The sequence below is a fragment of the Paenibacillus sp. OK076 genome, from assembly GCF_900110055.1.
Lineage (GTDB): Bacteria > Bacillota > Bacilli > Paenibacillales > Paenibacillaceae > Paenibacillus.
This window is the reverse complement of the sequence record NZ_FOCH01000001.1, coordinates 1,384,114-1,499,456: the sequence shown is the minus strand read 5'-3', so window position 1 is coordinate 1,499,456 and position 115,343 is coordinate 1,384,114. Positions and strand designations below refer to the sequence as shown.

General features: G+C 47.5%; 89 protein-coding genes (2 of these 89 only partly in view). 21 read left to right on the top strand and 68 right to left on the bottom strand.

Going from position 1 to position 115,343, the window contains the following annotated elements; genetic code table 11:
• From rsmD to BMY78_RS06710, 15 genes are all read right to left on the bottom strand, one after another.
• Window positions 1-321, bottom strand: partial view of a 16S rRNA (guanine(966)-N(2))-methyltransferase RsmD gene (gene rsmD, locus BMY78_RS06790; protein WP_090895876.1) — the 5' portion only. Its footprint begins 291 nt before the window's first position; 321 of the gene's 612 nt are visible here — the first part of the coding sequence; its start codon is at window positions 319-321; its stop codon lies beyond the left edge, outside the window.
• A 313-nt stretch (window positions 322-634) separates the two neighbouring features.
• On the bottom strand, window positions 635-1,471 hold the full coding sequence (locus tag BMY78_RS06780; protein ID WP_256221977.1) for an AraC family transcriptional regulator: 837 nt from the start codon (window positions 1,469-1,471) through the stop codon (window positions 635-637).
• 283 nt (window positions 1,472-1,754) lie between these two features.
• Window positions 1,755-2,192, bottom strand: coding sequence for a hypothetical protein (locus tag BMY78_RS06775; RefSeq protein ID WP_090895869.1), 438 nt, complete (start codon window positions 2,190-2,192; stop codon window positions 1,755-1,757).
• Window positions 2,193-2,644: 452 nt separating this feature from the next.
• On the bottom strand, window positions 2,645-2,950 hold the full coding sequence (locus tag BMY78_RS06765) for a hypothetical protein (protein WP_090895865.1): 306 nt from the start codon (window positions 2,948-2,950) through the stop codon (window positions 2,645-2,647).
• 234 nt (window positions 2,951-3,184) lie between these two features.
• Window positions 3,185-6,235, bottom strand: coding sequence for a beta-galactosidase, LacZ type (locus BMY78_RS06760; protein WP_090895863.1), 3,051 nt, complete (start codon window positions 6,233-6,235; stop codon window positions 3,185-3,187).
• A gap of 159 nt (window positions 6,236-6,394) precedes the next feature.
• On the bottom strand, window positions 6,395-7,225 hold the full coding sequence (locus BMY78_RS06755; RefSeq protein WP_090895861.1) for a carbohydrate ABC transporter permease: 831 nt from the start codon (window positions 7,223-7,225) through the stop codon (window positions 6,395-6,397).
• Complete coding sequence (locus BMY78_RS06750; protein ID WP_090895858.1) at window positions 7,218-8,117, bottom strand: carbohydrate ABC transporter permease; 900 nt, start codon at window positions 8,115-8,117, stop codon at window positions 7,218-7,220. Before BMY78_RS06750 ends, BMY78_RS06755 begins: the two co-directional genes overlap by 8 nt.
• A 132-nt stretch (window positions 8,118-8,249) precedes the next feature.
• On the bottom strand, window positions 8,250-9,542 hold the full coding sequence (locus BMY78_RS06745; protein WP_090902127.1) for an ABC transporter substrate-binding protein: 1,293 nt from the start codon (window positions 9,540-9,542) through the stop codon (window positions 8,250-8,252).
• Window positions 9,543-9,905: 363 nt separating this feature from the next.
• Window positions 9,906-11,675, bottom strand: coding sequence for a cache domain-containing sensor histidine kinase (locus BMY78_RS06740; RefSeq protein ID WP_090895856.1), 1,770 nt, complete (start codon window positions 11,673-11,675; stop codon window positions 9,906-9,908).
• Window positions 11,676-11,693: 18 nt separating this feature from the next.
• Window positions 11,694-13,241, bottom strand: coding sequence for a response regulator transcription factor (locus tag BMY78_RS06735; protein WP_090895853.1), 1,548 nt, complete (start codon window positions 13,239-13,241; stop codon window positions 11,694-11,696).
• 407 nt (window positions 13,242-13,648) lie between these two features.
• Complete coding sequence (locus tag BMY78_RS06730; protein ID WP_090895851.1) at window positions 13,649-16,732, bottom strand: X2-like carbohydrate binding domain-containing protein; 3,084 nt, start codon at window positions 16,730-16,732, stop codon at window positions 13,649-13,651.
• A 360-nt stretch (window positions 16,733-17,092) separates the two neighbouring features.
• A complete protein-coding gene (locus tag BMY78_RS06725) occupies window positions 17,093-17,989 on the bottom strand; it encodes an SMP-30/gluconolactonase/LRE family protein (RefSeq protein ID WP_090895849.1) in 897 nt (298 codons plus the stop codon).
• A gap of 16 nt (window positions 17,990-18,005) precedes the next feature.
• Window positions 18,006-18,668 (bottom strand): SGNH/GDSL hydrolase family protein, encoded by a 663-nt coding sequence (locus tag BMY78_RS06720; protein ID WP_090895847.1) that lies wholly within the window; start codon window positions 18,666-18,668, stop codon window positions 18,006-18,008.
• Between the two features lie 99 nt (window positions 18,669-18,767).
• Window positions 18,768-19,556, bottom strand: coding sequence for an alpha/beta hydrolase (locus BMY78_RS06715; protein ID WP_090895845.1), 789 nt, complete (start codon window positions 19,554-19,556; stop codon window positions 18,768-18,770).
• Between the two features lie 200 nt (window positions 19,557-19,756).
• Window positions 19,757-20,590, bottom strand: a complete 834-nt coding sequence (locus BMY78_RS06710; protein WP_090895843.1) for an AraC family transcriptional regulator — start codon at window positions 20,588-20,590, stop codon at window positions 19,757-19,759.
• A 133-nt stretch (window positions 20,591-20,723) separates the two neighbouring features.
• Between BMY78_RS06710 and BMY78_RS06705 the strand changes: the two genes are divergently transcribed.
• From BMY78_RS06705 to BMY78_RS06695, 3 genes are all read left to right on the top strand, one after another.
• Window positions 20,724-22,751 carry a beta-galactosidase gene (locus BMY78_RS06705; protein ID WP_090895841.1) on the top strand — a complete coding sequence of 676 codons (2,028 nt, stop codon included), beginning with the start codon at window positions 20,724-20,726 and terminating at the stop codon, window positions 22,749-22,751.
• 412 nt (window positions 22,752-23,163) lie between these two features.
• Window positions 23,164-24,135 (top strand): helix-turn-helix transcriptional regulator, encoded by a 972-nt coding sequence (locus tag BMY78_RS06700; RefSeq protein ID WP_090895839.1) that lies wholly within the window; start codon window positions 23,164-23,166, stop codon window positions 24,133-24,135.
• Between the two features lie 18 nt (window positions 24,136-24,153).
• Window positions 24,154-24,840, top strand: a complete 687-nt coding sequence (locus tag BMY78_RS06695; protein ID WP_256221975.1) for an AlkZ-related protein — start codon at window positions 24,154-24,156, stop codon at window positions 24,838-24,840.
• 109 nt (window positions 24,841-24,949) lie between these two features.
• On the opposite strand, the gene BMY78_RS06690 is transcribed toward BMY78_RS06695, so the two are convergent.
• Window positions 24,950-26,464 carry a UxaA family hydrolase gene (locus BMY78_RS06690; protein WP_090895837.1) on the bottom strand — a complete coding sequence of 505 codons (1,515 nt, stop codon included), beginning with the start codon at window positions 26,462-26,464 and terminating at the stop codon, window positions 24,950-24,952.
• On the bottom strand, window positions 26,461-27,978 hold the full coding sequence (locus BMY78_RS06685; RefSeq protein WP_090895835.1) for a tagaturonate reductase: 1,518 nt from the start codon (window positions 27,976-27,978) through the stop codon (window positions 26,461-26,463). The genes BMY78_RS06690 and BMY78_RS06685 overlap by 4 nt, the downstream gene beginning before the upstream one ends.
• 200 nt (window positions 27,979-28,178) lie before the next feature.
• Here BMY78_RS06685 and BMY78_RS06680 point away from each other — a divergent pair, with 200 nt between their 5' ends.
• From BMY78_RS06680 to BMY78_RS06670, 3 genes are all read left to right on the top strand, one after another.
• Entirely contained in the window at window positions 28,179-29,060 is an 882-nt protein-coding gene (locus tag BMY78_RS06680; protein ID WP_090895833.1) for an AraC family transcriptional regulator, read from the top strand.
• Window positions 29,061-29,196: 136 nt separating this feature from the next.
• Window positions 29,197-31,185 carry a GTP-binding protein gene (locus tag BMY78_RS06675; RefSeq protein ID WP_090895831.1) on the top strand — a complete coding sequence of 663 codons (1,989 nt, stop codon included), beginning with the start codon at window positions 29,197-29,199 and terminating at the stop codon, window positions 31,183-31,185.
• A 17-nt stretch (window positions 31,186-31,202) separates the two neighbouring features.
• Window positions 31,203-31,880: a tetratricopeptide repeat protein gene (locus tag BMY78_RS06670; RefSeq protein ID WP_063564693.1), complete on the top strand. Its 678-nt coding sequence runs from the start codon at window positions 31,203-31,205 to the stop codon at window positions 31,878-31,880.
• A gap of 175 nt (window positions 31,881-32,055) precedes the next feature.
• On the opposite strand, the gene BMY78_RS06665 is transcribed toward BMY78_RS06670, so the two are convergent.
• The 14 genes from BMY78_RS06665 to rpiA form a co-directional block, all read right to left on the bottom strand.
• A complete protein-coding gene (locus BMY78_RS06665; protein WP_090895829.1) occupies window positions 32,056-33,111 on the bottom strand; it encodes a phosphotransferase in 1,056 nt (351 codons plus the stop codon).
• A 121-nt stretch (window positions 33,112-33,232) separates the two neighbouring features.
• Entirely contained in the window at window positions 33,233-33,859 is a 627-nt protein-coding gene (locus BMY78_RS06660; protein WP_090895827.1) for a GDSL-type esterase/lipase family protein, read from the bottom strand.
• 195 nt (window positions 33,860-34,054) lie between these two features.
• Window positions 34,055-37,222, bottom strand: a complete 3,168-nt coding sequence (locus BMY78_RS06655) for an MMPL family transporter (RefSeq protein WP_090895826.1) — start codon at window positions 37,220-37,222, stop codon at window positions 34,055-34,057.
• Window positions 37,219-37,677 (bottom strand): MarR family winged helix-turn-helix transcriptional regulator, encoded by a 459-nt coding sequence (locus BMY78_RS06650; RefSeq protein WP_090895824.1) that lies wholly within the window; start codon window positions 37,675-37,677, stop codon window positions 37,219-37,221. Before BMY78_RS06650 ends, BMY78_RS06655 begins: the two co-directional genes overlap by 4 nt.
• A 213-nt stretch (window positions 37,678-37,890) precedes the next feature.
• On the bottom strand, window positions 37,891-38,328 hold the full coding sequence (locus BMY78_RS06645; RefSeq protein WP_090895821.1) for a GNAT family N-acetyltransferase: 438 nt from the start codon (window positions 38,326-38,328) through the stop codon (window positions 37,891-37,893).
• A 64-nt stretch (window positions 38,329-38,392) separates the two neighbouring features.
• On the bottom strand, window positions 38,393-38,923 hold the full coding sequence (locus BMY78_RS06640) for a hypothetical protein (protein ID WP_090895819.1): 531 nt from the start codon (window positions 38,921-38,923) through the stop codon (window positions 38,393-38,395).
• Window positions 38,924-38,980: 57 nt separating this feature from the next.
• Window positions 38,981-39,379: a BadF/BadG/BcrA/BcrD ATPase family protein gene (locus tag BMY78_RS06635; RefSeq protein WP_090895816.1), complete on the bottom strand. Its 399-nt coding sequence runs from the start codon at window positions 39,377-39,379 to the stop codon at window positions 38,981-38,983.
• A 138-nt stretch (window positions 39,380-39,517) separates the two neighbouring features.
• Window positions 39,518-40,231: a class I SAM-dependent methyltransferase gene (locus BMY78_RS06630; protein WP_090895814.1), complete on the bottom strand. Its 714-nt coding sequence runs from the start codon at window positions 40,229-40,231 to the stop codon at window positions 39,518-39,520.
• Between the two features lie 17 nt (window positions 40,232-40,248).
• Complete coding sequence (locus tag BMY78_RS06625; RefSeq protein WP_090895812.1) at window positions 40,249-40,599, bottom strand: hypothetical protein; 351 nt, start codon at window positions 40,597-40,599, stop codon at window positions 40,249-40,251.
• Between the two features lie 56 nt (window positions 40,600-40,655).
• Window positions 40,656-41,627 (bottom strand): alpha/beta hydrolase, encoded by a 972-nt coding sequence (locus tag BMY78_RS06620; RefSeq protein ID WP_090895808.1) that lies wholly within the window; start codon window positions 41,625-41,627, stop codon window positions 40,656-40,658.
• A 55-nt stretch (window positions 41,628-41,682) separates the two neighbouring features.
• Window positions 41,683-42,201 (bottom strand): response regulator, encoded by a 519-nt coding sequence (locus BMY78_RS06615; protein WP_090895806.1) that lies wholly within the window; start codon window positions 42,199-42,201, stop codon window positions 41,683-41,685.
• Window positions 42,202-42,377: 176 nt separating this feature from the next.
• Window positions 42,378-42,836: a MarR family winged helix-turn-helix transcriptional regulator gene (locus BMY78_RS06610; protein WP_024630132.1), complete on the bottom strand. Its 459-nt coding sequence runs from the start codon at window positions 42,834-42,836 to the stop codon at window positions 42,378-42,380.
• 14 nt (window positions 42,837-42,850) lie between these two features.
• Complete coding sequence (locus BMY78_RS06605; protein WP_090895804.1) at window positions 42,851-43,450, bottom strand: GNAT family N-acetyltransferase; 600 nt, start codon at window positions 43,448-43,450, stop codon at window positions 42,851-42,853.
• A 24-nt stretch (window positions 43,451-43,474) separates the two neighbouring features.
• Window positions 43,475-44,146: a ribose-5-phosphate isomerase RpiA gene (gene rpiA / locus BMY78_RS06600; RefSeq protein ID WP_090895802.1), complete on the bottom strand. Its 672-nt coding sequence runs from the start codon at window positions 44,144-44,146 to the stop codon at window positions 43,475-43,477.
• 631 nt (window positions 44,147-44,777) lie between these two features.
• Here rpiA and BMY78_RS06595 point away from each other — a divergent pair.
• Window positions 44,778-46,520 carry a methyl-accepting chemotaxis protein gene (locus BMY78_RS06595; protein ID WP_090902121.1) on the top strand — a complete coding sequence of 581 codons (1,743 nt, stop codon included), beginning with the start codon at window positions 44,778-44,780 and terminating at the stop codon, window positions 46,518-46,520.
• A gap of 46 nt (window positions 46,521-46,566) precedes the next feature.
• The gene (locus tag BMY78_RS06590) at window positions 46,567-50,274 is read left to right on the top strand and encodes a non-ribosomal peptide synthetase family protein (protein WP_090895800.1); all 3,708 of its coding nucleotides are present in this window, start codon (window positions 46,567-46,569) and stop codon (window positions 50,272-50,274) included.
• A gap of 107 nt (window positions 50,275-50,381) precedes the next feature.
• On the opposite strand, the gene BMY78_RS06585 is transcribed toward BMY78_RS06590, so the two are convergent.
• Together BMY78_RS06585 and BMY78_RS06580 are read right to left on the bottom strand one after the other, a co-directional pair.
• A complete protein-coding gene (locus BMY78_RS06585) occupies window positions 50,382-51,002 on the bottom strand; it encodes a TraX family protein (protein ID WP_256221973.1) in 621 nt (206 codons plus the stop codon).
• Window positions 51,003-51,055: 53 nt separating this feature from the next.
• Window positions 51,056-51,553, bottom strand: coding sequence for a GNAT family N-acetyltransferase (locus tag BMY78_RS06580; RefSeq protein WP_090895798.1), 498 nt, complete (start codon window positions 51,551-51,553; stop codon window positions 51,056-51,058).
• A gap of 211 nt (window positions 51,554-51,764) precedes the next feature.
• Here BMY78_RS06580 and BMY78_RS06575 point away from each other — a divergent pair, with 211 nt between their 5' ends.
• The 4 genes from BMY78_RS06575 to BMY78_RS06560 are packed head-to-tail and all read left to right on the top strand — an operon-like array spanning window position 51,765 to window position 55,740.
• The gene (locus BMY78_RS06575) at window positions 51,765-53,210 is read left to right on the top strand and encodes a spore germination protein (protein WP_090895797.1); all 1,446 of its coding nucleotides are present in this window, start codon (window positions 51,765-51,767) and stop codon (window positions 53,208-53,210) included.
• Window positions 53,207-54,358 (top strand): Ger(x)C family spore germination protein, encoded by a 1,152-nt coding sequence (locus BMY78_RS06570; protein ID WP_090895795.1) that lies wholly within the window; start codon window positions 53,207-53,209, stop codon window positions 54,356-54,358. Before BMY78_RS06575 ends, BMY78_RS06570 begins: the two co-directional genes overlap by 4 nt.
• A gap of 42 nt (window positions 54,359-54,400) precedes the next feature.
• Window positions 54,401-54,607 carry a hypothetical protein gene (locus tag BMY78_RS06565; protein ID WP_090895792.1) on the top strand — a complete coding sequence of 69 codons (207 nt, stop codon included), beginning with the start codon at window positions 54,401-54,403 and terminating at the stop codon, window positions 54,605-54,607.
• A gap of 14 nt (window positions 54,608-54,621) precedes the next feature.
• Window positions 54,622-55,740, top strand: a complete 1,119-nt coding sequence (locus tag BMY78_RS06560) for a GerAB/ArcD/ProY family transporter (RefSeq protein WP_090895791.1) — start codon at window positions 54,622-54,624, stop codon at window positions 55,738-55,740.
• 13 nt (window positions 55,741-55,753) lie between these two features.
• Here the strand turns inward: BMY78_RS06560 and BMY78_RS06555 are convergent, their stop codons facing one another.
• Window positions 55,754-56,227 (bottom strand): RbsD/FucU family protein, encoded by a 474-nt coding sequence (locus tag BMY78_RS06555; RefSeq protein WP_090895789.1) that lies wholly within the window; start codon window positions 56,225-56,227, stop codon window positions 55,754-55,756.
• A 299-nt stretch (window positions 56,228-56,526) separates the two neighbouring features.
• Between BMY78_RS06555 and BMY78_RS06550 the strand changes: the two genes are divergently transcribed.
• A complete protein-coding gene (locus BMY78_RS06550; RefSeq protein ID WP_090895786.1) occupies window positions 56,527-56,955 on the top strand; it encodes a MarR family winged helix-turn-helix transcriptional regulator in 429 nt (142 codons plus the stop codon).
• Between the two features lie 31 nt (window positions 56,956-56,986).
• Complete coding sequence (locus BMY78_RS06545) at window positions 56,987-58,309, top strand: MFS transporter (RefSeq protein ID WP_090895783.1); 1,323 nt, start codon at window positions 56,987-56,989, stop codon at window positions 58,307-58,309.
• 97 nt (window positions 58,310-58,406) lie between these two features.
• On the opposite strand, the gene BMY78_RS06540 is transcribed toward BMY78_RS06545, so the two are convergent.
• The 4 genes from BMY78_RS06540 to yicI form a co-directional block, all read right to left on the bottom strand.
• A complete protein-coding gene (locus BMY78_RS06540) occupies window positions 58,407-59,708 on the bottom strand; it encodes a bacillibactin exporter BcbE (RefSeq protein WP_256221972.1) in 1,302 nt (433 codons plus the stop codon).
• Window positions 59,709-59,885: 177 nt separating this feature from the next.
• Window positions 59,886-62,798, bottom strand: coding sequence for a glycoside hydrolase family 3 C-terminal domain-containing protein (locus BMY78_RS06535; RefSeq protein WP_090895781.1), 2,913 nt, complete (start codon window positions 62,796-62,798; stop codon window positions 59,886-59,888).
• 15 nt (window positions 62,799-62,813) lie between these two features.
• A complete protein-coding gene (locus BMY78_RS06530) occupies window positions 62,814-63,830 on the bottom strand; it encodes an aminoglycoside phosphotransferase family protein (protein WP_090895779.1) in 1,017 nt (338 codons plus the stop codon).
• 260 nt (window positions 63,831-64,090) lie between these two features.
• Window positions 64,091-66,409, bottom strand: a complete 2,319-nt coding sequence (gene yicI / locus BMY78_RS06525) for an alpha-xylosidase (RefSeq protein WP_090895777.1) — start codon at window positions 66,407-66,409, stop codon at window positions 64,091-64,093.
• 172 nt (window positions 66,410-66,581) lie between these two features.
• Here yicI and BMY78_RS06520 point away from each other — a divergent pair, with 172 nt between their 5' ends.
• Window positions 66,582-67,496, top strand: a complete 915-nt coding sequence (locus tag BMY78_RS06520; RefSeq protein ID WP_090895775.1) for a helix-turn-helix transcriptional regulator — start codon at window positions 66,582-66,584, stop codon at window positions 67,494-67,496.
• A 154-nt stretch (window positions 67,497-67,650) separates the two neighbouring features.
• Here the strand turns inward: BMY78_RS06520 and BMY78_RS06515 are convergent, their stop codons facing one another.
• The 20 genes from BMY78_RS06515 to BMY78_RS06420 form a co-directional block, all read right to left on the bottom strand.
• Window positions 67,651-68,571, bottom strand: a complete 921-nt coding sequence (locus BMY78_RS06515) for a hypothetical protein (protein ID WP_090895773.1) — start codon at window positions 68,569-68,571, stop codon at window positions 67,651-67,653.
• Between the two features lie 389 nt (window positions 68,572-68,960).
• Window positions 68,961-70,817 carry an adenine deaminase gene (locus tag BMY78_RS06510; RefSeq protein WP_090895771.1) on the bottom strand — a complete coding sequence of 619 codons (1,857 nt, stop codon included), beginning with the start codon at window positions 70,815-70,817 and terminating at the stop codon, window positions 68,961-68,963.
• Window positions 70,818-71,157: 340 nt separating this feature from the next.
• On the bottom strand, window positions 71,158-73,533 hold the full coding sequence (gene helD, locus BMY78_RS06505) for an RNA polymerase recycling motor HelD (protein WP_090895769.1): 2,376 nt from the start codon (window positions 73,531-73,533) through the stop codon (window positions 71,158-71,160).
• A 241-nt stretch (window positions 73,534-73,774) separates the two neighbouring features.
• Window positions 73,775-74,236: a hypothetical protein gene (locus tag BMY78_RS06500; RefSeq protein ID WP_090895768.1), complete on the bottom strand. Its 462-nt coding sequence runs from the start codon at window positions 74,234-74,236 to the stop codon at window positions 73,775-73,777.
• 140 nt (window positions 74,237-74,376) lie between these two features.
• On the bottom strand, window positions 74,377-75,444 hold the full coding sequence (locus BMY78_RS06495) for an FUSC family protein (RefSeq protein WP_076289428.1): 1,068 nt from the start codon (window positions 75,442-75,444) through the stop codon (window positions 74,377-74,379).
• Between the two features lie 250 nt (window positions 75,445-75,694).
• Window positions 75,695-76,420: an HD domain-containing protein gene (locus BMY78_RS06490; protein WP_256221971.1), complete on the bottom strand. Its 726-nt coding sequence runs from the start codon at window positions 76,418-76,420 to the stop codon at window positions 75,695-75,697.
• A gap of 1 nt (window position 76,421) precedes the next feature.
• On the bottom strand, window positions 76,422-77,861 hold the full coding sequence (locus tag BMY78_RS06485) for an NAD-dependent malic enzyme (protein ID WP_090895766.1): 1,440 nt from the start codon (window positions 77,859-77,861) through the stop codon (window positions 76,422-76,424).
• Window positions 77,862-78,142: 281 nt separating this feature from the next.
• The gene (locus BMY78_RS06480; protein ID WP_090895764.1) at window positions 78,143-80,215 is read right to left on the bottom strand and encodes a beta-galactosidase; all 2,073 of its coding nucleotides are present in this window, start codon (window positions 80,213-80,215) and stop codon (window positions 78,143-78,145) included.
• Between the two features lie 35 nt (window positions 80,216-80,250).
• Window positions 80,251-81,360, bottom strand: a complete 1,110-nt coding sequence (locus BMY78_RS06475) for a glycoside hydrolase family 53 protein (protein WP_090895762.1) — start codon at window positions 81,358-81,360, stop codon at window positions 80,251-80,253.
• A gap of 32 nt (window positions 81,361-81,392) precedes the next feature.
• Window positions 81,393-82,271, bottom strand: coding sequence for a carbohydrate ABC transporter permease (locus BMY78_RS06470; protein ID WP_062321957.1), 879 nt, complete (start codon window positions 82,269-82,271; stop codon window positions 81,393-81,395).
• A gap of 29 nt (window positions 82,272-82,300) precedes the next feature.
• A complete protein-coding gene (locus BMY78_RS06465) occupies window positions 82,301-83,191 on the bottom strand; it encodes an ABC transporter permease (protein WP_062321959.1) in 891 nt (296 codons plus the stop codon).
• 248 nt (window positions 83,192-83,439) lie between these two features.
• Entirely contained in the window at window positions 83,440-85,131 is a 1,692-nt protein-coding gene (locus BMY78_RS06460; protein WP_090895760.1) for a type 2 periplasmic-binding domain-containing protein, read from the bottom strand.
• A gap of 124 nt (window positions 85,132-85,255) precedes the next feature.
• Entirely contained in the window at window positions 85,256-86,878 is a 1,623-nt protein-coding gene (locus BMY78_RS06455) for a response regulator (RefSeq protein WP_090895758.1), read from the bottom strand.
• An 89-nt stretch (window positions 86,879-86,967) separates the two neighbouring features.
• Entirely contained in the window at window positions 86,968-88,713 is a 1,746-nt protein-coding gene (locus BMY78_RS06450; RefSeq protein WP_090895756.1) for a sensor histidine kinase, read from the bottom strand.
• Between the two features lie 330 nt (window positions 88,714-89,043).
• Window positions 89,044-89,742 carry a hypothetical protein gene (locus tag BMY78_RS06445; protein ID WP_090895753.1) on the bottom strand — a complete coding sequence of 233 codons (699 nt, stop codon included), beginning with the start codon at window positions 89,740-89,742 and terminating at the stop codon, window positions 89,044-89,046.
• A gap of 122 nt (window positions 89,743-89,864) precedes the next feature.
• On the bottom strand, window positions 89,865-91,391 hold the full coding sequence (locus tag BMY78_RS06440) for an ABC transporter substrate-binding protein (RefSeq protein ID WP_090895751.1): 1,527 nt from the start codon (window positions 91,389-91,391) through the stop codon (window positions 89,865-89,867).
• A 182-nt stretch (window positions 91,392-91,573) separates the two neighbouring features.
• The gene (locus BMY78_RS06435) at window positions 91,574-92,482 is read right to left on the bottom strand and encodes a carbohydrate ABC transporter permease (RefSeq protein ID WP_053783705.1); all 909 of its coding nucleotides are present in this window, start codon (window positions 92,480-92,482) and stop codon (window positions 91,574-91,576) included.
• Between the two features lie 17 nt (window positions 92,483-92,499).
• On the bottom strand, window positions 92,500-93,495 hold the full coding sequence (locus BMY78_RS06430; RefSeq protein WP_177185671.1) for an ABC transporter permease: 996 nt from the start codon (window positions 93,493-93,495) through the stop codon (window positions 92,500-92,502).
• Between the two features lie 174 nt (window positions 93,496-93,669).
• A complete protein-coding gene (locus BMY78_RS06425; protein WP_177185670.1) occupies window positions 93,670-95,289 on the bottom strand; it encodes a response regulator transcription factor in 1,620 nt (539 codons plus the stop codon).
• Complete coding sequence (locus tag BMY78_RS06420) at window positions 95,264-97,063, bottom strand: sensor histidine kinase (RefSeq protein WP_090895746.1); 1,800 nt, start codon at window positions 97,061-97,063, stop codon at window positions 95,264-95,266. The genes BMY78_RS06425 and BMY78_RS06420 overlap by 26 nt, the downstream gene beginning before the upstream one ends.
• 370 nt (window positions 97,064-97,433) lie before the next feature.
• On the opposite strand from BMY78_RS06420, the gene BMY78_RS06415 reads away from it, so the two are divergent.
• The gene (locus BMY78_RS06415; protein WP_090895744.1) at window positions 97,434-98,870 is read left to right on the top strand and encodes a hypothetical protein; all 1,437 of its coding nucleotides are present in this window, start codon (window positions 97,434-97,436) and stop codon (window positions 98,868-98,870) included.
• Window positions 98,871-98,883: 13 nt separating this feature from the next.
• On the opposite strand, the gene BMY78_RS06410 is transcribed toward BMY78_RS06415, so the two are convergent.
• From BMY78_RS06410 to BMY78_RS06400, 3 genes are all read right to left on the bottom strand, one after another.
• The gene (locus BMY78_RS06410) at window positions 98,884-99,474 is read right to left on the bottom strand and encodes a DUF4269 domain-containing protein (RefSeq protein ID WP_090895741.1); all 591 of its coding nucleotides are present in this window, start codon (window positions 99,472-99,474) and stop codon (window positions 98,884-98,886) included.
• Between the two features lie 21 nt (window positions 99,475-99,495).
• Complete coding sequence (locus BMY78_RS06405) at window positions 99,496-99,702, bottom strand: YwbE family protein (protein ID WP_063564738.1); 207 nt, start codon at window positions 99,700-99,702, stop codon at window positions 99,496-99,498.
• A gap of 125 nt (window positions 99,703-99,827) precedes the next feature.
• Entirely contained in the window at window positions 99,828-100,298 is a 471-nt protein-coding gene (locus BMY78_RS06400) for a hypothetical protein (protein ID WP_090895739.1), read from the bottom strand.
• Between the two features lie 201 nt (window positions 100,299-100,499).
• Between BMY78_RS06400 and BMY78_RS06395 the strand changes: the two genes are divergently transcribed.
• Both BMY78_RS06395 and BMY78_RS06390 read left to right on the top strand, forming a co-directional pair.
• Entirely contained in the window at window positions 100,500-101,135 is a 636-nt protein-coding gene (locus BMY78_RS06395; protein WP_090895736.1) for a biotin/lipoyl-containing protein, read from the top strand.
• An 8-nt stretch (window positions 101,136-101,143) separates the two neighbouring features.
• On the top strand, window positions 101,144-102,685 hold the full coding sequence (locus BMY78_RS06390; protein ID WP_090895734.1) for a DHA2 family efflux MFS transporter permease subunit: 1,542 nt from the start codon (window positions 101,144-101,146) through the stop codon (window positions 102,683-102,685).
• A gap of 137 nt (window positions 102,686-102,822) precedes the next feature.
• On the opposite strand, the gene BMY78_RS06385 is transcribed toward BMY78_RS06390, so the two are convergent.
• From BMY78_RS06385 to BMY78_RS06375, 3 genes are all read right to left on the bottom strand, one after another.
• Window positions 102,823-103,599: a polysaccharide deacetylase family protein gene (locus tag BMY78_RS06385; RefSeq protein ID WP_090895732.1), complete on the bottom strand. Its 777-nt coding sequence runs from the start codon at window positions 103,597-103,599 to the stop codon at window positions 102,823-102,825.
• A 67-nt stretch (window positions 103,600-103,666) separates the two neighbouring features.
• The gene (locus BMY78_RS06380) at window positions 103,667-104,605 is read right to left on the bottom strand and encodes an aldo/keto reductase (protein WP_090895731.1); all 939 of its coding nucleotides are present in this window, start codon (window positions 104,603-104,605) and stop codon (window positions 103,667-103,669) included.
• A gap of 88 nt (window positions 104,606-104,693) precedes the next feature.
• Window positions 104,694-106,718, bottom strand: a complete 2,025-nt coding sequence (locus BMY78_RS06375; RefSeq protein WP_090895729.1) for a Na+/H+ antiporter — start codon at window positions 106,716-106,718, stop codon at window positions 104,694-104,696.
• Window positions 106,719-106,932: 214 nt separating this feature from the next.
• On the opposite strand from BMY78_RS06375, the gene BMY78_RS06370 reads away from it, so the two are divergent.
• Window positions 106,933-107,232 (top strand): hypothetical protein, encoded by a 300-nt coding sequence (locus BMY78_RS06370; protein WP_072732330.1) that lies wholly within the window; start codon window positions 106,933-106,935, stop codon window positions 107,230-107,232.
• 85 nt (window positions 107,233-107,317) lie between these two features.
• On the opposite strand, the gene BMY78_RS06365 is transcribed toward BMY78_RS06370, so the two are convergent.
• A complete protein-coding gene (locus BMY78_RS06365) occupies window positions 107,318-107,800 on the bottom strand; it encodes a MarR family winged helix-turn-helix transcriptional regulator (RefSeq protein ID WP_090895727.1) in 483 nt (160 codons plus the stop codon).
• Between the two features lie 188 nt (window positions 107,801-107,988).
• On the opposite strand from BMY78_RS06365, the gene BMY78_RS06360 reads away from it, so the two are divergent.
• Window positions 107,989-108,513: an NAD(P)H-dependent oxidoreductase gene (locus tag BMY78_RS06360; protein ID WP_053783691.1), complete on the top strand. Its 525-nt coding sequence runs from the start codon at window positions 107,989-107,991 to the stop codon at window positions 108,511-108,513.
• A gap of 251 nt (window positions 108,514-108,764) precedes the next feature.
• A complete protein-coding gene (locus tag BMY78_RS06355; protein WP_090895725.1) occupies window positions 108,765-109,871 on the top strand; it encodes an FAD-dependent monooxygenase in 1,107 nt (368 codons plus the stop codon).
• 149 nt (window positions 109,872-110,020) lie between these two features.
• On the opposite strand, the gene BMY78_RS06350 is transcribed toward BMY78_RS06355, so the two are convergent.
• From BMY78_RS06350 to BMY78_RS06340, 3 genes are all read right to left on the bottom strand, one after another.
• A complete protein-coding gene (locus BMY78_RS06350) occupies window positions 110,021-112,597 on the bottom strand; it encodes a beta-mannosidase (RefSeq protein ID WP_090895722.1) in 2,577 nt (858 codons plus the stop codon).
• A 100-nt stretch (window positions 112,598-112,697) separates the two neighbouring features.
• Entirely contained in the window at window positions 112,698-114,281 is a 1,584-nt protein-coding gene (locus BMY78_RS06345) for a helix-turn-helix domain-containing protein (RefSeq protein WP_090895720.1), read from the bottom strand.
• Window positions 114,278-115,343 carry the 3' portion of a cache domain-containing sensor histidine kinase gene (locus tag BMY78_RS06340; RefSeq protein WP_090895717.1) on the bottom strand. It continues 740 nt past the right edge of the window, so the window shows 1,066 of its 1,806 coding nt (coding positions 741-1,806); the start codon falls outside the window, past its right edge; its stop codon occupies window positions 114,278-114,280. Before BMY78_RS06340 ends, BMY78_RS06345 begins: the two co-directional genes overlap by 4 nt.

The following is a 115,343-nucleotide window of genomic DNA, read 5'->3' as shown; positions in this document are numbered from 1 at the left end:
GAGCGCCTTCAATGCACGACTGGCATCATTCCGGTATATGGCCGCCTGATCTTCCAGCTTGGTTGCCTTCAGATTTGCACGAATCACTTCAATACTTTTCGATTCCAAGTCAACAAAAACAGCCTTGTCCATGCCGCGGCTCAGCGCCTCAATCCCGAGACCTCCACTGCCTGCAAACAGATCCAATGCTGTACCGCCCTCAAAATAAGGGCCAATCATACTAAACAACGCTTCCTTCACCTTGTCGGTGGTCGGCCGCGTTCCTGTGCCAGGAACAGCCTTCAGCGGTCTGCCTTTCGCACTCCCAGATACCACTCTCACTGATGAGTCACCTTTTCTCTCTATGTAAGTTTATTGATAAAGCTATCGTACCACAATCGGGTTCAGTTTGAAAAATAGTCCGTCTGCTTTCTCGCCGAAATATTGTTGACGAATTGTTGACGCATATGTATAAAAAGGAAACTTTCCGGCCATCCTGTAATTATCGACATCACAAGTGTCGTAGACAACCGCGGAGAAGACTTACGTTTCCCCATAAGCTCTTCGTCCGGTTTCTCCTCTCCCATGAAAGATAGGCCCTCGAAAGAGGGCCTATTTTTGTTGTTGGAACGTTGGTTGCTGATCATTTCCTGAATCATTTAATATGATCTACTTTTTTACGAACTGGAATCCACACTTCAGTGATGAAATCTTGCTGCTGATCATCAACCCATTCATATTTCTCGATACATGGTCCTTCCGCTTGTTCAAAACTCGTTGACGGAAACCACTCGGTGTAGATACGTTTCCAGATATTCATTATACTTAAATCAATTTCGACATCTTCAGTCATCGTCCCGCGACTGTCAAAGACCGCATAGATTTGACCAGGTACATGAAGAACGGTAAATCCATCAGGGACCTGAATACCATCTGGCACTTCTGCTCCCATTAAATAACGTTTTGAACCATCCTCATCAAAGTCAAAATGATAACCATACAGCAATGCGCCAGCATGTCTCCCTAAAAGCTTGTTAATCTGATCATGAGTACCATCTTTCCAAATTTCCTCCACAAATACAGGTATCTCTTTGTACGCATCCTTATGGACGATAACACTTTTTCCACATACAGTAGAGCCTTTTTCCTCAACCATTCGATAATTCATCTCTGTTTCCCCTCTAACCTGAATTTGAAAGGAGATTCGAGGGAAAGCTTTAAGTTTCACATTCATTTTCTTGGCTTCAAGCGGTGTTACCCCGTGCATTCTTTGAAATGCTTTCGTAAAAGCCGCCGGGCTGTCATAACCGTACTTCAGCGCAGCATCAATGACTTTACAATTCGTTCCCACTAAATCCTGTGCCGCAAGCGTAAGCCTCCTATTTCTCACGTATTGGGTCACGGTAACACCAGTTACTGCATGAAACATTCGTTGAAAATGGTATTTCGAACTCATAGCTGCCTTAGCAATGTCCTCAATCTCAATCGGCAAGTGCAGATGTTGTTCCACGTAATCAATGGACTGGCCAAGCAGTTTAAACATCTCCAGAAACTCTCATCTCCTTTCTCCTACAGTGTAAAAGAACCCCTGAATATCTTCTTGTTTAGGAATGCTCCAATTTGTCTATTCGTACAGCCAAGAGATTAACTCTCATATGTATTCGTTGCATTGTTCCATTTTGAAGATCGGAAGAACGAGAAGAGGAACTCCCCAGTCACATACCTCATGGGTAGCTGTGCGTTTCATTCTCGCCCGATTTCCACAATACAGATATTCACGATCCATACTTCTCCTTGAACTCAGCCAGCTCAGCTTCCTCTTCTATCAGTAACCATCCAATCTCCTTGAGCCAAACACCCATATCTGTAATAAATTCCTCAGTATTCAAATGCGCTATCTTGTACTTCTTTATCTTTTCACTCAAAAAAGTATAAAACGCATGGCTTAAGGCATGTCGCTGTTTGCTTACGCTCCAGGTCTTGTACTGGTCTTCACTCACCGTTTGATCAAAATAGATGACCTTCTCCGCCTTCACATGCCTGACGCTGGATTTACGTCCATAATCGTCAGGCAGGCAGCGGAATACAAAGTACAATTCAATATCACACAGAGCATACTTGTCGGCAGCTCTTTCAAAAACGGGCTGTAATTCATCCGATAGCTCCGCAACCTTGGTCAGCCCTGAAGTATCTGTTGTTTTGCCCAGAATCATAGCGTGCCCTCCTTATTCACTGCAAAGAAGCTGATTCCCGTTTAATGCGCTCTCTGTGCTTTCTATTCGAAATCCGCATATTCATTAATGGTATGATAAGGAAGACAGCAGCCAAGATCGTAGAAGATGACCACGATTTAATGCTATAAAATACAATAAATATCAAAGCAAGCCAAGTCATAATTTCTAAAATTTCGTATTTCGTCAACGTTACTTTAAACCCTTTTTTGGATATCAAACGGATTAAAAAATAAGCAAGCAAACTATAAAAAGCAAACATGCCGAGCAAAGCAAGAGCAACCAAGAAAATCATCATTCTGTATCACTCAATTCTCATTTTTTCCTTAATTTTACTATAGAAGTAGAGATATGTCTCCTCAAGTTGGTTGGCCTTGCTCTGGACCGCCCGAACACTCGTCACTTTCATCTATCTCTCAACCCTCTGCAAGCCTTTACTTCTCTTCCGTCACTACCGTTGCATTATAGATCACAATACGTTTGCCGTTCAGGTCAAACAGCACCTTGTTTCCATACTCGGTATCCTGCACATCGATCTTGCCTTCATAGGTCTGGATCAGCTCACCTGAGCTGCTGTACACCTTCACTACACGCTCCAGCCCTCCGGCATTATTGGATCTCATCGTTTTGAGTGCGCGCTCACCAGAAGCTGTATTGAAATACCAGATAAATGATCCAACAATAATGCCCAGAACGGCCAGCACCGTCAGCCACATCCCTGTTTTTGCTTTTCTGCTCATCCTGTCCCCCTCCTTCACCTCTTTGTTTCTGTACATTACGAGAACGAAGCGAGTACGGTTTCAATCATGCATATGCTCAGCTGCTCTGATTCACTCTTCTACACTCTCCGTTATGCAAAATAAAACAAAACAGAGGCCCTCATCATCGAGGAACCTCTGCTTCGGCTTTTGCTACAAACCATGGCATACAGACTTCATATAAGACTGTGCACCAAGTCTTATTAAGCCTCTCTCTTACAATGAACGGATGACAAATTCGAAGCTCAACTCACCATTGGAAGGAATTTGGTATTCCGGATGTACCGGAGCGCCCCAGCTGTCGTCACCGCCAACACCCATTTGTTTGCCGGCTACGGTCACTACCGTGTAGTGAACGGGCGGTAATTCATATACATGCTGCGCATTCTCCAGCTCAAATGCTGTATATGGTGACACATTCAGTTCAACCGGCGCGCCGGAAGCTTCGATCTTGAACCCACGTCCGGCATTGTCCGTCAGCTTGGCCCAGCGTACGCCCGTGCGGTTACCAGACTCCTGTGGTACAAGATACGGTGCCATCGTGTCCGCTACTTTGCTGCCATGGATGCCCAGACGTGCACCGAATGCACGATCGGAGTAGTTCTCCTCTGGTCCCATCGCCAGCCATTCCACATTTTCATAGTCTGGAGACGTTCTGAACGAAAGAGCGTGGATTGGCAGGTTTGGCAGGCCCTCGGTGCCTTTGTACGTGTTATGCACATGCACACTGCCATCTGCAAGCACAGTATAAATCACTTTCACCTCTACATCTGCGGAGATGTTGAGCTTGTAAGTGAACTCAATGCGGTATTGATCCGGTTTCTGTTCATGCTTCCATTCTACACATCGCGGCAGCAGGCTGGCAGCATACCATGCGCCAAGCTCAAAGCCCATCGCTGTACCCTTATCATTGTCTGTCGTTGCACGCCAGAACAGTGGTGCGGGCGGGATTGCAATCGTTTCGCGTCCAGAGAATTTCAGGGAAGCCAGTGTTCCAAATTGCTTGGAGAACAGAGCATGCGTTTGACCGATGCGAACACCGATGTTTACGTCACCTTCAACCACTTGTATATTGCTCACCAGATTTTGATCCACAGCTACAGCCGTTTGTTTGCCTTCTTGTGTGAAAACAAACTGTCCAAAGGCAACTTCCTCGCCTTTTTCTGCCCATAAAGTTGCTGCTTTTAATACAAACGCGGTATTCACTGCATATTCCCCACCAGCAAGAGATTGCACATCAAGAGGAAGTTTCACAACGGTCTCGCTTTGTGGGCCCACGTTTACCTCCAGCGTTCCACGCAGCACTTCTTGACCTTCACGATCCAGACTGTATACCAGTTCGAATTCAGACGTGTCCGCAAACAAATTACTGTTAACGATTTTCACACCTTCCCGATCCGGGAACAGCTTGATGTTTTGGTACAGATATTTGACTTCCTGCATCTTGGCAGACACTTTGCGGTCTGCGTGCACAATGCCGTCTCCACAGAAAGAATAGTCCGAAGGACGATCACCGAAATCTCCGCCATAAGCAAGGAACTCTTTGCCGTAACGATCTTTTTTGTAAATGGCTTGATCAATGTAATCCCAAATAAAGCCGCCTTGGTACATCGGATACTTGTCTTCCAGCTCCGTATACTTATGCATACCGCCAATGGAGTTACCCATGGCATGCATGTACTCACAGCTGATATATGGTTTTTCCGGATTCGCATTCAAGAATTCCTCAATGTCCGCCGGTTTGGCGTACATGCGTGATTCCATATCACTCGTCTCGTTGAAACGACGATCGTGGAACACACCTTCATAATGAACAAGACGTGTAGGATCAGCCGATTTGAAATATTGCGACACTTTATAGATCACTTCACCACCATGAGACTCGTTACCACAAGACCAGATCAGGATGGACGGATGGTTTTTGTCCCGCTCTACCATCGACACCGCACGATCCATAACAATATCATGCCACTCTGGACGATCACCAGGAATAACCCATGAAGGCTCAACTGCACCCAGTTTCTGCCATGATCCGTGCGTCTCCAGGTTCATTTCATCAATCACATACAATCCATATTCATCACACAATTCATACCATAGGCTTTGGTTTGGATAGTGAGATGTACGCACAGCGTTCATATTGTTTTGTTTAATCGTCTTCACATCCCACAGCATGTCTTCCTTGGTCACAGCACGTCCGCGACGCGGATTAAATTCGTGACGGTTTACCCCTTTGAAAACAATACGTTTACCGTTGATGTGCATCACTTTGTCGATCATTTCAAATGTACGGAAGCCAACGGCCTGAGGTACAACTTCCAACAGCTCGCCTGCTGCATCATATACTTGAATGTACAGACGGTACAGGTAAGGAATCTCCGCGCTCCACAGGTTTACTTTGCCAATCTCCTCACGAAGACTCACCAGACCATTGGTAACTTCAATCCCACCAAATGTTTTCACCGTGTTGCCATCAGCATCCCGCAGTTCAGCCTTCACTTTGGCTCCGGCAGCGGCTTTCCCCTCAAGCTTGAGATCCACGTTTAACGTACCATGGGTATAAGACTTGTCCAGATCCGTCACAACCCGCACATCGCGAATATGCGCAGCCGGCACAGTATACAGATACACATCTCTGAAAATGCCGGAGAACCGCCAGAAATCCTGATCCTCCAACCAACTGCCTGTGCTGCGTTGATACACTTCCACAGCCAGTTTATTCTCTCCGTCCTGCAGGAATGGAGTCAGATCAAAATCGGATGGCGTAAAGCTGTCTTCCCCGTATCCGACGAACTGTCCGTTAAGCCATACATAGAATGCCGATTCTACCCCCTGAAACGAAATATATACCGGACTGTTCTGCCAGCCTGCTGGCAAATGGAATGTGCGAATATAACTGCCTACCGGGTTTTGGTCCTGCGGTAATGCAGGTGGACGCAGATCGTTTAATCCATCCCAAGGGTACTGGGTATTTACATATTGGATCTGACCATATCCTTGGAGCTGAATATGCCCCGGCACTTCAATATCATCCCAACCTGCACTGGAGAATTCCTGCTTATAAAAAGCTTCGGGGCGGCAATCCGGACGGATCGCATAATTAAATTTCCACGTACCGTTAAGGTTGTAGCGCATAGCCATTGCACCGGATGCTTTCGCTTCTTCCATAGTACGGTAATAGCGATGGTCCGAGTAAGCGTTAAGACGGTTTACTTCAAAAACGCTTACATCGCCCAGCCAGTTGATATCTGCATGTGTTGCTTTCATTCGGCTCTCTCTCCCTTTTGAAACAAATATATTTATTATTTATTCAGTACAGACGCTTGTTTTCCTTTTCCAAAAACCACAAACAATCCTTGACAAACAGAAAGGCAGAGGCACGCCTGCGGCGGCCTCCACTCTCATGCGGGAATGAATGTTATTCCATTATTTCACAGAACCAACCATTCCGGCGACAAAATGTTTCTGCATAATGAAGAATACGATTGCTGTCGGCAGCGTGGCAATAACGATCGCTGTCATAATTACGCCATAATCTGGAGCGTATCCCGAACCGAGATTGGAAATAAGCAGCGGAATCGTTTGTTGGTCAGGCGTTTGCAAAACAATCAGCGGCCACAGATAGTTGTTCCAGCTGCTCATGAATGTGATAATCGCGGCTGCTGCGTATGTGGTTCTCATCGTTGGCATGTAAATCTTCAGGAAGATTCCCAGCTCGCTCAGTCCATCAATACGTCCAGCTTCCAGCAGATCTTTAGGGAACATTTTGGTGTTCTGACGGAAGAAGAAGATCAGAAACGCTGTCGTAATGGTTGGCAAAATGACGGATGCCATGGTGTTGATCCCGATGACCGGTGTAACACTTGAGATCGTTGCAAACATACGGTACAAAGGCACCATAATCGCTGCAAACGGAATCATCATGGATAACAGCAAGATGTTGAACACAACATCACGCGATTTCGTACGATATACCTCAAAGCCATAACCTGCCATCGAACCAATCAGCAGAGCCAGAACCGTTGAGACAACGGAGATAATAGCCGAGTTCCCCAGAGCCTGCACCAGATTGGTCGAGTCAATCAGTTTGTTGAAGTTATCAAGGAAAGCCGAACCTGGCAGCAATCTGCCTTTGGTAACATCGACAGATGCATTTGTAGAGCTGACCAGCATCCAGAAAAATGGAAAAATGGATACAAAGGCGACGATGGATAGGAAGACGTAAGTGAAAATCCGTTTTGCTTTAGCTTTAGCCATTTTTATTATCACCTGCCACTTTAAACTGGATGATGGACAATATTATGATCAAAATTACGATGGAGTAAGAAACGGTTGCCGCATATCCGAAGTCCGGTGAATATTTGAACGAAAGGTTGTAGATATATTGCGAAATGGACATGGTTGCGTTACCTGGACCACCTTTGGTAATGTTCATAATCTCATCAAAGATCTGCAAGGTACCGATGGTCGATGTAATGGATGTGAAGAGGATAATCGGTTTGAGCAAAGGTACGGTAATTTTGAAAAATTGGGTGAATGCATTCGCTCCGTCAATTCTGGCTGCTTCATAGATCGATTGATCGATATTTTGAAGAGATGACAGATAGAAAATCATGTTATATCCGGTCCAACGCCAAGTGACGGCGATTATGATCGTAATTTTAGCCCAGAACGGGTCCGTGATCCATTGAATTGGAGTGCCGATGATGTGCAAGCCCAACAATGCCTGGTTCACCATACCATCCGGTGCAAACAAATATTTGAATACAACCGAGTACGCTACGAGTGAAGTAACACAAGGCAAGAAAATAGCTGTACGGAAAAAGCTGCGGAAACGCAGTGTGCTGTCATTTAGCAATACGGAAATGAACAAACCGAGAATAATCATTATAGGTACTTGAATGATCAAGTAAATGAACGTATTTGATAGTGCTGTACGGAACGTTGTGTCAACCAACAATCTCTTGTAGTTCGCAAGGCCCGAAAATTCAAGGTTGGCACCTTTGCCAGACTTGAATGATAAGAGCAGCGCTTGAATCATCGGATAGAAGTAGAAGGCTACAATTCCGACAACAGCCAGCAAAACAAAAGCCCATCCAGTCAAATTATTTTTCTTTTGGAGACTGTCTCCTGTATTTATGGCTTTCACAGTATGGCTCCTCTCTCTCCATGGAACATGGGTAGAACCTACAGAGCCTCTCGCCTTGTCCGGTTCAGCTTGCGCCAGACAAGGGAGACGGCTCCGATGTTACTTCAGGTTCTATAAGTTACCTTGGGTATCTTAGTTTAATTGTGCTTCAGCTTGTTTTTGTGCATCGGCTAGAACGTCATCAATTGCTTTACCGTTCAGGTACGCTTGCATTTCAACAACCAGAATGTCTTCAATTGCATATGTGTTACTACCGTAGTTTACATTTGGAATTTCTTTGGTCCATGCTGCAAAATCACTAAAGATTTTTTGACCACCGAAGAACTCGTCTGGCTTGTTGTATGCATCACCATTTACAGCCGGTTTGTACGTACCGATGGCACCAATGTTCGTCAACAAGTCTTGATACAGTTGTTTGTCAGAACCAAATGTTTTTGCCAGGAAGTCAGCTGCTTGATCTGCACCAGGAACGTTATTCATAACATACCAGGAGCTACCACCCAGGTTGGATGCGTGTACAGAGTTTGGTTGGCCAGCCAGTTTTGGCATTGGAGCTACAGCCCATTTACCGGATTGGGAAGCTTCTTGACGTACAGATGGTGAGAACCAGTTACCTGTAGGAATTGTTGCTACGCTACCGTTATTGGCGTTGGCAACGAATTGACTCCAGTCAGAGTGCAATTTAACAATGTTGGCATCCATCATTTTTTTGTACGTTTCGAAAGCTTCTTTCAATGCAGGGTTACTGCTAATGTCAGGTGTCTTGCCATCTTCTGCAGTGTACCATTTGCCAGCTGTTTGGATCATCATGCGAATGATTCCAAGATCATTCGGGTCAAGAGACAGAAGCTCTTTACCTGTTTTTGCTTTTACGTCTTTACCGATTTGGATGTAATCATCCCAAGTGATGTCTTGCAAGTCAGCAGCCTTGTAGCCCGCTTGTTCCAGCAAATCCGTTCTGTAGTACAAACCTGCTACGCCAGAGTCAAACGGTACGCCGTATTGTTTGCCTTCATACGAAGTTGGTCCAATTTTGTAATCTGCAAAATCGGAAGCTTTGATTGTGGAAGACAAATCTTTGAACGCATCAGGATATGCACTCAGGAAGCTTTGTGAACGATAGTCCTCAATCAGAACGATGTTAGGAAGACCGCTGCTTGTTCCAGAGTTCAGGCCTGTATTCAGCTTCTGAATAATCGCATCTTGAGCATTCTCAATGATGTTGATTTTCAGATCGGGATTTTGTTTCTGATATGCTTCTTTTGCTGTTTCAAGTGCAGCAACGTTAAATGCTTTGTCCCAAGCCCAGATTGTGATCTCGTTTGTTTTTTCGTCACCACCGCTAGCCGTTTTGCCTCCACCACCGGATGAACATGCGGACAACAACAGGACAGTAGCGAGCATCAATACCCACATTTTTTTCAAATCATTCAACTCCCCTTCAACCTCTTTGTGTGTAATTTGTTTGCGTTTTCTGAAAGCGGTTGCTTTCGATGTAATCATCTTATCATTCCCAAATCGCCATTCGTTAGTAATAATTTTGTGCCGATTTGTCATCTTATTGCCACAATGAAAACCTTTACAGAAACCGCTTGCATTAATTTTGGATTATGGTAATTTCTTTTGAATTTGTACTTTCCCCATCTAAAATGTTTACCAATGATCCACTTTGCTTCATCCGATGGATATTATTTTGCATTAAAAAGAGCCCTCCTATTCTGCTACAATGCAGCGTTCGGAAGACTCTTTCGGAACGGTCTATATTTGATTCTCAGCTCGTTTGTGCCATTATTGAGTGATTAAAGGGAGCGTGACCGTCACTCTGGTTCCCTCGCCAGGCGTGCTCATGATCGTAACTCCATATGGCGTACCATAAAGCAGTTGAATCCGGTCGTGAACATTACGTATACCGATTCCACTAAACAGCTGTCGATTGTTCTTCGGATTGGGCAGCGACTCTCCCATGGAGAACCCCTCAATCCCGTCGCCATTGTCCATAATCTCACAGATTAGTGATTCACCTGCTCTTGACACCATCACATGAATCGTTCCTGTATCCTTCTTGATAAAGGCATGGAAGAACGCATTCTCGATAAAAGGCTGAATCACCAGCTTGGGCACATGATAATGGGTACAATCCGGGGATATATAAAAAGCTGCCTTGATCCGTCCGCCATACCTGACATGATTAATGAACACATAATTTTTTAAATTCTCCACTTCCTGCTCCACCGTAACCGTCTCACTTACGTCGCTAATCGTATTTTGCAGCAATGAAATCAATGCATTGATGGTCTCGGCTGCACGATCCTTATTGCCTTGCTGTACCAATACCTTAACCGAAGCGAGTGTATTGTACAGAAAATGCGGATTAATCTGGCTTTGCAAAGCAGCAAGCTCCGCATTTCGTTGCTCACGTTGAGTCAACACCAGTTGATCCACATAATCATGCAGTTCGTCCAGCATGTAATTGTAAGCATGACTCAGTTGTCGGCTCTCATAGCTGCCACTGACCGGAATATAATTATCCAGATCACTTTTCGTAATATTGGACATCTGTTTCACCAGCCTGCGGAGCGACTTGGTAATCTGATTCGTAATAAGAAACACCAGCACAAGCGCTCCTGCAACGATAGCCGTACAGATGAGGACAATCGTCTTCATATCCAGCAGCTGCCCCATCGCCTGCTCCTTATCGACCACATTGACGATATAAAAGCGATAAATGGGTAAGTATTCCGACAGAACAACGCTATCTTGATCCATTACATGAGCGTTAACCCCTTTACTGTTATCATTGCTCATTTGTCTCGCATACGATAGCAGTTCCAATTGCCGAGTCCCGATCCAATCTTCCCGATTGGAGGAAACAATCTCCCCGTTTTCGTTCAGGATGACCACATCATTGCCCCTGCTCGTAAAGCTGCTGTAGAACTGACGGAACATACGCTCTCTCATCGTGACGTATAACATGCCATACATGCTGCCCTGGCTTCGATTGGTCAGCGCTTTGGTCGCGGATATCATCTGCTCTGAACCCGAGCCCTCGTCGAGGCGATAATCGTCGAAAATCAATCGGCTGGGCAGCTTGGTCGCCTCCATCGTAATAGGCATCTGTTTCAGATCGTCGACCGACATGCTCAAGTGAGAACGATCGGTTGAATACGTGCGTCCGTTGATGCCACTGATCGTGATGCCCACCTCATACGATTCGGTGATGGTCTGAATTCGATCCATCGCCTCTCGCATATGATAGTAGGACTTCGCCATAGTAAGTGAATCGCCCTCACCTTCGGACAAAAAGCCGCGAATCGAGCCGCTCTGGCTTACGTTGTTGGCTACCGCTGCGATAGCATCATTAAAGGATTCAAAATTCGTTTTGATCTGGTTCAGCACTTTGGAATTGGTAATGCTGAACGTCTCGGTAAACAGTCGGGTCGACATGTGAATGGTCGTCCACAGGATAAGTACCGACACGAGAACAATGCTGATCACCATAACCAGAAATAATTTTGGAAACAATCCAAGACGGGATAACGCATTGATCCATTTCTTCATCGTTTTGCCCTTCTGACTTCATGCCCAGAACTTGCGCCGGTATCGGCTCGGAGACAGTCCGGTAAATTTTTTGAACACCTTGCAGAAATAACTATGGTCTGAATAGCCCACCATGCTGCTGATTTCAGAGATTGTAACATGGTCCGATCGCAGAAGTTCCTCTGCCTTTTCAATCCGAATTTTATTCAAATATTCGTTAAAGCCTTCTTTTTTGTGTGAAGAGAAATAACTGGACAAGTACGATGGATTAAAATGAAAATGCTTGGCTACTTCGGCAAGTCCGAGCGGCTGATCAAAGTGCTCATGCATATATTCCAGCAGCATTTTCATATTTGGATCACTTCGTCGTCCGCCCTCTCCACTCGTGCACTCCTGCACCTCAGCCATGAACTGATCCAGTACGTTCATCGCTTCTGTCAGACTGGATGAACCATCAACATGTTTGAAATAGGCATACTTGCTCTCCTCCAACGCAGCAGACTGCACATCCATATCTGCCAGAGTAATGGTCACATTGAAGATCAGATTGCCCAGAAAGGACTTGATTTCAAACACATCGGCAATATAATCCCGTCCCAACGTAAGGGCATGCTCCTGCAAATATTCTCTTGCCGCTTCGGTTCGATTTCGCTTCACATGCTGCAAAAACATGTTCACATTGAACTGATACCCAGCAGGATGAAGAGGCGGAAGTTCGCTATACACCAGAATAGATCGGTCCTCATAATAAAAGCGATACTCCATTAGCTTGATCAGACGTGTTCGATATACGTTTCCCATCTCTTCAAATGAAGAGAAGCTGTCGCTAAGTACCCAACAAAGTCCACCCTGCCCATCCTTATTCTCGTTCGCCAACTCCTTGATCCGCTGCACCATCCATTCATCCTTGGCAGGCTCAACATTAAGGAGAACCACTGGCGAGGTGCCTTCGGCCGGAACGATTGCGCACTCCACGTCGGGGAGCAGATCACGTAATCTGGACTCCAGGTGCTCGTTATCCAGCTTGTGCACATGTGTGTGTGTATCCTGCGGCTTATATACGAGTAAGCGGAAGCATCGGTGGGGAAACGTCTCCCTTATCATATGCATCTCATTTTCCTCATCCAACGTAAATCCGGACAGCATCTTTTCCATCAGTTGTCCCAGCCTCCACCCGTCGTGTGAAGGCTCAAACTGCAATTCGGGGATTTTGCCAGCTGTACGCTGCAGTACTTGTAATAATTCATTGGTATCCAGTTTCGGTTTCAATATATAGTCTGCTGCCCCATTCTGGAGCGTTGAACGTACATATTCAAATTCACTGAAGCTGCTAAGAACGATAACCTCAATCTGCGGATGGCTGGCTTTTAACGTCCGTACAAATGTTTCCCCATCCATCACAGGCATCACGATGTCCGTAATGACAATATCCGGCTGTAATCGCTGTACCTGCTCAAGCCCTTCTTCCCCGTTGGAAGCTTCACCTACAATCTGAAAACCTTCAGCTTCCCAGTTCATATGGTGCTTAATGCCTTGCCTTACAAGAAACTCATCGTCAACAATCAGCACCTTACACAACCGGTTCATGACCCTTGACCCCCTTGTCTAATCTTTCATCTATGTCTGTACAGGTTATACCATTAATATATCGGATAGAATTGCCTCGCTGTGTTAGCGGTTACATTAACTTTAAAGTTTTGTACTTCTTTTTATATCTCAAAACGAACGTTTAAGCAATGGTAAGCATTTTGTATAAATCCAAAGAGCGTCTTTCAATAAGCAAGATATAGATCGAAATGCATTTATTCGTCTATGTCTTGTACCGGGAAGCGAAATGATTCGAATTATGCAAAATGCTAATGGAAACTCTCTTTAGTGTACACTATATTTCGACAAAATAAGAAGCCTCGGCCCGCCATGAATCATTTTGGCGAGCCAGGACTTCTTATCGATGCATGTTTAGATTAAGTCATACTTTCATTTCAAGTTGAAGTCTAAGGTTCAATCCCCCATTGAAGACTTCCGGCAATATATCCCGTTACCTTGGTCCATTCCGTGTAGGCTGTTTGACTTGGAGCAAACGAATAATCATCCGTCTGAGTGTAGTTGGTCCAGTCGGTTTTGGAGAAACGGGCTTGAATTTCAGTACTCTGCCCCGCTGCCAGTGAACCCGCAGAAGCCTTGAAGCCAATCTCCAGCACGGAATCTGCTCCGGTCACTGGGGTCGGCAGCGCACTAAACGTGCCTGTAACATTGTCGTTTCCAGCTGTTGCCCAGTCACAGAAAAAGTTTTGGGTTTGAGCGCCATTGATCGTATAATAGTAACGAATTTTGACATCGGAAAGATTGATGGCCGAAGTGCCTGTATTCGTTAATTTGATCTTGGGATTTATAGAGTTCCCCGTTGCTGAAGTCGTTCCATTAAACATCTCAATTCGAATGGCTCCCGCGGGTACAGCTGTTGTGTCTTTGATCATCAGATTCAGGATCGCATCATTGCCTGCACTGAAATGGAAGGTTAACACTGCGCTTCCTTTGGACAACGAAGCCAGATAGGTTTTACTCAACACAACCTGATTGCCCGATACGGTATAATCCGTACCTGAAACCAGCGTTGTATTGCCATTCCGTATTGCGCTAAGGGTATTTCCGTTCAGTATCAACGTTACAGGAATGTCTACCTGATTGCCTGTCTTTTTATCAAATTCCGCATTCACTGGTGTGATGGCTGAACTGGTCACCGGAGTCTCGCCTCCACCTTCTCCACCGCCATTGTTCCCACCAATACGGTCAGCATATAAAATGCCCCGTCCATTCGTACCCAGATACACTCTTCCATATAGACGTGGATCACCTGTAATCGTGGTCACACGTGCATATTGATGCTGATTATCGTTAATCCGTACCCAATTCGCCCCACCGTCATCGGAACGGAAAAATCCACGTGTTCCGTCGATCTTCGCAATCGTGTACAGCGCGACCACGTTCTGCCCAGGTGCCGCTTTACCAAAACCGATGCTGTCCGCTTCCTCGACATTCGCAAGCTTGGTAAAGGTCGCTCCTGAATCGGTGGAATGCCACAGACCATATGGCCCTTGCTCTTCACTGCCGCCTGCAAACCAAAGTTCACCTTCCTTACCTGGAACAGCGTCCAGATCCGCATTTCCTTCTACCGGAAGCCCGGTAGCCGCAGATGCAGTGAAGGAGGCACCACCATTGGTGCTTACATAGACTTTACCGGCAGCAAATCCATAGAATTTGTTCGGATTCACCCGGTCAGAGATCACTTTTGCCTGCGCAGGTATACCTGTGCTCGCTGTCCATGAGTTGCCGCCAGTGGAATAATGCACACCCTTGTCTGATGTGCTCCATACAAGTCGGTTACCATTTGCAGAGATCGCTACAGTCCCTCCTCCGGTAGTGCCGACAGGCTCTGCGTTCGCCTTATACCACGTGGTCCCGCCGTCGCTGGATAAACCAATGGATTTTGCATTCGGATCAGCACTGTAGTCTGCTTTCCCTACGCGAACCATGGTATTCGGACTTAACTCTGCAAAATCCAGACTTTCCGTAGAAGAGTAGTTGGGGCTGGTAAACATCGTAGATGGTGCCTGATCCAGATCGTTATGACGGAATCCCGAGACATCCCCTACCCCACTTAACAAATGTGCTCCGCTTGGCGGGCTGATCAGATCCAGAACCGCGATCTCCTCCACCCCTTTGGCCATCACTGAAATATTGATTTTGTTGCCGTCATCCCAGTCTGTCAGATTTTTCGTGCCGTAGATGGTCGCACCTGTCCCATACATCATGCGGTCAGAGTCAAACGGATCTATCTCCAGATCCCCAATCATCCAGCCCAGCTTTGGAGAAACTTCAGGCGGTGCAGGATTCGTCCCGAAGGTCAACCAAGGAGCGGCCGAAATATCCTGTGTATAGCGCATTTTACGGTTTGGATATCCTTCAAATTCCCAAATGCGAGTCCAAGTAGCTCCACTGTCCGTACTACGGAACAGATTCGCGTCAGGCCACCAGGAGTTGAGGGTTGCTACCATCAGTGTACCAGGATGCTGAGCATCCACAGCCAGTCCGCCGTATCCAAAATAATTGTCCGAGCTGCTGCTTGGTACCGGACTAATGTTGGTCCATACCCCTGTCGTCGTATTTAATCTCCACAGGTCTCCCTTCTCTCCATCATAAGGGCCAGCACCATCGCTGTATGATATATAGAGATTTCCATTGGCATCCAGTTCCCCATGATGAGGCAAATAACCTGTAGGCTGTCCAGCAACAGCGCTCCACGTTGCGCCTCCATTCGTACTGCGATATATGCTTTGATTTTTGTCGGCTACCCCGACATAGATGGTCTGTGTTGCCTGTCCAGCAGAACCTGTTGATTTGTCAAACGTGATCCAGGAAAAACCTACGATATCACTGGTATACTCATTAGACGGGTCCTCCACATACGTGCCCGGATTCGGAAAGCTCGTTACTTTGTTCCAGGTTACGCCGTAATCCGTACTTTTCCAAAGTCCGTTGCCGCTACGTGCACCAAAATACAAAATGCTATTTTTATTCGGATCAACGGTCAGGCGTTCCCCCATGGAACGTCCCGGCATGTTCCCGCCGACTTTGAACGGAAGAGTGGTCGTCTGCCAAGTATCACCCCGGTCCGTTGAACGCAGTATGGAGCCGTTGTTTTTGTCCCATGAATTCGTGTACGTGCCAACAGCCATATACACTCGATTCGGATCAACCGGGTCTGTTGCCAGCGCATCGACACCGTTTTTGTTCCAGTCATCCCAGCCGACAAAATCGGTGAGCGGAATCCAACTCTCATTCGCAGGATTCCAGCGATAGGCTCCCCCGATATCCGTCCGGGCATAGATCAAATCCTTCTCTGACTCATTAAAAATAATCCCCGGCACAAAACCGCCGCCAGCTCCGGTTACGACATTTTTCCACTGGTATGAATCACTTGGAGCCGCATCTGTTGTTCCAGCGAGTACTCCCAGCGAAACTGCGGCCACGGCTACCGTCAAGCTCATCAACCGAAGCTTTCCCAAAAACGTTTTCATAATTACTCAGCCTCCTCTTCAATATGTTCATCGCATCCGGTAAACCCCGCTGTGTCATCATGTTGATGAAGTGCAGTGTCAGACATCTAATGCAGTGGAACAGGCAGCCAGCCCCACCTCCTCTCCATTTAATAAAACGCTTTCATAAATCAATTCGATAACCAAGGATTGGCTCAACCTTTCCATAAATAACATTCGATGGCAATACAAAAACCCCTCCTGCCCAAATTCTATTTTTTGTAATTTTTTTACATCTCGCTATTGAGAACACAACAAAGGATGCTGTTTAAACCAGCACCCTTCTCCATTGATCCATAAATTATAAACGAAGAACAACGTTCCAGTAACACGGTCCTTCATTCATTTTGTATTCGGCTGTGCTCCCCTGCCAAACGCGTAGGTTTTCTGCCCTTTCACACCCGGTCTGATTACAAATAGTGATCCAGCATTCGGCGTCTCCATCAGCCGCTCTTCCCCAATCCCAATTCGGGCAGTCGTAATATATAAGTCCTCCAAATCAGGTCCTCCGAAACAGCAGGAGGTCACTTGATCTGCAGGTATCTCGATCTGTTGCAGCAGTTCTGCTGTATGCGGATTCCAGCGAGTGACTCTTCCTCCGCCCCAGTGGGCAACCCACAGCATCCCCTCACTGTCTACAGTCATTCCATCCGGAAAGCCAAATTCCTCCGGTATAGCAATTACACTTGTGCGGTTCGATATTTCTCCAGCAGCCAGATCAAAATCAAAACGGTCAATGGATCGTGTCGGCGTATCAATGTAATACATCTTCTGTTGATCCGGGCTCCAGCCCAAGCCATTGGATGTAGATACATCCCGGAACAACGTTCGAACAGGCTGTCCTTCCTCCAGGCAATAAAATGCCCCTGCCTTGCTTTCATTGTTCATGCTCATCGTCCCTGCCCAGAAGCGGCCGAGCGCATCACATTTCCCATCATTGAAACGGTTGTTGTCTTTGCCTTTCTCCGGATCTTCAATCAACTGCAACTCTCCTGTGAGCAAGTTATACGTGTGGAAGCCACTACGCAAAGCAACGACAACCACATCATCATGATATGGCACAACCGCACCTACATGCTCGCCAACATCATAAGTCCGATCCTCGCCTGTAGCCGGAACATATACATGGACCTTGTAACTTTCAATATCCACCCATAACAATCGATTATGTTCAGCATCCCAGCTTGGACCTTCGCCCAGCAGAGCCGGGGTATGTACCGCAATGTTCAAGTTGCCCATGCCATCACATCCCTTTTTAAGATTTGACGCCGCCTGACCATTCAAAACCAATGGCATCCAGGAACGCTTTGGAAAGCACCATATGGCCTGTTGCATCAGGATGAACCCGATCGTAAGTCAGCACAGACGTATAGAAATGATCCCAGAATGGAGTAAATGCAGCCTGTGTGTCCACAAAAATAGCATCATATTCCGCGGCTACTCTGCGAACTGCTTCACCGTATATATCCATCGTAGCCCGCATCGGATCTTCCGGATTGGCTTCCAAATAATAAGGAGACATCAGAACAAGTCCTTTCAAGCCAGGACGAACTGAAGCAACCAGATCACGCAGTGTGGATTCATACTCTTCCAGGAAAACTTGTGAGTCCGTAGATAACGGATTGTCAAATTGGCGCCATACATCATTGATCCCGATCATGATCGTTAACCAGTCCGGTTTGAGATCAAGCACATCCCGGTCCCAGCGCTGTTTCAAATCACGGATCGTATTCCCACTATTACCCACATTTTGAATCCGCAGCATCAATTCTGGATAGATGGAACGCAGCAAAGCATACACTTGCGCCACATAGCCATGTCCCAGTCCAGAACTCCCTTCACCAACAGGATGTTCGCGGCCACAATCTGTGATTGAATCTCCGATAAAAAGCAGCTTATCATTCTTTTGCAATTTCATTATCGTTTTCTCCTTCGCTCTCATAAGCGTTAAAATATGTGAGATCACTCGTATTCATATTTCATATTCAGAAAAGACATAGATCAGCCAGGTGCCAGGTTACCACCCTTGATTCTTAAGCCAGGTCAGGCACAGATCAGACCAGGCCCGAACGGCATGGTCATCTTCTGCCAATCCCAGACCATGTGAACCTTTTTCAAATACATGCAAGTCATAAGGAATGCCGTGTGCACCCAGGGCGAGCGCGTAACGCAAACTGTTCTCTACAGGGACCGCCTGATCATCACTCGTATGCCAGATGAATGCTTCAGGAGCGTCCGCTTTCACCTGCTGCTCTGCACTAAAGGCCTTGATCTGTTCAGCAGAAACATCTGGCCCAAGCAGATTTTCACGAGAACCGGCATGTCCATAGGACTCCATCGTGATCACTGGATAACAGAGAATTACCCGATCCGGGCGTGAACTCTCCCGTTCGATAGGGTCTTCATGATCTGGTTGACCCTCGTCATACAAGGTTCCCAACGTAGCTGTAAGATGGCCGCCCGCCGAGAAACCAAGCACGGCAATTTTGGAAGGATGAATGCCATATTGCTCGGCATGAGCCCGCACATAACGAATCGCACGCTGACCATCTGTCATGGGTGCGGGATGCTGGTGAGGCGCCACACGGTACTTCAGCACAAATGCGCTAATTCCCGCACGGTTTAACAATTCAGCGATTGGAGCCCCTTCATGATCGGCCAAAAATCCATAGCCCCCACCCGGACAGATAATGACAGCGCTCTCGGAACCGGGCTGAATAAACGGAATCAGATGCGGCATTTCATCTTCATGACCCTTGGCTGCATAAGGCGCTGCATGGTCCCACAATGGTATAGTTGTTGTCACTTCTATCATCCTCTCTAAGTTGAGTGAATACGTTGATCCGTATAATCAATTTCCAATCTAAGGAATCGATAACATCATAACGGGTAGCACCCTTGCGCATCAATACCTTCCTGGCATCACTTTTTGTTCAATTTGTAACAGGTTACACGGAATCCTCATGCTTGAACAGTGTTTTATAACATATTTATAACTCTGAATGATTAATATAACGTTCGATACTGCTCCGGAGTTACGCCCTCAATCCGCCGAAAAGTAGCCACAAAATGACTCGCATCCCGAAAACCAACCTTCGCTGCCGTTTCCTTCACGGTTAGTTTGCTGTCCCCTGTCATCCATTCTTTTGATTTGCGAATACGGAGGAGAATGAAATAACTGTAGGCAGTCATGCCAAAGGATTGTTTGAAAAGAGTATTCAGATGCCTAGGCGTAATGCCTGGTATGGCAGCCATCTGTTCAAGGCCGATTTCGGGATCGGCATAGTGTTCATTCATAAATGAAATTAAAGGAGCCAGCCGTTCCACGGCATGGGAGATCGAAGATCGACTGCCTGTCATGCCGTGTTTTTTGAGCAAAATCAGAAACCGGTACATGTCCGCTGACGCTTCCAATCCAGATAAATCCTGGTCACTGCTGATGGAACCCAGCACTTCCCTGCCATAATATTCAAGCGGGCTCTCTGCGTCCCACTGGTGAAGTGCTGCCTCCCCCAAACCAAGCGACTCTGTAATGGCCGGGCACTGGGAGCCTCCAAATGTAATGTAAAGGGTCTCCCATTCTCCTTGCGAGCGAACATACTCGTGCGGCTCACTCGGCGGCAGCAAAATGCCGGATGTCTCCCCCAGCTGTACAGTTGAACCTGCAAATCTGAACTCTCCAGCTCCCTTCACCGTCTGAAGCCAGTGATAACAAGGATATCCGGCAGGTCTGTACACATTCTCCTGATTGCCGTTGTATCCTATGCTCTCGATGTAGAGCGGAAGCGGCTGATCCCGTGGGGTCATAAAGTAGCGCCGATGATCGGGTGTGATGAGCATAGGGGTTCTCTCCTTTGAACAAAAATCAAAATTATAGTTCCATATTCTTATATGTCTCAATACTTTTCTTATATTTTAAAAGTCATATCCATCATATAGTATAGATTTATTCTTATACAAGAGGTGAACACATTTGATTAGCAGCAAGTTACCCAAAATGTTCTACGGCGGCGACTATAACCCTGAGCAATGGGATCAAGAGACTCATCTTGAAGATCTGCGTATGTTCCAATTGGCAGGTATTGATATTGCAACCATCAACGTATTTTCATGGGCACTGATTCAGCCTGATGAAGTCACTTATCATTTTGAAGAACTGGACCAGTTAATTAACAGTCTCTATGAAAGCGGCGTTTACATTTGCCTCGCAACAAGCACTGCTGCCCATCCAGCGTGGATGGCGAAGAAATACCCGGATGTACTGCGTGTGGATGCCGATGGACGTAAACGCAAATTCGGTGGACGGCATAACTCCTGTCCGAACAGCCCTACCTACCGCAAATACTCCGAGAAGATTGCAGACAAGCTGGCGGAACGTTACAAGGATCATCCGGCTGTGCTTGTATGGCATATCTCCAATGAATATGGCGGCGATTGTTATTGTGATAACTGCGAGAAAGCGTTCCGTGTATATCTCAAACAACATTATCAGACCCTGGAGCAGCTGAACAAAGCATGGAACACTAATTTCTGGGGGCATACATTCTACGATTGGGATGAGATTGTACTGCCAAGTAATCTGAGCGAGCACTGGGGTGACAACAATTCCACGTTCCAGGGCATCTCGCTTGATTACTCCCGCTTCAACTCCGACAGTATGCTCGATTGTTACCGTCTGGAATATGATGCGATCAAAAAACATATCCCGGATTCGGTCGTTACGACCAATCTGATGGGATTCTTCAAACAGCTGGACTATTTCAAATGGGCCAAATATATGGATATCGTCTCCTGGGACAGCTATCCGGGTCTTGCGACTCCGGTAAGTTTCACAGCTATGGCTCATGATCTGATGCGTGGATTAAAGGACGGACAGCCGTTCATGCTCATGGAGCAGACACCTAGTCAGCAGAACTGGCAGCCTTACAATTCATTGAAACGCCCCGGCGTTATGCGTCTGTGGAGCTACCAGTCCGTTGCCCATGGCGCGGATACAATCATGTTCTTCCAGCTCCGCCGTTCTGTCGGGGCCTGCGAGAAATATCACGGTGCAGTCATTGAACATGTAGGACATGAGCATACCCGTGTATTCCGGGAAGTCGCGGAGCTGGGCAAAGAATTGCAGTTGCTGGGCGACAAAACGCTGGATGCTGCTGTAGATGCCAAAGTGGCGATTGTGTTTGACTGGGATAACTGGTGGGCGATCGAGAAATCCAGCGGACCTACCGTTGCACTGAACTATGTAGATCAAATTCACAAATACTACGCTGCCTTCTTCCGCCGCAACATTCAGGTGGACATCGTTAGTGTGGATACCGATATAAGCAAATACGACATTGTGCTCGCTCCGGTACTGTATATGGTTAAACCAGGCTTTGCAGCCAAACTGGAGAAGTTCGTTGAAGCTGGCGGTACATTCCTGACAACCTTCTTCAGTGGGATCGTCAATGAAAGTGACATCGTAACAACCGGGGGATATCCGGGCGAACTTCGCAAACTGCTTGGCATCTGGGTTGAAGAAATTGATGCCCTGCTGCCGGAGCAAAAAAACAGTATTGTCCTGAAAGAGGCTTATGGCGATCTTCAAGGAGAATATGGTTGTGGCATGTTGTGTGACTTGCTGCACAGTGAAGGTGCAGAGATCATCGCCGAGTATGGAGACGACTTCTACAAAGGCATGCCTGTGGTAACGCGTAACACGTTTGGTCAAGGTGAAGCCTGGTATGTCGCTTCCGATCCGGAAGATCGATTCCTGGACGGGTTGCTGGGACAACTGGCGGCAGCCAAAAATATTGACTCTCTTCTGCATACTCCGGAAGGAGTTGAAGTGACTGCTCGTACCAAGGATGGACAACAGTACCTGTTTGTCATGAATCACAATGCTACCGCTCAATCCTATGATTTGGGCGAAACTGAGGCTCGTGATTTGCTCACAGATCGCTCCCTTTCAGGTACGATCGAGATTGAAGGCCGCGGTGTGCAGCTCCTTGAAATGAAATAATATTCGAAAATTGATGATACAACATGTTACATGGAAATCGCATTGATCTATGTTTGCCGCTTAAAAGGGTGTCAATTGTTAAAATTTGAAGTATTATATGAATGAACCTGTTTCAATCTGCTACTTCCCGTATCCGTTTAGACCGGATACGGTTTTTTGTCATTATTTGTGAGGCTCTTGGTTAGAAGGAAATACCGAGAAGCGAAGCGAATTGGACGAGACACACAATTAACGACGCCCCGCCGGGAACAGGAAGCCGCCCTTGGTATGCAGGCTCAGCGCTATATTAAATAAATAATATAATGCTGCGAAATATTGGTGACAGCCATGATGTCACTTATACACTGCTACAATGAGAGAAACACTCCAGCATCCTTTCCGGCGGCGCAACCCTCGAAACGGAGTGGCTGACATGAATAGAACAAATCGGCTTGCCGCCATCGTTATGGCATTGCAGCACGGTCACGAAACGGCACATTCACTTGCAGAGAAGTTTGAAGTTTCCCGCCGTACCATCCTGCGGGATATCCAATCACTTTCAGAGATGAATGTCCCGATCATTGCCATCTCCGGTCCCGGAGGCGGCTTCAGACTTATGGAGGGGTATGTACTGCCCCCACTGCAATTGGACCCGGTTGAAGCAGCTACTCTCATCTTTGCTCTCGAAGGCCTAAGCCATTATGCAGATACCCCTTTTCAAGAGAAACGCTGGACATTAATGGACAAAATCAAAAGCATTATTCCTGAGGATGTTAAAGCAAAGATGGATCCCATGCTCAAACAACTGAAGCATGATGTTCCCCAGCGGAACTACATCCTTCGTCATCTGGAACCGCTTCTGGCTTGTATCCCGGAACAAGGGTGGCTGCGTATGTTATACCGCTCTGCTTCCCGTCAACGCTGGCTTACGATCTGCCCCATTCGAATCTATGCTTCTGCCGGTTTCTGGTATTGTGAAGCGTATTCGGAGGAGCATGGTGAAGAGCGCCTGTTCAGGGCAGACCGTATTCTGGACGTTACGCCGGTTGAGCTGATTGAATCACAACAGCTGGCAGAACAGGCACAGCGACAGCGCAGCAAACCTCAATCTCCTGAGCGCTCTCCAACGCGCGTTACCGCACGTCTGAGTTACAGCGGAATGATCGAGGCAGAACAGGACAAGCATATTGGCGAACGGATGACCGAGATTGCTCCGGATGTCTGGGAACTGTCTTTTCTCTGCCCTCCTGGCGAGTGGGCTTGGGCCGTGCGATTCTTTTATCGACTTGGACGTGAGGCAGAAGTACTCGAACCTGAGGACCTTCGCTGCGCGATTCGCAAACATGCCGAGGAAGTATGCCAGATGTATCTGACTTCCAACAATAATCGTTGTAGCACACGCTAAAAAGGAGCTTGCAAATTCATGATGAATGAGAATGAATCTATCGTAACTTACGAAGAAGCTGTGCAGCGAATAGAGGCTGTGGGACTTCTCCCACTCGCCCCTTTATTCCCTGAATATCCTTCACTGTCCTCCATAACCCCTAAAGAAAACTGGCATAAGGATAACGCGCTTGATCCCTGGTTATGGCGTTCACGTCTGGCTGAGGAAGGGATCGCCGCCTATGGAAAATTCATTAAAAAGAAGGCAATTCTCGTCTCACGCGAGTATTTCCCATGGGTGCACCGGCTGCTAGCGGACTCCAGAGTCATGGAGGAACAGTATGATGCGGGATTGCTCTCTCGAGAAGCATTCAAACTGTATGAAATAATTGAAACGCAAGAGGGGATCGATGGACGGACGCTGCGTTCACAGGCGGGTTTCGGGGCCAAAGAGGACAAAAAGGCATTTGACCAAGGGCTGCTGGATCTCCAAAGCATTAGCGCCATAGTGATTTGCGGCACCAAAGAAAAAGAAGGCCTCGCTGAAGGTAAGGTCGCTTGGAACAGTTCTGCCTATGAAACCTCTGGCTACTGGATGAAGCGTCAAGGTATTGAACCGTTTGAGGGCAGCGTTGCAGACGCGAGCAAACTCCTGGTACAACAATTGGAGAAGCACGCTTCTGCTGCCGCCCTGACCAAAATAAAAAAAGCCTTTGCGATAAAATGATTGAAATGCCTTAGAACGACAAATCCCGGAAGCCGAAAAGGGCCGCCGGGATTTGCTGTATATACGTTTACCATTCATGCAACAGGTATAAAGCAGCGAACGAGCGCAATTAGAGGATGACTCCGTCCTTGAATATGGCAATTTCCCGAAATCCATGCTGCTCGCTGAGCGTATGCGCCCGCCCTGAAGCGATATCGATCAGCTGGCTGAACAGCTGTACTTTCACGTCTTCCATCGTCTTACCTTCCAGCAGTTGACCTGCGTTAAAATCAATCCAGTGTTTTTTTCGATTAGCAAGGTCGGATTGGGTAGCAATTTTAACGGTAGGTACCGGGCCTCCAAACGGCGTTCCGCGACCTGTCGTGAAAAGAACAATGTGCGCACCCGCAGCAGACAGTGCCGTAACAGACACGAGATCATTCCCCGGAGCCTCCACGATGTTCAGGCCGGTTTGAGTGACACGTTTGCCGTAACGAAGCACATCAACTACGGAAGAACGCCCTCCCTTTTGCGTACATCCCAAAGACTTTTCTTCCAGTGTGGTAATTCCACCTGCTTTGTTCCCTGGTGAAGGATTTTCATATATATTCTGACCATGGTTCACAAAGTATTGCTTGAAACCGTTCACCAAGTCTACCAAATCATCAAATACCTGCTCATTGGCCGCCCGATTCATCAGAATGGTCTCTGCACCAAACATCTCGGGAACTTCGGTCAATATGGCCGTACCTCCGGCAGCAACCAGCATATCCGCAACGGAGCCAACGAGCGGGTTCGCCGTAATCCCGGACAGACCGTCCGAACCGCCGCATTTCAATCCAATTTTGAGCTTGCTCAGGGGCAGCGGCTGACGCTGTTCATGTTCGACGAGCTCCACGAGCTCTTCCATCAGACGCAGTCCTTCCTCAAGCTCGTCATCCGTTTCCTGCGCTTTGAGAAAACGGACCTTCCCCTGGTATTCCGGTGCGATACATTCGCGGAACTGGTCAACCTGATTATTTTCACAACCCAGACCAATGACCAGTACACCGCCGGCATTCGGGTGTTCCACCAGGGAAGCCAGTACCTGCTGCGTATATTTCAGGTCATCTCCCAGCTGCGAGCAGCCGAACGGGTGCGGAAAATGATAAACACCATCCACCCTGCTGCCGAACTGTGACTGGCCCATCCGAGCCAAAGCCTCACATACTTTATTAATGCATCCGACCGTATTTACAATCCAGATTTCATTACGGATACCTGCTTCACCGTTAGGGCGCAAATACCCATTAAATGAACGCAGATGTTCTGGAGGCATGTCCGTCTGAACAGGTGGTCCTGGCTGATACTGATATTCAAGTAATCCGTGAAGTCCTGTTTTCAGATTGTGACTGTGAATCCAGCTCCCCTGCTCAATCTGTTCTTTGGCAATCCCAATGGAAAAACCATATTTCATCACATCCGCGCCCGGGGCGAGGGTGTGCACAGCAATTTTATGGCCCTTGGGCACATCATCCCTTAATGTAAAAGAGCTGCTGTCTGGCAGGGTAATGCTTTCCCCTTTTACATAATCCCGAAGGGCTATAATAACATCATCCTGCGGTTGAATCGCAATCCAGTCATTGACTGTACGTGTTGTGTTCATGAACTCTCACCCTCCAGCAAACCAATTTCGCGAATGAGAGCTTCGCGAAGCCCCTCTCGATCATCCAAATTGTCTCCCCAGATGGATACATCCGATAATACAGCAGCGACACTCTGTTCTAGTTGCTGCTTCTCCCTATTCAGAGGATCATAACTCTCCCAATGCTTGGCGAGTGAAGCCAATACATCGGCATCATCCCGAAGCAGGACGGACTCACCGTTCAGTCGCTGTGCCATATAACCATCCGCCGTAGCCACTGGACGATACAGACACAATAATCCCGCGAATCCCTTTACGAGCCGGGCAGGCCAAGTCCCCTGATTTTGTTCATAGGCCAAAAGGGTAGGCAGTACACGAACCTTGAACTTTCCTACTGTATTTAATGCAATATCTTGCAGCTTGTGATTAATATACGGATTGAGAAAACGTTCAAACACTTCGGCTGCGTACTGATCCAAATGATGATCGGGCATATCCAGCGCAGGTATGATCTCCTGATGTACCGCTTCTCTGACCCATGAGCCAAACTGCGGGTCTTCCATCGTCTCTCTTACCAGTTCCTTGCCTTGCAAAATGCCAAGCGAAGACATGAGGGTATGAGCACCATTCAGAATACGAACCTTGCGCAGCTGAAAAGGTTTCAAATCCTTCACCCAATGTACGTTCAATCCTGCCTGTTTCAGGGGGAGTTTCTTGTCCAGGGCTTCATCTGCCTGAATGGCCCAGAAATGATATGGTTCAGCCGTATTGACCAGTTGATCCTCGTATCCCCAGCGATTGGTCAGGGAATCGGCTTCTTCCTTCGTCGGTGCACCCGTCACGATCCGGTCAACCAGATTGTTCAGGAATAAGTTATGGTTCTCAACCCATGAACGGAAGCCTTCAGAATACCCAAAATCTTCACTATGACGCAGCACACAACTGCGCAGAACATCCCCGTTGCCCTCAAGCAACTCACACGGCAGATGAATCAAACCTCGCGATGGGTCCCCATCAAAGCGCAGATAACGTTGATGCAAGAAGACCGTCAGTTTACCCGGAAATGATTGTACAGGTTCACCCTGTGTGTATTCTGCATACGTATATTTCAATCCCGACTCGGTTGTATTGGAGATGACAAACTCCAGGGAGGGCAATTCCGCAAGCTTCAGAAAATTCTGCCATTCTTCATACGGATTAATACACTGTGAAAAAATGGAGATCAATTCCGTACGTTCCACCGCTTTTCCCTGTGACAGCCCCCGGGTAATCATCGTATACAATCCGTCCTGATCACGAATTTGTTCCAGCTTTGCCTTTCCCCCAGGCCGAGGCTGGGTCACCGCAACACTGCCATGGAATTTGCCTTGTCTGGCACTCTCATGAAGCATCCAGTCTGCAAACCCACGCAAAAAGTTGCCTTCTCCAATCTGTAGTACCTTTACGGGACGTTCCATCACTTCTTTGCACTTGCGCTGGCTATCGCTTCCGAGCAAATTCAGCTTCAGCCTTGGTCTTTTCGTGCTCGCCGACATGAACACTCACCTCATCGTTTGATTTATCAACATCAGATGCCCCGCTGTACGGCACACAGCCGCTTACACTTCCATTGAAAACGCTTTAAATTCATTGTATCATCAATAAAAGGAAATTTAATTGCTTATATTGCGGTAAATGTACTCTTTCATGATCAGATGTAACCCTTTTTGTAAGCACTGTTTTGAAAGGAGATCGAATGGAACGTTCGCCCGTTCGTACAACCATTCAGGCGGAATCGGGGATTCCCTTTCGTCTGGTGTATGCAGATACCAAGTCCCCCCAGAACGAGTTGCCGGATCATCTTCATGACTGGCATGAAATTATCTATGTATATCGGGGTCAGGGCACCATTTTTATTGATACCGGTCTTGAAGACATGCAGGAGGGTGATTTGTTCATCATCCCTGGCAGCACGGTGCATCGTGCATTGCCGGATGCCGGGAATCCGGTGACTTCGTCGGCCTTGTTCTTCAGTCCAGGATTATTGGCCTCCACAGCGGGAGGCAATGCTTCAGCCATGCTCTCGCTGTTTGAACGCTGCCGCCAACGCAGAGTGTACAAGAGGCATCTGGAGGCCAAGGAACAAGCCCAGGTGGCTGCGCTTATAGACGACATCCATGCAGAATTCCAATTAGAACATCACCTGAGTGCCCACGCCGCTCTGCTGAGGTTGCAGCTCTTACTCATTTATCTGCAGCGATTGGAGGCAGTCGGTCCGGCAAGTCCTGCCAGAACTGTTCCTGGACCCGACTGGCTCTCCTATACGCTGACTCATATGGATGAAGAGCTGCGCAGTAACCTTTCCTTGCCGGAACTGGCCCGTAAGGCTGCCGTATCCCCGGCTCACTTCAGCCGTGCGTTCAAAAGGTATACCGGCATGACGCTAACGGACTATGCATTGGCCCGCCGGGTCATTATGGCAAAAGAGCATCTGCTGCGAAGTAATGAAACGATGGCCGTTGTTGCCGATGCCTGCGGCTTTGAGAGTCTGCCCCATTTTTATCGTCAATTCAAGAAATTGACAGGCACCACACCCGCTGCCTATCGTAAAACGATGAAGAATCAGGATCAAACGTGATTATCACGACATCCTGAACTGTAGAGATTTGTCTGTGTGTAACATATTCTTCCATACTATTCGTGTGGTATGTTATAATACTGAATTACAATGTCGGAAACGATGCGTTTCTGCTGCCAGAGGAGCCTTACATCCCATGTTAAACGAATTGAATCGCAGAAATATCGGCATCTTCGCACACGTCGATGCAGGGAAAACAACAACGACAGAACATATGTTATTTCAAAGCGGTGTTGTACGTACTCCAGGTCGCGTGGATGACGGAACAACAGCAACGGACTCTCTGGATATTGAAAAGGAACGAGGCATTTCCGTGCAGGCGGCTATGACTTCTTTGATCTGGAAAGATACGATTATTGATCTGATTGATACGCCGGGACATATCGATTTCAGCTCTGAGGTAGAGCGATCCCTGCGTGTTATGGACGGAGCCGTTCTGATTCTGTCCGCCGTGGAAGGGGTCCAATCCCAAAGCGAGACCATCTGGCATGCTCTCCGCTCGCTTGGAATTCCTACCCTGATTTATATTAACAAAATGGATCGGGTTGGCGCCTCTGCTGAGACGGTTATCGATCAGGTCCGCTCCAGTCTCTCTCCCTTCGTATGCGAAATCCAATCCTTTCGTATGAATGAAGAGGTGTTCGAGGGCATTGACTCCTTATGGAATGAGAGCCAAAAGCGAGTAAAGGGTCCCCCCTCATCAATCCCCGGGCTTTTTGAATTATTGGCCGAACTCGATGAAGATCTGATGGAAGCCTACATTAATGGTGAAACACTTCCTGCTGAACAGTTAGATGAAGCATTTCGCAAAAAGGTGCATCGTGGCGAAGTGTTCCCCATTTGTTATGGTGCTTCTGGCAAAGGGATCGGCGTAACGGAGCTGCTGGATGCCATCATCGAATTTCTTCCTGCACCCGCACAACCTCAAGAACCTTCAGTATCCGGGGTTGTATTCAAAATTGAACGGGATAAAACGATGGGCCGTACAGCCTATGTTCGCATGTATGGTGGCAGCGTGCATAATCGGGATACGATCTATAACTCCACTCGGAAGCTGGAAGAGAAAGTGACTCAGATTCGCCGAATGGATGGTCGGAAATGGGCGGATACCGGTGCTGTTCATGCCGGACAGATCGCCGCACTGTATGGACTAAGCGAAACCCATGTTGGTGATATTATTGGCAGCCCCGAAGGTGTGCCTCCTGTACCCCAGATGGCTGTTCCCTTGTTGACTGTGCAAGTCCATGGTAAAGACACAGCTCGTTACCCTGACCTTGTAGCGGCATTGCAAGAGCTGACGGATGAAGATCCCCTGCTCGATTTGCAATGGTTGCCTGAAGAACGGGAACTGCATCTTAAAGTGATGGGAACCATTCAGCTTGAGATTCTGTCCAGTCTGCTGATGAGTCGTTTCGGACTGGATGTCGTATTCGACCCGCCGTCCGTCATTTATAAGGAAACTCCTGCTTCTTCCGGAGAAGGATTTATCGCGTATACGATGCCCAAGCCCTGCTGGGCCATTCTACGATTCAGCATTGAGCCTTTGCCACGTGGCAGTGGTCTGATCTACTCATCCACGGTCCGAACGGATCATCTCCTGCTTCGATATCAGAATGAAGTGGAGCGACGCATTCCCGAAGCGCTATCTCAAGGGTTGTTGGGCTGGGAGGTTACCGACCTGCGCATTACGCTAATTGAAGGAGAGCACCATGTCTGGCATACCCATCCACTGGATTTTGTGGTAGCTACGCCGATGGGGATCATGGATGGGTTGGCAAGCACAGGCACAACCCTGCTGGAACCCATTCTGAATTTCCGGTTAACGGTTCCGGAGGAGTACGGCGGCAAAGCGCTTAGTGATCTGGTACATATGCGGGCAACCTTTGAAGCCCCGATCATCGGAGGCGGGCGATGCATCGTTGAAGGACGTATGCCTCTGGCAAGCTCCATGGATTATCCGGTGAAACTCCGCTCAGAGACGAGCGGGCGAGGGTTGCTCACGACTTCTTTTGCCGGGTACGAGGATTGTCCTTCGGATCAGACCCATACGCGGAAACGCAAAGGGGTTAACCCGCTGGACCAATCCAAATATATTTTAAGTGTTCGAAATGCGATTACATCATAATTGGAGTTGACTTTGTCGTGCTGATTAAATTTCTAATCTTTGGCCTGCTGTGGCGGATTGTAGGCAATCCGTTCTTGGCAGTTATTATTTTCCTCATCATTCTGTATTTCCTGGATCGTCGCTATGTTGGGGTGATGCCAAGCTTCATGAAGCCACTTAAACGCATGCGTAACATCTCACGGCTTCGGCAGCAGCTTGCCATGAGTCCGAATGAAGTCTCTTCCAAGCTGGATCTGGCCCGTCTGTTGATTGAACGCAAACGTTATAGCGAAGCTCATGCCTTGCTGCTGGAACTGGAGCGTCCTTACGAGCAATCAGCCGAATATTGGGAGGCGCTAGGCACAACTGAACTTCATCTGGGCCAAACGGAAGAAGGCGAGCGTCATATTTTGCAGGCACTGGATATTAATCCAAGAGTGAAATATGGGCGCCCTTATCTGACACTTGCAGGTGCGTTCAAGGATACTCACCGGGACAAAGCGCTGGCATATGTTCAGCAATTCCAGGAGATTCATTCCTCATCCAGTGAAGCATATTATCTGCTCGGCTCGGTGTACCGCTCTCTTGGACGTACTGCTGATGCAAAGCAAGCCTACGAGCAATCCCTTAACGTATATCGCTCCCTGCCCAAATATAAGAAGCGCCAGGAGCGTCGCTGGGCTGTACGCAGCTGGTTCCGCAAGCGTGGACTATAAAGCTGTTTGGTTACGTTAGATTGAGCATTGAATTGGATGTCGTGATTTGAAATGTACGCATCCATCCATCTATCTATCCATTCGGGATAAACGACTTCACCACATACAAAGTGCACTGATTTTTGCCTCAAGGCGGAAATCAGTGCACTTTTGGTATACATCCCATGTTGCAGAGCTACATCAGCAGCTCACGCAGCCGTTCCTCATTACCTTTCATCCAGTCTACCCGTTCTCTCAGCTTCCTGATTTGCTGTACAGCCACTTCAGGCTCATCTGTACCTTCGAACAATCGACTGATAAAATGCATCACCACATCCAGGCTTCGAAGCAAAATAAGCGTTGGAATCACGCTCAGCTCCTCTGGCTCCAGGCTGACCTGCTGCCTGAATCCCTGGATCAGTCCCTCCAAAGCCTCCCACATCCATGCCTGCTCCTTGTCCATCGTCAGCAGGTCCGACATGGGCACAGCGAGCTCCATTACCCGTAGATCCCATGTGGCGAATTCAAAATCCAAAATGGCACATATGATATCCTGAGAGTCTGCCAATACATTGGATGCATTTAAGTCCCCATGGACCAGTTGATGCGGCAAATCCTCCATACCTCGCAGCGTATTGAATAAGTCTGGCAATACTTCCTTCAACTCCTGCAGGTCATCTGCACATGCCATCAGCGTATCCGGGGGTGAGGTGCATAGTTGTAACAGTTTCTTCGGCGAACAGAGCGGGTAAGCCTCCTGAATCTGATAATAGGGCGGATAAACGGGAGACAGGGATATAGGAAGGCGCGCCATAACGGAAGACAACATGCCCGCCGCCCTGCCCAGTCCACTCAGCTGCTCGGGTGTATTCCACACAGGATTATGACCCTCACGATAATGGAACAACGTCACGATTTTGCTCTGGCCCGAGGAACGATCCTGCACCGCAAGAAATGTTGCATGCTTATCATCAGGAAGGCTAACGGGCACAGGCACATCAAGCTCAAACTCTGAACGTGACAAGGCAGACAGCACCTCATGTTCAAAAGCAATTTTCATTTGATCATTATGCGTTTCATACTGCCTCAGCACGTAACATTCTTCGTTGATCTCTACCATGAAGGTAGAGTTATTCATGCCACCCTTTCCACGCTGGGCTTTCCAGTTGGACGAGAAGCCATATGAGGATAAAACGGTGGATATGAGCTGCTGTTCTGAATCCTTTAGGGAACCTGAATCGATGATGTGCACCAAAAATAACTCCTTTATCTCACATAATACAACCTCTATATGTCCTCATCTTAACGGAAGTATTTCTTTCGGTCTAGTCGGCTCCGAGGTAATAGTCATGCTAAGCTTCACGGACTGCTGATCAGGCAAATGGATAGTATCCTGTGCGATTCAGCTGTTCTGCAATGACGCGATAGCCTTTGGCATTTGGATGAACCCTGTCCCAAAATAACAGTTCACGTTCTCGCCCTTCAAACCGGTCATAGACCTGGGCACAGGCATAGTTCCCCGATCCCGCGCCATTCAGAAAGGAATTATATTGCCGCACCCAATATGCAGCTTCCGCTGCTTGCGGATACGGGTTGTACAACCCAATCGTACGGACCATATATACACTGTTTCCTTTCAACTGCCGGATGTGCCTCATAATCTGGGATACGTTACCGCGAGTATCTCCAAGCACTTGTGTCATCTTACTTGCATTTGGAATCCCGCCGCTCGCTTTGAATGTACGAATCAGATCGTTGCCACCAATCGACAACGTAATAATATCCGCTTCACGCAGCGATTGCCGTACTCTTGGATTGTTGGATATCATCTGCAGCATTTCCCCTGACGTAAGTCCATTCACACCCAAATTATCCATCGATACAAACGTACGCACATTCGTTTCTGCCATTCTCCGATATAAAGGAACAAAGCCGGTGCCCAGCAGCGCTCCTGTACCTACCGTTAATGAATCTCCTATAGCCACATATCGATATACCATCCCGCCGCCCCTCTCTGCTGTGTTATAAACTATTCCAGATCCAATTCCTATATATCGTATGAGAGGAACGGAGACAAGGCGCGGGATGGTGTCCGTAGGCATACACATTTATTTGTCCGTTTCATTGATGATTTGCACAAAACCATACAGAAAGCCCCGCCGGGAATCCAGCGGGGCTGTTCATATATCATTTAATTACATGCCTATGTTACGATCCGAATCAACGGAATCTGCCTGTTCCTTGTTCGGGAATGGCCACCAGTTGGCACGGCCAAACATTTTCACCATTACTGGAACGAAGAATGGCAGGAACAGCAGAGAATACAAGATCAGTCCGCTGAGTACAACCGTCGCAATCTGCATCATCGAAAGAACTCCCGATGGATACATTGCAGCAAAGGTACCACTCAGAATGACGGCTGCAGACAGGATGACCGTACCCATGTTTTTCATGGCATACAGCATGGCATCCTGGACTCTCATACCTTTGTTCTCATTGAAACGGTCCATCAGGAAGATGCTGTAATCCACTCCCAGTGCAATCAGCATGACAAAGCCGAAGAACGGCGTAACCCAACTGATACCCGAGAACCCGAGTATATTCACAAAGATCGCTTCAGTCAGGGCCATCGATGTGAAATACGCCAGCAGCAACGAGACGATCAGATACAGCGGCATAATAACCGAACGGAGCAGCAGGACCAGAATGATAAACGTTCCTGCAAGCATCAGCATAACCGTGCGCGTGTAGTCGTTGTTGGAGACTTCCTGCAGATCTGCAAACGTGCTGGTTACCCCGCCAATGGCAATATCCGCTTTTTCAAGCGCACTTCCCTGCACCGCACGATGTACCGCAGCTTCAATATCCGGAACACGATCAATCGCTTCGGTTCCGTATGGATTCTCCGCAAAAATAACGTCAATCGTCATCGTTTTCCGATCTTTGGACAGATACGTATCGAATACCTGTGTGAAGTCCTTACTATTCAGTGCTTCTTCAGGAACATACCAGCCTGCCAGATCGGAATCAGGCGAGTTCTGCAATTGTGTCAGGTAATCCTGTGCTGAATCGAGTCCACCGGAAACCTGTTCGATTCCATCTACACTCTGATTAAGACCATCTGTCAATTGCGTCAATTGACCACTGAGATCCGAGAAGCCTTGCTGAATTTTTTCCTGACCGCCCTGAAGCTGACCAAGTCCGTTCTGGATGGAAGGAATCTCACTAATCACTTTACCTTGACCGTCAGCGGCCTGTTTAAGCCCGGATTGCAACTGACTGATTCCGGTCACAATCTGACCCAGACCATCGGCAAGTGCCTTCTGACCGGATGCTGCGGAGGCAAAGCCTTCGTTCGCCTGATTGATTCCAGCCGCGGCTTCGCCCAGCTTGGTTTGAATTTGACCCAAACCTTGAGCGAGCTGTGCCGTGCCGGTACCTGTTTCACCAAGGGTGCCTTTGACCCGCTGATAATCGGCGTCTTGCAGCAAATCAGGATAGCGCTCCTCAAGCGCTGTGAACGATTCATTCAAGCTGGTCAACGCTGTAGATACACCTTTGAGCTGTTGTTGCAGTTCACCTACACCATCACCCAGTGCAGCGACACCTGCTCCTGCCTGACGATAGGCTTGAAGCAATTGATTGTTGGCCTTAGCCAGCTGATCTGCACTCGTTTTGGCTTTCTGCAGACCTGCTTTTAGATCCCCCGCGCCCGAGGAGCCGTCACGGATGCCTTTTTCAATCTGCTGAAGTCCTTCCGACAACTGTGTAATACCAGACTGCAATTGGGAAGTACCTTTGGTCAGTTCTCCAGCTCCATCCGCAGCTTCTTTAAGTTGCGGTTCATTTTTGCTTAACTGACTGCTGGCTTCGCTCAGACCATCACGGATTTTATCCAGACCCGTTTTACCTTCGCCCAAACCATCAGACAATGTCCCTACTTGCTGTGTCACTTCAAAATCTTTGATCTCATCACCGGTTGGACGTGTCATACTGCGGACACCAGAGATCCCTGGCACTTTCTCCACTTCCCGGCTGATCTTTTCGGCGAGCGCCATATACTTGGCGTTATCCATAGCTTCATCATTTTGAATAACGACCTGACCCGGCAACGATTCACCCGGACCAAAGCTGTCCGAAATGATATTGAATGCTTTGACCGAATCATATTTCTCACCAATCTCATCGAGGCTGTTAAACGACAGTTTGCCGTCGTAAGTTGCCAGTAATGGCACACATACCGCTGCAACGATGAGCAGGGCTGCCCATGGACGTTTTAGGGAGAAACGACCTGCTGCACCATAAATCTTGCTCTCGGCATGCTCCAGTGAACCCTTGGAAGGCCAGAACAGCCTTTTGCCCAGCACTGCCATGAAAAATGGAACAATCGTCACTAATGCCAGCATCATCACGGCAATACCGACAGCCACCGCTACCGCGGAACGATACAGCATAAACTGTGCAAAGCCAATGGCAATGAATCCAACCAGCACGGCAAGTGCGGAGAAGAATACCGTTTTGCCTGCTGTGCGGTAGGTAGCAATGATGGCATCCCACGTATTTTCATGATGAGCCAATTCTTCCTTGAACCGGCTAATCAACAGGATGCAATAGTCCGTACCAATCCCGAACATGACCGCCACCATAAAGATCTGCGTAAACGTTGATATAGGGAAGTCTAGTCCGTCCACAAGGAACGCGACAATCTGCTGTGAAACAATGTAGCTGATCCCTACCGTAAGCAGTGGAACAAATGGAGCAACAAAAGAGCGGAATACAAGGAACAGGATGAGCAAAATAAATACAACAGTAATGTACTCCGATTTTTTGAGTCCTTCTTGGGAGCTTTCCACCGTATCCTCATCAATCAAGCCTTTGCCGGTTATGTAATGCTCCACATTGACCGATGACAAAACTTCATTAAGGTCTTCGCGCATTTCCTTGACCGTACGGTCTCCCTGATCAATGGAAAGCGACGTTAAGATCGTCTTGCCATCGGCAGAGATCATTTTGTCTGATAATTCAGGCTGAGAGAAAGGTTCCAGTATGGACAGAATACCCAGCTTCTCTTTTTCGGCCTCCAGTTTCTTAACGGCTTGTTCTGCCTCTGCTTTGCCGTCGGCACCCAAACCATCCGGATTATAAAATACAAGAGCCAACTGGCTGCCCTGCTGCTCTCCCTTTTGTGCTGCGGCTTCGTCCAGAATCGCCGCTGCCTGGGTGGAAGAGTGCCCTTCAGGAACCGAAAACTGTCCCTTTTCCCGAATCAATTCACTCATGTTAGGGGCGGTGAACATTAATACGGCAGCCACAACGACCCATAGCCCCATCAACCACCATCGCGCTTTCAAAATCGTTCTCATTCGTTCTCCTGTCCTCCTTCATGCGTTAGCAAAGCTGCAAGCTTCTCAAAAGATTCAATGAAGTTCTGAACCTCTTCCGGTTTGAAATGGACCAAGTACGGCTCCAGAATCTGCTGTATTTCCTGTTCTGTTTCCTTGTATACTTCCCGTCCATTGTCCGTCAGGGTCAAATAAACAACTCTGCGGTCGCGCTCATCCCCGGCCCGATGGACCAGATCCCGATCCACCAGCTTGTTGACCAGAGCTGTGATACTGCTCTTGCCCACACATAAAAGCTCTGCCAGATCAGAGGGCGTGCATAACGGCTTCTCCTCGATCAAACGAAGGGCACAGAACTGATCAGTAGTAATCGTTTGCCCCAATCGTTCGCGTATTTGGGTATCAAACCGTTTGGTTACCAGGAAAGAAGCGTCCAAATAGCGGTTAACCAAACTTCTAGCATCCGGTGTGTTCATTCTTCATTCTCCTTCCTCCAACATATAGTTCACTTACAGAACTATTCTTCAATCAAACTATTCTATAATGAAACTATATTGCAAAGCAATACGTTTTTCCTATTTTTTTTAAACAAACGACAAAAAAACAGGACGTCCGACTCAGCTGCTTCGCCAAATCCAACATCCTGTTATGATTATGCTCTCTTTACGTTACACAGTAGTAGACAGTTACTAGTCTTCGTCTTGCTCTTCGTCTTTTTCCAGCACACAGCGGAATCGCTCCACACCCGGATACAGCTCACCCAGGCTGTACACCACAAATCCCGTATTTCGATAAAACTCTACCGCTTCCACATCGGTCTCTGCGATCAGTCTGTCGGGGTTATATTTGGCCAGCACCTGTGATATCATGCCACGACCATAATTTTTAAAACGATTCTCAGGCAGAACTGCAATATGATGAATAGTGATCTCACTCGTTCCTGTAGATTCATATCCAATCAGACCGATCAGCTGGCCTTCGTCTTCATAACCGTCCAAATGCAGCTCATCCTTATCAACATACTGTTGTAACGCACGATTCAACTGATCCGGGTCCGGAAAGACCGAGTAGGACAACAGCTCCTGCACTTCCGGCTCCTGTATGCGTGATTTTAAATCAATTAACACCCTGATTCCTCCTATTAACTTGCTTGATTCCGTTATCGTATTGTAGTCGTTAGCCATTAAAAGTTCAAGTCGTATGCCGTTTCAGCTCCGATTGGAGTTCAGACGTGATACCTTCAGCCACCTGGAATCCTGCCAAATGATATGCATCCAGCAGCGCACCTCCGACTGCGGGCACATGGCTGGTCATGTAATGAATTTGTTGTCCTCCCGGTTTATAGGCTGCATCCAGTCCCTTTCGGACGGCTTCCACCATATAAGGTGTACTCAGACAACTTCCTGTGAGCGTCATGGACACCTGCTGATCTTTAAAACACGATGCAAGCATCAAAATACCCACAACGGCCGTATCCGCTGCTGAATCACATACTCTGACCGCAAGAGGGATATGTTCGGCCGCTGCTTTGGTGACCAAAGGAGCCATCTGACCAAAGATCCGATTGATGGCCTGTCTATTTTCAGCAAAACCTGAAACGCCCAGTGCAGCAAGCTCCGGTATTGAAGTTACATTCCAATAAGCTAATATCTGCTCGATGAAGGGTTGGTCCTGCGGACCATAACGTCCAGCAAGGATGGAATGCACCGCGTCATAAGCCAAAAAACGGGCTGCTGTTGGCGCATAGTGGCCGAACTGGTCATTGCGGAGCCAGGTTCCTTATTCCGTTTTACCCATAATCAGAGAGCCCGTGCCTCCAATAGCTACAATGCCCGGCTCACCGCCAAAGGCTGCCGTATGTGCAATATGCGTATCATTTACTGCGCTGATTCTGCCCAATATACCGGTTTGGGCGAGTAAAGCTTCAGCCCAGACTGTATCCTCTGGCTGATCCAGGCCTGCCATTCCCGCCTGAATGGAGGCAATCTGCTCCACTTCTAACCCGGCTATGCGAATGGCTTCAGCGATGCCCTCCAATACATCCTGCTCTGCATTGGCATCATGATAGCGGTTGCAACCACCTTTTTGCACATAAGACAAGACCTTTCCATTCTCATCGGCCAATGCTACACGTGTATGGCTTCCCCCGCCATCCATTCCAATCACATATGTACTCATTCTGGATCCCCCATGTTGTGGTGTGATGATGTCCCCTGTCCCATGATGCTTCTCCTGATGTTTCGATCAAGCTACTCAATTAGTACGAACTGCCGGGACCCCACCCCACTATTCGATCCCGGCAGAACACTGCTACTGCTACTGCTTCTGTGCAGCGAAACGAAGCAGTTCACAACGGAACTGTGTCGGTTCGTCATATTTTTCCTCTTCGATCGTCTGTGTTACATGTTCCTGGAGCAGAATATTCCAATCCGAATAAGCCTTCTCCAGTAATGCGATAGCCTCAGCTGTGGGCAGATTCAATTCAATCAATGGCTCAATCTCCCGGCCTGTGTTGATTTCCTTTTCCTCTACACTCGTACTCATCGTGATACAATGAATGCCACCTGTACGAGTTCCCACTTGCAAACGTTCAATAGCCTCCACTAAGGCTTGTTTATTTGAAATATGTTCCAGACAAGAGCAAGCCGCAATATAATCAAAATGATTCGGCTCGATAGCGTAATGCTCAACATCGGCTTTCTCTGCTTGCACGATATGATCAACCTTATATTCTTTGGCATATTTGCGAAGTCCATCTACAGCCTCATCCAGCAAATCCACCCCGATTACTTCACTGTTCGTTTGCCCGAGGCGCTGTGCAATGGGTATCGTATGTCTGCCTACTCCACATCCCAAATCGAGAACTCGCAGTTCCGTCTTATGGGCAAGTAGACGCTCAAGCATATCCATAACCATAGGCATGGGCCTTGCCATCCAGGTACCGGACGCGAATAATTCATTATTCTGATAGAAGTTGGAATGGTAACCTGCCTCTGCTTTCCGTGCAGCTTCAAATTGTTCATTTCCCATAAAAGCACCTCCATAGCTTAGAAGTTAATCGTCAATGTCCCCGAACCTGTGAACAGAATAATCGTGAGAATGACCATCACTACAAATGCCCCGGTTACGAGCAATTTACCTGTATCCTGCTTATACGTATTGTCATTAAATAACATCACGCCGCCAATGGTCATGGCTACCGGAGCAAGAAACAGTGTCAACAGAACAAGCAACACAATTGAATATCGATCCAATATTAATTCATCATTTTCAATCATGTACGGTTGCTCAGGCTGAGCCGTTTTGGTAGTAACCAGATTGCCGCAGGATTTGCATTTGAACTCATCCTCTGCCATTTTTTCATGACAATACGAACAAACTCTAGGTGTATAGGGCATCTCGCACCTCCCCTTAAGTACATCTTCTACTTAATACCCAGGATGCTTAATTGGAATCAGATGAATGATGATACTGCAGAAGAAGGCGATAGGTTCTTGGTCAAAAAGGATTCAAGCACCTCTTCGTATCGGGTACGATCCACTTGAAACGCTGTTCCATGACCCGCACGAGGGATAGTCAACAATTCCTTTTCTGTCGGACATGCTTCATATAGTCTGTAAACCATTTCTGTAGGTACAAACGTATCTGCCTCACCGTGAATAAAAAGAACGGGAACTTGCACTTTGGCGAGTTGATTTAGTGCCGATGCCTCCCCAAAGAAGTAGCCCGCCTTCCATTTGGAAATAAGACTGGTAACGGGAATAAACGGAAATGCGGGCAACTTGTATAGTTGCTTCAGCTGGAAGGTTAATTCCTCCTTCACGGAGGTATAAGCACAATCCGATACGATGGCCTTCACCTGATTAGGGAGAGCTTCACCGCCTGTCATCAATACTGTAGCCCCTCCCATTGAAATTCCATGCAAGATGATCTCCGTCTCCGTGCCAACCTTGCCCTGAACCCAATGAATCCATTGAACATAATCTTTACGGTCCAGCCAGCCGAATCCGATGATGTTACCTTCGCTTTGTCCATGACCACGATCATCCGGCATCAGTATATTATAGCCCCGTTTTTCAGCATAAAAGCGCGCAAAACCCGCCATCTCCCTGCCTTTTCCCGAATAGCCATGGGCCAGAATAACCGTTGGCTGCTGCGATCCACTGTGGGAAGGAAGCCATGTTCCACGCAGCTTTAATCCGTCATGTGATTCAATATTTACATCTTCGGTTGGCTGCGTATCAAGCCACGTCAAGTCTGATGCACTGCTGATTATTTCGTTATCCGGTTCGGGCATGAGGTTCGGATTATCGACCAGAAATGATTTTGGAGCACGCCGAATGGCGGTTTTGAAGAAGTAAAGTCCTCCTAACCATAGTAAGGCAAGAACGACTAGCACCAGAACGGCAAGGCCGTATAATAGCATGAACATTTCCCTCTCTTTCAGTCAATCTTCCACGTGAAACATGTATGTATATTATCTATCGTTTGGCAATTTCTCCGTACACGGATGGTGATTGCCACTTCTGGATCATGTTCTTCAGAGCTTCAAGCGTGAAGGGTTTGCCCATAAAATCATTCATCCCGGCTTCGAAACATTTCTCTTTCTCTCCATCCATCACATTTCCTGTCATCGCAATAATCGGAATAGGATGCCACATCTTATCCAGCTCTATGGCTCGGATATGGCGTGTCGCCTCCAGTCCGTCCATTACTGGCATCATGTTATCCATCAGGATCATACTATATTTTTTGCTGAGAAAAGCCTCACTAGCCTCTTCCCCATTGGAAACGGCATCCACCTCGGTCATGCCTAGCTTTTTGAGCTGCATCAGCACAACCTGCCGATTGATAACGTTATCGTCTGCCAGCAAGATTGATATCGGAAAGGATATATGGCCTTGCTCCTCCTGATTTTCCTTGCCGCCGCGAATCATCTGATTGGGTAACGGTTCAATCGTTCTGCGCGATGAGTTCATCTCGCCATGTTCATTAGACATCACTTGATCACTCTCCTAATCACGAATTATGCCATACTGCATTACGAAGGCTTCACTTATCCAATCGTTTCCAGCAGCTGCAACAGCCTCGACCTTATCCGTTAAATATAACCATCTATTCATTATACATGAACGACGAATGGCATACATTCATATAAAAAAACTGACCTGCGTTATTAACGCAAGTCAGTTTTCCCCTCTGCAGCGAGTCCAAGCTTTTTTAACAAACGAATCGCATCCGCCTTTTCCGAAGGTTCCAGTCCATCCACCGCATCAATGATCACCTGGTGGTGCTGAGGAAAGATTTGTGTAAACAAATGTCTTCCTTCCTCCGTCAATTCAGCGTATATGACACGCCGATCTTCCTTGGATGCTCGACGAATCAGCAGATTTTTATTCTGAAGCTTATCCACAACATACGTAATATTACCGCTGGACATTAACACTTTCTCACCGATCTTTTGCAACGCCTGCGGCCCTTTATGGTATAACAAATCAAGCACGCCAAATTCTGTCGTATTCAGTCCATGACTCTGGATATCCCGGTTGGACCTGGATGTAACGGAATTGTATGCGCGAGCGAGAACCACAAATAATTGTAAAGACAGTTCCCGATTGTCCTCGTTGTTCGGCATTTCTTAATCCTCCATCAGTTGTTTACATTTCGACCTGCGCCTGAAGATTGGTTCTGCTCCCACTCTTCGCGCAGCATTCCCATACGAATTGAATCATAATGTTTGCCATCCACGATGCGGCATTTGCGCATGCGTCCTTCCACCTGCAGTCCCGCCTTCGAAGCTGAACGCATCATTCGTTCATTGCCCGACCATGTTGTTAATCCAACCCGGGCTACGGGCAATTGCGCGAATAAGTGACTGGACCACATCTGAAGTACTCGCGTGCCGATCCCGCGCCCCCATTGGGCTGATCGATATAACACTATTCCCATTTCCAGCCACATGGATGGACGATGTTCCCAGTAATAGCTGATTGTACCGACGATTCGGTCATTCAGCTCAATAATTCGAATGGAGTCCGGATCAGAGTTGCTCTCAGTTGCTTCAAGTCTTCTTAACATGCTCCGTTGGAAGTCTTCGTAGCTCTCATGTTCAAGGGCATAATATGGCGCATCCCATTGCTTCCATTCCGGTACGTCTTCACTGTAGATCAATTCATAGAGTTCAGTCAGATCCTCTTTCTCCATACATCGAAGAACAATCTCACCATCCACTAGCGGGTTTTCCCTCATCTATGCAATGACCTCACTTTCCGTTCATGAACGATGACGCTCATCGATGCTGCCATCATCCTTCGCAAGAATGACGGTGTCCGCCATGTTAATAAACAATCCATTATCGACAACACCTGGGAGCATGTTTAACTGAACGTTAAGCTCCGCTGCATGTTCTATGGCTTCCATGCGGCAATCCGCAATGAGGTTTCCATTATCCGTAAGATAACGTTGATCCCCGTCCATGCGCCATTCCGGTTGACACCCGAGTTTCTCCAGCGCCTGGAAGGTCCATTCAGATGCAAAAGGAACCACTTCAACCGGCAACGGGAATTTTCCAAGCTTTTGTACGGCTTTGCTGCCATCAGCCACAATAATCAGTTTGTCGCTGTTTGCAGCGACAATTTTCTCGCGCAAAAGCGCACCGCCGCCACCTTTGATCAGGTTAAACTCAGGATCAACTTCATCTGCACCATCAATGGTCAGATCCAGACGTCCAATTTGATCAAATGGAACGATCGGAATTCCCCACTCTTTGGCGAGCTTGTCCGATGCTTCCGAAGTAGCTACAGCCTGAATGTTTAACCCTTCTCGTACCCGCTCACCAATTCGACAAATAGCGTAATACGCCGTTGACCCTGTACCCAATCCAACCTTCATTCCATCTTGAACATATTCTGCCGCGCGCTCAGCTGCTATCTGTTTAAGATTCATCTATAAACCCCCGCCTGCTCATGATTTGAGAAATGCATACTGTAGTTATTATAGATAAAACCGCTTCCGATGTATATCTGTGCATGACGTATTGAACTGGGAAACTTGGCCTGTTTCTCTGCTTCACATGTGTCGTTGATCCTTCTTATGTAAATTCTTGGTTAGATTCTCCTCCCTGATATCTTATTGGTGTGGCAGAAGAAAGTCCGTTTTCTGTCATTTTCACTATTTTTTCAATGTTTAAGGATGTTTTTTGACCCACCATGTTATAGAATACAGAATGAAACTAAAAAATGGGAATTATTTTAAATAAACAGTTCTAAATACCTACATCTCACTTCCATATGTCCATAAATACGTAAAATATTAAAAAAGTTTTAACAAAACTATTCAATTTGACGACATTTTATACGACATATTAAGTATAGATGTGTTTTAATAATTAGACACCTATGGGTATCTAGGTAAAAATATCTCTACATAGCGACCAGGAACCCAAGACCATGGTCGCACATTTTACCTTTGGAGGGGATAAGGAAATGACTTAATTTACATCATGAAGACAGCAGCATATTATCAATTCAAAGAAGATCAGGAGTGGACTTTAGTGAAATCATTAAGTTGGAAAAGCATGTCTTTTTTCTCCAAAAATCTGTTACTCTCATTTACTAACATTATTATTATTGGCGTGGCACTTATTGCCAGCAGCTATTACTTTCAAAAAACGATTCTCGTTGACCAGCTACATGGTCAAGTAGAACAAATCACCAAAAAATGGGCAGAGGGCATTGATTCCACCGAAGTACAGGCTGCTATTACAGAAGCCAATTATGATGGAAAAGCACAAACCAAATTGCGTGCCTATTTCGATGAAATGCAGCAATATTATCCCAACATTGCACAAGCCTACATCTTTGGTGTCGAGCTGGGTGGAGATAACAAGCGTTTAACATCCCTTGTTGCCATGCCAACCAATCTGAAGGAAGCCTTCCAGAGTGAAAATGTAAAAATCGGCGATATGTATGAACAGCCCGTCGTTGTAGCAAATGCACTGAAAGAAATGCTGAATACGGATCGCCCGACGTTCACCACATTTTATTCCGACGATTTCGGTACATGGACAACCATTGCTTACCCGATCAAGGATAGCAACGGCAAGATTTACTCTTACTTTGCAGTCGATGCAGACGCATCAGCAGTACCTGCCGGACTGAACAAATTGCTCAAGAACGGAATTATCATTCTGATAGCGTTCCTGCTGTTATTCCTGATTATCCAATATCTTGTTGTCAAAAACACGCTTTCCCCTATTCGTCACCTGATCAAAGGGATTGATGACGTAAGTCGGGGTAATTTGAATGTCAAAATTCCGACAGGCAAAGACGATCTGGGCATTGTGAACGAAAAGTTCAATACCATGGTACGCAAGATCAACGACACCATCGTCAAAGTGCAAATCACTTCGCAAGAAGTTAACGAGTCTGCCAAGGAGCTGTATGAAGTCTCCGAGAGAAACAGCGAGAATGCTGATTCTATCAATAACAACGTTACTCAGATTACATCCAACATTCGTGCACAGGAACAGGCAACCCGGGACAGTGCCCGTGCGATGTCCGAGATGGCTATCGTCATTCAGACTATTGCCAGCAGTTCAGCTAGTGTAGCTGACGAGGCATATGAGATGGAACGCCGTTCTCAACAAGGAAACACTGTGGTTCGTCAGGTGTCAGAGCAGATGAATCTGATTACGGAATCTGTTAAAAACACTGCTTCAGCCATTCAGGTTCTGGAGAGCCGTTCTCAGGAAATTGGCGATATTCTGAATATCATTTCAGGTATTTCCAGCCAGACCAACTTACTTGCACTCAACGCCTCCATTGAAGCGGCACGTGTTGGTGAAGAAGGCCGAGGATTCGCGGTTGTAGCAGGTGAAGTACGTAAACTTGCTGAGCAGTCGGAACAATCCACGAGCCAGGTTGCTGTACTGATCCAGGAGATTCAGGCTGAAATCAGGCAAGCCGTTCGTGCGATGGAACAAGGAACGTCTGAAGTGGATACCGGGCTCAGCGTAGCTGATCAAACCGGTCAATTGTTCGAAGAAATTTTGGAAGCTGCCAAGAAAGTATCGAATCAGATTCAGGAAGTGTCCAGCGCTACAGAAGAAATTTCTGCAGGTACAGAAGAAATGACCGCAACTGCGGATGATTTGTCTGCCAGTGTGAGTAAAACAGCTGAAAACAGTGAACGGATTTCTTCATCCGTTGATGAACAAAAAGCGTCTCTGATTACGCTTGTTGATTCCTCTACCCGTTTGAACAGCATGTCCGAGGAACTGCAAGAACTGATTTCGCATTTTAATGTAAGCAAACTATAATTCAACCCACATCTTGAACGGTTTGAACCAAGGAGGAACAACTGAAGTGGTCGAAAATCAATCATCATCTCCCCAAACAGTGGAATCTGGCCTGCCGGTTCTTCAGATTCCACTGGATTTTGGGCGCCGTCAACAATCATTTAAATACGAGTCTGCTCATATCTCACTGGAATCGTCCCTGAGTCGGGAACTAAAACAAAAATTCGGCTCAGAAGGCATGTATCCAGCATTATTGTCTGCCTACGCAGCATTGTTGTTCCGTTTATCAGCCGAGCAGGAACTTGCCATTGGCACACTGGCTCCCGATCAGGCAGCTTCCCATGTGTTATTGCAGATTCAAGGCAAGTTAACCTTTAACGAGCTGATTCATCAGATTTCAGATCAACTCCAGCAGCATTACACGCCCCAAACCGGAGGCAATCCGGAAACGCTGTTCATGTTTAACAGTGTACAGCTGCCTAAAGCGCCTCAAATGTTAAATTGGAATGTTCGTGATGATCAGGATATGCTCACACTGGATCTGTTCTATGACAGTTCACTTCTTCATGAAGCTACGATCACAAGATATGCAGAGTATTATCAGACTCTTCTTCTGGCTATGCTGCGTGACAAGGACAAAGCCATTGGTACAGTGGACATTTTATCCGCTTCAGATCGACTGCTATACCGGGAAATGAATGATACCACCGTTCTCGAACCGGAGCATCAGACCATTCATGGCTGGTTCGAAGCAACAGCAGCAGAATATCCGGAATCGCCAGCAATTACTTCATCAACTGGTCGGTACACCTATAGAGAACTGAACGAACGTGCCAATCAGGTTGCCCGTGTGCTGTTATCCAATGGTTTGCAAAAAGGAGAATTCGTCAGCATCTTTATGGAGCGGAGTTTGGAAACGATTATTTCTTTGCTCGGTATTCTCAAAGCTGGCGGAGTATATGTTCCTGTTGATCCTGAGCATCCACAAGAACGCAACAGTTATATTGTCGAAGATACAGCTTCATCATTTGTCCTGACCAAAGAATCCTCTTTACCTGAAGCTTCACGTTTATTCTCAGGAATTACTACCGTTCGCCAAATCCTGGCCGTGGATGGACGCCTTGCCGGATTTGCAGCAAGCAACCCCAACCTGGATATTCAGCCAGACGACCTGGCGTATATCATCTATACCTCGGGATCTACCGGCAAACCGAAAGGTGCACTTATTGCCCATCGGGGTGTTGCCAATCTCGGTAGTGTGGTGCAAAGGGATTGCGATATTCAACCAGGTGACGTATTAACCCAGTTTGCTACATACAGCTTCGATGCATCAGTGTGGGATACGATTGGCGCCTTGTTCTACGGAGCAGAACTGTACCTGTTGTCGGCGGAAGAACGTGTATCCGTCGAGGAATTTGCGAGTGCAATTGAGCGCACAGGCACAACCATTATTACGATACTGCCAACCATCTTTTTCAACCAGCTTGCTTCCTTCCTGTCTGAAGAAGGCTTCCACAAGCTGGCCAAAGTCAAAATCATTACGGTGGCTGGTGAAGCACTCTATGGTGAGCAGGTTCGTGCCTTCCAGCGCAAGTTCGGCAACCAGATTGATATCGTCAATGTATACGGACCTACGGAATGTACGGTAGCGACAGCGACCCACCGAATTAGTGAGCAAGTTCCAGAAAGTGTCGTTAACATTCCAATCGGCAGACCGATTCATAACTATAAAGTGTATATCGTCAATGAAGAACAGCAGTTATGCCCGGTAGGCGTTCCTGGAGAGGTATATATAGCAACACCCGCTTTGGCCAAAGGTTATCTGAACCAGCCTGAGCGTACAGCGCAGGCATTCATTGATAATCCATTTGCTATCGATGAGAAAATCTATAAATCTGGCGATATTGCCAAAATGCTCGATAATGGATTGCTGGAGTATGTCGGACGCAGTGACTCCCAGTTAAAAATCCGGGGTCACCGGATTGAGATTGGAGAGATCGAGGATCATTTTGCGCGTCTGGATCAGGTTCAGGATGTTGCCGTGATTCCGAAGAAGGAATCGGATGGTCAAAACATGCTCGTAGGGTACTTTACATCCAAGGATGGCAGTACGCTTTCCGTTGCAGACATTAAAGCCGAGCTAACGGTTAAGCTTCCTTCCTATTTTGTACCGAAATGGATTTGTCAGCTGGATGAAATGCCGATCGCACCGACAGGCAAAATCAATCGTAAAGCGATGGTATCTCTGCCTCACGTAGAGCGTCATGAAGATCGACCTGATCGGGTACTGCCGGAGACGGAAACCGAAGCGATTATTCTGGAATCCTGGAAAGAAATTCTTCAACACGATGACTTTGGTGTGGAGGACAGCTTCTTCGCCATTGGTGGTGATTCTCTACGTGTCATCCATGTATTGGTCATTCTGAAGCCGCATTATCCACAGCTGAAAATTGCTGACTTTTTTGCCGAGAAAACGATTCGTGCCTTGGCACAACGTGTGGAGACGCTGGCTCAAGCTACAGAAGAAACTTCCCACTCCTCAGTAAATGACGGCGTGATCACCCAATTGTCAGAACATCCTGTAGAGCTGAGAACCCAGATTGGATATCCGGATATTCTGAATCCCGAGCATGTGCTCCTAACTGGGGCTACCGGATATCTTGGATCCCATGTGCTGCAACAGTTGATTCTAACTTCGAATACACGCATCTATACTCTTGTTCGCCGCCCCACAGACGGAAGTTCTGCGATGGAACGACTGAGCAGCGTCATGAAAGGTTACTTTGGACCGGAACTGCTACCTCTCCTCGCATCCCGCGTCGAGATTATCGAAGGCGATCTGGAACAACCGAATCTTGGTCTTTCAGCAGAGCAGACAACATACGTGCAAGAACGAATTGACCGTGTGATACACTGTGCCGCCGACGTACGACATTTCGGGGATGCAGCACAATTCGCCAAAACCAATGTAGATGGTACCATTGCCTTGCTTAAGCTTGTTCGCAGCAAACCGGGTGCCTCCTTCCACCATGTATCCACGATGGGAATACCGGAAGATCTTGCACTCAGTGGACAGTGGGAATCCTCATTGCAATATGATCGCTTCCCAGCGGATCTGCATGTGGACAACCTGTACTCGGACAGTAAACTTGAAGCAGAGAAGGTGCTTATGCTTGCTGCCGAAGAGGGTGTACCTGTGAGCATCTATCGTGCAGGTAATCTGACCTGTCATTCCGAGACAGGACGTTTCCAGTCTAATATCGATAGCAACGCCTTTTATCGTATGATTAAAGCAATGTTATTGCTGGGCAAAGCTCCGGCAGCCGACTGGATGGTTGATTTTACACCTATTGATTATGCAAGCCAGGCGATTGTACATCTGGCATTACGCCAGGACACAGCAGGACGGGTATTCCATATCTGTAATCCGGAGCCAATCAGCTACGATGATCTGATTCGTTCTGTGAATCGGGCCGGTTATGAAGTGGAAACTCTGCCTTTTGCAGAGTACACCAACTGGTTGTTCGATGGCAGTGTCAGCAAGGACCCTGAGGCGCTTCAACTGGCTATCGCCCAGCTTGAAGGAGACGGTGCCAAGGATTCTGCATACGTGTATGCCTCACCTGTAACAACTGCTTATGTGGAACCAGCCGGCATCACATGCGCCAAAACCGATGATCGTTTCATCTCAAAAATGCTCGAACATGCCATCGAGATTGGTTATTTCCCTAAGGCCGTCCGACCGCAGTTTGGCACTTCTCCAAAGATGGAATAAATCCAAAACAGTAAATGCATATTGTGCATCCATTGATGCATACAAAGAAAGCCACCTCAACGTCAGTGATGACGGATAAGGTGGCTTTTTTCCTTCAGGAAGACTTTTTAAATCCAGCGGATCAAGGCAATGACAGCCAAATGTGCAGGATAAAAATAACGCCAAATCCAACGCGGACCTTTCAGACGGAACCCTGCGTTATAATACTGGGCAATGGCAATGCCTGCGGTAGCAATTACGCTGTACATCTGAATAGAGCTGCTGTGCAGATAAATGTATAAAACATTTAAGAGCAAATGAGCCATTACCAGTACAGGACCCTGGAAGTAACGGAACAGCAATACAAGCAGTAATCCATACATACCATAATCCATATGGGTCATCTCCATGACCACACCAGCCACGATCACAATTGGAATTCCCAGCAAACGGACCGGAAGTTTATCGAGCACAAGCAATACGAGCAGGGCAGACCATAATGTCCATACCACATTCAGCGAAAAATGATTAAAAGCCGCCATAAAAGGTAATTGAGAGATCACTGCTATCCAGAATAACCGCCATATGTATTTTTGTACGTTGCGAGTATGTTTATAACCGATATACACGGCAAAAGCATAGATTGGAAAAGCAATCCGGCCAATGATTCGTAGCTCCCCCACTTGGGGGTAAAAGATGGCTCCGATATGATCGATCAACATCGTGATCATGGCTATCCATTGCATCATTTTGTGCTAATCCCTCCTGCTTATCCTGAACTTTGGGGTTCTCCAAGTCTTTCTTATATCTGAAGTTCATAATACATGAACTTGGTGTCCAGCGTATAGCCTTCCGACTCATATAATACCTGAGCCTTCTTGTTGCTTATTGCCGTAGAGAGCGCTATGCGCACAGCTCCACTCTCTTTCCCCAATAGTCGTGCAGCTTGCAGCAGCTTACGTGCAATTCCTCGCTGCCGATGATCCGCATGCACGTACAGATCATTAAGTACCCAAATTGGCCTCATGGACACTGAGCTAAAGCTGGGATACAGCTGTACAAATCCACCAAACTCAGCCGATAAAGGCTTATCCGTCAAGCTGCAATCACCTGCTTTTTCTGCATCCACTTCCGATTCTGCAATCAAAATAACAGATTCACTGCGTTCCATACGTTCTCTGATATATGCTCTCGCTCCGTTTAGATCTGTAAGCTGATCGTAAAACATCCTATATTCATTGAATAACCGCGCCACTCCGTTAACATCGCTAAGCTCAGCACGTCTGATCCGATACGCCATCTTCCCTCATCTCCTTATGTAATATGTCTCTACCCGCTTCATTCCACCCTCTTATTTTAAGGCAGAACTGACGATCTCCCCATTCATCATCTGCATCAAAGTTTGTAATATATTTCGATAATCCAAACTTAAAAGTATATTTCATTGGAAGCGTCGCACACTATAGTCAGATTACAGGCTCAGCATTACAGCATAGGGAGGCGAAACTGAAATGGAAAAGGACAATATCTATGAACAGGTTAAAGCGCTCTTGTTGGGTGTTGCCGACATGATCTATCAGCCATTTCAGGTCGGACCTTATCGCTGTGAACTCATTTATATTCAGTCCATAGTGGACACCCCTACTATGCGGGAAGCCATTATTAAGCCTTTGCTTGAGGAAGCCTCCCGAAATGAAATAGATCATCAATTCATTACTCGTATCGTGACCGGTTCCTTTTTCACCCTTAACAGCCACCACTCGAATTCAGCAGAATCCATAGTGGATGATATTGTGTCAGGTAATGCAGCCTTATATATCGAGGGTATTTCGGGCATGATCCATTTCGCTCTCCAAAATTATCAAAGGCGTTCCGTAGCGGAATCAACCAACGAAGTTGTAATTGTTGGTCCTCAGGAAGCCTTCATCGAAGATGTTCATGTAAATATGTCACTGCTTCGGCACAAGATTAAGCATCCCGATTTCAAAATGATCAAGTTCACCGTTGGAAAATATACCAAAACCGAGGTATTCGTTGTCTATATCCAAGGGTTATGCAAGCCAGACATTTTGGAAAATGTATTGGAAAGCCTTGGTAATATTGATATGGACAGCAGTTTGGGCGTAAGTTATCTGTCTGAATTTCTGGAGGACCATCCCCTCTCTCCTTTTCCGCAATATCAATATACCGAACGTCCCGATACGGTTGCTGCTGCACTGGTTGAAGGGCGGATCGGGGTCATGCAGGACGGAACACCGTTTTCCCTGCTCATTCCCGTAACCTTTTTCTCATTAATGCAGTCTTCGGAAGACTATTATCAACGATTTTATTCTGCCTCCTTTATCAGAATTATTCGTCTGCTGTTTGCCTTTATAGCCTTCCTGCTGCCATCCTTTTATGTGGCTGTTACCACATTTCACCCGGAAATCATTCCGACCAACCTGCTGATTACGATCGCTTCTGCTAGGGAGAACATTCCCTTTCCCGCCCTCATTGAAGCGCTCATTATGGAAGTGACCTTTGAAGGTTTGCGTGAAGCGGGGATTCGTATTCCGAAGCCGCTGGGGCAAACGGTTTCCATTATTGGCGGGATTGTTATTGGTCAGGCGGCCGTACAGGCAGGAATTGTCTCCGCACCACTCGTTATTGTCGTATCCATCACAGGTATTGCCGCCTTTATCATCCCGCACTTCGAACTCGGACTGGCTTTCCGGCTGCTTCGTTTTCCGGTGCTATTTATGGGTGGAACGCTGGGTCTGTTCGGCATCGTAATTTCGATCTATCTGATCTATTGGTATATGGTTAATCTGCGTTCATTTGGCGTGCCATACATGCAGCCCTTTGCCCCCCTTGTGCTGCGTGATATCAAGGATACGATCGTTCGTGTGCCCTGGTTTCTGATGAAGAAGCGACCAGCAGCTTACGAAGATGCGAATAAGAAAAGGCAAAAAACATGAAAACATTGATGATTACGTGCAAACTGAGTGTTGTTTTGATGTGCATTTTACTGTGCAGCGGCTGCTGGTCCAAAGTAGAGATAAATGAACGTACCTTTATTACGACCATGTATGTAGATAAAGGAGAAAAGCCGGGTGAAATTGATATTTCACTAAGTATGCCTCTGCCGAACCGCATCTCTCCGGAAGGAACGGGAGGACCCGGGAAAAATCCATATGCTCTCGTTTCGGCTACCGCATCCACCATCGCTGATGCTATGGAGAAAATCCAAACGGACCTCACACGAAAAATGTCCTGGGGGCATACACGGGTCGTGGTATTCGGTGAAGCATACGCCAGAGAGGGAATTCAAGATACGATGGAATGGATCTCACGTGAACCTTTGTTCCATCTTAGCAGTTACATCATGGTTGCGAAGGGCCGAGCCAGAGATGTAGCTGATCTGACTCCCGTTTTCGAAGAAACACCCAGTGATGTGTTAAGAGAATTTGCAACAGAAGAAAACATGCTAAAAACGCAAATGCTCAGTGTACTTATGGCTGACAAAATGAATCAGGGCTTTGCCGCCCCCTTGCTGGAATCAAGAGGAACCACGATGGCAAGTGAGGATAATAAACGTAAGCAATGGACCAGTCAGGTAGGTGGTGCTCTTTTCAAACAGATGAAGATGGTTGATTCGATCCCTCCCGATGAAGCAAGGAGCATTGCCTGGGCCAATCGCAAATTGGATACTTTGGCTGTCTCCGTGGAAACCGAGGATGAAAAAGCAAGTATGACGGTCTATAATACGAGTTCCAAAATCAAGGTTAGACTTGTAAATGGACAGCCTTTCTTTGATATTACTTTACGGGGGCAAGCAGAACTGAATTCCGTAATTCCGATTCTCAAGGTAAAAGATATTGTGGGTGTCAAACAGATCGAGCAAAAGGCCAATGAAAAGGTGAGTTCCTATCTAACAAACGCAATTAGAACAGGCCAACGCAAGAAAGCCGATATTCTGATGCTTGGGTATCGCCTGGAATGGGCATATCCTCGGATCTGGGAACAGTTGCGTCCCGTTTGGAATGATTATGTCAAAAACGAATTGCAGTTTAAGGTGCGTGCCCAGATTAACATCCAGTTTGTAGGTTCGGAATCCAGCTACTGATAGGGACAGAGGAAGCGTCAGGCCACTTTAGGAGGTAAACCAATGATCGCTGTTGTTTTGTTTGCCATACTGTACATATTGGAGTGGTCCATGATCAAATCCAGCAAAAAGGGAATGAAAAGGGCCTATTTCATTCTGCTGGGCTTATTTCTTCTGTGGAATACGTTGGCTGTCTCTGTAGCGGGCTGGCCTAATCCCAATGATGTCATCAGGCTGCTCTTTGGCTGGGCAGACCGCTTGTTTGGCTAAGAAAGGAGTACGCCATGAGCAAATTATCTTCCGGACAAGCGTACCGTTTTATGTTTGTCTTCCTGTATTCCGAACCCATTGCTTTCCTTTTGCAGCGTTTGTTCAAAATGAGCGGTTATCAAGGGTGGATATCCATCCTTGGCGGGTTTGCGATCAGTCTGATCCTTCTCTTTTCCACATACAGATTGGGAGCAATCCACCCGGATCGGCCCTGGATTGATTTTGGTGAAGAAATTGTGGGCAAGGTCATACACAAGATGTTCCTTGGTCTCATTGTGTTACTGTGCCTGTATTTGATATCCGTTGACGTAGAGAATTTCATCGTTTTTCTTCAATCCATGTACTTACCCGAGACACCTATATGGCTGACAGCAACCATAACCATTTTAAGCATCAGTCTTTCGGCTCGCTCAGGCTTGATTACCATTGTTTATTTATCAGAAGGCATATTCCTCGTGCAAATCTTCACGTCTACTTTTCTTATGCCTGCTGTAATGGGCGGAGGGAATCCTGATGTACTTCTTGCCATGATCACGCACCATGATCTGAAGGAAATTTTCACAGGCTCGGTTTCAACCATGCCCTGGTTTTCTGAATGGATGATGTTCCTGTTCCTCGCTCCTGCCATTGCTTTCCGGCGGCCAATGCTACGAAGCATGTTATTCGCAGGCTCTACGCTTGCATTATTCATTATCGTGTTCTGGATGTTTACGTTAATGAATTTTGGACCTTACGAAGCCAGCAGTCTTCGCTACCCTTTGCTGGAGATGATACGTTTTGCTCGCTACGGCGATTTTCTGGATAACCTGGACCCTTTCCTGATTGCCATCTGGTCTACAACCATGTTTACTCGCAGCTCGTTTCTGTTATATGTAGCCTCGGTTTGTCTGGCCAAACTGACCGGAGTCCGGCAGGAAAAAACGGTAGTTTACTTGCTTGCAGGAACTGCGGCCTCTTATGTGCTTCAATATGCAAAAGATGCGGCTTCCTATGAATTAGCCATTCGTTCTTATGCCATTGCTACATATGCCGTGCTTATCGAGTGTATGCCTATAGTATATGTTGCTGTCTACTGGCTGCGTTTTGGGAAGACCAAAAAGGCGAGCGAGGCTTCTGCTGCCCCGTCGCCTTGACAGTGTATTCAATTCAATTCAGTTCGACTTTTTTCGCTTGTGAGTAAGGATCAGTATCTGGAAAAATAACCCCTTTTTTCAAAATCAAATTGGCATACTGCGCACGTTCACCGGTTGCAATGATGGCATAGGCGTGAGAAGCCCTCTCATAAAAAGCAAAACGCTCTTCATGATCAAAGGCATCCGTGATGCCCTCATGTTCAAGGATCAGCCTGCGGTAGTCTTCCCAGATGATCGGCACCACCTGATCCCCCTTGACGACCTGCATAACGGCTGCCGGCCGCTCTGCGTACGTATCCAGTGGATACAAACTTAAAATGGCTTCCAGTAACTCCACGGTACCCAGCGCATCACAGCGAATCAGCCGCTTCGCATGACTGGCAGCGGGGAAGTTGCCATCAGCCAGGACCAGCTCGTCTCCATGACCCATTTCAGACATGATCTTCAACAGTTCCGGAGGTATTATTGCAGGAATGTTCTTCAGCATACTCAGCTCTCCTCAGTCAGCTCCAGAATCAGCTGGAGCAGATTCGTCTTCCTAACCTCACCATCATATTAACCCTATTTCCGCGATACAACGGCACTTCTATTTTATCAGTATTTACCAACGATTGCATATTTGAATGTTGCAGAAACATTATTTTACTAACCATTTACATATGGAAGGCATTTGTAACTGGCGCAGATTTTCATAAATCCGTTTTGACAAAATTAATTGTTTAGCATATAGTTGTTATAACAAGTAAATGAATTGTGACTATTTTATTGGAAGAAAGAGAGGTTTATATGGGGAACGACTATTCACTCGATCAATCCATTGGATTCATGCTGGGCATGACACACCGTAAGGCGTCGGCTGTACTAGCCATACGTTTCAAACCCTATGATATTACGACAGAGCAATTCTCCGTTCTGTTCAATATCGGTAGAGGCGAAGGCGTGAATCAGAAGGAAGTCGCCACTCGCGTTTATAAGGACCAACCCACAACTGCGCGCATTATTGATCTGTTGGAAAAGAAAGGCTGGGTCGATCGCCGGACCAGCGAACAGGATCGCAGAGCCTACTTGCTCTACTTGACCGAAGAAGGAAAAAAATTGCTTGACCAGCTTGTTCCGCTCGAAAGAGAAATGAATAAAAATCTGATTGAAGGTATTCCCGAAGACCAGATGGAAGCATTTAGACATACTCTTTCCCTCATGAACAGCAACCTGTAACGAATTTTACACCAGGGGGAATGAACAACAAATGAAATCACAAGCATCGCAAGTCAAATTATGGACCACCGATTTTATCCTGCTCATGTTATGTAACTTTCTACTCTTTCTTCAACTTCACATGATCGTATCCCCACTGCCTTCTTATGTGCAGGACCGTTTTCACGCCAATGCCTTTGAAGTCAGCCTCTTCACCTGTCTTTTTGCCCTTAGCGCCATTGCTGCCCGGCTCTATTCAGCCAAAGCATTGGAGAAGGGTCTTCGTAATGCCATGATCTATATTGGCCTGACAGTCGCCTTACTCGCTACACTCGGATATTACTTTGCTGCCGGGATTGCTGTCCTGTTATTGCTGCGCATGGTGTTCGGTATCGGATTTGGCATGAGCAGCACGGCTTTCCCGACTATGGCATCAGATATTGTACCTGTGAAACGGATGGGGGAAGGTATGGGCTATTTCGGCCTGTCCACAAGTCTGGCCATGTCCATGGGTCCCATTATTGGGGTTACCGTGCTCCAGGGCGCTGGATTCGTGACACTTATGTTATGTACGGCAGGTGTTATTGCGGTCATCTACCCGCTCAGCTATTCACTGACACGCAAGAAAGCTCGCAGGGTCAATGATGAGGCGGTACCGACCCCACCAGTTGGAACAGCTGCGATATCAGGCACCAAAGTAAAGACGCCTTTCAACCGCAAGCTGATTCTGCCAAGTGTACTGAATTGTTTGCTGTCCATCACGTATGGGGGACTGGTCGGATTCATCGTTTTGTACGGAAAGGAAGCCCACCTGGCTAACCCAGCGCTGTTCTTTTTGTTCAATGCTCTGGCTGTACTATTGGTCAGACCATTTGCAGGACGAATCTATGACAGTAAAGGTCCAAAGGCGTTACTGATTCCCGGAGCGATATTCATCGCTGCTGGACTGATCACGCTCTCTTACGCTTCATCGATGTCCATCTTGTTTGTGGCTGCATTTTTATACGGAATCGGATATGGTTCCATACAGTCCTCCATGCAGACCTGGATGATTCAGATTGTGTCCCCTTCACAGCGTGGTATGGCTAACGGTATGTTTCTGAATACGCTGGATCTGGGAATTGCTCTGGGAGCACTTCTGCTGGGTGCTATTGCTTCAATAACCAGTTATACTGATATGTACCGTTATTCCATTATGTTCATGATCCTGTTTCTTCTGATATACCTGATCCAAGGGAAACGAAATGGAGGTTTTGCTGTGCCTGTGCATCCGCTATTGAGTCATACACATATCTCCGCACAGGATTCCGATCAGCATAAGCACACTGAAAATGCATCTAAAAATAACACAACTACTCAACAAAAAGATAATTGATACAACTACGCTGCTGTAATTCAATTTCAGTAAAAACGCGTTTACTCTATGGAGGAAAATACATCCCTCAGAGTAAACGCGTTTTTTTATATTCTTATCAGAGTGGACTTTTCTTTCTACGCCCTGGCAGATAACCATTAGACTGATTCACTTCATCATAATCACGTTCACGATGATTTTGACCACCGCCTGATGTAGGCTGATTTCCTTTATCCGGCTTGACGGCCAATAACGTGAGTAAGCCTCCCACCGCCCCGGACGCGGCGAGAATCCCAAACAGAAGGAAATGGTGGGAAGAGATCAGCAATGACACAACAGGAGGACCTAGGGACACGCCGATAAAACGCATGCTGCTGAACAACGCCGTGATGGTGCCGCGCTGTTCCTTGTCCACCCCTTCAGTAACCATAGCATCCAGACATGGCAGTGTAGCCCCTATTCCTGCTCCGCCAAGGGTGAACAAACCCACAACTACATAAATGTTGTCAAAAAGCCCGATCACGCCAAGAGATACAGTTAAAACAGCGAGTCCGATGAACCCTAGCCATTTCATCCGTGTCTTGTTCTTTCCTATCCATTTTCCAGCAAAGAAAGACGCGAGACACAAGGCTGCCAGTGGTATGGCAAGCACAAGACCTTTAATGACACCCTTTAATTTGAACTCCGATTCCAATGTCTCCGACAGATAAAAGAGCACACCAAAGAGAACAAACATGCAAATACCGCCGATCGCAAAAATCGCATACAGCCAGCGGCCCTTTTCTTTCAGCACACTGCGGATGGAAGCCACAAATTCGGGAAAGCTCTGGTGTTCTTCTTTTCTTTTGGGTGTTTTCACCAGGAAAATAACCAAAACCAATGAAAGCACACAGAGCACCGGAATAGCCATAAAAGGCAAATACCAAATCCATACAGCCAGAGCTGCACCCAAGATCGGACTTAGAACCTTGCCGAAGGTATTCGAGGTTTCAATAATCCCCAGGCTCTTACTTACCTCGTTTTCATCATCAAACATATCGCCAACCAATGGGATGACAATCGGAAAAGCCCCTGCCGCTCCAATCCCTTGCAAAAGTCTGCCACCGAGAATGGTCCAGTATGCCGCATTTCCATTCAGCATCCAGGCCGCTCCTCCTGCTACCGCGCCTCCTGCGGCTGCAATGATGAGACTGGGAATAATGACGGCTTTCCTGCCGAAACGATCCGACAGATATCCTGCAAGTGGAATGAGCAGGATTGCGACGACCGCATAAACCGTAATTAACATGCTGACCTTGAATGAGGACACTTTCAATTCACGCTCAATCTGCGGAAGGATGGGGATCAGCATGGAGTTGCCCAGTGTCATAATGACCGGGATGGAAGCGAGTGCGACGAGGTCCCACTTTTTATCTTTCATACCTCAACCACCTTTACAGAATCAGAAAACAACAACGTTATTGTGGGTTGTTCTGCAGTTGAATATACGGCTTATGTAAAAAAGGTCACTTGGGATGACAACTCAAACAGGCTGCCGCACTAAATCCAGTGTCAGGACAGCCTGTTTGCCATGCATCATGAAGATCAACAAATCAACTTATTTCAACACAAATTGCTGGAGGGCTGCACCGCCCTTGAAAACAATACAGAGCTGGTTGATCTCACGCTCTGCCTTCAGGGAACAGCGAGCTGTGTTCCACTGAAGATTCTTCCCGTTGACTGTCCCAGCGGAACCGGGAACGACACAAGTGCCAAGCAGTGGACCTTCCGGACCTTTCGCCCGAATCTCCAATTCCCCACCTTCTCCGAAGGCTGCCACCCGACCCTCAAACCCACTAGCTTGCCGGAAAGCATTGTCGTGGAATGAAATCCAGGAAGAACGACCTTCACGATACAGCGGTTCGCCTGGAACAATGGCACGGATGGCTGAACGACCTTCCAGACACTCATCCAACAGAACGCCTGCATAAGCATCGTAATTTTCCGCATACGTAGGTATGTTCAGTGCTCGTTGAGGAATGGTTTCACCCTCGATGGGAATTTCTACGGTCTGACGAATATCTGCTGAGGAACGTCCAGCCATGATCGACCAGGCGGCGGATTCAAGACAATATTTGTCTCGAGTGACATCCCAGAAGGCCAGTTTCTGAACAGGAATTTCGAAAGATAGAGTTTCCACGGCGCCTGAAGCAAGATGGATACGCCGGAAGCCGATCAACTGACGTTGTGGTCGCTTCACCCGTGAAGTTTGCGCGTGCCCATACAGCTGCACCACTTCATCGCTGGCACGTTCCCCTTTGTTCTCAACCTGCACTTCAATCTTCAGCACATCATCTCCAGAAGATCCCTCTGCCCGCTCCACTCGAATCGCCTTATACTCAAAATCAGAATAGGTCAATCCATGACCAAAGGGATACAAGACTGGACCTTCATGATACATATAGGTTGTACCGTTATGAATAACGTCATAATCCATAATGTCTGGAAGCTGCGATTCATCCTCATACCATGTCATGTTCAGTCTACCAGCAGGAGCATAATTTCCGAGCAGAACATCCGCAACCGCATTCCCCAGTTCCTGGCCTGCATGTGTAAGGTATATGATTGCCGGAGCCACGTCTTTTAACTCTTGCAGTGCAAATGGATAACTGCCAATAATGACAACGACCGTATTAGGATTCACTTGGCAGACTTCTCTTACCATTCGGGCCTGCTCAGGCGGAAGCAGCAAACTTGGGCGATCAATTTCCTCTTTACCGTTAATATAGGGACTATTACCAACAACAACGACAGAAACGTCACTATTCTGAGCAGCTTTTTTCGCCTGCTCTATGCCGTTAGCAATAACGTCCAGCTTGAACACAGCAGGTTCCAGCGTCTCTTTGATGGCATTCGAATTGCCAGATGCACTCGAGTCCTCGTCCGTTTGTTCCGGCGTTGGGGACAACACCAGTTGTCCCTGATGTTCATTCAGCCTCAGTGGCAAGCCGTTCCACGTTCGCAGCATACTGCCTCCATCCGCTTGTGAATCAATCTGTACCACTTCCTTGACGAACCAGCCACCAATCTCCGGCGCATTCGCCTGATAGATGCCCTGTTCGGTTAATGAAACATAGCGATTGTTTTTCACACTGCGAAGCGTGTGACTTCCCCAGCCCCAGTCCTGATGGATGAATTCAGCGGCCTCCGCACTGCCTTCGGGAACGGCAACAAGTTTTCCTTCCGTACCAAGCGTGATTACCTTGCCATCGGCTGTCTTTAGACTGATGCGATCATTCCCATCGGCAAATGATACTTCTGCTCCGCCAAGCTTCTTGCGCAGTCCTTCCAAAACGGTAACTCGATAAGGCAGTGTGCCGCTATACCAATCGGTATAGACCACATCCGCGAGGGGACCGATTACGCTAACCTTCTGCAATCTTTCCGATTGGAGAGGAAGCAGTCCGTCATTTTGGAGTAATACGATAGACTCCGCTGCTGCTCTATAACTTAATTTGGCATGTTCAGGTGCACACAATACAGATTCCGATATCGAAGCATACGGGTTAAGTCCCGTCTGATCCAGTTGTCCAAGCCGCATCCGCACGCCAAAAATATTTCGAATGGCCCGGTCAAGATCCTCGACCTCCAGCAAGTTTCGCTCAAGCGCCTCTTCCAAGGCAGATACGACTAAGTCAACCTCGTCCGTCAGACAGTCCACACCTGCCTTTAATGCCCCTGCCGCCGATTCCGCATGCGTGGCATGATAACCGTGATAATTGACCGTCTGGGATAAATCTCCCCCGTCACACACGATAAATCCAGGCATGGCCCACTCACCTTTGACCACATCATTCACATATGGGCTTTCAATGGCGGGTGTACCGTTGATCGAATTGTAGGCTGTCATCATGGACAAGGCCCCGCCTTCTACGAAAGGCGTCTCGAAGGCTTTTAAATAATATTCACGCAAGTTACGCGGATCAATGCTGGATGAACAATTCAACCGGTCCTTCTCATTATTATTGGCAAAAAAGTGCTTAAGCGTCGCAACCATTTTAAGATAGAAAGAGTGGTTACCCTGCATGCCCTTCACAAGAGCAGCTGACATTTCACCTGTCAGTACGGGATCTTCACCATAACCTTCTTCCGTTCTGCCCCAACGCGGATCTCGTTCCAGATCAACGGTTGGCGCCCATAAGGTCAAGCCGTGACGCTCGGGTGCACGATGGTGGTATGCTCTGGCTTCATCTCCGATGACGGAACCAATTTCGCGCATGAGCTTGGTATTCCAGGTGCTCGACAGACCGAGCGGCTGCGGAAAAACGGTAGCCTCACCTATCCAGGCAACCCCGTGAGCCGCTTCGCCACCCACATTGTAGCCGGGTATTCCCAGTCGGGGTACTGCTGCTTCGCGTGTAGGAATTAATCGGATTTTCTCCTCCGTTGTCAGACGCGCAATCAAGTCATTTAATCGTTCTTCCAATGGCAATGTTGCGTCCCACATCGGATATTGAATATACTCTTTCATACTAAACCCTCCTACTTATTCGTTAAGTTTGAGTCTCTGCCATTCTTCCAATAGATCCAGTGTACGCTCGCGATACTTCTGCCCTGCCTCTGGCTGATCAACCTGATGTTCATGCACATATGCGTTAAAATAAGAGGAAAGTATGCGATAGGCCAAAAGGCGTGCCTGACCCTCATCGGTCATATTCTGTGACTGGCCATAGCCTTCATGAAAACCAGCTGATGATTCTGTCGATAAAATAGCCTCAAACTGCCTGTCCGCAAACATGGAACGATCCCCATCAATGATGGCGGCTATGTTTAGCTGCCCGTTCTCCTCATGAACAAGCACGTTAGCTTCCCACAGATCGTTATGAACAAGAACCGGAACAGTCACCTGATCAAATAAATCCTTATTTGTTATGAACATATCTGCGATTGCTTCTCCCACACCTGGCATATAGCCGACTTGTGACGCTTTGAGTGCCGTCTCTCCTGCAAAAGCGTGCAGCACCTCGGACCAATGATCCGAGCCTTTAATCGTCCCATCGCCCTGCGGCCAGCCAAACAATTCACCCTCAATCTGATGCATTACAGCCGTATAAGCGCCGAGCTGATGATATAATCGTTCTTTATCAGCTTCCGAAATCGATGAATGATCTAGCTGCTTACTAGGTATAAACTCCATAAACATATAGGTTCTCGGAATGATCAATCCGCTGTCATCACAGGCAATAATATTTGGCGCAGGAATGCCTGCTTTACGATAATATTCATAAACAACCGGTTCAGCAGACATCATCGTACGTTCAAATGAAAATAACGGATCGCCAGCAGAGCCGAGCGGCATCTCTACACGCTCTGGAGCCAAACGTAATATCACATCCGCGTACGACGCATGTTCAAGCTGAATTCGATACGTTGTATTAAAAAGTCCACCCTGCAGCAGTGCAAAACTCTTCACATTGGTAGCGGTTCCAAAAGTGTTCTCTACCAACTTATACAGCATCTCTGCTGTAATGGTTCGGTGTAAACCTGAATTCGTTGTACTCATTTGATATAATCCCCTATCTTTATCTGTCGCTTTATAAATTGAACTAAAGATATTTACATTTTCCACTCCAATGACAGAACAACCTTCCGAACGCTACACTTCTTCAGGTTATTTCTGTCTTCTACGTTCTCATGTAAAAGTTTAGTTCAATCTATAAATGATACTACCATTTCTTTTCAATAACCATATCTTCCAATGGCACGACAGTAGACAAACAGACGGCACCTTGCGGCACCGTCCTTCTGTTTATCCAATAAACATTACAGTTGAATTGTAAGCGAATCTGTACCTGCTGCTGCCGTAACGACAACACCATGTGCACCAGACGTTTGGGAACCGCCCTCTACGCTGGATACACTCTCCATGCCACGCAGCACGATATTCCATGGTTTTCCTGCACCTTCAGCACGAACTTCCAGAACAGATCCGTTACGGGATACGTTAACAAGCAGCTCCTGCTCAGCACTTTGGTTCACAACCACCGCTTGAGCGGAGTTGCCGTCAGCCAGTTCGAACAAGTGAAGGGACACATGATCCGCAAAGTCATAGTCCGGTTTGCTATCCACAGCACCCACAGCAATCAGGCTGTTTGGCTTCACCATCATTGGCAGTGTTTTGAAGTCATGGTTTTCGCTAATCCAGCGTCCACCTTCAACTTTGGCACCTGTCAGATAGTTGGTCCATGTTCCTTCAGGCAGGTAATAACGAACATCACCCTCCTTGTTGAAGATTGGAGCTACCAGGATCGAATCACCAAACATGTATTGAGTGTCCAGGCTGTATGTTGTTGGATCATCTGGGAAATCCAGCAGCATCGCACGCATCATCGGAATACCTTTGACAGTCGACTCCACCGCAGAATTGTAAAGGTACGGCATCAGGCTGATTTTGAGTTTGGTAAAGTCACGAACCACGTCCACGGATTCCTCGTCAAACAGCCAAGGCACACGATACGAAGTGCTTCCGTGTAAGCGGCTGTGAGAAGATAATAGTCCGAATTGTACCCAGCGTTTGTATACGTCAGGGGTTGCTGTGCTTTCAAAGCCGCTGATATCATGGCTCCAGAAACCGAAACCGGAAAGTCCAAGCGAGAGGCCGCCTCGGAGTGATTCAGCCATGGATTCATACGTAGAAGAGCAGTCTCCACCCCAGTGAACCGGGAACTGTTGACCACCTGCTGTTGCAGAGCGTGCAAACAGGGCAGCTCCGTTTTTGCCAATCTTCTCTTCGAGCAATTCAAATACAGCTTTGTTATAGAGCTGTGTATAATAGTTGTGCATTTTAACCGGATCAGAGCCATCGAAGTACACGACATCTGTCGGAATTCTTTCACCGAAGTCTGTCTTGAATGAATCGACACCTTGATCAAGCAGAACTTCCAGCTTGCTCTTATACCATTTCACAGCATCCGGATTCGTGAAATCTACCAGAGCCATGCCTGCTTGCCACATATCCCATTGCCATACGCTGCCATCCGCTGTTTTTACCAGATAACCGTTCTCCATACCTTCATCGAACAAGTAGGATTTTTCTGCAATGTATGGATTAATCCACGCACAGATTTTGAGTCCTTTTTCTTTCAGACGTGCAAGCATGCCTTCCGGGTCCGGGAACATCGCTTCATCCCATACAAAATCAGACCATTGGTATTCCTTCATCCAGAAGCAGTCAAAATGGAATACAGACAGCGGGAGATCACGTTCAGCCATGCCATCTACGAAATGGTTAACCGTTGCTTCATCATAATCTGTTGTGAATGATGTGGTCAGCCACAGACCAAACGTCCATGCAGGTGGAAGCGCTGGTTTACCTGTTAATTTCGTATAATTATCAAGTACATCCTTTGGATTGTCACCGCCGATAATGAAGTATTCCAACGTCTCGCCCTCTACGCTGAACTGCACTTTAGATACATTCTCCGATGCAATCTCATACGATACGCGTTCAGGATGGTTTACAAATACGCCATATCCTTTATTGGACAAATAGAAAGGAATGTTCTTATAGGACTGCTCACTGCTTGTACCGCCATCCTCATTCCAAGTATCGACGATTTGGCCATTCTTAACAAACGGCGTGAAGCGCTCACCGAGTCCATAAACGTATTCACCAATGCCGAGATCCAGCTGCTCGCGGAAGTACGCTTCCTTGCTCGGACCTGTAATATAACCAGCCGCTCTTTGACCGCTACCTGTAATCCGTTTTCCTCCATACAGGAAGCTGACGTCCCAACCATTCGTTTTGTCGATTTGAACTTCCAGATTGCCACTTTTCAAAACAGCGCCTTGTTCATTTTTTGAGATGTCAACATTCGCATCTTGCGTGTTAAGCTCAAATACAGGCCCTTTTTTCACTCCGCCTTTATGGTGATTCAAGGTTACACGAATAACATTAGGCATAGGTGAGCTGTACGTCGCTTTGAGCAATGTGCCGTTCAACGTGTCGCCTTTGGTGCGAATATATTTAGTTGCCGCATATACGGTCAAAGAATTCTCTTTTTGCACAATATCACGAATGTCAGTCGGGTTTTGAATGTGGTACCCTTCACGAGTCATCCAGAATCCATCAGTAAATTTCATGTTTTCTTTCCCCCTTCGGTTATACTATAATAATATTGACATTAATAACGAATTTCTTCTCATATTTTGACCAAATATATCACGATTCTGATAATTCTTATCCGATTCTTTATAAACACCACCAATCTATGGGAACGTTTACATTAATAATGATGCAAAAGGAGATTCTCATATGGAACGTGAACGATTACGGGAAGACCGGATTCACGGCAATGCCATGTATCCAGTCAGTGTGTACCCGGATATTCAGCAATTGAATGGCGATAGCATTCTTGATTGCCACTGGCACGACGAGATGGAGTTCACCATGGTGACTCAGGGCAGTGCTGTTTTTCAAATTGATATGAATACGGTAGAAGTCCAGGCGGGAGAAGCCATCTTTATCAATCGGGGAGAAATCCATGCAGGCTATCTGAAAGGCGATGTCCCCTGTGTTTTTTCATCCATTGTATTTAACCCAGAACTGTTAGGCAGTCGGACGTTTGATGCTGTACAGGAGAAGTTCGTTGGCCCACTTGTACACAAAACGATTATCCCCCCTTACCATATCCAAACCGATGAGGCGTGGGGGCAAGAAATTATCTTTCATTTGAAACGTATTTTCGCCGATCATGCCGCCGGGACACCCACCTGCGAGATGACGACCAAAGCTTACCTCTACCTAATATTTGCACAAATGTTTGAACATATGAGACCTGCTGCTCTCAAAGGCACCGTTCCGTCAGGCAGTCATGATAAAGTGGAACGCCTGAAATCAGTCCTAAGCTATATTCACAAGCGTTACCCCGAACCACTCAAGTTAAAAGAACTGGCAGATGAGGCTAATATGAGCGAAGGACACTTTTGCCGCTTTTTCAAACAGATGGTGCAGAAAAGTCCGGTCGACTATATCAACTATTATCGCATCCAGCAGGCCTGTCTTCAGCTTGAAAATACCGATCACAAAATTGTGGATATTGCCATGGACGTCGGGTTTGAGCATTTGAGCTATTTCATTACAACATTCAAGAAACACAAGAACATTACCCCGTCCCAATATCGCAAAATGTTTTATGAACAAGTGGCGATGGAACCTGCACTGGTCTAAGCTTAAATTCTTATTCGGAGCGGCACTCCGCACATTGAACTGACGATAATTCACTGTTCTCCACTTGTATATGAGTTAACAGATGCAAAGAAGGTGCTTCAGCCCTTTCAGCCGTAAGCACCTTTTTTATCATTCTGATGAATGGAATTTCATTTTAATTTTTCAGTGTCTCCCATGAGTTGTACTCATGCACCGAGAATCCGTTAAAGGACGAGTGCACACTTGCCATCTTCTCGACCAGCTTGAGCTGTGCTTCCATATATGCTGTACCCTCTTCATAAAAGGTAATAAAATCGCCTTCCTTGCTTTGCTTCGTCTCCACGGCAATTGATACCGTTTTACCCAAAAGTGACGCTTCCTCCAGCTCATCCTTCGCTACATTATAGATGGCCGCTGCCGTATCCCGGTAAGCCATAATGGTAATCGAGTCAAACTTGCGGATCATCCAGCTGCTTACATTCATTGTGGAACCCGGAATTTTATAACCATCCAGCCAGAAAGGCAGGTCAGCGGCTACAGGCATCTTCATCCGTGCGGCCCGATCGACGATGTATTGAACGTTCCCCTGCCACTGCGTAATCACACTGGCTTGATTGGTTTTCCACTCGGGATGTACATGAGGTTCAATGTCCAGATGGATGCCGGCAAACTTCTCATTGGGCTCTACTTGATTTTGATACGCTTCAACCCAGTCCAGAAACTCTGCAATTTGATCCCGGCTCTCCGTCAGTCCCCAGGCAGGTCTTCCTTCCATAACGTCCACGGCAATATTCTTCTCTCTGGCTTGACGAATGAACGATGTATAGTACGGAAGCTTTACATCCCGATTCATTTGTAGGTAGATCGTATTGATTTTGTTCGTTGTGGCGAACTTCAGCACTAGCTGAGGGTTACTTTGAATCTGCGTGGTGTCCCATACCCAGGTTGCTCTTACGGTTCCCTGTACCGTTCCATGGATGGTTTCATAACTGTCCACTGAGCCAAGTGCAGTGGCCTTGCAAACATACGTATTCCCTGCAAACAGCATGAAACAACTAATTAACAAAATGAATTGGTACCTTCTTTTGCTTTTCATATTTGTACACTCCCTTTGATGTTATGCAGCTCTATCGTGCAAATCTCGATGAAATTCTGTCGTTTTATATTCATTCATTGGATACAATTTCGATGTACGACTATTTACATTGCTTTTATATGCAACATCATCTCTTAGACTTACGACGAAAGAATCATATAACATTATTTCGGGTATTCACACTTCTGTATTTATAGTTCCAAAGTCTCATTTATGAGAAACTTTTTAATTTTAGCCTAATTCCACCCTAACATGGGTCACTTTTTGCATATGTACAACAGACGACTCAAGACCTAGTAAGCGTTTTCCTGTGAAAATAAAAAAGGCCGCCCAAAGGCGACCTTCACTTCTCTACCCGTTTCTAGGAAGAACGGGCACGCTATTATTCGTTAATTCCCAGCTGGAGCAGCCGGTGTATTCTCCACCATCTCATCAAACAGGGATACCAGCTCAATGCCTTCTGCCGAAATGCGTACCAGCCCTTTATCAGACAACCGCAATTCCGGAATAACAACAAGCGCCAACAGAGACAGCGTCATAAATGCATTATTTAATGTACAGCCAGCAGCCTGTAACGCTTCACTAATCGCTGCAGATTGAGCTGCTACCACTTCAAAAGATTCCGTAGACATCAAGCCTGCAATGCGCAGCGGGAATTCGGTCACACCAGACGCAGTCACGACAGCTACGCCGCCCTGCATTCCAATAACCCGGTTGCCCGCCTCAGCCATCAATGCGTCATCATTCCCGATAATGAGCAGATTGTGACTGTCATGTGCAACGGTCATCGCAATGGCCGCAGGACCTGTGAAGCCAATGCCCCCAACAAGAGCAACGGCGCGATTGCCCGTTTGTTTGTGGCGCTCCAGCACCGCAATTTTGCAGATTTCACCTGATGTTGAAACGACGACATTGCCATGTTCCACCGTAACATTAACATGCTTCTCCTTGGTATCCACATGGTTCTCTGTCACATGAATCACTTTTGCTCCAATCATACCTTCGGTAATCGGCGCAGACAGTTCCATGTCCTTCGGCTGAATATTCGCTTCCAGTTTCACGGTATTCAGCGCCTCTTCCGGGTATGTGAAGCTGTCCCAGACCGCCGTCATTTTGCCGTTCTCTGCCACGACATGCCCTGCGGCAATCGTCATGCCTACACGGACATCAGCCAAGCGTCCATCGAGCAAAATAATATCGGCGATATTCCCCGGAATAACCGCACCAACGTCGCGTGCTACACCGAAACGTTCAGCCGTATTGATCGTCGCCATCTGGAAAGCGGTAACCGGCTTTACCCCTTGAGAAATAGCCAAACGTACAACAAAGTCCATATGGCCTTCTTTGAGCAGCGACTCAGAACTCCGGTCGTCCGTCACCAGCATCATTCGGCGTGTATCCAGGCCAAGCTCTGTGCAGGCTTTGATCGTTTCCGCCACGTCATGCCACGCAGAGCCCTGACGCATTTTGGCGTACATGCCAAGCCGCAGGCGTTCCACCACATCTTCCTTCGTAACACATTCATGATCCCCCGTAACGCCGCTTGCTGCGTAGGCTGGCAGACGCCAGTCATCCGCTGCCCAGGTGAAGTGACCGTCTGCCACCTTGCCCGCTCGGAGCGTCGCCTGAATCTCACCGATCATCGTCTCGTCCCCGTACACAACCCCAGGGAAGTTCATCACTTCACCAAGGCCAATCATATCCGGACCCCAGGAGAGGGCTTCCGCCACTTCTTCCGGTCCAATATAAGCGCCAGTGGTCTCCAGTCCAGGATGTGTTGAAGGAACACAGGAAGCCACCTGCATATAAGCAGCCATTGGCGTCGTCCGAGCTTCATCCAGCATCAATCGCAGACCTTTGAGCCCAAGCACATTGGAAATCTCATGCGGGTCAAAGAACCCTCCCGTTGTACCGGAAGGCAGCACGGCTCTCGCAAACTCCGTTACTTTCATTTGAGTACTTTCAATATGACAGTGCCCATCCAGCAATCCGGGAGCAATGTATTTGCCTTCTGCCTCAATAATACGTGTATGCTCTCCGATCGTATGGCTTACATCTTTGCCAACATATGCAATCCGGGATCCCTGTACCGCTACAGACATGCCCGGCAAAATTTCACCCGATATCACATTAACCAGTGTTCCGCCCCGAATGACCAAGGTAGCAGGCAAGTCTCCCCGTGCTGTTGCCACCAGATCCGGTACGCAATCCGCCATTAATGGGCGTTCAAAAGATGGTGTGTTCATGTTGCTGCCTCCTTCATTAAATAAACGATCATAAAAAAATAGATTGTTACGATTATATGAGTCTCGCCGTCATGTGTAAAGAAAATTAACACCTATTGTGCATGAACACAAAGGATGAATCATTTTTTATCCATAAAGCCCAATCCTTCTAATCTCATGTCAGCATGTCAGAAGAGATGAAATGATCTATGTCCAGTAATGTCCAGAGATCAACTTCATACCTCACGCTGCAAAGGCCAACCTCATGGAGCTTCTTATTCCCCACATCGTATTCCACAATACACAGAAAAACTCCCGTCCTTTCGAACGGAAGCCTTCTTCAAGAGCATACAAGACGAAGTTAATCGGCCTGAGCCGCAGATACCTTGCCCATATCATACAATTCCTCGGACTGGGACGTAATGAATGGGCTCGGTTTATCCATGCAATAGATATGCAGTAAATGCATCGCACGCGTACATGCCGTATAGAACAGCTTACGTTCATGTTCCTGCGCATATTGCGATGCAGATCCGTCATAGATCAGAACCGCATCAAACTCCACACCTTTGGCCAGATACGCCGGGATGACATGCACACCCCGTTCAAAGGCGAGTGTTGTTTTCTTGATCAGCTTCGGTGCCGCAGGCAATACGTTGCTTAATGTTTCGTGTACGTCCTTGCTTTCTTCCGCGGTTTTGCAGATGACCGCAACCGATTCATACCCTTCCTGAATCAGGTGTTTGAGATCGGCTGTTATAACATCCAGATGCTCCTGTTCATTGGAAGAAACAATCACTTTCGGCTTCTCCCCGCCCCGGTTAAATGGAACAATCTCTTCTCCACCGGGAACCATGCCGCGTGTGAACTCCACGATCTCCTGTGTTGAACGATAACTTCTCGTCAGCTCGATCACTTCCGTATTTTCCGGACCATACAGGTTGGTTAGCGGCCCCGTACCACTCAATACCGAAGAGTGTGCATAGATGGCTTGATTAAAATCTCCAAGTGCGGTGAATTTCGATCTCGGAAACAATCTTTTCATAAAAGCAAGCTGGAAGGCAGAGTAATCCTGCGCCTCATCAATGATCACATGGCGGATATTGGAGTTAATATGGAAACCGAGCAGCAACTCACGCAAATACAAATAAGGTGTGATATCCTCATAGGCCAGCTCCTGTAATTTCAGTCTGCGAAGTGTCATCTCACTAATCTCTTCCCAGTGTGAAGGCAGTGCTTCCTCTCCCAAGAGGCGAACCATCTGGGCCCGGTCACTGAACAAGTGCGCGTACAGCTGACGGACATCGACAAAACGTAATGATTTGATCCATTTGCGCAAAGGCTTGAGCCGATCACTGACCACCATTCGGGCAAGGATCTCTCGTTCCTGCTGGAAATCATCGAACGTGTCTGACTTCCCTTTTTGCTTACGCTTCAGTCGTTGATAAGCTCGCTGCAGATCCTCCGGCTCCATCAGATCCAGTTGTTGATCTACCCAAGGTGCTTCCAATTCGCCTTTACCAAAGGCCGATAACTCTTTGAGCATCCAGTCCCGCAGGATTTCCAATCGATTCACCAGCTTGACGGATGGCTCGAAGCTATAGAATTTCTCCGCCATGGCTTCAGCTGTAACCACAGCCCGTCCTTGGAACCGAACCGGCTTGAACTTCATGCCTTCCGACATCATGCTGTCCTTATAACGCGTTATGACCTTCAGGAAAGATTCGGATGACTTGAATCGAATGCCGGACATACGCGCATCGTACTGAGGATCTTCTGTTCCGGTGAGTACGTATTCAAGCTGAATGAATGGGTCTTCCAGCTGATATTCACGGCCCAGACGGCGTTCCAGATACTCCTGGAAGGTCGTTTGCAGCATGTTTTCCTCCCCAAGCTCGGGCAGTACGGTGGAAACATAACTGTTGAACATCGGGTTTGGCGAAAAAAGGACCATCTGATCCGCTTGCAGATGCTCGCGGTATTTATAGAGAAGATACGCCACACGCTGAAGTGCAGCGGATGTTTTACCACTGCCAGCAGCTCCCTGCACGATCAGCATGCGAGTCCGGTCATTACGGATAATCCGGTTCTGCTCCTTCTGAATCGTCGCCACAATGCTTTTCATCTGTGCATCCGAGGTTCGGCTAAGAACGGCCTGTAACAGTTCATCCCCAATCGTAACCCCGGTGTCGAACATAAAGCGGATACGTCCATCCCGAATGACAAACTGCCGCTTCATCTCAATATCGCCACTTATCTCACCGCTCGGTGTATGATACGTGACCGGACCTGGTGCACCATCGTAATACAGGTTCGATATGGGTGCACGCCAGTCATAGACAAGGAAGGATTCCTCTTTCTCATCCAGCAATGATGCGATCCCCAGATAGATTCGTTCTGCATTCGGATAGCCATTTTCCTTAAAATCAATGCGTCCAAAATACGGTGAATGATGCAGCCGTTTCATTTTGTCCAGCGCTGCTGCCGTATTCAGGTGACTGCGCTCCCGGTCCGATAAAACCTGTGATTGCTGCCGCATGCTGGTGGAGGTTTCACCCACGTCATCCGCTTCGCTGAAGTTCATGGTGACTTCGTCCCAGAAGTCTTTTCTCATCCCCACAACTTCGTCCCTGAAGGAACCTACCTCTTTTTCTAGGATGTCTATTTTCCGATCAATCTGTTCTGTTACAATGTTGACCCGCTGTTGCTCCTCGCTCCATTGCTGGTCTGTACTCATATGTTAATACGCCCCTCTTTCCCCGGATTGTGTCCTCAAAAGCCCATTTGACAAGCCCGAAAAGGCTATGGTATAATTAATTAGAAAGTAAACATTTTTATTTTATGTTAATTAGTTCTAATTTTCTGAAAACCATTTTTTATTGTACCAGTGACAACGTCCCGATGCAAGCGGAGGCGTTTTTTGTTGTTTTTATTCTATTATTACCCTCGATTGGGATGAATATAGAACGTTTACCATTCTATTGTCGTAATTCTTCAATAGTTTCTCTCCAGCGTGTAATGGCCCCAGACTCGTCTTTTAATTGAAATGTTATTCCTGAAGTAATCTCCGCATAGGGTGCATGATCTACTCGAACGTTTAACACTTGAGCCTCGAAACGATCTCTTGGATGAACAGCTTCCATGAGTTGTGGCAGTGACGTGACACCCAGACGAATAGATAACAAGCTTTGCTGATGGACAGCAATCAAGGTAGCCTTGCCTGTTCGGCTCATATTCATACTTGTCTGCGTTTCCGGCCATAAAGCCAGTCTCAGCAGGTTTGGCGTGACCGCAATAACTTCCCCCATACTGATCATCGCCTGATGTGGCCAACCAGCTTCGGACACCGTCAGCAATTGCATCGCTTCGTGCTGCTTCTGCTCCAGATCCTGTCCATTGAACCACTGCATCCATTCAGGGCCAAGCTGTGTTAAATTCATACGTATCTACCTCGGTTCGATTGAGTTGGTTGCGCAAGGTTTGTGCTATGTATGCAAAACAACCCGGACACGCTGTCCGGGCTGGTTGTGGTTTCATTGTATATGATGAAACCACATCACCGCAAACTGTACTACCATGTTTACGGCCATTTTAGCCAATTCAGAATTTTATCCTGGGACTCCTTGTCTTCACTGGCACTATGAACATGCTCGGCAAGCCGGTTCAATCGTTCCAGCTGATAGCCATAATCATAGATCGCAGCGGCCACGATGGACAATCTCAGCATCCCTTCCTGATCGATATCAAACTGGGAAATGGCCTGCTCCATGAAACGATCATTATCCAAAATGAACTGTGCCGCCTCTTCCCCGTTTGGTTTCAGCTTATCCTCGAATTTGAGCAGCGCATGTTCATGGAATTTGATGACAAGCTCCAGATGTGTATCAAAGAACTGATCCATTTCCGGTGTTCGCTGTGCCTGGAAATAATGGCGTTCTACCGAATCCAGCACATCGAATCCTTTTTGCAGACTCAGCAGCATCTGTTTGTACACGACCATCTGCCGCGTCTCGCTGAATTTGGAACGTTTCATCTTCTTCTGCTCTTCTTCAAACAAATTATATTTATCTGACAAAGATTTAATGGAACCGCCCAGATTATTTTTCTCATCCCGGAACACCACTTCCTTGATCTCATCCGAGATGGATGTCCGCAGCAGCAGTGACATGCCACTGAACACACTCTGGATCTGCTTTACGAACTGAATCTTCGGCTTGGGTGGAAATACCGTAATGTTGATAAGAAATGCAGATACAATGCCGACAAGTGTCAGCAGGAAACGGTTTAATGCAAAATGCCAGTCACCCGACGCTTCCATAATCGATACAACGGTTACCAGCGTCAGGCCGACCGTTTCACCCATATTCAATTTAAGACAAATCATAATAACCAGCACAATAATTAACCCGACGGCGATGGGCTCATTGGACAGCACCATGCCTCCCAGCAGGGCCACAATTGCCCCAAGTGTGGTGGTCTGCAGCTGATCCAGGAAATACTTCCAGGAACGATAAATGGATGGCTGCATCGCAAAGATGGCCGCGATTGCGGCGGGAACGGGAGATTGCGGGTTCAGGAACATGCTGCTAAGGTACAGGGCCAGCGTGACCGCAATCCCTGTCTTAAGTACACGTGCACCAAATGACATGGTGACCCCTCCTCTTTTTCGAAACTGATTTCATTCGTTGGATGATCATTATCATTATTACCCCATATTTCTTTTTTTGCCCGAATCAATTCAGGAGAACGATTTATTGTATCATGGAAGCCTTTGGGTTACCATGCCCTGTATCCTGTTGATGAGTTAGATTCCCTGTTACTTCTATGTATACACAACAATACCCCACACTCCACTATCGGAAGTAGGGGTATTGTTGGTTTAACTCAAACGGAGAAAGTTATAAGAACCTTCCTTCCCATTCACGCTTAAATTGCTCCACGAACTGCACCATAAAGTCATGACGCTGCTCTGCCAGTTCCTTGCCATAGGACGTGTTCATGAGATCCTTTAGCTTAAACAGCTTTTCGTAAAAGTGATTGATCGTTGTACTGCGTCCATTCCGATACTCCTCCCGCGTCATCTGCTCTCGTGGCGGCAGGGCGGGATCATACATCTCACGGCCTCTCGCACCGGCAAAAGCAAACGTACGCGCAATACCAATGGCGCCCAGCGCATCCAGGCGATCCGCATCCTGCACCACCTGGGCTTCCAGGGATGAGACGGTAGGACGCTGTCCTCCTGCATAGGAAATAGAACTAATGATGTGTACCACAGCTTCCCGTGTACCCGCTTCAAGCGGCTGGGTATCCAGCCATTCATTCAGCTTCGCCATTCCGGCTTCAAGACTTTCGTTAAGCTTCTCATCCGGCACATCATGAAGCAATGCAGCGAGTTCACAGATAAAGGGATCGGCACCCATACGGTGTGCAAGCTCGACCGCAAGTGCGGTCACCCGCTCGATATGCGGCCAGTCATGACCATCCGTATGTGCGGCCGCATCTCCCTGTACAAAAGCACGAGCCGCCCGAAGAATAGCCTCTCCTGTTAACGTTCCATCAACATGATCCTCATGCCCCGATGGTTGCGCACTTTGATTCAGATGTTGAGGGGATTTCTCCTGCATCTTACACGTCCCCGCCTTCGCGAGCTTGTTCACGCGGTATACGTCTTGCCACGCCGGTCTTGACCGCTGCTTCAATCACCCGATTGCGCATCGATTTGACGATTTTATCGTTAAACACACTCGGAATAATATAATAACGGGTGCGCTCTTCATCCGAAATGGCTGAAGCAATCGCCTGAGCTGCTGCGAGCTTCATCTCTTCATTAATCTCACTGGCACGGCAATCCAGAACAGCTCTGAACATACCCGGGAAACACAATACGTTATTGATCTGATTCGGATAATCCGAGCGCCCTGTCGCCATGACAGCCACGATATCTTCCACCACAGACGGCATAATCTCCGGTACCGGATTGGCCATGGCAAATACAATCGGGTCGGCGGCCATGGTTTGCACATCTTCCCGGGTTAACAGATTACCGCGTGACAAGCCGATGAAGACATCTGCTCCGCGAATTACTTCACGAAGTGAACCTGTCTCCAGTTCCGGGTTGGTACGCGCTGCATAGTCGCTCCATACTTCATTTTCATAGGTAGCCGTCCGTACCAATGCACCATCACGATCGACCCCGACAACCCGACTTGCTCCCGCGGACAGCAGAATATTACTGCATGCCACACCAGCTGCACCGATACCACAGACGACAATTTTTACATCCGTGATGGATTTGCCGACCAGCTTGAGTGCATTGATCAGACCTGCATACAACACAACTGCTGTACCATGCTGATCGTCATGAAATACCGGAATGTCCAATTCCTCATTCAAGCGACGCTCAATTTCAAAACAACGTGGTGAGGAAATATCCTCCAGATTAATCCCGCCAAATGCTGGTGAGATCGCTTTCACAGTTCGAATGATTTCCTCGGTATCCTGTGTATCCAGGCAGATTGGAAAAGCGTCCACTCCTGCAAATTGTTTGAACAACATCGCTTTACCTTCCATGACCGGCATCGCGGCACGTGGTCCAATGTTGCCAAGTCCAAGCACGGCACTGCCATCCGATACTACGGCAACCGTATTCCGCTTGATTGTCAGCGAAAATGCCTTTCCAGGCTCTTCTGATATAGCCGAGCATACCCGGGCCACATCCGGTGTATATACACGTGACAGATCTTCACGGTTATGAATCGGGACCTTCGGTGTAACCTCAATCTTGCCGCCCAAATGCAGCAGGAACGTCCGGTCCGATACGTTTATGATGGATGCCCCTTTAAGCTGACGCACCCCTTCTATAATTTTGCTGTTATCTTGTGCATCCGTTACAGCGACAGTTAAGTCGCGCACACTAACATCCTGATTGGTCGAAATGACGTCGATGGCTATGATGTCCCCGCCAGCTTCCGAGATGGCCGAGGCCACTTCGCCAAACTTGATATCTTTTGTTGTCATTTCCAGCCGAATAATAAAGCTGTTACCGTCTAAATTCCTTTGATTCATTCCAATTCCTCCCAGACTGAAAGTCATGAGTTGCAATGTTACCTGTTTGTCTTCGCTGCGCGGACACGTTTATCCTTTATCTTGCCCAGAAAAAGTACTCAGCGTGATATCATTACGACAAAAAGGACCACCCTCTTCGTCTGATCGAGACGTTAAGGGTGACCCTTCTGCACGCTTTATAAGTTGAACTAAAGAATATTTACACTTGCCACTCCAATGACAGAACAGCCTTCCGATCGCTGTTATCTCCGCATTTTTCAGCCTAATGAGTAACAAATATATTATTTACGCTCAGCCACTCTTTTCAATACCCTGATGTCATATGGCTGCAAATCCAGGCTGCCCTCCACAGCATCATCACTCAGCAGATCACGATAGGACTGGTTGTCCAGTTCTACTTGCTTCGGCTCCGGTGTGTAGTTCTGCACAAAAACATAATCCGCTGTGCCATCTGTACGGATGTGTGCCGTAACTCCAGCAGGAAGCTGAGTTTCAAGAGCACGCTCTATACCCAGATCAGTGATTAAATTGCCATAGAAATCATCGTAAAATGGAGCTTTGAAACGTGTAGCCATATAATAAGCTTTACCTGAACCAAGACGGTTAACGGTCAAAGCAGGCCGTCCGGCATAGAAGTCCGAGCGATATGTCGCCAGCGCTTCTGCACCTTCCAGATGAATCAGGTCACATAATTCGAAAGCATCATATTCGGCATTCAGTTGAAGCTCGTTGCCTTTCACAGGCACAACCCCATTCAAATCACGGTCATGCAAGCCGTCGATCTCTTCTGACCAGATCCCCAGCGTCTTGCGAAGCGGTCCAGGGAATCCGCCGAGGAAGCACAGATCATTCTCATTTACGATACCTGACCAATACGTGGCTACAAATGCACCGCCATTTTCCACAAATCGCTCAATACGTTCGCCGACGCCTTCACGAACCAGATAGAGCATAGGTGCGATGAGCAGCTTGTAATTGGAGAGATCAGCATCCATGTCGATGACGTCTACAGGCACACCTTTTTTCCAAAAGGCATCATAATGCCATTCTACCGTCTGCTCGTACTTCACTCCGATGTTACGCGGCCCTTGGGAATCCTTCACTGCCCAGCGGTTTTCCCAGTCGAAGATGATAGCAACCTCGGCCGGAACGGACGTGCCAACCACCGCCTGCATTCCTTCCAGTGCCGTTCCTACGTCAGTAACATCCTGGAACACACGGGTATGTTCATGCCCAACATGGTCCACAACCGCTCCATGAAGCTTTTCACTGGAACCCCGACTCTTTCTCCACTGGAAGTACTGTACACTGTCCGAGCCGTGCGCTACAGCTTGCAGAGATGCCAGCAGATGCATGCCCGGACGTTTCAATTTGCTGGTATCTTGCCAGTTGGTTGAGCTTGGTGTGCTCTCCATTAATAGAAACGGCTGCCCACCCTTGATGGAACGAACAATATCATGCATCATGGCAATTCGGGATGCCAGCGTATCTTCTTCATCCGCATCATGCCATGTCGGATAACTGTCCCATGACAGGAAATCCAGAATGTCAGCGAACTTCCAGTAGTTCAATCCTTCATAAAATTCCATCAGGTTAGTCGTTACCGGCAGATCGGGATTTTTGGCCTTCAGCGGTTTCGTTTCGTGCACGATAAAATCAGCAGTCTGATCTGTGACAAACCTGCGCCAGTCCAGATTCATCGCATGGACCTGTGTCTCTCCGTGCGGGGCAGGAGACTCCACTTGACTCCAGTCTGTCACGGTATGACTCCAGAATGTTGTCCACCAGGAGTGATTCAACTCGTCCAGAGTGCCGTATTTGTTTTTCACCCAGCCGCGAAAAGCGTCCTGGCAATAATCACAGTGGCAATCCCCGCCGAATTCATTGGAAATGTGCCAGCCAATGACTGCGGGATGATCCGAGTAACGTTCTGCAAGTTTGGTGTTGATTGCCGTAACCTTCTCCCGGTATACCGGGGATGTATAACAATGGTTGTGACGGAAGCCATGCAGGTTACGCACCCGATTGGCCCCAACACGCAGCACTTCGGGATACTTGGCCGACATCCAGGCAGGTCTTGCACCGCTTGGGGTAGCCAGGAATGCATAGATTCCATTGGCAGCAAAACGATCCAGTACTTGATCCAGCCACTCAAACGTGTACACGCCTTCCTCCGGTTCAAGGGATACCCATGAAAAGATGCCAATGGACATCACATTACATTTTGCCAACTTCATCAGGCGGATATCTTCTTCAAGGACTTCAGGATAGCGGAGCCATTGCTCCGGGTTATAGTCTGCACCATGTAACATATGAGGTGCTTTGGAGCTTACCGGTGGATATTTGTATGTCATGCTGACAACTCCTTATTCATTTCATTTTGAATCATCTATTTGATTAATGCAGCACTCGGCTGCTCATCCAATGCAGTGTCATTTTCCTCTCCAGCCTTCAGTGCTGAAAACGATTGCAACTTCTGTCCCTTGAAGTCAAACATCGTCAGGTTGCCCCAGTTATTCGGATGTCCAACAGACCACTCTTCCTTGCTAGGAATCCAGGCAGGCTCCCAGTAATAGAAACCCGCTCCGAGACCGCCCGGAACTTCACGAATAATCTGCAGTAGATCCTTCAGATAACGTGTCTGTCCTTCTACACTTGCCGGATACCCGGGCAGCAGCAGTTCTTCCTGATTCAGAATCCACTCGTGGCCTTCAGGCTGCTCCAATGTCCAAGGATAAGCGGTTTCAACCACATTGATGGGTTTGCCGTAGCGTTTAGCCAGGTCATGCAGATTATCCCGCAGTGCATCCAGTGTTCCATGCCACCAAGGGTAATACGAGAGCCCAATGACATCGAACTCCACACCAAGCGCTTCAAATCGATCATAGAACTTGCGGCTCTCCGCATTATCACCACCGCGGTCTATATGGATCATGATCTTGATGTCAGGATCGATGGATTTAACCGCAGCGATGCCATACTTCACAAGTCCAGCAAAACGCTCCCACTGTTCATCAGTATCATGCTCTTCCCCACCAACACGCCCTTCATCCCATAACATGCCAGGTGTAATCTCATTTCCCACCTGCACCATGTCTGGCAAAGCCTCATGTTCCTTGAGTGTCCTCAGTACGTCTGCCGTATAGGTACATACCTCACGTTGCAGTTCCTCATAGGACAGCTTCTCCCACGCCTTTGGCTTCCATTGATTGGCTGGATCAGCCCAGCGATCCGAATAATGAAAGTCCAGCAAAAATTGCAGGCCTTGTTCCTTGATCCGTTTGGCTACCGCTACCGTCCGCTCCAGATTACAGAATCCGCCTACAGGATCATTCCAGATTCGCAACCGAATTGCATTGGCATCACCCAGCTTGAGAATGGTCAGCAAGTCCTCCTGCTGCCCATGCTCATCACGATAGCTCCCACCATGCTGCTCAATTTCATCCATAAATGACACATCCATTCCAAGAATGAATGCCTCTTCCTTTAAATTGCTCACTTTATCAACCTCCGTTTAATTTAGATGCAGGCTCAGCCTTTAACCGAACCCAAGGTCATACCTTTGACAAAGAAGCGCTGCAGGAATGGATACACAATGAGGATTGGCGCACTTCCAATAAAAATCTGTGCCGCTCTTACTGTGGTTTGAGAAATGGTCTCCATCTCTTTCGGGTTCATGGCCATCGTACTCATATCACGTTTGATAATTACGGTCTGCATGAACGTAGCCAGTGGATAATCCTTGGCATTGTTCATATAGAGCAATCCGTCAAACCATGAGTTCCAGTGAAACACCATGCTGAACAGTGCAATGGTTGCGATCGATGGCATGGAAATCGGCAGGAAAATACTGAACAACGTTCTGAAGTGATTGGCTCCATCCATCAGCGCCGCTTCCTCAAGCTCTTTCGGAATACCCCGGAAGAAGTTTAGCATCAGAATAACGAGGAAGGTGTTAACAGCTCCCGGCAGTACCAACACCCAGAAGGAATCCATCAGGCCGATCTTCTGGATGACCATATAGAAGGGAACGAGTCCCCCATTGAAGATCATACTAAAAACAAAAATCCATGAATAGACGGTTCTTCCTTTAAATTCATTATTTTCTTTCGACAACGGGTACGCCGCCAAAAAGGTAATTAGCAACGTAATTCCCGTACCAATAACTGTCCGCAGCAAGGAAATCCAGAGAGAGTTTAGGAAAATCGGATTATTCATCGTTTTTTTGTATGCTTCAAGCGAGAATCCTACCGGCCAGAGGCTGACGAGGTTGGCATCTGCGGCAGCCTTGTTACTGAAGGATACAGCCAGGACATGAATCATCGGTACAATACACATAATGGCAACCAAAATGAGAAAACAAATATTAATGACGTTGAACACGCGATAAGGCGTTGATTTATGATACATCGTGGTCCCTTCTTTCTCCGTTCATTCGATTAGAATATGCGATATCCGGCGTATTTTTTGGCTAAGCTGTAGGATACAAGGATCAAGACCATGCTGATGACCGATTTAAATAATCCAATGGCGGTCGCGAAGCCCATCTCTCCATTTTCCAGCGCCGAGCGATAAACGAATGTATCAATAATGTCGCCTGTTTGATATACGAGCGGGTTGTACAGGTTGAAAATCTGATCGAACCCGGCGTTAAGCACGTTGCCCAGTGCCAGTGTTCCAACCACCATCAGCATCGGTACAAGAGACGGAATGGTAATATGCAGCGTCTGCTTCCAACGACCCGCTCCGTCAATCTCTGCTGCTTCATACAGCGCCGGGTTAATGCCGGCAAGGGCAGCCAGGAAGACAATCATGTTATAGCCAAATTCCTTCCACACATCCGTTAGAATGATCGTTGGTCGGAACCAGCTGTTATCTCCAAGGAAGAAATATGGCCCAAGTCCGAATGTCCCGAGTACCCGGTTCACCAGTCCTCCGGTCGATAACAGATCAATCAGAATTCCGCCCAGGATGACCCAAGACAAGAAGTGAGGCAGATACACCAAGGTTTGGATCGTTCGCTGGATCGCCATCTTGCGAACCTCATTGAGCAGAATCGCGAACACAAACGGGACAAACAAGTTAAAGATCAGTTTGAGCACAGCAATGATCAGTGTATTCCAAATGACTTGCAGGCTATCCTCGCGTTCAAACAAATATCTAAAATTATCAAGCCCGACCCACTCCGAGCCGCTGATGCCGAGCCAAGGTTTGTAGTTCTGAAATGCCATAACAATTCCGCCCATAGGCACATAACTGAATATAATCAGAAAGATGATGGCTGGCAGCAGCATTACGTGAAATGGCCAAGTTCGTTTTAAAGTTCTCATGATTGCTCCCCCTGTAATTCTTCCTACTCAAGTGCTCCCTGAGTGGCTTATACTGCGATTATATCAACCGTTTGCATAGGTCAAACAGCACATAAAAGCAATATAAATGGCACAAAAGCAACCAGTTTGGACTCGCTGTCATTCGAGTCATTCATTCACTGCTGACATGCACCTCCCGCAAGCAAATCAAGCTCTCATAACGACAAAAAAAGCGTGCAGACCTAGTTGGTCTGCACGCTCCTGTATCCTTATTTTTTCACACTGTCATACCATTCGTTGACCTCTTGTGTGATTTGGTCACCGCCACCCGATTTCCACGTTTGTACAAATGTATCGAACGCATCTACCGGATTTTTGCCATAAATGATTTCGTTAAACGTTTGGTTCTCAATTTTATTGAGATAGTCGAGCTTGGATTTCATAGTTGAAGTTGTAGGACCTGTAAACATGTTTTTGAACGAGATGTCCTTCTGATCAAGCAATTCTTTGGCAGCTGCAGGCGTCTCTGGCCCATAGTTCACCGCTACATCTTTCTCCAGCTTTGTTTCTGGTTCCTTGCCATCAGCCAGATTCATCAGGGCTTTCATCTGTGCATCCGGAATACGTGCGCCATCACGAACGAGCAAATAACGTACAACATTCACATATCCACCGTCCATATCAGCCGGTTTCACTTGTTTCCCATTTGCATCCAATTGATAATCATAGCCTTCAAACAGACCGTTGTCATACGGACTTCCTTTGGCTGGATCAGCATAGTTGTCGAACAGGTAGTTCTGGTATGTGAAGAATGCTTCCGGATGTTCCATATCTTTTTTGATCAGCGTAACACCATTAACAAATTGTGTTCCGTGACGCATCGCTTTGCCATCAGGGCCTGCCGGAATTGCAATCGGTTTCCACACAGCACTTGGTACGTTTTTCACTGTGTCGATCAGCGGCCATCCGCTCATCCAGTAAGGACCAGGGATAATACCGGCTGTACCTGCCACTGCAGGCTCTGCTGTTTTGTTCTCATCCCACAACGCTGCTTCCTGCGGGATATATCCTTTTTTGAGCCATTCGCTCAATTTGGTCAGACCTTGCTTCATGCCAGGATTGATGGAACCATACTCCAGCTTGCCATCTGCTCCTAAATTCCATTGCTGAGGCAAAGTACCATATGCGCCGAAGATCCAGGATGGATCACCCATCCATGTGTTCATGGAAGTTTTGAAGCCAATGCTCAGTGGAGTAACCTTGTCTGGAGTCAATCCATCCGGATTTTTATTTTTGAAGGCTTCCATTACCGTTTCCAGTTCGTCAATGGTTTTTGGCGCCTCCAAATTCAGCTTGTCCAGCCAATCCTGGCGAATCCAGAGTAGATAATCATTGTTGTAGGCGTAGTCCAGCACCGGAATACCCATTTTTTTGCCATCTCTGCTGTACTGATTCCATACATTTGGATCTTGCTCCATCGCTTTTTTCCATGTATCAGAAGCATATTTGTCGAACAGCGGCCCAACTTCCTGATACATGCCGGAGTCAATCAAATCTTGAGCAACTAAATTATCCGGCTGCCCTATTGTCACAACATCCGGCATTTCCTGACCGGAAGACATTGCAAGACGAAGTTTGGTTGCAAATGCACTGTTCGTATCTGTCACAGACCACAAGGATTTGATTTCAATTCCAAATTTGTCTTTGGCCCACTTGGTTGCCACGTTATTTTCCATCGATTCGCCATTTTTGAATTTCAGCTCAGGGTCGATTCCCCATGCTGTTGTAATCGTTACTGCCGGATCATATTTTTCTTTGTATTCGTTTTCAACGGCTGGCGTGCTCGAACCCGCGTTCTCACCGCCACTGTTGCCTCCTCCACATGCAGATAGGATGACAGCGAGACAGGTTGTCGTAGCGAGGAGCGGTAGCCATCTCTTTTTTGTAGATTTCGCTCTCATTTGTTGTTCCCCCTTAATCATTTTGGTTACCCTTTCATTATAGGCCTGCCGGGTCTTTCAGCCTATGTCACGAAAACAAGATTTCTGCACCTTTGGCAACCTATATCTTGGAATGATGTTGAAATTATGCCTGATCCCGATATTCATTCGGTGTCATGCCGTAATGCTTTTTGAACATTTTGCTGAAATATTGCGGATTCTGGTACCCCAGCTCACTGGTAATCTCGTATATCTTTTTATTGGTGTTTTTGAGCAAATACAATGCACGCTCCATCCGCATGCGAATCATATAATCTCCCAGCCCCTCACCTGTCTCGGCTTTGTAGATTTTGGACAAATACACGGGATGCAAATACACCTTGTCTGCGATCATCTTCACGGACAGATCCTGTCCTGCGTCTCTCGTTACCATCTCCTGAACCTGCTTGATGACGTGTCTGCGACTCTGTACACCTTCGTGATCCGATAGCTCCTCCTGCAGTTTGGCAAGCATTTCAGTCGCCCAGCGACGAAGCTTGTCAGGTGATTGGATCAACTGATGCGCGAGCAGCAGGTCAAATCCCGCATGATCAATCTCATGTACGAGATGCCCCTGCTTGTGCGCGATATACATAAAGGCATTCGTTACAGACAAATACATCTCATATACATGCTCTCTGGAGAGACATACACGTTCCGCTGCATCAAAGACGGTATTCAGTTTACGTGCCGCCGCCTCCCACTGTTTGGTTTCAAGCAATTGAGGCAGTACGGGTGGCTTATAGAGCTCTTCAAGCGCTTGTGCCGCATCGTTCTCCGGTCGTTTGGACAGCTCTTTGTCCATGTAAATGATCGTATTTTCATCTGGACCCGACAGCACGAGTGATCCCAAACCTTTACGATAAGCGGTGGTCAGATCGGCAAATTGAAACGGTGCTGTGACCACCATGGACAGATCGCCTTGCAGATATCGAATAACATGCTCGCGGAAAGTGCCAGCTGGCTGCTTCAGCTCTTCCACATGTGTCTGAGCAGGCTCCGTCCAGACCGGACTCTGTATAATCATGACCAGACTCTCATGGGGACCTCGTCCAAACCACACGTTAAAATGGGGACCAAAAACCTCTTCTGCGATATTGCCAACGGCAAACTCCATCAAATCCAGTGATTGCTGATCCATTGCGGAGAACCGGCCTGTAAGGCGAATCAGCATCATAACTGCCGGTTGATCGGGCTGGAGCACAATCTCGTACTTCTCAAGCTGTTCACCCAGTGCCCGAGCTGTAATCTCGCGGCCCAGCAACAGATCATGCAACAGATTCTCCCGCAAAATTTTATAATCTGACTTCCGGCTGTATAACAACCGATGGTATTTATCAAATTCATCCCAATCATCCCGAAGGGACGTGATGGCGGCGGAGACCGAAGCCATGAACTCCTCATCGTTCACCGGCTTGAGAATATAATCGGCAGCCTGCAGCTGAATCGCTTTCTTGGCATATTGAAAATCACTGTGTCCGGTCAGCAGAATACAGCGGATATGCGCCCAGCGACTGCTTACCTCCTCAATCAGCTCCAGTCCGGACATGCCTGGCATTCGAATATCGGTCACCACGAGGTCCACTGCATTCTCTTCCAAGATCTGCAGCGCTTCCTTCCCAGATGCCGCACGGAAAACCGTCGTAACCCCGAGCTCTCCCCAGGGAATGGTTAATTCCAGACTTTCAGTTACATACGTCTCATCATCCACCAGTAAAATATCAATCAAGACAGTCACTCCCTATTTGCTTCGTTATGCAATGTATTCTTTCTTTTGTTATCATGCTGTGATCATATGGCGTCTCTATTTCTATCTTTCTATTCAAGAAGATGTTTCTCATCAGCAGGCCAAGACAAGGTAACACGCAGCCCACCGAGCGGTGATTCCGTTATGCTAATGCCCGCCTGGTCCCCATACCTGAGCTGAAGACGCTGATTAACGTTCCACAACCCGCAACCCATCTCTTGATCCATACCTCCTGTGAGTTTGTGAAGCAGCATCTGCCGGGCCTGCTCATCCATACCGTGCCCGTCGTCATCTACGGTAAGAATCATCATGCCATTTCTCTGTTCTCCCGACACCCGTATTTCCCCAGCTTCGGCATCGGCTTCAATCCCATGTATTACCGCATTCTCCACTAGTGGTTGTACGATGAGCGGAGGTACCTCCTGCCGCAAAATGTCCTCGGATAAGTCAATTTTGAAACGTATTCGGTCCATACGCATCTGCTGAATCTCCAGATAACAGGTGACGAATTCAATTTCCTCTGTGAGCGGCACCACATCACGCTCCTGCCTTGTCGTATACCGATAGTATCGGGACAGATTATGGGACATGGCAACGACAGCGTCGACACGCTTCAACTTGGCCATGCTCGTAATGAACGAGAAACAATTATAGAAAAAGTGTGGATTAATCTGCGATTGCAGCTGTTTCAGCCGGGCTTCACGCACATGAATCTGTTCCAGATACACGTGTTCAAACAACTGCTGAATCTGCGCCACCATGGAGTTAAATCGTTCGGACAAAAAGCTGAATTCATTACGTCCTTTGGGTGTAATTCGGACTGAATAATCCTCCTGCTTCAATCGTTGGAATCCACGAATCAACTGTTTGACAGGGACTTGGACCTGTACATATAACAGATAGGCCACGGCAAAACTCATCAATAGCAGACAAATCATGGCCGAATAAAATAGGATATTGGACTGGTGAATCGGCTTCAGAATAGCTGATAATGGCATGTAATCAACCAGATACCAGCCTGTCGTGCTGGACTTTACCGTATTAACCATGTAAGGCTCGCCGTCGATGACTACCGTCCGGTTATCCACATCCTTGAGCTTATCAATGGCCAGCTTGTCCATCAACTGACCTGTGAGGACACGATCCGAGGTTCGGTTATAGATAACCCCCGTCTCTTCCCGGTAATAGAAGGGATCATGGCGACCATCGTCCTTGAATTTGTCCAGCATATCTCGAATGTTGTCACTGTCGAATTCAAGCTTAATTACAGTCTGCGCATTGGCTGCAGGATCGCTAATGCCGTATGGTGATACGGTGATCCAGCTGAAAATGAATCGATCATCCTGCCCATCTTGAATCTTTCGAACATTCCATCCGGATGATATGTTGCCTCGCAGCGTCTGCTGATCGTAATAGCCGGCATCTCGTTCAGAGATGACCCTGCCGAGCGTCGGTGAATAGAGGTACAATTTCGTTGTCCAGTTGGACGAACTCTCCTGGATGCTCAGCTTGTTCTGAATACGTTTAACCAGATTGATCGTATCCAGGTCGAAATATTTACTGTCGGCGTAGATCCGCCGGAAGCTCGCAATATCAGGATCATGAATGAGCAGATTTGGCCACGAGGATAACAACTCGATGTGTGTATTCACCTGATTTTGAAAAAATTCCAGTTGGTTGCTGTTGGAGCGATTGAGCTCATCCCGCAGAACTGCTGTCGTTTTATGGTTGGAATACCAGTACAGCAGTACGACTGGGACCAGCATAATTAGAATTAAAATGACCATTTTGGAAAATAGATTCGTCCGGTATGACATCTTCTTACCTCACCTTGCCTTCATTAGTCAGTGAATCTAATTTTAACGATGAAAGCGATAAACATAAACTGTTTTTTCTGGGCGAATCCGCTTCATAGCTCAACTGTTACTCCTGACTTAACCTCTTTAAAGAGCTTCTCTATACATCGTAAGCGTTACCATATACATGCATAAAGGTGACAAAACCAACTTTTCTGCACTAATTGCAACTTCCACGCCAAAAAGAGCCGACATCAGCCAGCTCCTTACTAAACCCTGTATATTGGTTCATTTCTTCTAATTCTTTACACTCTTCTTATGTATTTATTCTATCGTGCTAACGCAAAATCATTATGGAATATCGTAGTCAAACACGGTGTTCTCTCCATCTACGGCGACATCCATTACAATATCGGTTAGCTTACCTTTAACTCGCAGCGGGGAGCCAGCCAAACCGGAAAACGCCAGTTGACCCTTAAATGTTCCATGCGGCTCAATCTCTATATGCACCGGCTTCAGCTGCACAGATTGCAGGGATTCATAGAGCGGATCATCCTGGTGTTTGTAACTGCTGGCCAAGTCAGGCAAGAGCACAGCTGCTACAGGCTCTCGGGTGTAATTTTTGAGTGTCAGGTCACAGTTTACCCGTGTAATGCCATTGTCCAGTACATCATAGGTGCAGGAGCTATCATTTTGGACATAGGAAACACCATGGATACCGGAAGCCCCCCATTTCGCTACATACATCAATTTATCCGTCATGTAGGAATAACTGAGAACAATCGCGAGAACGATCAGCCAGAGCCGTTTGGCCAGAACCGGATATAATGGCATGATTTCTTTGCGAGTAAGATAGTAGCTGCACGCTAATATACCCATTCCAAAAAATAACGTGATATGCACACCACTTACGTAGGATGTGGTATAAGGCGACATGCCTATAGCAGACAACATCGTGTCCCCCACAGAGAAACCGAGGTGATGCTTAAACGTAAAAATGATGCCAAACAGCAATAATATCGCAGAGAACACAAGTCTGGTTCTCGACACAAGAACACCCCCTAATCAGCCACCTGATTATATCATATTTTTCCTTATTATGGTTTACGATCCAAATAAAAAAAGACGCTCCGGTTTTTCACCGAAAACGTCTTTGGTTTTGCATCTCAATTCTACTTTTTCGCCAGGAAGGCGTCGAGCTGCTCTTGTTTGGCAGCAATAATTTTATCAATACCTGCGGCTTTCAGCTTCTCCAGATATTTCGGGATCATCTCGTTCGGATCTACTGCACCCGAGGTCATACCCGGTTTGAACTGTTTGTTCACGTTGTTGACTGCAGCAATTTCGTTTTTGACGGATTGACTGTTGAACGTAAAGCCCAGTGCAGGTGACTTAACACCTTTGGCATTAAACTCCTTGAACTTTTCCCATTTCTGCGGATCTTCATTATCCCAGAGATAGTTCAGGAACTGGTTGCCCAGCTGCCATTGTGCGCCCGGATTGTAAGTGCGACTGTTCGCATCTACCCCTTCAGGCAGGGTAATAATGTTGTCCTGTCCGTCTTTTTTCACATAATGTGTGCCTTCAATTCCGAAGTTGAGCAGGTTGTTGATTTCTTTGTCGGAATGCAGCAGGTTAATGACTTGCATCGCCTTCTCCGGCTGCTCGGAGGAACGGGAGATCGCCAGCATCGCACCGGAAGCATCCCCTGTTGTAATTGTAGGCTGTGTCATCTCAATCTGGGTCAGTGGATATCCGACATACCCTTCTTCTTCCTTATCCTTGCCCGGCTTCATGCCATCGGTCCACAGGAAAGCCTTGCCTGCCTTCGCCTGATCTTTCGGGAACACATTGGAAGTCGCTGCGTCACTGTTAATGTATCCAGCCTGATACCACTTGCGTGCAAGCTCAGCGGCTTCCTTGAATTCAGGGGTCTCTACTTCGTTCAGTACCGTCGTTGTACCCGCTGTTTTGGAGATGACGCCTGGAACGGATGCATCACCGAGATAATCCCAGTCCAGATTTTCCAGCAGCCCGTTACCGTTGGTATTCGACATATAGAACGGGGTGACGCTCGGCTCATTTTCCTTGATCGTTTTGAGCAATGGCTCCAGGTCAGCCCATGTTTTCACTGCGGTCAGATCGAGCTTGTATTTGTCAGCCAGATCTTTGCGTACCAGTACACCACGCGTCGCTGCCAGCTCCTTGTTGGTAGGAACGCCATAGTTTACGCCATCCACCTGCGAGCCTTCCAGAAAGGCTGGATCGAGATTTTTCTTGATATCCTGCCCATACTTGTCAAGTAGATCGTTCAGCGGCAAGAATGCACCTTTTGCCACATTGACCGTATAATTTTGCCAAGCCGCCGTGAAAATAATATCTGCTTTTTCTCCTGAAGAGATCATAAGATTCAGCTTGTTATCCCACTGACCCCAGTCGATCGCATTGATCTTGAGTGTTGCCCCGATCTTGGGCTCCATCTTTTTGTTGATCTCGGCTTCGACCAGAGCCACATCTTTCTGTGGTGTCCCTGGATAATACAGCGTGACTTCATAGGGCTTGCCCCCACTCTCCGCTGCACCGCCACCCTGTGCTTCCGGTGTTGTTCCGCCTTTGTCTGATGAGCAGCCTGCCAGTACCAGGCTCAGCGCCATAACTGCTGCCGCAAAACGCGGCCATACCTTAAACGTTCTAACCAAGTGAACCCCTCCCGTCATATGTTGGACCTTGCAACCGATTGCCCCAATTCGCAATGTTTCCCAATCTGCATAAGTCCGTTCCTTCGCCGGCCCTCCGGCGTGACTGTACTCGCTGCTTTTTGTATATGCCCCCTCAGGTCCATCTTCAATGATCCGTTGCTCTCTCCGCTAACCGGCCGGAGTTACCCCTTCACTGCGCCTACAGTAAGGCCCTTGATGAAATACCGCTGGAAGAATGGATATGCCAGTACGATTGGACCGATACCGACAACAGCCATCGCCATTTGCAGTGTTTTATTCGGCAGATTCAGCAATCCGCCCTGTGAGGAAATCTGTGAAGAGACATTGGAGTTGGATGTTAAATATTGAATATCGAGCAGCGTCCGGTACATAAGGTACTGAAGGCTGATCGTCCGGTTATCGGATATAAAAATCATGCTGAGATACCAGTCGTTCCAGTAATTCAATGTGCTGAACAGTGCAACGGTCGCCATCACCGGAAGGGAGAGCGGAAGCACGATACGTGTAAAGGTTCTCAGTTCACCCGCTCCATCAATCCGTGCCGATTCAAGAATCGATACCGGAATGGAGTTAGCGAAGAACGTACGCATGACCAGCACGAAGAACGGTGACAGCAGCAGCGGCATGATCAGTGCCAGAATCGAGTTTTTCAAATCCAGTACGTTCACATAGACGAGATACCACGGGACCAGACCGCCATTGAACAGCATGGTGAAAAAGATGAAAAAGGCGAACCACCCTCGATACGGCAAATCCCTCCGGGAAAGCGGATACGCATACAATGCCGTCAGTGCTACACTCGTTATTGTACCTATCACGGTTACGATAATGGATATGCCATAGGAATGGATGATCTGATCCATATCCTTGAACAGAAATTCATAGGCAGTCAGGCTAAACTTCTCCGGAATCAGCTTATACCCGTTCGCAATGACCGTCGTCTCGTCCGAGAATGAGATCGCGAAGACAAGCAGGATCGGCACGATGCAGGCAATGGCATAGAATATAAACATAGCGTGTATGATAGACGCGGAACGCCGCGACACGGCTAATGGATCACGTGATTTCACAGCTGGCTTGCCTCCTCTCAAAATAATGCATTATCTTTGTCCATTCTCCTAACGATCGTATTGGATACGAGTACAAGTACAAATCCGACAACAGCCTGATACAGCCCGGCTGCCGAGGACATCCCGATATCTCCTCCAATAAGGAAGGTTCGGTACACATATGTATCCAGAACGTTCGTGACCGGGAACAATGCGCCCGATTCCAGCGGAACCTGGTAGAACAGGCTGAAATCCGCGTAGAAAATACGACCGATCTGCAGCAATGTCATAATCACGATTAGCGGTACGAGAAACGGAACGGTAATGAAGCGAATCTGATGCCACTTGCTCGCGCCATCCAGCACGGCCGCTTCATAATATTCCTCATCGATGCCTACCACTGCTGCCAGATAAATGACGGCATAATAACCAATATTTTTCCATGTATTCACCAGCGGCAAAATGTACGGCCAATACTTAGGCTCTGAATACCAGTCAATTGGTTGTCCGCCAAAGAGCTGAAGAATCGTTGAATTCATGAAGCCCGAATCCTTGCCGAGAAAAGCGAGCACCAGATAACTGACTACAATCATCGACAGAAAATACGGAAGCAGCATAAGGGACTGATACAATTTGGACATTGCCTTGTTCTTCACTTCATTCAACAATATCGCAAGTCCTACACCTACAAATAAATTCAGCGCAATAAATACGGTGTTATATGCGAGCGTATTACGGGTGATCTCCCAAGCATCGCTGGTGGAGAACAAATACTTGAAATTATCCCAGCCGCTCCACGGACTGCCCCAAATGCCGTCCGCATAGTTTACATTTTTGAATGCAATCAGAACGCCGAACATCGGCATGTAGTTGTTTACCAGCAGAAACAGAATGCCTGGCAAAAACATAAGATACAAAACCTTGAATTTACCTAGATTGTACAGGACAGACTTTCGTTTTCGAACCGGTATATCCGGTAGGTCCGTTCCTTTCGATAGACGTGCTGCCTTACCCGCCTGGGGTTGTGTCTTCATAACTTGTTCTCCCTCACTCCTCTTGAATTTCATCCTCAGGATGAAACACCGCTGTGTCTCCTGTGGTTCAAGTATACGGCGGGGCGTTCAGGTCCACTATCTGCTGTGGTGACCTGTTCACTTATCAAATTATGACTTTAGGGCACAAAAAAACAAAAGACGCAGCATGCTGCGTCAAATTTGTACCGTTCGGGACTGTTTACGAAACTCCTGTGGGGTAATGCCCGTGCACTTTTTGAACATTTTCGTAAAATGAGAGTAATTGTAGTACCCGACCTTGCCTGCGATATCCGTCACCTTCACGGTAGACTGGGACAATAACGTCTTCGCTTTGGCTACTCTGCGCTGGAGAATGAATTCGGAAAGCGACATACCCTTTTCTTTCCGAAACAGACGGGATAGATAGGCCGGATTAAATCCGGCAAAGGATGCAAGTTCTTCTCGCATCAGCTCTTCACCAATATGATTTTCAATGTAAATGCATAACTGGTCCACAATCGTCATTGGACTGTGATCGTCCGGGTACAATACCGGGATCGTACGACTGATCAGGTCTAATGTCCACTGCTTCAGCTGGGGCAACGAACGTGTCACAACGTTTTCCTCCGGCTCCCGTTCTCCGGGGTACAGGCTGCGTACGGATACATTTTTCTGATGCAGCAGCGGGTAGATTACATGCAGCATGGCATGGTAATACAAGCGCAGAATTTCGGGTGACAAACGCTCCTGTGCAGCCAGCAATTCAAAGATTTCATCCACACGCTCGCGCAGGTCGTCAAACTTTCCCGTTTCGAACAGGATGGACAGCTCGGAAAACCACGGTATTGGCAGAAAGCGGTCCTCCGTATCTCGGCCTACCTCGTCATAGATAAAGACCCCTTCAAGCTCGTTGATATTGCGACGCTCCATGTCCATCAGCTCATTCAGCATCCCCTGTAAATCTGTAACAGCAACCGGGACTCCGACGTAACAGGATAATCGGCAATAAAAGTAAGTACCACACTCTTGAATATAGCTCTGACATCCTTGTTCCACTTCACCTGCCGTAGGTACGATACCATCGTGTTCGTATGCAAGCACAATATTTAGTCCACTGTGGTCCTGAAACACTTCACCGGGTTTGTCACCAAGCAGCATTTCCTTGGCAGCATTGCGAAGCGCATATTCAAGGACTTCCTCATCACGCAGATCGAAGTCCCGCACCCATTCTTCGACGGAAATGACAATGGGCAACACGCGCACTTGCGGATCAATCTCGGCTCCATATACCTCGGCCAGCTCCTGAAGCTTTTGCTGAGTTAAGGTTACACGCTGTGAAATGGCGTCTTTCCAGAAACGCTCGGTTAACAGCGGTTTATGCGTTTGCCAGCGTTTATACACGGTCTCATATACTTCATTGGTGCGGGAACGCTGCTCGCCATCCTTGATTTTGTCCATGGCCTGGCTCACAACCTTGAGCAGCTGGTCGGCGGGAGCAGGTTTCAGCACATAATCGAAGCTGTTCAGCTTGATTGCCGTTTGGGCATAATCGAACAGGGCATGACCTGTAAGAAAAATCGTCAGCATGCCGGGATCATGCTTTAACACCCAGCTCTGCAGATCCAGTCCCGTTTCACCCGGCATTTCAATATCACAGATCATTATATCGATGGGATGGGTTCTCATCAGCATTCTCGCCTCTTCCGCATCACCAGCACTGAATACCTGGTCAATTCCGGCCAGGCTCCAGTCCACCCCTTCCACCATCGCTTGCAAGGCGTATACTTCATCATCCACGATCAACAGGTTCCGCATTGGCTCCCCCTTCCTCCTCTTCCGTCTGGGCGGGCATATGAATATGGACTGCTGCCCCTCCTTCAGTCTGATTGCTGAACTGCAATCCGGCATGTTCGCCGTACTTTACAAGCAGCCGATGGATAACGTTCCAGATGCCAATGTGCTGTCCACCCGGATCTTCGACGTATTGCCCCTGTTGCAGGCGCTCCAGTATTTCTTGCTCAAATCCAACACCGTTATCCGTAATCGAAAGTTGAAGAACCGAAGATGGTGCAGGATCAGATAACGTTTTCGACTTGCGTGCTGTTATGCGAATAACAAAAGGCTCTTTGCGCCGCTGAAAACCATGAATAATGGCATTCTCCACAAAAGGCTGAATCGTTAAGGGCGGCAGCACATAGTGCCCAAGATCCGGTTCAACATCCAGAACGAAATCCAGCTTGTTTGGAAACCTCAGCTTCTGGATCTCCAAATAATGACTGATATGTTGCAATTCTTCATCCAATCGAATGACACGTTTGCCTGCACGCAGGCTGAACCTGAAATAATCTGCCAGATGACCAGCCATCTGCTGCACCAGCTCATGCTTTTGCAACGAAGCCAGGCTATGAATGATATTCAATGAATTCAGGTAAAAGTGAGGATTAATCTGCATCTGCAATTGTTTGAACTCTGCTTCCCTCGTGCGCAATTGCTCCTCATACACATCTATCTTCAGATGCTGGATCTCACTTGTCATCTGATTGAAGCTGTGCGTGACAAACTCCAGTTCAGATGAAGCCGGCGTCTCAAGCCTCACATCAAGTTCTCCTCGGCTAACCCTCCTCATCCCACGTATGACCACATTCATTGGACGGAACAGGAGCTGCCTGAGAAAAATCATAGCTGTGATCAGGATGACCGCTGCACCAATCGGAAGCAGGCGAATGATCTGCTGAAAAAATGGCAGGTTTCGCATCATGTCCTCCTCGGGCAGCAGCACAATATAATTCATCTCAGACATGGCTGAGGGAATGCCAAGCATCAGATACTGACGTGCATTGCCTGTGGATGTCACTTCAGAGATCACCTGGTATGGATTATTCAATCCAGTGATATGGGCTGCGGCCAGTTTGATTTGTGCCGAGTTCAGGGCTGAATCGGACAGTGCCCCGCCATCTGCTCCCACGATGACTGCACCTCCCCGGTCACCGGATTCCGTGAATTGCTCGGGGTGATTCAGTGCGTTCATGTCCACCAGCGCCCCCGCATAGAACTGGGCGTTGATCCGCACCGTTTTGACCAAGGCATTCCATGTGCCTCCCCGAACGATGCTCCACTCCGGCTTCTGAATTTCCCCCTCCAGCTGCTGCATCTGGACCGGCATGCTCTCCTGCACAATCGACATTTTGACATCATAATTGCCTGAAGTAGCGAGCAACAGATCATCATTCACAGCATCGTACAGAAAAAATGAATCGATCAGATTATAAAATCCGATATCGGTCATGAATTTGTTCATAATGCGCTGTTTCGCAATAATATAATCGCCGCTGCCATATTTGAGAAAAAACAGGGAGATAATATCCGGATCTCGCTCGCCCAGACTGTATAAATACCGATTGGTCTCCTGCAGCACGCGCTCGTTCTGCTCCACACTTTTTGCAAGATGATTCATATTGGTGAGAGACACTTGATCACGCACAACTTTCATGGCGTACACATTGTTGTAATAGAGCAGCATGAATAATGGCAGCATGATCAATGTCAGACCCACAATAAACTTAAAGCGCAGTGAACGGATGAAATTCATGAATTCCCGCCCTTTTGTCTAATCTGGATTTCAGTTCTTATGCACATCGTTGTAACCGCTATCAATCCTAAGCAATTTCTTCCGCTTTCAGATGATCTACTTCTGTGTTTCTTCCATCTTCTTCCTTATAATGGCATGTTTATTGTAATCATACTTGCTTGCGTCTGTCTATGTGATTCCGTGACCTGTTACTGTCAATTCTGGTGACTTGCACTTCTTGGTTTACTATACGTGTTCGAGGGTCCATACTCTAATTAGTTCTCCATCTGTAAAAAAAATCCTTCTCCATACTCCACGAACGCCCGGTGATGACATGCATACGATATACCACTCCTTGAATTGACACCAAGGATGTAAGGAGGCATGTCCGATGAATATTCAACTCGTCCCATTGCATTATGTATATCTGGCTTTTATCATCTTGATTATCGCCGTCATGGTTCGGCGTAGAGACACAACCATCATTTGTGTCGCAGGTATTATGACCATTGGACTCCTCGCGACCGAAACATTAAGCGGATCGGTTTCCGGCATCTTCAGCAGTTTTATCTACGCAGCCAAAGAGCTGCTCAGCACCATTTTTATCATCTCGATCATTGTCGCCATGAGCCGAGTGTTAATTCGGACGGGAATCAATGAAGTCATGGTGACACCGCTTACCCGATTCATCCGTTCTCCACAGGTCGCCTATTGGGGAATTGGATTCATTATGATGATCGTATCGCTGTTCTTCTGGCCCTCACCTGCCGTTGCCCTGGTTGGGGCGGTACTTCTTCCGGTAGCGGTACGCGTCGGACTTCCTCCCATCGGTGCTGCCATTGCCATGAATCTGTTCGGGCACGGAATTGCCTTATCAGGGGATTACATTATCCAAGGGGCACCCAAACTAACAGCTGATGCAGCTGGACTTCCCGTTACCGCTGTTATGACTGCAAGTATCCCACTTGTCATCGTGATGGGGACAGTATCAACGGTAACCGCATTCTGGATGCTGCGCAAGGAGATGAAATCAGGTTCTCCCGTTAAACTCAGTGATCCGATCTCTGGTGAAGCCGTAACCGTACATCCACCTTTGTCAGACTCTGCGCCGATTTCAGAGAAGCCAGCCGTTCAACGTCAACCAATGCCGCCACGTTTGCAAAAGGCATTTGCTTTAATTATCCCCTTGTTATTCTTAGTCGATGTCATTCTGATGTTTTTACTTAAACTTCAAGGCGGTGATGCCACAGCACTTATTGGCGGAACAGCCGTGCTCATTCTGATTGCCGTATCACTTGCCGCGCATCGTCATACAGGTCCGGAAGAAACAACAAACTATTTAATTGAAGGATTTCAGTTCGGGTTCAAGGTGTTTGGTCCTGTCATACCGATTGCCGCTTTCTTTTATCTTGGAGATGCTGCGATCACAGAGCTGTTCAACAACCCGCTGCCTGCTGGTTCACACGGTATTGTGAATGATTTGGGGGTTGCTCTTGCAGGGCTAGTGCCGCTGAATAATACGGTAGGTGCTATAACGATGACTGTGACCGGAGCGGTCACGGGAATGGATGGTTCGGGGTTCTCCGGAATATCCCTGGTCGGCTCCATTGCGTCCATGTTTGCAGGTTCGGCAGATTCCGCACCGGTCTTGACGGCACTGGGCCAGGTCGCCGCCATATGGGTAGGCGGTGGGACCTTAATTCCATGGGCCTTAATTCCAGCCGCTGCCATTTGCGGAGTCAGTCCATTTGAACTGGCACGCCGCAATTTGAAGCCGGTACTGCTGGGATTAACAGTTACCACCATTGTGGCTATCTTTCTCATCTAATTGCTTAAACAGGCTATTCGAACTGAAAAGACGTACGCAAGCGGGCCCATTGCCAAAGTTCTTCCTTGCTCATAGCGGCCAGATGAAGCATTTCGTCATAGGGGTCTCCCTGAAGTCCCAGGACCGCAGCGAATGCAGGCTCCGTCTTACAGCCTTCCAGCTTCAGTTTGCGAATCTCCCGATGTCCTGCTTCACCCCAGAGTTGCAACAATTCCCACTCAACCAGCATATGAATATAAGCATTCTGCCTGCGTACAGCTATGGATTGAGCGAAAATCTCTACAGGCCAGTTTCCAATATCCACACTACAGGTCACATAAGGACGCTGGCCAGCACGGCCATCCCCCCGGTCGCATCGAAAACCCTGCATTCCGCCCAGTTGTTGGTGCACCAAGGTTTCGAACGCCTCCAGATCCGCTGCCTCACATAATAGATCAAGATCACTTCCGGGAATATCAATATCAATGGGCACTGTTCCAGCCGGATAAGGCTGGTAAGCAGCCAATATGCTCAACAATCCACTGGATTGCAGTACCTTATACGCATCCTGCTGACGCTCGTTCCCCGAGGCCAAATGTACCATTACATCCGTAGTTGTAATCATGTCACAACCTCGGGCACTGGCTCATTCCGACGCTCCTGTAACGACTTGTTTCACGCGCCCCACCTGCCCACTGGTCAAACGTACTTTGATTCCATGCGGGTGTGTAGGCGATTTGGTCAACAAATCCTTCACGATACCACGTGTCAGTTTGCCTGTCGGCTGATCTTGCTTGAGCACGATATCCACTTCAAGACCCGGTTTGATATTTACGCGTTGTTGTCCGTTCATGGGTTTCCTCTCCTCTTCAACGTATTCCATGTCATGCAGCCCTAATTCACAAAGCTTCATCTATTGTAGACGTTTTGGATTGAAAACAAAAGCCATGTCCCATGTTCAAAAACATAACCGAACGGTTATTTCTGCTTGGAAGAGGGATCAGAGGATTTGTTTTTCATCACTTTCAGAGCTGATCGATAGACTTCATCTGCACTCTTTTCAGGTTCTTTAGTATCCGTCAGCACTGCTTCCTCTTCCACTTCAGCAGGTTTACGGAAATGAAGCAACGCTTGACGGTAAGCTTGGTCACCCTCTGTCGTCTGCGTCTCTTTTTCCTGAGGTGAAGGGGCCACTTGCGAAGTGGAATCCATAGGGTGAATCTCCGTTTGCCTGTGATCTTCATGTTCCAAAACCTCTGCTTGCTCTTCCTCAGCGTAAATTGGGTCTTCGTTCCGGGCTTGGTCTTCTTCATGCAGCAGGACAGGCCCTTCATCCACCTCTGCGTTTTTGGAAGCTCGTGCTTCTGCAGCCTTGCGGGACGATCTGGAGTTATAAATCATCAGAAACACAACACCAATCACAACAATTACCGCCAAAATGATCAACATATGAGCATCCTCCTTATCATCCGCCTGTAGGCAGCCTTAATCAATATATTGGTGCCCTATTCTGCGAATAATATTTCACCTTGTTTCGTATAGAGCGACAAAGTAGCGGGAATGCTCCAAACAGGATTGTCAGCAGAAGACGTTCAGCACCGATTGAAAGAGAAGGTGTACAGAAAACCGAATTGAGGAGGAATGATCAGCATGAATTCACGTGCCATTTTGATCAATATCATCGTTATACTGGTGATTTTGGGAGCTGGGGCGGCCGGAATCTACTATTACAACCAATCCACCAGCTACGTTAAAACCGATAATGCGCTTGTTACCGGGCAGCCGATCTCCGTGGCTTCTGCAGTAAGCGGTGAGCTTCGATCCTGGAAAGGCAAGGTAGGAACAACATTTAATGCAGGCGATACCGTAGCCACTGTCACCGCTGCAGGAAAATCCACATCCGTGACGATGCCTGTCAATGGCACCATTGTACAACAAACCGCTGTCGAGAATTCGCTAGTATCTGCCGGTACGCCCCTCGCACGGGCCTATGATTTCAATAACCTGTACGTGACGGCCAATGTGGATGAGACCGCGATTGATAAAATTAAGACGGGTCAGATCGTCGATGTATATGTCGATGCATTTCCAGACACCACATTGACAGGCAAAGTAGACCAGATCGGACTTGCCACTGCGTCCTCCTTTTCGCTGCTGCCGTCGTCCAATACCAATGCGAATTACACCAAAGTAACACAAGTCATCCCGATCATCATTACGATTGAAGGATATAAAGGACTGGGTGTGGTTCCCGGCATGAGCGCTACCGTGCGCGTTCATATCTAAGGCTGCTGATGGATAATCAAGTACCTCTTGGGAAAACCATCGCTGTCCTGCTGCTCGGCGCATTTATCGCCATTCTGAATCAGACTTTGCTCAATGTAGCCATCCCCCATTTGATGAATGACTTTAACGTCTCAGCAACGACCGTGCAGTGGCTATCCACAGCCTATTTGCTGGTAAACGGGGTACTCATTCCGATTACCGCCTACTTGATTGAGTCGTTCGGTACACGCAAATTGTTCGTGACTGCGATGCTGTTGTTTACGTTAGGTTCGTTAATCTGTGCCATCAGTCCTGGATTTACGGTCATGCTTATCGGTCGTATCGTACAAGCCAGTGGAGCCGGTATTATTATGCCTTTGGTTATGAACGTGTTTCTGACTGTATTCCCTCCTGAGAAACGGGGAACCGCCATGGGCACGATGGGCATTGCCATGATGTTTGCTCCGGCCATTGGCCCTACGTTATCTGGATGGATCGTGGAACACTATACCTGGCGAATTCTGTTCTATATGGTCATCCCGCTTGCTTTGCTTGATATTTTGTTTGCCTTCATTTGGCTGAGAAATGTGTCCAAGCTTACTTCACCGAAATTTGATGGTTTTGGCGCATTATTCTCCACCATCGGTTTCGGCTTTCTGTTATATGGATTCAGCTCTGCCGGAGATAAAGGCTGGACCAGTGCAACTGTGCTGTTGACACTGATTATCGGCGTGCTCTTCATCGTCTTCTTTGTCCTCCGAGAGACGGCCATGAAGAACCCGCTGCTGGAATTTCGTGTATTCAAATACGACATCTTCACCATCTCGACGCTGGTCAGTGCAACGATTAACATGGCACTCTTTGGCGGAATGCTGCTGTTACCGATCTATCTGCAAAATATAAGGGGCTTCTCTCCCCTGCAATCCGGCTTACTGCTGCTGCCTGGTGCATTGCTAATGGGGGTCATGTCTCCCATCTCAGGAGCGCTGTTTGACCGGATCGGCTCTCGCCCGCTCGCCATTGTCGGTTTGATCATTACCGCCATCTCCACCTTCGAGTTTAGCAAGTTGACGGGGGAGACGCCCTATGGCCACATCATGATGCTATATACGTTCCGTAGCTTCGGTATGTCCATGCTAATGATGTCTGTACAGACAGAGGGGTTAAACCAATTGCCGCCTCATCTCACCAGTCATGGTACGGCCATGTCCAATACGGTCAGACAGGTCGCAGGTTCGATCGGGACCGCCCTGCTCATTACGGTGATGGCAACTCGCGCAGGCATTCATTTGGCTGATTACAGCAACACTGTGACGACAACCAATGTAGCACTGACGGAACAAGTGGGTGTGCTCGGCACGCAAATGGCAACTGCGGCTGGAATGCCTCCAGAACAAGGCTCCAGCCTTGCATTACAACAGCTCTATGGTATCGCTGTTCAGACGTCAACCATTGAAGGCATTAATGATGCTTTCATCGTAGCGACCTGGATTTCGATCATTGGCCTGTTTCTCTCGTTGTTCCTGCGGCGGGCTCGCTCCCGTCCTCGTAAAGTCAAGCCTGAACGCTAAAATTGGGCGCTTGGCAACCCTAAAGCCTATATAAAACCCTGTATCACGGATCGGATCTGCAAGCTTCCCTTTTATAAATTGAAACAATAAAAAACCGCAAGTCTCTTTAATCAGAGACCTGCGGTTTTTGGCTTGCACTATGGATGCTGGGGCATGGATGAATTGTCATCCTTGGCAGCCTCTCTCGCCTTAACGGCAAGCAGTTCCGATACGGTTACAAAACGATAACCTTGCTCCTGCAACTTGGGCAGAATCGTTTTTAGCGCAGCAACCGTCTGGGACTTGCCCTCCACCTTGTCATGAAACAGCACAATATCCCCGTTACGTGCGTTCTTCAGCACTTTGTTCACAATGGCTGATACACCTGGTGAAGCCCAATCACGTGTGTCCTGATGCCAGGACCATAGCACAATCGTATAGCCTTGCTGTTTGGCGACCTGAATGACCATGTCATTGTAATAGCCTCCCGGGGGTCTAAACAGCGTGGGACGCTGAGCCCCTGCTCCAACAATGGATTTCTCCGCTATGTTCATTTCGCGGCTGTACTTGTCCGCCCTTGTTGACCTGACCGCGTACGTATGTGCATACGTATGATTGGCGATTTCATGTCCTTCCCGCTGCTCCTGCTTAATCAGATCAGGAAACTTTTCCGCCCATTTACCAAGCACAAAAAAAGTGCCTTTGGCCTGATATTGCTGGAGCAGAGCCAGAATCTGCGGGGTTTGGACAGGATCTGGTCCATCATCAAAGGTCAGTGCGATGAGTTTGTCATGCGTGGGAACCTCCCACACAATCTCTCCCCGTTCCTCATAATACTGTCGATTCTTCTGCACAGGTTTGGCTAAGGCAGAACTGCTACCAAGCAAAAAAAACAGCGTACACAATCCGATGAATCGGGCTGCCTTCAGGTTCATGTTTATGTCCTCTCTTTATCTTCAAACGTAAACTCCCTGTTAGCATTTCCCGATTCATTAGAACTAATTAACGAAATATTTGATCAATGACTGCAATTTCCTCGGCTGTGAGCTCAACATCCAGTGTTTTTAGATTGTTGATGACCTGCTCCGGTTTCTTGGCACCAGGAATGAGCGCATCAATGGAGGGCTGTGTCAGATACCAGGCCAGAACGAGATGTGCCACCTCCGCATTCTTGGACTGTGCAATGCTTCGTAGTTGTTCCACCTTGTCCAGATTCTGAATAAAGGCTTCCCCCGTGAATAACGGGTTCTTGGCCCGTCCATCCTGGAAGGTTGTATCCTGATTATATTTGCCTCCCAGCAGACCTGCTGCCAGAGGGAAGTAAGGTACAAAAGAAATGTTATGCTCTGCCGTATAGGGCAGTAATTCTTTCTCCGCTTCTCTTTTGAACAGATTATATTCAGACTGCAGTACATCCACATCTCCATCCTGATTCGCCTCACGCAGCTGATCAATGGAGAAGTTGGACACTCCGATGGCACGAATTTTACCTTCGTCCTTCAAACGTTTCAGTGCACCTACTGCTTCATCCTTCGGTGTATGCTCATCCGGGAAATGTATATAAAACAAGTCGATATAATCGGTCTGCAGACGTTTCAAAGCCTCATCTACAGAGGTTTTGAGGAAAGCAGGCGAGTTATCAAAAACGACGTTGCCATCCACAAATTGATGTGCTGCTTTCGTTGCAATGATGGTATCTTGGCGCTGACCCGTTTCTTTCAGCACTTCACCTATTAACCGTTCTGAATGCTCAGGTCCATAGATGAAAGCAGTATCCAAAAAGTTAATGCCCTGTTTCAAAGCCGTACGAACGACATCCTTGCCTATCTCATCATTCAGCATATTCGGATAGATATTATGTCCTCCTACTGCATTTGCCCCCAATCCAATCGGGTTAACCATCAGATCTGTTTTGCCCAAACGAGTACGTTGTTCTGCCATTCTCATCCATCTCCTTTTCTGAGCGTTGATAACTCAAATTATATTATATCAGAGGGTTAAGCATATTTAAATTATCGGGTTTATCGGATTAAGTGTTTTTCAGCGCAGTGGCTTCCACATCATTGATGAATCGACGAAGTTTGGCGGCCACATCGCGGTTGATTTCACCATTTTCGTATAGCTGCTGTATCGTATTGCGCTGCTCCTGAATCGCCACCATTTGCAATTCCAGCTTTTCCTGATCAAATGGATCTTCGGTTTTGCCCTGATTCCAGGTGCGTAACTTGGCAATAACCCGTTCATATCTGGAGATAACCGACAAAGCCACGATCCGGTTACTATCGTTCATATGAGCACGAATCGCCTTGATCGCTGCTTCAGAGGTACGCATCTTCACTTGACGGAACAGGTCAGCATTCTCAAGCATAAATGGCTGATCCGGCTTCTTTGAACGATTCATAAACACATGTCCAAACACGCGTCCAATTTCACTAAGCGAGAACATCATCTGGGTATTCGTACGGTTCGCAAGCATCATTTCCTTACGATCCAGCCAGCTGTTACATTTAAAGGCGGCTTCCGAAGCAATTACATTTTCATCCATCATCTTCTCAATCTCCTTGCGTTCAGCCCGCGTACCGATGAGATTAATTGCTGTTTCCTGTTTCAAAATGTCCTTGCGCTTACCGGCAGTAAGCTCGCCAGCCGCCTGCCTGATATATTTCGACAGGTCGGAAACAACCGCAAGCGCAGCCGCTTTGTTCTCATCATTCATTTCCGACTTGACTGCACGAATGGCAGCATTCAGCATAATACCCTGTGCTTTTCGTTCCGTCGTTTGCGGTGTACCCTCCTCCGCTTTTTCTTCGTTCTTCGCAAGAATAGGAAGGAACACACTCGCAGCAATCAGAGTGAACAGAATCACACCTGCCGCCAGGAATATGATCAGATCCCTTTCAGGAAATGGAGACCCGTCTTGGAGAACATAAGGGATGGAGAAGGCCCCCGCCAGTGTTACAGCCCCTCTCACACCCGAAAGAGTAATGATCGTAATTTCTTTCAGCCGGGGCTTCCCGCTCGACAACGCCTCACCGGAATTTTCATTTCCTTTCCAGAACAGATAGATCCAGACAAAACGAAGCACCAACAACAACACTGAGATGAGGCCCACATAGCCAAGTACTTGGAGGTTATCAAACGAGACATTCTCGAAGATGGTACTCAGCACATCCGGAATCTGTACCCCCAGAATGACAAAGACCAATCCGTTCAAAATAAATAGAATGACAGACCAGGTACTGGCCGATACCACCTGCATCTTCAGTTGTACAGACTCGGTCCGGTCACGCTCAATCGCATGAATGATCCCGCCGGCGACGACCGCAAGAATGCCCGAAACACCGACCTCCTCACTTACCAAATAAATGACGAAGGGCGTTAAAATTTGCAGTAACATATGAATCGTGACATCTTCCATCCCCAGACGCCGAATCCAGACACCCAGTCGGATCAACAGGAACGATAACAGGGCACCAATCAGCAACCCGCCAATCGCGATAAGTATAAAACTAAATGAAGCCTGAGCCAGGGAAAATACCCCTGTAACCGTGGCGGCAATCGCAAATTTGAATGCAACCAGACCGGATGCATCATTCATTAATGCTTCTCCCTCAAGAAGCCTATGTATGCTCTTGGGTAAATGCACACGACCTGCCATAGCGCCTACAGCCACAGCGTCTGTCGGGGACAGAATTGCCGCAAGTGCAAAAGCCGCAGGAAGCGGAATGGTTGGAATGAGCCAGTGAATGGCATATCCTGCCACGACAACCGTGACAAATACAAGGCCCAGGGCCAGCAAAAGGATGGGCGCTCTTAGATTCCACAGCTCGTGCCTCGGTGTTCGCTTCCCGTCGTTGTACAGCAACGGAGCGATAAAGAGCACAAAAAACAGTTCCGGATTCAGTGGCAGATGTACACCCGCAGGTAATAGTGCAATGGCTACACCAAGAACAATCTGAATCAACGGAACGGGGATAAAGGGTACAAACCGGTTCAAAATATTCGATAAACCGATCAGTACCAGCAAAACAAGCACGGCGATAAATAGTTCCATGATGACAATCCCTTTCCGAATAATGAAGTGGTGAAAACCATTTGGTATAGCCTTATTTTAACATAAACCAAAGTTTATTATAAAAATGTTGTCATATTCAATACCGTCCAAAACGAATGGACAACAGTCCGATTGCAGATTTCTGATTGGTTCTGTTTATAAGATGTTACAATATGCTCAGGACAATACCCGTTTGGAAAGGAACTTGGTGTCTATGGCATTTGGAATTAAACGACAGGAGCTGGCCGAGTGGAAAGAACGTGTATCTCGTGGCGACCTTGCCTATCTCACTCATTTCTGGATTGATAACCGTTTTCCGGGCATTACCAGTGTGACGAAAGTGGGTTGTTCAGATCTGAAACGGCTTGAGGACTGGTGTAGAGAGCATGGACTCGACCCACGTTACATCCATCGGCGTCAGCCTTTCCCCCATTTTGACCTGCTCGGTAAAAAACAGAAGGAAATTCTGATCCAGGAAGGTCTGACCGATCACATTCAACGTTTCCATCTCTGATTGAAAATTAAAACGCCAGCCTTCAAGATTCAAGTCCCAAAGCGGGCTTCAAATCTTGAAGGCTGGCGTTTTACACACCTTTTATTTAGCGATGCGTTTGTTCCAACGTTTTCATTTTCTCCAGCAGTTTTAGCTCAATTTTCTTCAGCATGCCAAACATCTGCAGTTGTTCCTCTTCCGTAAGCGCCTGCAAAAGTTCCCACGTCATCCGACCGCGATTATTAATCAACATTTTTGCAAGCTGCTTCCCATCTTCCGTTAAGGACAACCATACAATTCTTCGGTCCTCTTCGCTGCGCACCCGCTGAATAAGACCTTCGCTTTCCAGTTGATTCAGCACAATTGTGGTTGCTCCTGAAGATAGACTAAGTTGTCTGGCCACATCCACAGCCATACAGCGTTCTTCACGTAGAATCATACCCAATATATGACTTTTCGTCGGATTCAATTTGCAGTTTGTTTCATTCTTTTGCTGCTGATCCAATACTTTATTTTTATATCTGAAGAAGGCCTCCAACAATTGATCCACATTTGCCAATTGAGAGTTTCGCTCCGTATCCGGGCTCATAAACGTTCCTCCTACCTTTGATCATAACCTACCTTATATTGTAACATATTTGTACTATTTTGTTTGTGAAAAATGCGCTTGTTTCCCAAACCCTTTACTTGTCTGTAAAGTTCATGCTTATTTTACGGTTTCATGTGACAAGCTACCTTATAGCATGAACAGATAACCACACAAGGAGGAATGAAGCAATGAACATTTATATTGTTTTCGATAGTGAAGGCGGTCATACACGAGCACTTGCCGAGTCGATTGCTGCTGGCGCGGCCAGTGTGCATGGTGCTACCGTTCATTTGCATTCCACAGAAGAAGCCGACATCTATAAGCTGGTGGAAATGGACGCCATTATCTGGGGCTGCCCCGGACATTTTGGCTCCATCAGCTCCGGGTTGAAAAAATGGATCGACAAGCTGGGCTACCTCTGGGCAGAGGGCAAGCTTGTAGACAAAGTGGGTGCGGTGTTCTGTACCATCGCGACCGAGCATGGCGGACTGGAGTCAACGTTGATTCATTTGCTGACACCCATGCTCCATCAGGGCATGATTATTACCGGGCTGCCAGGGAACTTTGCAGATAATGCATTATATGGATCTTATTATGGTGTTGGGGTGACATGTCCGGTGGACAGTGATGATCTGCTCAGCGAACAGGGCATAGCACTGGGTAAAGCTCTGGGAGAACGCGTGGCTCGCATAACCAACCGACTAATCACATAGAATTTAGAGCATTTCCCATAAAAGAAATTGCTGTTCTTATCAAGCCTGCGCTCATATGCTAAAAGCAGTACGGCAGGCTTGAACATCCCTTCCTGTAGAGAGATAGAAGGATTCTATTGCATTATTGGATTGAATTTGTTTATAATAACGTATATCTTTAAAGTTACTTTTAGTTACTTAATGATTTTTATAAATCTGTTATTATAAAGTAATACGATATTCATCCATTATATTGCAAGGGAATTTTACAAATGAATCAAAATACACATTTAAAAACTGATGTTTGTATTGTGGGAGCTGGCCCTGGAGGGGCTCTACTCTCATTCCTGCTGAAACAGCAGGGAATATCCACCATTCTGATCGAGCGCCAGCCGCACCTGCTTAAGTCGTTTCGTGGTGAAGTGCTTAATGCAGATGGTGAACATGTATTGAACAAGCATGGGTTATACCCTTCTGTCACCCAGCGTGGTGTGCTGCCCCTGGAGCAAATTCAATATTGGGAGAATGGTCAGATTATTCATACCATTTTCCCTGGAGAGCAAGAATCCCATGTAGGCATTCATGTGCCGCAGGATCATCTGCTGGAAGTCATCGTGTCACAATCATTGAAACAGGGTAACGAACATGTGCTTTTCAATACCGTCATGACTGGATTTTTGCGGAATAAGGCAGACAAAATCGTTGGCATCAATGTTCGGAATGAAGGACGGCCTGCTTCCATTGAAGCAGCCGTTATTGTTGGTGCAGATGGCAGATATTCAGCTGTACGCAGATACGCGAGTCTGACCCCGGAAATCCATAAACATGGTTACGACCTGTTATGGGCTCGAATTCCTGCTCCAGCAGGCTGGGAACCTGCTGTTCGGATGGCCAGTATGGATGGTCAGCAGTTGGCGTTATTCTCACAATTCGGAGGTTACGTACAGATTGGATGGAACATTCCGCAAGGGTCCTTCTCCAAGCTGCGTGAGCAGCCTTTTGCTCCCTTTGTACAGAAACTCGTGACGGCCTTCCCCTGTCTGGCTGATTCGGTAGCTGAACATATCCAAACCTGGAGTGATTTTGTTTTGTTATCCGTAGAGAGCAGTTTCGCCAAATCGTGGGCGCAGGACAACATAGTCTTGCTTGGGGATGCCGCTCACACGATGACTCCGACGGGCGCTTTTGGACTGAATGCAGCATTGGAAGATGCGGACGTGCTCGCTGAGCTGCTCATTGATATGGCCGCCGATCAATTCACTTCTACAGAACGACTGCAAGAGCTGCAGGCCAGACGTGGAGAAAAAGTGAAGCAGCAGTTGGCTAGGCAACTGGAGATGGAGTCTTCGTTCCAGCAGCGGTACGAATCTTTCCAATAATGGTGCGTGTATTCACGCACTGCGTTAATCAACAAACAGCCGATGCTGCCCTGTTGGGGAAGCATCGGCTGTTTTCTTATGTTATGACTAAACCGAATGTCACCATCTGTGAACCGGATTTGCATAGGCTTTTGAAAAACAATTAGGAATTAGGTTTCACTCTCATTCATGGCGCTTACCCGCAGCTCAGTCATAGGCAGAGACAGCTTCTCGGGATGACGCAATCTCACCGTACGGCTCTCACCAGGGAGAAGATCGAAATAGTTATCACTGAAACGAACACGACCAAGGGGCAGCTCGAGCTTCACCAACCGTGCAATTGCACCCATGGCCGTAACCGTTACGGATTGCTCCTCTTCGTTCACATGCACACTGAGCTGCGCTTGAGGCAGGTTAACATGCTTCGGATCACGTAAGAAATATCGATTGAGTGGTGCAGTGAAACCTTCGGCTGCCAATTCAACCATCACTTCTTCCGCCAATCTGCCTCCCAATACTTCCGCTTCGCTCAACTCTGCAATGCGAGTAGCGGATTGCGAACTTGTTTCCACATGATAAGAACTGGAGTACACCTTTTCCCCATTCAATCCATAGATATTAAGTCGAAGCTGTCCCTTCAGAGTCTCCCGTGTGTCATTCACAACCCATAACGTAAGCGGCTCACCCGGTTCATGTTCCAGAGACAGCAGTATCGGATGAAAGAATACTTTTCCGTAATAAAAGGAGGCCTTTGGCAGCAGCTCGTAGTCAATCATGGACCAGCTTGTGCCTGGCCAGCTGTCATTCAGCTGCCACACCAGGGCTCCGCTATTGCGATGATTGATCCGCCGGAAATGTTCAATGCCATACCGTAATCCTTCCGCCTGTGTCAGCATTGAATAGTTCATGTACTCTTCGATATTTTGCGGAATGCCCGTGTATCCTTCCATCAGAAGAATGCCTTTCTGATGATTGGTATCCTTATTCCGATAGGCCATTTCGGGACTGCCCCAGTAAAATTGGCCTGCAGGCATGTTTTTCTCCAGTGTATAGCGGTTGGCCGAGGCGTGCATGCCGAATTCACTGCTGAACAGGGCATTGTCGTGTTTATAGTTTTTGAAGGTCACACCCTCAATACTGTAGTTCAGCAGTGGCGGCTCGCCGTGTTTTCGTGGATAGACGGAACCATGCCATACCTGCCAGTTATGGCGATCCCCCACATCCGGATCATTGGCATCATTGCCGAGACTGTCCCCATAGGGTGAGGAAGGCCAGTATGGACGAGATGGATCCAGCCGCTCCAGTACTTCCGGGATCAGCTCATGGTAGATCAGTTCTCCATAGAAGGGGCTGGTAATATCTCCACTGGCAGACTTCATGTCATAAAGCCAATCAATTTCGTTATTGCCACACCAGAGTGCAAGCGAGGCACGATTGCGCAGGCGCAGGACATTATTTTCTACCTCATCCCGTACATTGTTCATGAAATCCCGATTAAAATCAGGGAATAAGGCGTTGGCAAAAGCAAAATCCTGCCACACCAGCACGCCTTGCCGATCACATTCATCATAGAAGACGTCCTTTTCATATATACCGCCTGCCCAGACACGCAGCATATTCATATGCCCTTCCACAGTCAACTCGATCAACTCACGATACCGGGAGGCGGGGATGGCACCAATCAGATGGTCGGCCGGAATCCAGTTGGCTCCTTTCGCGTACACACGTACTCCGTTCAGAATAAATGTAAACGCCTCCTCACCCTGTTCATTATGAAGCGCGAGTTCAATGGTTCGTACACCGTAAGGCACGTTGTATTGATCCACTTCCACCCCATCCGCAACTAGTGTAACTTCCAGTCTGTACAAGTAAGGTTCACCCAGGTCATGCGTCCACCATAATTGCGGTGAATCCAATTTTAGTATTGTATCTGCAAGACCATTTTCCACAACAACTTCAGCAGATCGTGCCACTTCCTGACCACTCGCATCCAGTAAACGGATATCACATGACAAAACCACAGGTTTTTCACGTTTCTGTCTGCTACGGAAAGACAATACAGACTTCACATCAGCAGTGACATGGACAGCCGCTTGCTGCTTGCTCACGGATTCGGTTCGTGCAAATACGTTCTCCAGCTTTGCAATCGTTCGTCTTTCAAGACGAACCCCTCCCCAAATTCCTACGGTGACCATCCGTGGACCCCAGTCCCAACCGAAATTCATCGCAGCTTTGCGCAACCAGGGCCGTTCCTTCGTATATGAAGACCAGTCAAACGTTTCCTTGTCTCTGTGATGCAGATAAAGGGGGTCGAACTTGACCGCTATGGCGTTCCAGCCATTACGAACCAGTGTCGTCACATCGAAAGTGTGGGACATGAGCATGTTGGCCGTTTGCCCCACTTCATGTCCGTTCACATATACGGTAGCGAACGTATCCAACCCGTCGAATACTAACTCAAAGTATTCCTCTGCTCCCCCATCCTTCACCAGGTTGAAGTTAGTACGATACCACCATTCCTTCTGCTCGATCCATCGACTCTTGGCATCGTTATGCCCATAGTAGGGCGGATCAATGATGCTGCGTTCCACCAGAGCGGTGTGCACATCCCCTGGTACCTCCGCTCCGATCCAGAATCGATCATCGAGCGCTGCGGCTGCAACATCCATGGCCCGCTTTTCCCCAACCTCAAAATGCTGTATTTTCCATTGCCCTGACAAATCCTGACTTGAATTATTCATCTTCATCCTTGCCTCGCTCTCCAGTCCCCTTGGTAATACGATATCGAAAACGTTTGCAATAAAAACATGACTTCGTTCTTTCGTTTGTTCGTTTGTTTGCTTTCCTTTAATGTCCGGAAGTCTTGTACGACACAGCCTCCTCACGATACTCACTCGGAGTCTTGCCCGTATGTTTTTTGAATAGCCTGCTAAAATACTTCACGTCCTCATATCCACTGATGGCAGCCACTTCACTTACTTTTGCAGGAGAAACCACCAGCATGTCCATCGCACGCCGAATTCGTATACCTGTTACAAAATCGCCAAAAGTGACGCCCGTTTCCTTCTTAAACAGTTCACTGAGATGACCCGGATGCAGATGAACCTGACCTGCGACATGCTGCAGGCTAATATCCTGTGCCAAACCGGATTCCATATAAGCAATAGCCTTCTGTACATGCGTAGTCCGCCCTTGTCCCATCTGACTATGATAGGTATGCATCAGCCCATATAAATGATGAAACAGCAGATCCCGAAGTTCACCAGCATCGGCATCCGGATCTGGCTTCCATGGTTCGAATCGTTCCAGTTCGTCCCTTCCAATGGCTCGCATGGTGCGAATCAACCAGCGCTGTCCTGCATTCACCGCAGCATGCAGACAAGCATCCAAAGACTCTGGCGTTACTTCGGGGTCCATCAGGAGTTCATCCACCAGTTCTCGTGTCCATGTGGTCAGCATAATCGAGTCATTATCCATCAACAATGTCCCCAATTTAGTTTCTTCCTCATGTTGAAGAACGGTTTTACCTCCTATGCGGTGCAAAACGTCTTCATATTGCCATATCCTGTCCTTAAGTAACCCATGGTAACGGTATGCAATCGACGCCGTACGGTAGCTCTCATGCAGAAGTTGAACCTCCATACAGGGTCGACCTGCTGCTGCACGCAATGTACATTTCAACAGTTGCTCCATCCGGGTTAACGCAATGCCCAAAGTAAATTGGAAATCCTGCTCATCCGGCGGCAGCTGAACAACACAGATAATCCGGTCCTTATGAATGTGTGCAACTGCGCCCGGCAGAACATCCTCCAGCATATTTTGCACGGCAAAGTTTAGTAAAGTAGCCGAAGAACGATTCCATCCCACAGCTTTCAAGATCAGAATCTGTCTCTGCATATGGTCCATGTCGGAGGAACCTTCCGATTGCACATTTATTTCCGACTGCAGAAATACAGGACAAGGGCTAGATTCAACGTCTCCATCAATGATCCATCGAGCGAATAGGCGCTGTTTGTTCTCGCGCAGCAGCTGCCCTTCTCTTGATTTCTCAGCCCATCGTTCGGTAATCCGTTGTTTGGCCTGAAGCACCGTCTCGATAATTTCTTCCGGTTTACTCGTCTTAAGCAGATAATCCGTGACACCTTGACGAATGGCTTGCTGGGCGTAAGAGAAGTCATCGTATCCCGATAAAATAATGACCTCGAGTTCCGGCAGCATATGCAGACCTTCCTCTGCCAGTTCAAGCCCCGTCCTTCCCGTCATCCGAATATCAGTCATCAGAATATGCGGCCTCTCCTCCGCCATGCGTGTTAACGCCTCTTCTGCAGAGGCTGCTGGCGTAAGCAGCTCAATCCCCAGTTCATGCCAAGCGATTACACTGGCGAGCCCTGTTCGGATAATCACTTCATCATCAACAATCAGTAATCTCATGACGATTCCTCCAAGATTGGAATGGAAAATGAAATCCGGGTTCCACCTCCGACCCGGCTGTCCACTTCGATCTGCGCTTCAGCTCCATAATGAAGCAATAGTCTCTCGTTCACATTGCGGAGCCCGTAACCACCTTGGGATGTTTGCTTCATTGGCTCTTTTTCCGTCCAATGGTGGTTTAAATCACGGTGCTCCTCCTCATCCAATGACACAAGGTTGCTTCTGACATGCTCCAGTCTGTCCAGCTCCATGCCAACTCCATCATCCAGAACCAGCACATTCATTCGTTCCTGTTCTTGCCGAATCAGGATTGTGATTGTGCCCGTACCCGCTTTCGGCTGAATTCCGTGAATCATGGCATTTTCGACGAGCGGTTGGAGCAGCAATTTCAGCATCATTCGCTGTTCAAGTGCCGGATCCACAATATAATGCACGGCGAACTTGTCGGGAAATCGGATGGACTGTACACGAACATAATGGCGAATATGGGCAATCTCCTGCCCTACAGGACAATAATCCCTACCTTGATTCAAGCTGATGCGCAAAAAATCACTCAATCCTTCGACCATCTCTGCAATCCGCTTTTCCTCAGACATCAAGGCTATCCAGTGAATGGATGAAAGGGTGTTATACAAAAAATGAGGATTGATCTGTGCCTGAAGTGCCCTGAGATCAGCTTCCTTCTTGCGGACTTCACCGCGGATAACCTCTTCCTTCAGTCTCTCAATATGGGCACCGAGCAAATTATAACTCTCTCCCAGCTTGCCGATTTCATCATCACTTTCCGATCGGAATAGGGGCAGCGGTCGATCTGGGTCCATTCGGGACAAATGCTTCGTAAGAACTCGCAGCGGCTTTGTGACTCGTCGCACCGTAAACCAGACCAGTCCTGCACTGATGGCAGCAGACAGCGTCACTGCAACGGCAGTGAGGATCAGAATATAACCGTTTTCGGACTTATACTGATCGTAGGGAACTGTTCCGGTCAGCGTCCAGCCTGTCAACAGTTCCGGATAATAGAGCAAAGTACGTTTCTCATCGCCGTTGCCATACGTGGCTGTT

Bases quoted from the DNA above. Each gene is read 5' to 3' on its own strand.
- BMY78_RS06775 (WP_090895869.1), bottom strand. From the start codon at position 2,192: ATGATTCTGGGCAAAACAACAGATACTTCAGGGCTGACCAAGGTTGCG.
- BMY78_RS06765 (WP_090895865.1), bottom strand. From the start codon at position 2,950: ATGAGCAGAAAAGCAAAAACAGGGATGTGGCTGACGGTGCTGGCCGTT.
- BMY78_RS06760 (WP_090895863.1), bottom strand. From the start codon at position 6,235: ATGAAAGCAACACATGCAGATATCAACTGGCTGGGCGATGTAAGCGTT.
- BMY78_RS06755 (WP_090895861.1), bottom strand. From the start codon at position 7,225: ATGGCTAAAGCTAAAGCAAAACGGATTTTCACTTACGTCTTCCTATCC.
- BMY78_RS06740 (WP_090895856.1), bottom strand. From the start codon at position 11,675: ATGAAGAAATGGATCAATGCGTTATCCCGTCTTGGATTGTTTCCAAAA.
- BMY78_RS06735 (WP_090895853.1), bottom strand. From the start codon at position 13,241: ATGAACCGGTTGTGTAAGGTGCTGATTGTTGACGATGAGTTTCTTGTA.
- BMY78_RS06730 (WP_090895851.1), bottom strand. From the start codon at position 16,732: ATGAAAACGTTTTTGGGAAAGCTTCGGTTGATGAGCTTGACGGTAGCC.
- BMY78_RS06725 (WP_090895849.1), bottom strand. From the start codon at position 17,989: ATGGGCAACTTGAACATTGCGGTACATACCCCGGCTCTGCTGGGCGAA.
- BMY78_RS06720 (WP_090895847.1), bottom strand. From the start codon at position 18,668: ATGAAATTGCAAAAGAATGATAAGCTGCTTTTTATCGGAGATTCAATC.
- BMY78_RS06710 (WP_090895843.1), bottom strand. From the start codon at position 20,590: ATGCTCATCACACCCGATCATCGGCGCTACTTTATGACCCCACGGGAT.
- BMY78_RS06700 (WP_090895839.1), top strand. From the start codon at position 23,164: ATGAATAGAACAAATCGGCTTGCCGCCATCGTTATGGCATTGCAGCAC.
- BMY78_RS06695 (WP_256221975.1), top strand. From the start codon at position 24,154: ATGATGAATGAGAATGAATCTATCGTAACTTACGAAGAAGCTGTGCAG.
- BMY78_RS06690 (WP_090895837.1), bottom strand. From the start codon at position 26,464: ATGAACACAACACGTACAGTCAATGACTGGATTGCGATTCAACCGCAG.
- BMY78_RS06685 (WP_090895835.1), bottom strand. From the start codon at position 27,978: ATGTCGGCGAGCACGAAAAGACCAAGGCTGAAGCTGAATTTGCTCGGA.
- BMY78_RS06680 (WP_090895833.1), top strand. From the start codon at position 28,179: ATGGAACGTTCGCCCGTTCGTACAACCATTCAGGCGGAATCGGGGATT.
- BMY78_RS06675 (WP_090895831.1), top strand. From the start codon at position 29,197: ATGTTAAACGAATTGAATCGCAGAAATATCGGCATCTTCGCACACGTC.
- BMY78_RS06660 (WP_090895827.1), bottom strand. From the start codon at position 33,859: ATGGTATATCGATATGTGGCTATAGGAGATTCATTAACGGTAGGTACA.
- BMY78_RS06655 (WP_090895826.1), bottom strand. From the start codon at position 37,222: ATGAGAACGATTTTGAAAGCGCGATGGTGGTTGATGGGGCTATGGGTC.
- BMY78_RS06650 (WP_090895824.1), bottom strand. From the start codon at position 37,677: ATGAACACACCGGATGCTAGAAGTTTGGTTAACCGCTATTTGGACGCT.
- BMY78_RS06635 (WP_090895816.1), bottom strand. From the start codon at position 39,379: ATGAGTACATATGTGATTGGAATGGATGGCGGGGGAAGCCATACACGT.
- BMY78_RS06630 (WP_090895814.1), bottom strand. From the start codon at position 40,231: ATGGGAAATGAACAATTTGAAGCTGCACGGAAAGCAGAGGCAGGTTAC.
- BMY78_RS06625 (WP_090895812.1), bottom strand. From the start codon at position 40,599: ATGCCCTATACACCTAGAGTTTGTTCGTATTGTCATGAAAAAATGGCA.
- BMY78_RS06620 (WP_090895808.1), bottom strand. From the start codon at position 41,627: ATGCTATTATACGGCCTTGCCGTTCTGGTGCTAGTCGTTCTTGCCTTA.
- BMY78_RS06615 (WP_090895806.1), bottom strand. From the start codon at position 42,201: ATGTCTAATGAACATGGCGAGATGAACTCATCGCGCAGAACGATTGAA.
- BMY78_RS06610 (WP_024630132.1), bottom strand. From the start codon at position 42,836: ATGCCGAACAACGAGGACAATCGGGAACTGTCTTTACAATTATTTGTG.
- BMY78_RS06605 (WP_090895804.1), bottom strand. From the start codon at position 43,450: ATGAGGGAAAACCCGCTAGTGGATGGTGAGATTGTTCTTCGATGTATG.
- rpiA (WP_090895802.1), bottom strand. From the start codon at position 44,146: ATGAATCTTAAACAGATAGCAGCTGAGCGCGCGGCAGAATATGTTCAA.
- BMY78_RS06595 (WP_090902121.1), top strand. From the start codon at position 44,778: ATGTCTTTTTTCTCCAAAAATCTGTTACTCTCATTTACTAACATTATT.
- BMY78_RS06585 (WP_256221973.1), bottom strand. From the start codon at position 51,002: ATGATGCAATGGATAGCCATGATCACGATGTTGATCGATCATATCGGA.
- BMY78_RS06580 (WP_090895798.1), bottom strand. From the start codon at position 51,553: ATGGCGTATCGGATCAGACGTGCTGAGCTTAGCGATGTTAACGGAGTG.
- BMY78_RS06575 (WP_090895797.1), top strand. From the start codon at position 51,765: ATGGAAAAGGACAATATCTATGAACAGGTTAAAGCGCTCTTGTTGGGT.
- BMY78_RS06570 (WP_090895795.1), top strand. From the start codon at position 53,207: ATGAAAACATTGATGATTACGTGCAAACTGAGTGTTGTTTTGATGTGC.
- BMY78_RS06565 (WP_090895792.1), top strand. From the start codon at position 54,401: ATGATCGCTGTTGTTTTGTTTGCCATACTGTACATATTGGAGTGGTCC.
- BMY78_RS06560 (WP_090895791.1), top strand. From the start codon at position 54,622: ATGAGCAAATTATCTTCCGGACAAGCGTACCGTTTTATGTTTGTCTTC.
- BMY78_RS06555 (WP_090895789.1), bottom strand. From the start codon at position 56,227: ATGCTGAAGAACATTCCTGCAATAATACCTCCGGAACTGTTGAAGATC.
- BMY78_RS06550 (WP_090895786.1), top strand. From the start codon at position 56,527: ATGGGGAACGACTATTCACTCGATCAATCCATTGGATTCATGCTGGGC.
- BMY78_RS06545 (WP_090895783.1), top strand. From the start codon at position 56,987: ATGAAATCACAAGCATCGCAAGTCAAATTATGGACCACCGATTTTATC.
- BMY78_RS06540 (WP_256221972.1), bottom strand. From the start codon at position 59,708: ATGAAAGATAAAAAGTGGGACCTCGTCGCACTCGCTTCCATCCCGGTC.
- BMY78_RS06535 (WP_090895781.1), bottom strand. From the start codon at position 62,798: ATGAAAGAGTATATTCAATATCCGATGTGGGACGCAACATTGCCATTG.
- BMY78_RS06530 (WP_090895779.1), bottom strand. From the start codon at position 63,830: ATGAGTACAACGAATTCAGGTTTACACCGAACCATTACAGCAGAGATG.
- yicI (WP_090895777.1), bottom strand. From the start codon at position 66,409: ATGAAATTTACTGATGGATTCTGGATGACTCGTGAAGGGTACCACATT.
- BMY78_RS06520 (WP_090895775.1), top strand. From the start codon at position 66,582: ATGGAACGTGAACGATTACGGGAAGACCGGATTCACGGCAATGCCATG.
- BMY78_RS06515 (WP_090895773.1), bottom strand. From the start codon at position 68,571: ATGAAAAGCAAAAGAAGGTACCAATTCATTTTGTTAATTAGTTGTTTC.
- BMY78_RS06510 (WP_090895771.1), bottom strand. From the start codon at position 70,817: ATGAACACACCATCTTTTGAACGCCCATTAATGGCGGATTGCGTACCG.
- helD (WP_090895769.1), bottom strand. From the start codon at position 73,533: ATGAGTACAGACCAGCAATGGAGCGAGGAGCAACAGCGGGTCAACATT.
- BMY78_RS06500 (WP_090895768.1), bottom strand. From the start codon at position 74,236: ATGAATTTAACACAGCTTGGCCCTGAATGGATGCAGTGGTTCAATGGA.
- BMY78_RS06495 (WP_076289428.1), bottom strand. From the start codon at position 75,444: ATGTCATTTGGTGCACGTGTACTTAAGACAGGGATTGCGGTCACGCTG.
- BMY78_RS06490 (WP_256221971.1), bottom strand. From the start codon at position 76,420: ATGCAGGAGAAATCCCCTCAACATCTGAATCAAAGTGCGCAACCATCG.
- BMY78_RS06485 (WP_090895766.1), bottom strand. From the start codon at position 77,861: ATGAATCAAAGGAATTTAGACGGTAACAGCTTTATTATTCGGCTGGAA.
- BMY78_RS06480 (WP_090895764.1), bottom strand. From the start codon at position 80,215: ATGACATACAAATATCCACCGGTAAGCTCCAAAGCACCTCATATGTTA.
- BMY78_RS06470 (WP_062321957.1), bottom strand. From the start codon at position 82,271: ATGTATCATAAATCAACGCCTTATCGCGTGTTCAACGTCATTAATATT.
- BMY78_RS06465 (WP_062321959.1), bottom strand. From the start codon at position 83,191: ATGAGAACTTTAAAACGAACTTGGCCATTTCACGTAATGCTGCTGCCA.
- BMY78_RS06460 (WP_090895760.1), bottom strand. From the start codon at position 85,131: ATGAGAGCGAAATCTACAAAAAAGAGATGGCTACCGCTCCTCGCTACG.
- BMY78_RS06450 (WP_090895756.1), bottom strand. From the start codon at position 88,713: ATGTCATACCGGACGAATCTATTTTCCAAAATGGTCATTTTAATTCTA.
- BMY78_RS06430 (WP_177185671.1), bottom strand. From the start codon at position 93,495: ATGAAGACACAACCCCAGGCGGGTAAGGCAGCACGTCTATCGAAAGGA.
- BMY78_RS06425 (WP_177185670.1), bottom strand. From the start codon at position 95,289: ATGCGGAACCTGTTGATCGTGGATGATGAAGTATACGCCTTGCAAGCG.
- BMY78_RS06420 (WP_090895746.1), bottom strand. From the start codon at position 97,063: ATGAATTTCATCCGTTCACTGCGCTTTAAGTTTATTGTGGGTCTGACA.
- BMY78_RS06415 (WP_090895744.1), top strand. From the start codon at position 97,434: ATGAATATTCAACTCGTCCCATTGCATTATGTATATCTGGCTTTTATC.
- BMY78_RS06410 (WP_090895741.1), bottom strand. From the start codon at position 99,474: ATGATTACAACTACGGATGTAATGGTACATTTGGCCTCGGGGAACGAG.
- BMY78_RS06405 (WP_063564738.1), bottom strand. From the start codon at position 99,702: ATGAACGGACAACAACGCGTAAATATCAAACCGGGTCTTGAAGTGGAT.
- BMY78_RS06400 (WP_090895739.1), bottom strand. From the start codon at position 100,298: ATGTTGATCATTTTGGCGGTAATTGTTGTGATTGGTGTTGTGTTTCTG.
- BMY78_RS06395 (WP_090895736.1), top strand. From the start codon at position 100,500: ATGAATTCACGTGCCATTTTGATCAATATCATCGTTATACTGGTGATT.
- BMY78_RS06390 (WP_090895734.1), top strand. From the start codon at position 101,144: ATGGATAATCAAGTACCTCTTGGGAAAACCATCGCTGTCCTGCTGCTC.
- BMY78_RS06385 (WP_090895732.1), bottom strand. From the start codon at position 103,599: ATGAACCTGAAGGCAGCCCGATTCATCGGATTGTGTACGCTGTTTTTT.
- BMY78_RS06380 (WP_090895731.1), bottom strand. From the start codon at position 104,605: ATGGCAGAACAACGTACTCGTTTGGGCAAAACAGATCTGATGGTTAAC.
- BMY78_RS06375 (WP_090895729.1), bottom strand. From the start codon at position 106,718: ATGGAACTATTTATCGCCGTGCTTGTTTTGCTGGTACTGATCGGTTTA.
- BMY78_RS06370 (WP_072732330.1), top strand. From the start codon at position 106,933: ATGGCATTTGGAATTAAACGACAGGAGCTGGCCGAGTGGAAAGAACGT.
- BMY78_RS06365 (WP_090895727.1), bottom strand. From the start codon at position 107,800: ATGAGCCCGGATACGGAGCGAAACTCTCAATTGGCAAATGTGGATCAA.
- BMY78_RS06360 (WP_053783691.1), top strand. From the start codon at position 107,989: ATGAACATTTATATTGTTTTCGATAGTGAAGGCGGTCATACACGAGCA.
- BMY78_RS06355 (WP_090895725.1), top strand. From the start codon at position 108,765: ATGAATCAAAATACACATTTAAAAACTGATGTTTGTATTGTGGGAGCT.
- BMY78_RS06350 (WP_090895722.1), bottom strand. From the start codon at position 112,597: ATGAAGATGAATAATTCAAGTCAGGATTTGTCAGGGCAATGGAAAATA.
- BMY78_RS06345 (WP_090895720.1), bottom strand. From the start codon at position 114,281: ATGAGATTACTGATTGTTGATGATGAAGTGATTATCCGAACAGGGCTC.